Genomic DNA, 115,343 nt, shown 5'->3' with positions numbered 1-115,343 from the left:
CAACTAATTGCCCAAGCTTCCCATATCCCGGTTCACCTCGGCGCATTGTCAGGCGCAGTCGAGGCAGCAATAAAAAAATACGGAACCGGTATGAAGCCTGGCGACGCCTACCTTTCGAATGACGCTTATTTGGCTGGAGGCAGTCATCCGCCTGACCTCACCGTTGTAGGCCCTGTTTTCGTTGACGGCAAACTGGAATTTTTCATCGCTAACGTAGGCCACCATACTGACGTCGGAGGGGCTGTGCCCGGGTCAAACGCGCCGCACCTACGCACTGTATGGGAAGAAGGATTGCGAATCCCTTCGACCCGTATTGTCGATGATGGTGTGATGCTGAAAGACATCATTGACCTTGTGGCTCAAAATTCCCGTGAGCCGGACGACCGAGTGCATGATTTACGCGCGCAGATCGCGACAAACGAGAAGGGGCGGCGCCTGCTGCAGGAGCTTGCTGGAGAGATCGGGATGGAGAAAATCCAGCGGACGATCAACGACATTTTCTATTACACCGAGCAACGTTTGCGCAAGCGAATAAGCGAACTTCCATCGCACGTCGGAGAGTTTGAAGAGTTTCTCGACGATGATGGTTTGGGCGGTGATCCCGTGCCTATCAGGGCGTCGGTGCGCGCTATTGGAGACCGGTTGGTAGTCGACTTTACGGGCTCGGGACCAGAGGCGCGTGGATCATACAATATTCCGCTAAACGCTTTGCGAGCCAGTGTTTATTTTGCGGTGAAGGCACTTCTTGATCCGGGATTATTGCCAAACTGCGGCATGTTCGTGCCCATTGAGATTGTGCTTCCTGAGAAATCTATCATCAATCCGCAGTTCCCCGCCGCGATCGGCTGTCGTGCGACCACTGCACAACGAGTGGCTGGAACCGTGATTGGCGCACTTGGCAAGCTCCTGACCAACGGACGCCGTATGGCATCCTGCAATGATGTAATGCCGGCGATGGTTTTTTCGGGCCCATCGGGGCGACGCGGAGGTCGATTTGTATATCTCGAAACGTTAGGCGGCGGGGCTGGCGGAAGAGAGAATGGTGATGGAATGGACGGCGTACAAGTGCACATCACGAACACGTCCAATTTGCCTGTCGAAGCTCTTGAAATCGAATACCCTCTGATGGTGGAGGAATATGCTCTGGTTTCGCGCAGCGGCGGTCGTGGCGAGTTCCGAGGAGGAATGGGGCTGGCGCGTCAGATTCGAGCGTTAGACCCGGAGGTGGTGTGCTCTGTGCGGTGTGATGGCTCTATGAGAGGCGCAGAGGGGCTAGACGGCGGTGAGCCCGGGTATCCGTCACGGATTGTGATCAATCATGGGCAGTCGACCGAGGAAGTAATTCAAACTCGGGCGACGGTGCAAATGTCTAGTGGCACGACAATTCGCTTGGAAACTCCGGGAGGCGGCGGATTTGGCAATCCCGCGCAACGCGCAAGAAATCTTGTCGATGCCGACGTTGCCAACGAAGTCTGCTGATAAGTCACTGCGTTCCGTGTCCTGCCCGTTCGGGAATCGAGGTATTGCGTATGCACATATTAACGCGCAGGTTCGTCGTTGCACATCAGGACGTATTTGCCCTTGAGTATGGACATGGATGCACCGCCAGTTCCAGATGGCCGCTACATTCAGCGATGATCGACAGCGTGCCGCGGTCGAGGTTTTCCAGCGAGCGCGCATTTGCGTGACGTAGATGCCCCCACCGCGTGTCAGTACAACGCGCCGTTTGGCGCGTGCGAAAAACCACACGCCCAGAATCGATTCCAGCGTGGCGATCTGGCGCGATACCGCGCTTTTTGTCAGAAACAGTTTCTTGGCCACATGGGTGAAGCTTCCATGCGGCGCTGCGGCTTCAAAAGCCGGCAGCCCGTCCATGTTCCGAATTTTGAACTTGCGCATGTTGAGTCCAAGTCCTGGTCGTGTGACAACCTAAACTCGCTTTACGCAGATGACATTCAGGCATAACAAAGCAAAGCGCCTCTTAAAGAAGCCGATCGCGAAGCGACATGCGGCCAAAATTTAATCCCCTGCCAGATGATGACGATGATAAATCCGAATGTTGAAAGTCTGCTGAAACGGCTGCTCGGCCCCGAGAAAACCGATTTCCTCTTCAAAACCCTCAACGTGCCCACGATTCTCACCGACTGGGAAGATGGCACAGTGACCCGCGCCGAGCTCGCTCAAGCGATGAACATGGTGCTGTTTGAAGGGCTGCTCACGAGATCGCCAAACGGACGCACGTATACCGACGAAGCCACCGCGAACGGCGGCTCGGTGTATTTCGATCACGGCGCACTGCGCACGGTGCGCTGGACACACAACGGCGCGCTGCCGCCGGGCGAAGCGGCGTTCACGCGTATCTTGCGCCCGCTCGGCTTCATTCCCAACGGCCGCTATCCGCTCGACAAGCTAGGCATGACTGGCCGTGCATACGTGCATGACGACGCTCCCGACGAGATCGCGCAGTTTTTCTTGAGCGAGCTGCACCCGGAGCGCTTCTCCGAATCCTTCCAACAGGCCGTCACCAATGTGCTCTCTACGTCGAAGGATCCACTCACGCCGCTCGCAGTCTCGCAGTTGTGGGAGCTGGAGCGCGAAGGCTTGTTGCCTCTCGAGGCGGCACATGCCCTGCTCCCCGTGATCGTCGGCGCCTTTGCTCGTCAACACGACGTGCCAAGTGTCGTCGATTACGAAACGCTGCTCGCCGAATCGGCAGAAATGGCGTGGATCGCGACCGAAGGCAACGCGTTCAACCACGCCACCGATCGAGTCGACAATGTGTTCGATCTCTCAGACAACGAGAAGGCCAAGGGCCGGCCAATGAAGCGGGAAGTCGAACATTCGCGCTCAGGCCGCGTGTTCCAGACCGCGTATCGCGCCGATACCATCGAGCGCGAATTGCGCGCGGCGGACGGCAGCACAGTCAAGCGTCAGGTGCCGGGTTCGTTCTACGAATTCATCACGCGCAAGCGCAAGTTCGATCAGGATAAACGCAAATGGGTGACAGATCTGCGTTTCGATGCCGGCAATGCGCAAGGCATCTTCAAGATGACTGCCAGTGCAACGAACAACGCCGAGAAGTAAGCTGTGAAAGCTGCCACACCTTATACGGCCGATGCCGCCCTGCTGCAACGTCTCGAAAGCGAACTCGCGCGCACGCTGCGCGGCGACGTGCGTTTCGATGCGAGCGCGAAGGCGCTCTATGCGTCGGACGCGTCCAACTACCGGCAGGTGCCACTCGGCGTGGTCGTGCCGCGTGACGTGGACGATCTCGCGGCAGCGCTCGACGTCTGCTGTCGCCACGATGTGCCGTTTCTCACCCGTGGCGGGGGTACCTCGCAGAACGGCCAGTGCGTGAACGTCGCGGTGGTGGCCGACGGGAGCAAGTATGTGAACCGCATCGTATCGATCGATCCCGACGCGTGCACGGCAATCGTCGAACCCGGCGTGATCTGCGATACGTTGCGTGATGCGGCCATGGAGCACGGTCTCACGTTCGGCCCCGATCCGGCCACGCACAGCCGCTGCACGTTAGGCGGCATGATCGCGAACAACTCGTGCGGTGCGCATTCGGTGATGGCGGGCAAGACCGCCGAGAATGTTGAGGCGCTCGAAGTCGCGACTTACGACGGCGCACGTTTCTGGGTCGGCCCTACTTCGGAAGACGAACTCGAACGGATTGTTGCGAAGGGCGGTCGACAAGGCGACATCTATCGCCAGTTGCGCGATCTGCGCGACCGCTACGGCGACGCGATCCGCCGCGAATTCCCACAGATCCGCCGACGTGTGTCGGGCTTCAATCTCGATCAGTTGCTGCCGGAAAACGGCTTCAACGTCGCGCGAGCGCTGGTCGGGACGGAAGGCACCTGCGCCGTGACGCTGCACGCGAAAGTGCGGCTCGTGCATAACCCCGCCTGCCGGGTGATTCTTGTGCTCGGGTTCGCGGACATCTTCGTCGCTGCCGATGGCGTCGCGCATTTCGAGCGCTTCGGTCCGATCGCGATCGAAGGGCTGGACCGCGCGATCATTCGCGGCCTACAGGCGCGCGGCCTCAAAGCTGACGAAATTGCGTTGTTGCCCCAGGGCGATGCGTGGGTCGTTCTCGAATTCGGCGCCGATACGGTCGACGAAGCACGCGCGAAGGCCGGCAAAGCGCACGCGCACTTCGGTTCCGGCAAAGGTGGAGCTGGCATCACCGGCTTCGTTGTCGAAGACAAGGCGAAGCAACAGCAGATTTGGTCGATCCGCGAAACGGGCGCGTCGGCAGTGGCCTTATCGATCGATTCGTCGAAGCCCGATCCGATTATTGGCTGGGAAGATGCGGCGGTGGACCCGCTGCGTCTTGGCAATTATCTCCGGCGCTTTCAGGCGTTGGTGGACCGCTTCGGCTACGAGACCAGCCTGTACGGCCATTTCGGCGACGGCTGTGTGCATGCACGGATCACCTTCGATCTGCACAGCGCCGAGGGCGTGCATACTTGGCGGCGTTTTCTGCGCGAAGCGGCAGAATTGGTCGTCGAGTTCGGCGGCTCGCTATCGGGCGAGCATGGCGACGGCCAGGCGAAGGCCGAATTCCTTCCGGTGATGTACAGCCCCGAAATCATCGCTGCAATGGAGCAGTTCAAGGCGATATGGGATCCGGCTCAGCGGCTCAATCCCGGAAAGGTGGTGAACGCCTATCGCGTTGATGAAAATCTGCGAATGGGGCCAGCGTACAAACCGGTGCAATTCCGCACGAAGCTTACCTTCGAAAGCCCCGAAGGCGACGGCATGCAGCGTGCGGTCGAGCGCTGCATCGGCATGGGGAAGTGCCGTTCGCTCGAAGGCGGCACGATGTGTCCGAGTTTCCGCGGCAGCCGCGAGGAGGCACAATCGACGCGCGGCCGCGCACATTTGTTCTGGGAAATGCTGCAGGGCGAAGTCATCACGGACGGATGGAACAGCCCGGAAGTGAAGGCCGCGCTCGACACGTGCCTCGCGTGCAAAGGCTGCAAGAGCGATTGTCCGACGCATACGGATATGGCCTCGTACAAGGCCGAATTTCTCTCGCATTACTACGAATTCAACCGGCGCCCACGTCAGGCTTGGTTCATGGGACGCATCGGCCAATGGGCGCCACTCGCGGCACGCGCTCCCTGGCTCGCGAACTTCGCGACCTCTTTTGCGCCGCTCGGGTCGCTGAGCAAATGGCTTGCGGGCGTGGCATCGAATCGCACCCTACCGACCTTTGCGCCGCGCACCTTCCGGTCATTGGCCGCGCGTCGAGACGATACGCATGCGGCTGATACGTTGAAGTCGGCACGCAAGATCATCCTATGGGTTGATACGTTCAACGATCACTTCACGCCTGAGGTTGCACAGGCCGCAAGCGATGTACTGAGCGCGCTCGGCTATCAGGTCTTGTTGCCTCGCAAACGGCTGTGCTGCGGCCGTCCACTGTATGACTATGGTTTGCTCGACGAAGCGCGCAAGCTTTTGCAGGAAGTGATTCAAGAATTTGCCGACGACATCCGCGCGGGCACGCCGGTGGTAGGCCTCGAGCCCGGGTGTCTCTCGGTGTTTAAGGACGAACTGCTCAAGCAACTGCCCGACGATCCGCTCGCGAAGCAGCTTTCGCAGCAAACCTTCATGTTCTCCGACTTCGTCGCCGACGTGGACTTCGCCTGGCCGAAGCTCGACGCCGATGTGCTGCTGCACGGCCATTGCCATCAGAAGGCGGTGTTTGGCATGAAGCGCGAAACCGCGCTGCTCGAACGCATCGGCGTGCGCTGGAAGCTGCTCGATAGCGGCTGCTGTGGTATGGCTGGCTCTTTCGGCTTCAACGCGGATCACTATGACCTATCGATGAAGATCGGCGAGGACAAGCTGCTGCCGCTGGTGCGCGCCGCGGCGCCGGACACGCTCGTCGTCACGAACGGCTTCAGTTGCCGCGAACAGATTGAGCACGGCGCGCAGCGGCACACGCTGCATATCGCCCAGTTGCTGCAACGCGCGCTCGAACAGCCTAACGCTAGCCGCGCGACCCAACCCGACACCATAGTGCTTGAGGGATAGACCGCATCAAGTCGTTTAACTAGCTATTTGGAACCGTTGCGCACAATCTGGCACTTTCTTCCGTAGAGTGTCGCGTGAAAGCATCCAAAATCCTTTCCGAACTGAGCATCGCCCGCTTGGCCGAAGAGGGCGGCACTGTCGCGCATTCATTGATCGACGGCGAAAATAGCCGGCCGTGTGATGAGGCAGTCGGCTACCGACGTCGATACCACACTCTCCGCTACGAAAAGCGTCTATGAATCTGGCGCAACGTCCCGACACCGCGCCGTGGCGAACTGTTGCGCTTGCTTGGCAGCAAGCTACGCGAGAAGAAGGAAGCTTGGGCCACATGATCGCACTGGAGACAGGCAAAATCCCTCAGGAAGGCATGGCGGAGTGCAGATATGCGACATCTGCGTTTTCGCAGTCGGCCTCTCGCGTCAGCTCTACGGTCTTACGGTCGCCTTGGAGCGTCCGAACCGCCTTGTGGTCGCGCAATGCGGCACTCGCAGCAAACAGAATTCTGAAAGGTGCGCTGGCCGCGTTCGCCGACGCGACAAAAGGGCCCATCTGCGTCATCAACGTCGGCCATGGCGTCGCCGCGTATCCGGTCGCCGGAATCTCACACTCCAGCATCGCTATATGGGGCGCTGATCGACGCTCAGTCGTTCGAGCGCATACGGACCTTGCTCGCCGGGCCAGGAATAAAGTCGGCAAGGCCACGGCTGGTGAGCGTCACGGGTATGCGTCGCGACGCCGCGGGTTGGCGCTGTCCAACAGCGAACGGATCTCGATCAGTGTTCACCTGCGACGCTCAACTCACCGGAAGCATCCATGCCTTGAACCTGCCCCTGCAACGATGCGGACACTTTAAATCCTCATCGGTTCATTCTAGCTCTGGGCATCAGCGTTTCGCGCATGAACCGATGAACGGACCCCTTCGGGTCACGATGCAGCGAGCCCCGTTGGTGGTATTTTTGGTGGTACATTTCCAACGAAAAATCCCCGGACCCGCTCTAGTAAAGCGATAGCAAGAATTTTTCGATTCCGGCCCCGGGCACCATTTCCGAAAAGCCGTTTCTGCGTATGCAGAGACGGCTTTTTCGCATTGGGCCCGCGCCGGATCAACGCACGCAAGAAGCGGCGGGCAGTCCAGGGAATCCACCGATCAGATCAACGACAGTCCCCAGCAACGCGCGACCCAAGCGGTTCCCGACAGCCGCGATCCCGCTGCGGCGCTCGGAAAGATTACGGATGGTGCTGCTTTGACAGGTCCGCTACGAACTCGCTCAGGCCATTCTAAAGATCGTCCTGGCAGAGTTCGAACGCCGCCGATTCCCCCGCGAGCGGCATGGCCGGGTATCACCGCCGCCCCGATCAGAACACCTTCGTTCCTCGATCTGTTCGTAACGCGGCTCGCGACCGAAAGGCCCTGACTGGCTCCTTCCCCGTCACGATTGTTTCTCTCCCCTCAAACCCCACCGCACAAACAGATATCATGTGCGCTCGTTAATACTGCCGTGCTTACCCGGCATTCCTGCTGGAGTTTCTATGGCCTCATCCCCTGATAGCGTCAGCATGGCGTTGTTTTGCGACTTCGAAAACGTCGCCCTCGGCGTGCGCGACGCAAAGTACGACAAGTTCGACATCATGCCGGTGCTCGAACGGCTGCTCCTCAAAGGCAGCATCGTAGTGAAAAAGGCTTATTGCGACTGGGATCGCTACAAAGGTTTTAAAGCCGCCATGCATGAGGCGAGTTTCGAGTTGATCGAAATTCCGCACGTGCGTCAGTCGGGCAAGAATTCAGCGGATATCCGGCTCGTCGTCGATGCGCTCGATCTCTGCTACACGAAATCGCACGTGGATACCTTCGTCATCATCAGCGGCGATTCGGACTTCTCGCCGCTGGTGTCGAAGCTGCGTGAGAACGCGAAAAAGGTGATCGGCGTCGGTGTGAAGAACTCCACGTCCGACCTGCTCGTCGCGAACTGCGATGAATTCATTTTCTACGATGACCTCGTCCGCGAGCAGCAACGCAGCATTGCGAAACGCGAAGCGCGCGAGGCCCGTGAAGCCCGCGACGCGCGGGAGGCGAACGCAACGGCATCGTCGGCGAAGCGCTCACCCGACGACGACCGCCAGCCCAAGCAGGAACTCGAAGCACGCAAGGCCAAGGCCATCGCGATTGCGGTGGAAACATTCGATGACCTCGCTTCCGAGCGCGGCGAGAGCGGGAAGATCTGGGCCTCGGTGCTCAAGAGCGCGATCAAACGGCGCAAACCTGATTTCAACGAGTCGTACTACGGCTTTCGCGCGTTCGGCAATCTGCTGGAGGAAGCGCAGGTACGTGGTCTGCTCGAAGTGGGACGGGACGAGAAATCGGGTTCATTTGTGTTTCGCACGCAGTCGGTGGCCGTCACTGAATCGGTAAGGGACATCGAGGCGCCCGTCGTGCCGAAGGAAAACCGCCAGACGGGGAATACGGGTAGCTCGGGCAACGACCGGAATCGGCGGAAAGGCCGCAACCCGCGTCAGCAAGTTTCCGAACCACTCTTCGATGAACCGCGCGAGGCCCAATCCGGAACGTATATAGAACCGCGCTCCAAATCGGGTGGCGAGCACGACCGCAGAGACGGACCGAACCCGCAATCGCAGGTCGTGGAACCGCTCCTCAACGAACTGCAAGATGCGCAGCAACCTGAGGCGCAGGTGGACACGCGACCCAGGCAGGGCCGCGAACGCAATCGCAGAAACAACCGGAACGCAAGGCCGCAGGTTCACGAACCGCTGTTCGATGTAGCACATGAAGCGCCACCCGAAGCTCATGTGGAAGCCGCTGACGAGCAGCCGTTCTTCACGCTACCGCCGAAGGCCAAGGAAGAATTCGTGTTCGTGGAACGCACGGAAGAAGCACTTGCGCCACCCAGCGAAGTAAGCGAAACGCCGTCACCCAAACGCGGCGTGGCACGGCGTGGACGTCAGGCGGCAGCGAAGAAAGTCGTGGCAAAGACGCAGCCGGAAGCGCCGGTTGAGGTTGCCGCTGCGGGTGAAACTGCTGACAGAACGGACGCGTCTCCCGCAAAGAAAACGGCTGCGAAAAAGACGCCACGTAAAACGGCTCCCGCTAGCCGGCGTCCGCGAAAGACAGCGGCCGCAACGAACGAAGAGTGAACGGTTGAAGACGGGGAATCGCCATGACGTGGTTGTCATGGCGATGCTGGTTTGTTGAAAAATTGCTTGCGGTTAAATGACTGGAACGCCTTGGTGACAGCTAGGGCATTGAGAGCTTGGCTCGCCGCGGCCGGACTTATCCGACTCCGCATTTAACGTAACAACTCGACGCCTTAGGGCTCTGGAATCTCCAGATCCATCAACGCCGAACTCAGCGATTTTCCATGCGCATCGAGGGCAAGCGATCGCGTCACGCCGCCGCCCAGCGCGCGTCCGAGTACGAAATTCATCGCGCATATTCCCGGCAATTCGAATCGCGTCACATCGCCCTTCACGACATCGCTCAGATGCGCTTTCACGCGCTCCGGCGTGACATGCGCGAGCAGATGATCGTAATGCCGCGTGTCGTAACAGATCACCGATACATTCAGCGTATTGCCCTTATCGCCGGTTCGGGAATGAGCAAGTTGGCGTAGTTTCATTTCAGGCCTCCACCATTTCAAACGATGGCCGCACGAGTTCTCGTGGCAACAAAACCGACTGCACCGCAATCACTTCCCGAGCGGTCTTTGTCACCCCGCCGCCGCCTGCAGGACCATTTGTATAAAGCGTCTCTACTTCATTGCCGATACGAACCGCCTGCTCCATCGAATCCGTGCGACCGGCTACACGCACCCGAACTTCATACGGCTCCGCGTTACGTTCACCCAGCGTCGCGCCATGCAATGAATCGATACCGATCAAATCGAAGCGCAGTTCGCTGGTCGCAACGCCAATTATCTCCAACCGCTCCCGCACAATCTCAAGCGCCAGTTTCCCGCGCGCGACGGCCCCCGGACCGCCATAGGAAATCTGCCCCTCGCCGATAAACCCACCCAGATAAGCCACGGTCACCTTCAACGTCCCGGTACGCGATGTCCCACGTCCACCACTCACGCGCACACGATCCTGCCCTTCTTCCACCACGCGAACCTGCGTGAAGTCGGCGACGACATCGGGCTGCAGATATCGGCGGGGATCGTGGATTTCATACAGCAATTGTTCCTTGCACGTAGCCTCCGTCACACAACCGCCGGCGCGCGCGACCTTGGTGATCGTGACGCAGCCATCAGCGTCGACCTCGCCTATCGGGAAGCCGAGGCGCGCGAGCATGGGTACGTCCTTAAACCCGGGATCGGCGAAATAACCGCCGGTGATCTGTCCCGCGCATTCGAGCAGATGCCCCACCACCGTCGCCTGTCCGAGCGTGGTCCAATTGTCCATCGCCCAGCCGAATGCGTGGATCAGCGGCGCCGTGAACAACGACGGATCGGCGGCGCGACCGGTGAGCACGATATCGGCACCGGCCTGTAATGCTTCGACAATCGGCTCTGCGCCCAGATACGCATTCGCCGAAACGAGCCTGCTGTCGTAGTCCGCAACGCTATCGCCCGACTCTTCGAATCGATACGCTCCTTGCCTCACGACATCGAGTACGTCGTCGCCGCTCACTGCCGCGATTTTCAGACCGCTCAAACCCAGCTCGCGCGCAATCGATGCTGTCTTGCGCGCCGCCGCCAACGGATTCGCCGCGCCCATGTTCGAGATAATCCGCACGCCGTTGCGCGTAGCCGCCGGCAACACCGCGCGCATCCGGGCTTCGAGCAACGGGTCATAACCCAGATCCGGATTCGCTCGCCGCGCCTGTTGCGCAAGTGCAATGGTTCGCTCTGCCAAACATTCGAACACGAGATAGTCGAGTGCTCCGTGTTCGGCCAGTTCGACCGCAGGCTCGATACGGTCGCCCGAGTAACCCGCGCCCGCGCCGATCCGCACGCGGACGGCTTGGGTCACAGCGTTGAGTGCAGCAGTCATACCCATTCCTTGCGTGAAGAGAACGCGCTCAAAGAGGAAAGATGCCCATCACGACGCACGCGATCGTCATCACGATCGATGCGCCGAACAACAGCGGAAACGTGAATTTCTGATGATCGGCGAGATCGATGCCCGTCAGCCCGACGACCAGGAATGTGGCGGGCGTGAGCGGGCTGACCGGAAACCCTGTCGTCATCTGCCCAAGCAATGCTGCCTGGCCAACGTGCACGGCGGGCACGCCAAGTTGCCCCGCCACCTCCGCGATCACAGGCAACACGCCGAAGTAAAACGAGTCGGGATCGAAGAGCATGCTGAGCGGCATCGATAAGAAACCGAGTGCGACCGGGATGTGCGTTGCCATCGACGGCGGCACGAACCCAACGGCGGCTTGCGCCATCGCCTTGAGCATGCCGCTGCCTTGCATCACGCCCGTGAACACGCCGGCCGCGAGCAGGATGCCGGCCATCATTAGCGCGGCGCGCGCGTGAGCATCAATGCGCTGACGCTGCATATCCACGTTCGGATAGTTGACGAGCAACGCGACGCACAACCCGACCATGAACATGATCGCCGGCGGAATCTTCTCGCCCATTACCACCATCGTGCCGAGCACTATCAGCGTCAGCACGATGTTGAACCAGAAATTCTTTGGTCGACGCAGCGCTTTCTGTTCGTCGGTGAGTTCGCGCGCCGGCACGTGCCCCAGCATCGGGATTGCGCCGTCGGCACCCGTGTATCCCAAGCGTTTTTCTTCGCGCCGGCCGAGCCACCACGCCATGCCGAACACAAATATAAGGCCCACGATCTGCACCGGAATCAACGGATTGAATAACGCCGATATAGGCAGATGCAGCGACGCCGACGCGCGGATCATCGGCCCGGTCCACGGCAGGAAATTGATCCCCGCCGCCATCGATGCCGCCGCAGCCAGCACGCGCCGATCCATCTTGAGACGATCGTAAAGCGGCAGCATGGCGGGGATGGTCACGAGAAAGCAAACTGCGCCCGAGCCGTCGAGGTGGATCAGCAGCGCGAGCAGCGTCGTACCCATCACAATGCGCGTCGGCCGCGTGCCGACGGTGCGCAAGATGCGGTCGATGATCGGATCGAGCGTGCCCGCGTCGGTAATCGTGCCGAAATACAGGATCGCAAACACGAACATGCCGACCACGGGCGCAAGGCTCTTCAGCCCGTCGATGACAAACTTGCTGGTCTGCAAGCCGAAGCCGCCGATCAGCGACGCCGCTATCGGCACGATGATCAGCGCGACCAGCGGCGACATCCGTTTTGAAAGAATCGCCGCGAGCAGGACAACGATAGTGGCCGGGCCAAGTAAGGGCAGCAAGGTTTGTCTCCGATCTTTTTAATCGATTGTTTTATGAGTCAACCAAGCGTAATTTCTGGACGTCGATAAAACAATTGAAATGATTTGATGGCAGCAATCACGTTTTGTAATGGCCGAAAACCATGGACCTGAATCTCCGCGACATCCGCGCGTTCATCGCCGTCGCGCAGGCGGGCAATTTCACGCGCGCGGCGGTGCGGCTGCATCTGTCGCAGCCCGCGTTGACGGTGCAGATCCGGCGCCTCGAAGAAACGCTCGGCGCGCGGCTGTTCGACCGCAATAGCCGCAGCGTTGCGTTGACGCCGGTCGGCCGGGATTTGCTGCCCGTCCTGCAAAAATCGCTCGGCGACATGGAGCAGGTTCTCCACGACGCCCGCGCGCTCAGCGACGGTTCCACCGGCACGGTGCGGCTCGCGTGCCTGCCGTCGTTCGCCGCAAGTTTGCTGCCCGATCTGATCCAGGATTTCAGACGCGAGTTGCCGCACGTGTCGTTTCAGATCCGCGATGTGGTGGCGAGCGTCGTCAACGCGCTGGTGCGTAACGAGGATGTGGACGTGGGCCTGACCGGCGGCGACGTCACCGATGCCTCGCTGGAAGTGCTACACGCCGGTGAGGACCGGCTGTGCGTCGTGTGCCCGGACGGGCATCCGTTGACGGCTGGGAAGCGGATCGGCCTGGAGGAGATCGTCCGCTATCCGCTGGTGTTGACGGCGGCGGGAACGAGCGTGCGAGCAGTGGTGGATGCCGCGTTCGAGCACGCCGGCTGCGCTCCCGTGCCCACCTGCGAGCCGACTTACATGATGACGGCGGTGGCAATGGTCCGGGCAGGGCTAGGCGTGACCATCCTGCCCCGCTCGGCGCGCGAAGTGCGCGCGGAACCGGCACTGGTGACGCGGGTTATCGATGAACCGGGTTTCGTGCGGCCGATTGCGCTCGTGAAGAAGCGCGGACGCACGCTGCCGCCCGTGACGGAGGCGTTTGTCGGCGTGATCGTCAAGGGGCTTGGGCAGCGCGGAGAGTGAAAGCGCGGTTATCGATTCAACGCGTTTAGGCGATCACCGTCAGTCTCTCCATACCGCTGCGCTTAAGGGCGCAGCAGCATGGGCCCTGCGTGTTTCAGACGTCTCCATTCAAGCCTCCGTGACTTCGTTTTGCCCTCACGCGGACGCTTAGATCAGCAACAGCAAGGCCGCGCCATACACCACGGCGCCGAGCAGGAAGGTCATGACGGTGAAGCCAAGCACGCGCTGCACCCCGACACCCGCCATGGCGACAACCGGCGCGGCCCAGAACGGCTGCAGCATGTTGGACACCTGTTCGCCCATGGCGACTGCCATCGTTGCGCCGGGTACCGATGCATGGAGCGCCACCGCCGCCGGCACCACGAACGGGCCCTGCACCGCCCAGTGGCCGCCGCCCGACGGCACGAGGAAGGTCACGATCAGCGAACACACGTAACTCCAGAAAGGCAGTGTGTGCGCGTTCGAAATGGCGATGAAAAAGTGCGACAGCACGTCGGGCAAACCGGTCGCCTCCATGATCCCCATGATGCCGCCGTAGAGCGGGTATTGCAGCATCATCGACCCGGTCTGGCGCGCGGCGTTCTTGATGGCATCGGCGTATGCGAGGGGGTAGCCGTGCAGCACCACGCCCGCGAAGAACATTACGAAGATCACTGCGTTCACGCCGCTGAAGCTGGTCTTGTGCGTCCACGCAATCGCCAGGAACGACACCCCCGCCGCACCGATAAACGCGCTGCCCACCCACGAATATTCCAGCCACTTCGCCGGTGTGAGCTTGCCTGACGGACGCGTCTTGGCAGGCGGATCGGGATTCTTGTCGAGATCGAGTACAACGATGTCTTCATCGGCGGGCTTGAGGAAAGCAAGCACGATCGGCGTGGCGATCAGCATCACGATGGTCGGCACCAGGTTGAACGCGGTGAAAACCGTGCTGCTGAACGGCAGCACCTGCCCCGTCAGTTTTTCGACGACGTTCATCGCGCTGCCGTGCGTCGCCTGGGCGAGTGCGATTGAACTTGAGATGCCGCTCGCCCATACGACCCAGCCGGAGAAACCCGCCGCGACGATCCACGCAAAGTCCACGCGCATGCGCTTGGCGACTTCACGCGCGAGCAGCGCTGCGACCACGAGCCCGAAACCCCAGTTTAAAAACGAGGCAACTGCTACCGACACAAAGGTAAGCGTGGCAGCCTGGACCGGCGTGCGCGCAAGCGAAACGACCGCACGAAAAAGCCGCTGCACAGGAGGCGCGTGTGCGAACGCATGGCCCGTGACGAGGATCAGCGTGATCTGGAACGCAAACGTCAGGATATCGAAGAAACCCTTGTACCAACCGCCCACTATCCCCATGAACGAAGGATGAGGCGCGAACAACGCTGAAACGACTGCGACGAACGCGGTGATCAAGATGGCAAGAACAAACGGGTCGGGAATTACTCGCTCGAAAAGCTCAATGGTCGCATTGGTGAAGCGCGTTTTACCGCTGCCGCCCGAAGGTGAGGCGCTCGCCGGTTTCATGTCAGTCTCCTTGTCATTGTTGTTGGATTTTTCAGCGTCGGGCGGTGTTAGAAGTCGTATAGGGCGGCAGGGTTGTCGACCAGAATCGCGCGGCGTTGCGCGGGGTTTTCCACCCAGTGCGAAAGCAGGTCGAACAGCGCGGTATCGTCGGGCTTGGTAGCCTCGGTTGGATGCGGCCAGTCGCTGCCCCACACCAGCCGCTCAGGCGCGGCGCCGACCCACGCATGCGCCGCGCGGTCCATATCGCTGTAGCGTTGCGCTTCGCCCACGCGCGAATCAAGGTACGGACCGGATAACTTCAGCCACGCACGACCGCCATCCAGCAGCGAGCGCACGATGCCAAACGCGGGATGATCAATGCCCTCGGGTAACGACAAACGCGCGAGGTGATCGAAGACGATCTTCGACGGCAGGCGTCTCAGCAAAGCCTCATGTTCGACGATCTGCGCCGCCGTCCAATGCAACTGGACATGCCAGCCAAGTTCATGCACCCGCCGCGACAACGACTCCACCATTTCGAAGCCGACCACCGCATGCACCGGCGTGTACAACGTGAAGCGAATCCCGCGGATACCGCCGGCATGCAGCGTGACCAGTTCGGCATCGGTCACGTCGGTGCGCAGCACAGCCACGCCGCGCGTACGGTCGGCGCCGAGTTGCTGGATGGCATCGAGTGTCACGCGGTTGTCGACGCCATAGATGCGCGGCGTCACGACCACCGTACGCGTCGTGCCAATGCGCGCCTGCAACTCACGGCGATAGTCATCGGCAGTTGCGTTGTTCACCATCGTGCCGGTGTGCGGAAAGCGGGCATCGTAGACATGCATGTGCGCATCGCAGGCAAGCGGTGGCGCTGGAGTGATTTCGGGCATGACGTGTCTCCGTTCGTTTTATCCGCTTTTATTCAATCACGCGCTTCGCCCGCAGCACTTCGATGTCGTCGCGCGACATGCCTTGCTCGCTCAGCACTTGCTCTGAATCCTGTCCGAACGTGGGGGCGGCAAACGGTTCGGGACCTGGCGTCCGGCCGAACCGGATCGAGCGCTTGAGCCCGCGATATCGCCCCACCACCGGATGTTCATACATCGCGATCATGTCTTCGGCCAGCACCTGCGGATCGTCGAACATATCTTCCACCGTGCGCGCCGCCGCGCACGGCACGTCTTCGCCGAACAGCGCTTCCCATTCCAGCGCGCTCTTCGCGGCCAACGCGGCGTGAAGTTGCGGCACGATTTCGTTCACATGCAGCGCGCGCTTCCTGACGGTATCGAAACGCGGATCGGCGGCGAGTGCATCGAGGCCCGTCTTGCGGCAGAGCGCCTGCCAGAAATGCGGCGTGTTGGCGGAGATGTAGAGGTATCCTTCGCGCGTCGGATGAATGCCGGTGATGCCGCCTGAACGCATGTCCCGGCCGACTTCGCGGGGCTCGCTGTCGGCCCAGACGAGACGCGCCGACTGCATGGCAAGCGCGCTGCGCAACAGCGACACGCCCACGTATTGCCCCTCGCCGCTGCGCTCACGCTCGAACAGCGCCGACGCCACGCCACCGGCCACCAGCGCCGCCGCGTAGTAATCCACCACCGATCCGTACAGCACCTCGGGCGGGCCGCCGCTCTTGCCTTGCATCGCGCACATGCCGGTCATGGTCTGCAGCACCTGGTCGTAACCGGCCTTGTCCTTGAGCGGCCCGGTTTCGCCATAGCCGGTCACGGCGCAGTAAATAAGCCGCGGATTGAGCGCTTTCAGCTGCTCGTAATCAATACCCAGCCGCGCCGGCACGCTCGGCCGGAAGTTGTGCACGAGGACGTCGGCGCTGGCCACCAGCGCCTTCAGCGCGGCCAACCCTTCAGGTTGTTTGAGGTCGAGCGCGAGGCCGAGCTTGCTGCGGTTCACGCCGAGAAAAGCCCGGCTTTCGCTCTCAAGGGTCGAGGGATATTTGCGCAGGTTGTCGCCTGCGGGCGGCTCGATCTTGATGACTTCAGCGCCCTGGTCGGCGAGCAGGCTGCACCCATACGGCCCGGCGATATACGCGCTCAAGTCGAGCACGCGGATGCCGCTCAGCGGCCCGCGTGCGCCATCGGGTCTGCGGGATGACGCGCTCATGCCTGCGGCTCCCGGTCTTGCGTTGATGCAACCGTCGAAGCCGCAATAGAAGCCGCATTAGAAGCCGCCTGCGCCACGATCGCCCGAGCCCGCGCGAGGAATGGGCCGTCGATCATCTTGCCGTCGACCACATACGCGCCCCGGCCTGCCGCATCGGCTTCTGCCGCCGCTTCGACCACACGTTGCGCGTGGGCGATCTCATCGGGCGTCGGCTGGAACACTTCATTGGCGAGCGCAACCTGGCTCGGATGAATGCAGCTCTTGCCGATAAAACCAAGACTGCGCGCGAGCCGCGCTTCGGCCTGGAAACCGGCCTGATCGCGGATATCGGCGAACGCGGAGTCGTAGGCGAACACGCCCGCCTCGCCCGCCGCCATGCTCAACGCGAACATGGCCTGCTGGATCGCCGCGGTCTCCCGTCGCGCGATGCCCAGCGGCTCGAACAAGTCACCCAGCCCAAGCTGCAAGCCTTTCACGCGAGGATGTGCGCTGGCCAGTTCAAACGCACGCCGCAATGCGCCCGGCGATTCGATATTCAGCAGCAAGCCAATCGGCTCGGTCACGCCGTTAGCGCGTTCGGCGGCATCGAGCGCGTTCGCGGCTGCCCGGACGTCGTCGGCGTTGCGCGGTTTCGGCAAGTTGATCAGGTCGACGCCCGCCTGCACGACGGCGGCGAGATCGGCTTCGAAATGAGGTGAATCGATGGCGTTCACGCGCACGATCAGCGTCTTGCCGCCGAACCGGTCCGCAGGAGAAGACGAAGCGTTCGAACCCGGCGGAGAACCCAGGAGAAAATCGCGCAAATGTGCCCGGGCTTCGGGCTTGCGCGCTTCGGACACGGCGTCTTCGAGATCGAAAGAAAGGGCATCTGCCTGGCTCGCCAGCGCTTTGGCGAACAGTTCGGGCCGTGAGCCCGGAACAAATAATTTGCTTTTCATGCCGCCAGTCTAGTCATCGGCACAATGAAGATAAAGCGATAGAATGTTCCTTCAAAATAAACTAAAAGTATCTTGTATGGAAACCTCGTTCCTGACCAGTTTCTTGCTGGTCGTCGATACCGGTTCAATGGCCGAAGCCGCTCGCCGCCTCGACCTGACGCCTGCCGCGGTCGCGCAGCAGATCCGCACGCTCGAACGCGAATTCGGCGCCCCGCTGCTCGCGCGTGCCGGCCGGACGGTATCGGTCACGCCGGCAGGCAGCCGGATAGTCGCGCAGTCGCGGGGTTTGCTGCGTGAACTCGCCGACCTGAAGATCCTCGCCAACGACGAATACGCAACCGGAGAGCTCAAGCTCGGCACGATCAATACGGCGCTACATAGCCTGCTGCCCGATATCCTCGCGCGTTTTGTCAGCGCTCATCCGCATGTGAAGGTGTTCATCCAGTCGGGGACCTCGAACGAATTGTATGAAGCATTGCGGCAAGGTGACGTCGATGCAGCCGTCTGCACGCATCCCGCCTTCGCGATGCCAAAAACCTTCGTGTGGGAATTGCTTCGAGAGGAACCGCTGGTGGTAATCGCGCCGCAGAGCCTGGCGAAACGCGATGCGCATGACCTGCTCGCGCACGAGCCGCTGATCCGCTACGACCGCTCGCTCGCGGGAGGTAAAGAAGCAGAGCGATATTTAAGGCGAGTCGGCATTGTGCCCAACGAGCGCTTCGAACTAAGCTCGCTCGCGGCCATCGCGATGATGGTGGACCGTGGACTCGGGGTATCGCTCGCACCCGATGTCGCCTCTCCAATGACCAGCGCCCTGCGCATCGCGCGGATCAGCTTGCCGATGGAGTCCGAGCCGCGCCGCTTTGGCGTGCTCTGGAAACGGGCGTCGGTACGTGACCGGCTGATTCGCGGCCTGGTGGACTGCGCGCTGCAATGCGTGCGCGGATCGATGGTATGAAATTACCGGGTTGTTCGCGGCGCCTCAAAAATAATACGGCGGCACGCTCACGCGTGCCGCCGTATATGGCGCTCGAAACATGCTGTCCCGGGCGCCTTACTCCAGGCCTTGCCGCTTACTGTGGTTGACCCTTGTCGTCGGTACCCATGGCTGAAGCAGATGAGATGCGGCAGCCGATGCGCCCTTCAGGTGCGATGCCTTGTCTTACTTGGCCGCCGTACCGCTTGCGCCCGATGCTGCCTTCTTCTTATGCTTGAAGTGCGGCAGATGCGGCTTGGGTTCTTTCGGGCTGACAGCAGGCTTGCTTTCGTCAGTCTTCGAACCACCACCCGCACCTTGAGCCATTGCCGTGCCTGCGAACGCGAATGCGAGCGCACCAACCATTGCAATTTGCGAGAACTTCTTCATTTGCCAATCTCCCTGGAGTGTTGAATCGATTGCAGCATCGCATTGTTGTTCGAAATGTAAAGAAATTCAACGAATTCAGAATATTCCTATCGGAAATTGGTCTTGGCTAGCTCCACGATTTCGTCGCCGCGACCATTCAGGATCGCGCGCAACATATAAAGGCTGAAGCCTTTGGCCTGCGCCAATTCCACTTTGGGCGGCATCGCCAGCTCATGCTTTGATGTCACCACATCCACGAGCGCCGGCCCGGGATAAGCGAAAGCCTTTTGCAGAGCCTCTGCGATGTCCTCGGACTCCTCTACCCGGATGCTGAAAATGCCCGCACCCTGAGCGATGGCGGCGAAGTCCGTTTTGGCCAGATCGACGTTGGTATCGAGGTAACCGGCGGCCTTGAGCTCCATGGAAACGAAGCCGAGCAGACTGTTGTTATAAACCACCACTTTGATCGGCAGGTCGAGTTGGCGGGCGCTGAGCAAGTCGCCGAGCAGCATCGATAAACCGCCATCGCCCGAGAGCGAGATCACCTGGCGCCCCGGATTCGCGCCTTGGGCGCCGAGCGCCTGCGGCATCGCGTTTGCCATGGAGCCGTGGTTGAACGAGCCGTGAAGCTGGCGTTTGCCGTTCATCGTGAGGTAACGCGCGGCCCAGACGGTCGGCGTGCCGACATCGACGGTAAAAATGGCGTCTTCCGAGGCGGCTTCGTTAATCAGCTTCGTCAGGTATTGCGGATGAATCGCGTTACCCGGGCCTGACGGCGTGGCGAGTTCATCGAGTCCCTTTCGCGCCGTTGCATAGTGCTTGCGGGCGGTATCGATGAACTTGCGGTCAGACTTGCGCGTGAGCTTCGGCAGGACCGCCGCGATGGTCTCCTTGACCGTGCCGACCAGCCCAAGCGCGAGCGGCGCGCGCGAGCCGAGCTTCGAGCCGCGCCAGTCGATCTGGATGATCTTGGCGTCGGCGGGATAGAACGGCCGGTAGGGGAAATCGCAGCCGAGCAGCAGCAGCGTGTCGCACGACATCATCGCGTGATAGCCGGAGCTGAAACCGATCAGCCCCGTCATGCCGACGTCGTACGGGTTGTCCCATTCAATGAACTGCTTGCCGCGCATGGCGTGGACGACCGGTGCGCCCAGCACGTCCGCGAGCGCAACCACTTCGTCGTGCGCGCCCGCGGTGCCGCTGCCGCACATCAGCGTCACCGCTTCCGAGTCGTTCAGCATGGCCGCGAGCCGGTCGATATCGATGTCCGACGGGAGGATGGTCGACGGTCCCGTGGCGGACCAGCCGGGCTTTTCCGTCGGCGCGTCGCTCAACGCAACATCGCCGGGTAACACGATCACCGCGACGCCGCGCTCTTCGATCGCCGTGCGCATCGCGCGTGCGAGCACGCGGGGAAACTGCGCGGCGCTCGACACCAGTTCAACGTAATGGCTGCATTCCTTGAACAGCGCGGTGGGATGCGTCTCCTGAAAGTAGCCAAGCCCGATCTCGGTCGACGGAATATGCGCGGCAATCGCCAGCACCGGCTGCTGGTTGCGGTGGCAGTCATACAAGCCATTGATCAGGTGCAGGTTACCCGGGCCGCAACTGCCGGCGCACACGGCAAGCTTGCCAGTGGATGCGGCGTCGGCACCTGCCGCAAACGCGGCCACTTCCTCGTGGCGGGTGTGCATCCATCGAATGGAGCCGAGCTGCTCGAGGCTGTAGGCGAGCCCGTTCAGGCTGTCACCAGTTACGCCCCAGATACGTTCGACGCCTGCTGCCGCCAGCGTCCTGGCCAAAAATTCCGCAACCGTGTTTCTTGCCATGTCCTGCTCCTTGGGTGAAAAGAGGGATCGGAGTGCTCGATCGGGTGCCGGATTGTCAGCATCCTTTCGTCATACGCGTGGAACGGGTCAAAACGGCTCAAAGCGAAAAGCATAAACGTCACGCAGGGGATCAACTATGAAAAAACCTTAATCGCCTGCTTTACGGATGGCCGACGATAGAGGCTGAGGGTCGATGCGCCGGTATGCAATGCATTCAACAGGGCCCTCGTTCATGATGTGCTCACCTAAATCCCGGTGTTGCTCGGCGGCCGCCGCAAGGGATCGAAGCACGCGGGTTGCTAGAATGTCCGTCCCTTCTTTCTGCCTGAGCCAAGAACCACCCTGATGGATCTCGAACGCATTCTTTTCACGCAGGGTTTCGGCTCGCGCCGCCAATGCCGCGCGCTGATAGCCGATGGCCGCGTGTCCATCGCGGGCTCGTCCTGTAGCAATGCCGCCAATGCCACGATCGACATTGCGTCCGACACGCTCGCGTCATTCGAGTTTCAAGTCGATGGCGCGACATGGCGATATCGGGAGAAAGCGTATCTGGTACTGAACAAGCCGCCGGGCTACGAGTGCTCACGTGATCCGCAGCACCACCTGAGCGTCTTTCACCTATTGCCGCCACGGTTGACCGAGCGCGGCGTGCAATGCGTGGGACGTCTGGATCAGGACACGACCGGCCTTCTGCTCCTCTCCGATGACGGCGCGTTCGTGCATGCGTTCACATCGCCGAAACGCAAGGTACCGAAGGTGTATCTGGCGACCACGCGCCATCCACTGGACGATGCTCAACTCTTGGCGTTGCGCAATGGCGTCTTGCTGCATGGCGAATCGCAACCCGTTGCAGCAGTCAGCGCCGAACAGCGCGACGAGCGACAGCTCGAGCTTTCGGTGCTCGAAGGCAAGTATCACCAGGTGAAGCGGATGGTTGCGGCGGCGGGGAACCGCGTGGAGAAATTGCATCGGGAGCGTATTGGCGGGTTTGCTCTGCCCGATGAGCTGGCCGAGGGTCAATGGCGCTGGCTGGACGATGCAGACCTCGCCATGCTCAGGCATTGCTGATGCATTCCTGACGCGCTTCGTGTGGCATATTCGCGCGACAGCGCGCGAAGTCACGATCACGGCGGGTTTAACGTCTCCATCAGAGCAGCCCAACGCGCTGCATCCATCCGGGCGCTTCGAGCGTAGAAGGTGGCATCCCCCTGCTTTTCGACATTTATGCCCACACAACAAAAACGCCGCATCGTGACATTGGGTCTTGCCAGCCTCGGCGCGGCGCTCGCCGCCTGCAGTCCCGTCAAACTTTTGAACGCCGCGATCCCGTCGAGTGGTTACAGGAAAACGTCAGATATCGCGTACGGAAACGATCCGCGCCAGGTACTCGATGTCTACGTACCCGCCGCCGCGCCGACTAGCGTGCCGCGCCCGGTTGTCGTCTTTTTCTACGGCGGAAGCTGGCAGACCGGCAATCGCGGCAATTATCTGTTTGTCGCGCAGGCGTTGACCTCGCGCGGCTACGTGGCCGTGCTGCCTGACTACCGTACGTATCCGGAAACGGCGTTTCCTGGTTTTGTCGATGATGCGGCGGCGGCCGCGCGCTGGACCCGCGACCACGCGCATGAATTCGGCGGCGATCCGTCGCGGCTGTTCGTCATGGGCCACTCAGCAGGCGCTCATCTGGCTGCGCTGATCGCGACCGATCCGCGTTATCTCGCTTCGCAATCGATGTCGAAAGCCGACTTGCGCGGGGTGATCGGCCTGGCTGGACCTTACGATTTCCTGCCGCTCACGGATCCCACGCTATTCGACGTATTTCCAGAAAGCACGCGCGCCGAGAGCCAGCCGATCAATTTCGTCACCGGCCACGAGCCGCCCATGTTCCTTGCAGCCGGCACGGACGACACCGTCGTCGATCCTGGCAATACCGACCGTCTGGCGGCCATGCTGCGCAAACATGGCGACTCGGTGGAGGTCAAACATTACGACGGCTTCGGTCATATCCGGATTGTTTCAGCGCTGGCGTTGCCGTTGCGTGGACGCTCCACCGTGCTCGCGGATATATCGGCGTTCATCGATTCGCAATAACCGCAGCATTACGCTCGCCGTGGCAATTCCATAGGTGTTAACACAATACGCTGACGCCGCACTGCAGCATGGCTTTCTTACGACGAAAATCTATACTGCTTACACGACCATTAAAAGAAGCAGGAGGGCCACCATGGCCGCTCACACGACCATTGCAATGATTGCGTTCGTTGCCGTCAGCGTGTTGTTTATCGTCGGATTGCTGGTGACAATGCATCGGCACCATCGCTATCAACCCAACCTGATTGGTGCGCTGATCGGGGCCTTGCTGTGCTTCATCCTGCTGGAGACGCTGCCGGTACTGATGTAACGGCCGGATGAACGATCGCCTGGCGCAAGAAGTCGCCGATGCTCGGATAACGCAGCGCGTAACGCATTTCGTCTCGCAGCCGGGTGTTCTGCAGACGTCGCGATTCGCGCATGAACGAGAGCATCATCGGCTCGAGTTGCGCCTCCGCCTGCTCGCGCGAAACACGGGGAACGCGCGGCAAGCCGAACGCATCGGCAACCAGGTCGAAATAATCCCCCATGCGCAAGTCGCTGTCGTCCGATGCATGCACCACGCGCTGCGGCCGCGCTCGCCGGATCGCGAGTACGAGAATGGCGGCGAGATCGTCGGCGTGGATATGGTTGGTGTAGACATCATCGGCCGGCGCAAGCGCCGGCGTCCTCTTGTGCAGTCGTGCCAGCGGCAGACGGTTGCCGGCGTAGATCCCGGGAATCCGCACAATCGATGCACTCAGCACGCCGCGCCGCGTAGCGCCCCGCAATTGCGTTTCCGCCGATACACGTCGTTTCGCGCGTGCGTTGTCCGGCCTGACCGGGCGCGTCTCATCGATACACGCCCCGCCACAATCGCCGTAAACCCCCGACGTGCTCGCGTAAATCAGGCGGATCCGCGCCCGGCGCGCGGCGGCGCCCGAAACCCGGTCGGGTACAATAGACGCTCTTTTTATGGCTTTGGCGTGCGCGTTGCCGCCCATTCTGACGGTCGCAGGCATAGCGCTTTTGAAGGTCGCACGAAACCATCCGCGCCATGCCCGCTGACGGGCCACGGCGCGGGTCGCCTCGCGCGCAACGGAGCGTCGCGGCGCAATCAACGCGGCAATCAGCGCGCGGGTCCTGCTGTCGTCGTCGCCGGTTTTCTGCGGTGGCGCGAGATGCAGCACCGTGGATGCAAGACCGGCCAGCCGTCGCAGGCTGCGGCGCTCGTCAAGGTTAGCAATCAACGGTGTTGTGCCTGCGGCGCGCAATTCGGCTACGCGCGCGGGTTGACTTGAAAGTGCGATCACGCGAGGCGCGGCAGCACGGTGGGCGAGAAGCGGCACGCAACGCAGGCCGACATCGCCGCAACCGGCAATCAGCACGCGCGCGCGGCGTAGTTTTCGAGTGGCTATCATGCTGTCGATTGTAGCCGCGACAGCTTTTGCATTTGTCTCATCCAACTCATCCAGGATCTATGGCTTTCAACGTAACGCTCCGGCAAAGCGGCCGGCAGTTTCAGGTAGAACCCGACGAAGCGGTGCTGCTCGCCGCCCTGCGTCAGGGCATAGGACTTCCCTACGGCTGCAAGAACGGAGCCTGTGGTTCATGCAAGGGCACGGTTGTGTCCGGCGAAGTCGAGCAGGCGCCGCATTCGTCGTCGGCGTTGTCCAACGACGAGAAAACCCGCGGCATGGCCCTGCTGTGCTGCGCGACGCCCAAGGGCGACCTGACGATCGACATACGCGAAGTGGCAGGTGTAGGCGACATTCAGGTCAAGAAGCTGCCTTGCCGGGTGAACGCGCTGGAACGCAAGGCAGCCGACGTCATTGAACTGAAGCTGCAATTGCCGGCCAACGAACGGCTGCAATACCTGGCTGGCCAGTACATCGAATTCATTTTGAAGGACGGCAAGCGCCGCAGCTATTCGATGGCGAGCCCGCCGCACCACGAAGGCCCGATCGAGTTGCACGTTCGCCACATGCCTGGCGGCACCTTCACGGACCACGTGTTCGGCACCATGAAAGAGCGCGACATTCTGCGCTTCGAAGGCCCGCTCGGCACGTTCTTCCTGCGTGAAGATTCAGAGAAGCCCATCGTGCTGCTCGCTTCCGGCACGGGCTTCGCGCCAATCAAGGCAATCATTGAACATGCTGTGTTCAAGAACCTGAACCGGCCCATGACCCTCTATTGGGGCGGCCGCCGCAAGCAGGACCTGTACATGATGGACATGGCCGAGCAGTGGGCGAAAGATGTACCGAACTTCTCGTTCGTGCCGGTGCTCTCGGAACCCGATGAAAGCGATGCGTGGACCGGACGTACGGGCTTTGTTCATCGTGCTGTCATCGAAGATCTGCCAGACTTGAGCGGCTATCAGGTGTACGCGTGCGGCGCGCCGGTGATGGTGGAATCGGCGCAACGCGATTTCACGAGTCATCACCGCTTGCCGGAGGACGAGTTCTACGCCGATTCGTTCACCAGCGCGGCGGATCTGGCCAATCCGGTTTAGGCGCACCAAAGCCTGCGAGTGTGGCGGCTCGACAAAAAATCGGGCCGACATGGTTTACACGCAGGAACTTCGTAACGTATTCTTCGCGAATGCTCAAGATTTACGCCACTCTTCGACGTCGCCGCTCGCCGCTCCCCTAGGGATGCCGCTGGCTCGTCACGGATTGGCGCTTGAGTTTTCGAACCAGCGCACACTTCGCCACCATGAAGCCACGGAATTCCGTGGCTTTTTGCATTCTTAGTTCGGTTTTTTATCTCGCCACTTTTTTTACTTGCTGTTTTCGTGGAGCCCGCCGTCATGAATTTCCAAGAGTACCCCGTCGAATCGCTGATGTTTATCACGAACCGTCCTGAGATCGTGTTCACCCACGGCAAGGGTTCCTGGCTCTACGACAACAACGAGAAACGATACCTCGACTTCATCCAGGGATGGGCGGTGAATAGTCTGGGTCATTGCAACGACGGCATGATCGAAGCCATGGACAAACAGGCTCGCACGCTGATCAACCCGTCGCCGGCTTTCTACAACGCGCCGATGGCCCAGCTCGCCGCCTTGCTGACCGCCAACAGCTGCTTCGACAAAGTGTTCTTCGCCAACAGCGGCGCCGAAGCCAACGAAGGCGCGATCAAGCTTGCGCGCAAGTGGGGCAAGAAGTTCAAGGGCGGCGCGTACGAGATCATCACGTTCGATCACAGCTTCCACGGCCGGACTTTGGCAACCATGTCGGCCAGCGGCAAGCCGGGCTGGGACACCCTCTATGCACCGCAGGTGCCGGGTTTTCCGAAGGCCGATCTGAACGACATCGCATCGGTGGAAAAGCTCATCACCGATAAAACCGTCGGCGTGATGCTCGAACCTATCCAGGGCGAAGGCGGCGTGATCCCGGCCACCCGCGAGTTCATGCAGGCTTTGCGCGCGCTGACGGAGAAGCATGGGTTGCTGTTGATCGTCGATGAAGTGCAAAGCGGTTGCGGTCGCGCCGGCACCTTGTTCGCGTATGAATTTTCGGGCGTGGAGCCGGACATCATGACGCTCGGCAAGGGCATTGGCGGCGGCGTGCCGCTGGCCGCGCTGCTTTCGACCAAGGAAGTGGCGTGCTTCGAACCCGGTGACCAGGGCGGCACGTACAACGGCAATCCGCTGATGACGGCGGCGGGTTTTTCGGTGATTTCGCAACTGACGGCGCCGGGTTTTCTCGAAGGCGTGCGGGAACGCGGCGAGTATCTGAAGGCGCAGTTGTTGCAGCTTTCGGAAGAACGCGGTTTTAACGGCGAACGCGGCGAAGGTTTGCTGCGCGCGTTGCTGCTCAATAACGACAACGGTCCGAAGATCGTCGAAATGGCGCGCGACATGGGACCGGATGGTTTGCTTCTGAACGCAGCGCGGCCGAACCTGCTGCGCTTCATGCCGGCGCTGAACGTGACGAAGGACGAGATCGACCAGATGATGTCGATGCTGCGCTCCGTGCTGGACGCGCTTTGATTATCCGGGTCTTCGATGAGCGCGACACGCAGGCCGTGCTCGCGCTCTGGGCACAAGCGTTTCCCGAATACGCCACGCCTGGCAAACCGCAGCGTGATCCGCGTTTATCGATTCGAAACAAGCTCGCCATGCAGCCGGAGTTCTTCTTCGTCGGCATGCTGGAAGAGCGTCTGATCGGCACGGTGATGGCGGGTTACGACGGGCATCGCGGATGGATGTATTCGCTCGCGGTCGCCGAGGATCAACGCGGTAATGGTTATGCCCGTGCGCTGGTTGAACATGCGGAACGCGCGCTTGCCGCCATCGGATGTCCGAAGCTGAATTTGCAGATCATGGCGAACAAGCCTGAAACCCAGGCGTTTTACGCGAAGCTCGGTTATCAGAGGGATGAAGTGATCAGCCTCGGTAAGCGGCTTTGAACTTTTGATCGCGCATTAAAAAAGCCGCATGCCCTTCTTCAAAGGCATGCGGCTTCTTCATTCAACAATGCCGACTCATTCACCCAAGTAAGCAGCCCGGACCTTCGGATCATCCAGCATGGTCTTCGCGTCACCCGACATGGTGACCAGACCCGAATCCATCACGTACCCACGATTCGCCGCCTGCAACGCCAGCCGCGCGTTCTGCTCGACCAGCAACACTGTCAGCCCTTCGCCCGAAATCTCACGCACCACCTCGAAGATCTTCTCGACCATGATCGGCGAGAGACCCATCGACGGTTCGTCGAGGAGCAACAGCTTCGGCCGCGACAACAGCGCACGCGCCATGGCCAGCATCTGCTGTTCACCGCCCGACAACGTGCCCGCATACTGCGACGCCCGCTCTTTCAGCCGCGGAAAGAAGCCGAACATGCGGTCGGTGTCCTTGTCGATTTCGTCCTTGTCGTTACGCAAGTACGCGCCCATCTGCATGTTTTCAAGAATCGACATGCGCGCGAAAATGCCCCGTCCTTCCGGCACCATCGCGAGGCCGCGCTTGAGCAATTCATGCGACGGCACGCCCTTGATCGACTGGCCCATGTATTCGATATCGCCAGCCGAATACGCCTTCAGACCCGTGATGGCTTTCATCGTGGTCGTCTTGCCCGCGCCGTTCGCGCCGATCAGCGTCACGAGTTCGCCCTGGCCGACTTCCAGGTCCACGCCCTTGACGGCGTGAATACCACCGTAGCTGACCTGCAGGCCCTTGATCTTCAACATTGCGCCGTTCGCGCCATTCATCGTAGCCATCAGTGAACCCCTGCCCCGAGATAAGCCTCGATCACCTTCGGGTCCTTCTGCACGTCCTGCGGCAGACCCTCGGCGATCACCTTGCCGTAATCGAGCACCGTCATCCGGTTGCACAATCCCATCACCAGTTTCACATCGTGTTCGATCAAGAGGATCGTGCGGCCGTCGCTGCGAATCTTGTCGAGCAGGCGCGTAAGTTCCACCTTCTCCGTCGCGTTCATGCCGGCGGCGGGTTCATCGAGTGCGAGCAGCTTCGGATCGGTGGCAAGCGCGCGCGCAATTTCCAGCCGGCGCTGGTGCCCGTACGACAGGTTGCGCGACGTGTAATCCGCGTATTGCAACACGCCCACATACTCCAGCAACTCCAGCGCGCGCTCCTTGATTTCCTTCTCTTCGCGACGCTCCGACGGCGTCTGCAATACCGCGCCGATCAGGCCGTGCTTCGTTCGCACGTGGCGTCCGACCATCACGTTCTCGAGCGCCGTCATGCCGCCGAACAGACGAATGTTCTGGAAGGTACGCGCAATGCCTGCCTTCGCCACCTGATGCACGGCGGTCGGCGTGTAAGGCGTGCCATCGAGCACGAACGAACCCGAATCCGGTGTGTACAAGCCCGTGATCACGTTGAAGAACGTGGTCTTGCCTGCGCCGTTCGGGCCGATCAGGCCGTAGATTTCGCCTTCCCTGATTTCCAGGCCAACTTCAGCCAGTGCCTGCAAGCCGCCGAAGCGCTTGTTCACGCCCTTCACGGACAGTCGAATGGGTTTTTCGCTCATTGTTTTTTCTCCGCTGCTCGGGGCTTAGGCACGCACCGGCTTCTTGCCAGCGCGCTTCGCAATCTTCGCGATCTTGTCTTCGTGTTTCGGAGACGGCCACAGGCCTTCCGAGCGATACAGCATGATCAGCACCATCGCGAGACCGTAGAGCAACTGGCGGATGACTTCGGTGTCCACGATCTGATGACCGAAGATGAAGTTCTGCAGCGGACCCATAGTCGAGCGCAGGAATTCGGGGAACACGGCGAGCAGCACCGCGCCCAGGATCACGCCTGGAATGTGGCCCATGCCGCCCAGCACCACGCAGGCCAGCACCACGATGGATTCCCAGAACGTGAACGATTCCGGCGAGACGAATCCCTGGAACGTACCGAACATCGCGCCCGACAAACCGCCGAATGACGCGCCCATCGCGAAGGCCAGCAGCTTCACGTTACGGGTGTTGATGCCCATCGCCTTGGCGGCGATTTCGTCTTCGCGGATCGCGGCCCACGCGCGGCCAATACGCGAATGCTGCAAGCGTACGCACACGAAGATCACGAACAGCGAACACAGCACGAACAGGTAGTAATAGTTGTAAACCGAGGGGAAGTTGAACCCGAACAACGAATGGGACTTCGATAAATCGAAGCCGAACAGCGACACCGGATCAACGCCCGTAATCCCCTTCGGCCCGTTCGTGATGTTGATCGGACGATCCAGGTTGTTCATGAAGATCCGGACGATTTCCCCGAAGCCCAACGTCACGATAGCGAGGTAATCGCCGCGCAGACGCAGCGTCGGTGCACCGAGCAGCACGCCGAAGGTGGCCGCCAGCGCCATCGCGCACGGCACGATGATCCAGAACGGCGTATGCAGGCCATTGGGGAACAGGTGCGCGATCCACTCGAACTGAGTGGTGAGTTGCGGCGAGGACAGCAATGCAGCCACGTATGCGCCCACCGCGTAAAACGCGATGTAGCCCAAGTCCAGCAGGCCGGCAAAACCCACCACCACGTTCAGGCCAAGTGCCAACATCACGTACAGCATCGCGAAGTCGAGCACGCGGACCCAGTAATTGCCGCCGGCCGCGCCGATCAACATGGGCGCGAGGATCACGAGCGCGGTAACCAGCACCGTGACGGCGTAATTCTTCGCCGTTTTTCTTTCAGGGATGAGCGTGGTCGACGGCTCGATCGGTTGAATTGAAGTCATGCTTGGTCTCCCTGTTTAAGCGCGATCTGCGACACGTTCGCCGAGCAGGCCGGACGGACGGAACACCAGTACAACGATCAGCACGATGAACGCGAACACGTCCTGGTAGTTACTGCCGAACACACCGCCCGTCAAATTGCCGATATACCCGGCACCCAGTTGTTCGATCAGGCCGAGCAGCACGCCGCCCACCATCGCGCCGCCCAGGTTGCCGATCCCCCCCAGCACCGCCGCCGTGAATGCCTTCAACCCAGGGATGAAGCCCATGTAGAAGTGCGCGTTGCCGTATTCGGAGGCGATCATCACACCGGCGAGCGCAGCAAGCGCGGAGCCGATCATGAAGGTCGCGGAGATCACGAAATTAGGGTTGACCCCCATCAGGCTCGCGACGCCCGGATTCTCGGCAATGGCGCGCATCGCGCGGCCGAGTTTCGTCTTGTGCACGAGCAGCAGCAAGCCGCCCATCACGAGGAACGCCACCACGATAATCACGATTTCCGTCATCGAAATGACGGCGCCCGGACGATCGGCGGTGGCCGTAATCACGTTGATCGGATCGGTCGGCAGCAGTTGCGGGAAGGCCAGCGGATTGCGGCCCCAGATCATCATGGCCAGCGTCTGGAGAAGAATCGATACGCCGATAGCCGTAATCAGCGGCGCAAGACGCGGCGCCCGACGCAAGGGCCGGTAAGCCACGCGTTCGATGGTGTAGCCGACCAGCGCGCAGACGACCGCGGCAACCAGTAGCGCGATGACCAGCACCAACGCTAACGGCATGCCCGGGAAGTGGTTCTGCATGACGCCGATGGCGGACAGCGCGACCATGGCGCCGACCATCAGCACGTCCCCGTGAGCGAAGTTGATGATGCCGAGAATCCCGTACACCATCGTGTAACCCAACGCGATGATGGCGTAGACGCTGCCAAGCACCAGCCCGTTGATAATCTGCTGGATGAAGATATCCATTGAAGGCTCCTTAGCCCGTGCGACTAGATTTACGCTTTATCGCTGGCCGATAAACCGAAGGGAAGAAAAAAACGCAACCGCACCGCGCGTACTTGAAAAAAAACTCTAAAACGTCTGAAAGTGACTACGAATCGAGGGGTTGCTCAACCAGGTGTGCATTCGCCGCGCGGCGCCGCAACACACGGTTACGGCGTGATGACGTCAATGACGTTCTTCTTGTTATCCTTGAAATCGATTAGCGTAATTGCGCCGCCGCCTTTCAAATCACCTTTGTCATCGAATGCAATGTGCCCTGTCAGCCCATTGAAATCCGTCGATGCAATCGCGGCAAGCACCTTTGGCGCTTCAATCGAATTGGCCCGCTTCATGGCGTCGACAATCACATATACGGCGTCATAGGTGAACGGTGCGTAGCTCTGGACCGGCAGATGGAAACGGGCTTCATAGCGCTGCGCGAAATCCCCGCCCTTGTCCAGCTTCGACACGTCCACGCCAAGTTCCGAGCACACCACGTTCGGCGCTGCGTTGGCCGCGAGCGTGGCCATGTCGGCGGAACACATGCCGTCACCGCCAAGAATCTTCGCCTTGATGCCCATCGCCGCAGCCTGTTTGGCAAACGGTCCACCGGTCACGTCCATGCCGCCGAACATCACCGCGTCGGGCTGGACGTGCTTGATCTTGTTCAAGATCGCCTTGAAATCGCGCGCTTTTTCGCTCGTCACCTCGTGACCCGTAATGCGGCCGCCGCCTGCGACCACAGCCTTGGCAAACTCGTTCGCGAGACCCCGGCCGTAGAGCGTGGCGTCATCGACGACCACGATTTTTCGCGCGTGCAGGGTCTTGAGCGCATAAGTCGCCAGCACTGGCCCCTGGCGCGCGTCCGTCGGCACCACACGGAACGTTGTTTTGTACCCTTGCTGCGTGAACGCGGGGTTGGTCGTCGCACCCGAGATCTGCGCCACATCCGCGTCGCTGTAGATCTTCGATGCCGGAATCGACACGCCCGAATTCAAATGTCCGACCACCGCCACCACGTGGTCAGCCACCAGTTGCTGCGCCGCTGCAATGCCCTTCTTGGGATCGGCTGCGTCGTCCTGCGTGTCCAGTTCGAGATGAATCGCGTGACCGTCGATAGTCAGTCCCTGAGCACTGATTTCCTCGATGGCCAGCCTTGCGCCGTTTTCGTTGTCCTGCCCAAGATGGGCCAGCGGTCCGCTAAGCGGCGCGACGTGCCCGATCCTGACGATAGTCGCGGTGCTGGCCGGTACGGGCGCGGAGGCCGCAGCCACCGATGCCGCTGATGCCGGCACGGCCGTCGCACTTCCCCCCACACTCGCCGAGGCTTCCGGCACCGCCGACGCCCCCGCAGCCTGCTCGTTGTCACTCTTTTTGCTGCACGCCGTTGCCATCGCAACTGCAGCCGCAATGGTCACGACAAAGCCAAACTTAATTCGCATTCAATTGGTCTCCGGCGCCCTGAGAAGCTGATGTTTCCAGCCCATCCGGCTTGGAACGCGCGCATTGTAACTCGGTTTTTGAGACGTGCAATATTGTTCAGCGACAGGGGTTTTCCTCCATTGCAACCCTCTCTTTGGCCTCTGGCGGAGGTCTTGGAGCAACCCGGTTGCGCCCCGCCTCGGTGCGCAAGTTGCACCATTGACTGGCATCGTGGGTAAACACCAATGCGTTGCATTGCTTTGGCGGCCATGCGAATTCGCGAAAACGCACTTTCATGGTGCGAGTGCAAAATCAGCCGGTCAATCCGGGCGTTCTCGTAGCGACCCTGGCGGTGTGCTCGCGGGTGCGACGTTTGGGCGCGACATTTTCGAAGCGCAGAAATAAAAAGCCGCGCCAACACGGGTTGGAGCGGCCTCTCAATACAATTTCGACTTTCGCCTCTAATTCAGGAACGAAGGACGACGCTTCGCGGATGGCGCGTCACCCCGGCAGCGTCAATCCACGCGGCAGCGGAAACGAAACCGTCTCCTCGATCCCTTCCAGCGGGCGCACGTTTCGCACTCCCAGCTCCCGCAACCGCGCGATCACGGCTTGCGCCAGCACTTCGGGCGCCGACGCGCCCGCCGTCACGCCGATGCGCTTTTTGCCTTCCACCCATTTCGGGTCGATTTGCGTGGGGGAATCCACCATATAGGCGGGGATTCCGCGCTTTTCAGCGACTTCACGCAGCCGGCTTGAATTCGAGCTGTTCGGGCTGCCGACCACGATCACCACATCGCATTGAGGCGCGAGAAACTTCACCGCGTCCTGACGATTCTGCGTGGCGTAGCAAATATCCTGCTTCTTCGGCTCTTTTACCGACGGGTATTTCAACTTCAATGCACCGATGATCGCGGAGGCGTCATCCACTGACAGCGTGGTTTGCGTCACGTACGCAATCCGGTCGGGATCGGCAAGCGTGAGCGCTTCCACGTCCTCGATATCCTCCACCAGATGCATGCCCTCACCGCTCTGTCCCATCGTACCTTCCACTTCGGGGTGTCCCTTGTGGCCGATCATCACGATATCGAAGCCTTCCTGGCGCATCTTCGCGACTTCCATGTGCACCTTGGTCACCAGCGGGCAGGTAGCGTCGAACACGCGCAAGCCGCGGGTTTCCGCTTCCGAACGCACCGCTTTCGACACGCCGTGCGCGCTGAAAATCAGCGTGCTGCCTTCAGGTGCATCCGCCAGATCTTCGATGAAGACTGCGCCTTTCTTGCGCAGATCCTCGACGACATAGGCGTTGTGCACGATCTCGTGGCGTACATAAATAGGCGCGCCAAACAACGCGATGGCCCGCTCCACGATTTCGATTGCGCGATCGACGCCGGCGCAAAAGCCGCGCGGCTGGGCCAGAAGAATTTCGACATCGAGAAGGGTGTCAGTGGAGCTCATGGCTACAGAATTCCGATGATTTTCACTTCGAACGCCAGCGCCTGGCCGGCAAGCGGATGATTGAAATCGAACAGCGCGGAGGTCTCGCCAACCTCCTTGAGGACGCCCGCGTAACGGCCACCGCCCGGCGCATTGAATTCGACGAGGTCGCCGGGAGAAAAATTCTCACCGATCATCGCGTTCTCACGCAACGTGGCTAACGACACCCATTGCAGCATTTCCGGATTGCGCGGACCGAACCCCTGGCCAGGCATCAGCCGAAAGGTCGAGTGGTGGCCCACCTTCAGACCCAGCAGAATGTCTTCGAGCGGCGGCGCAAGATGACCGGCGCCTAATAACAGCGTGGCGGGCTTGTCGGCAAACGTGCTGACAATGTCCGCTCCATCCTCAAGCGCAAGCCGGTAATGAAGCGTGACATGCGAACCGGGTTTCACCTCGGAAATATCAATGATGCTCATGTTTGATCGTGGTAGCCGTAAAAGCCGTAATTACCTTCTCAGCCGGTCCCGCCGTCCGATAAAAGGCCGGGCGTCCAAACGGGACGCAGTCGTGGCGAAAGCTTGGCCGGCACCCGGGCACCGCGCCGCAGGAGTTGAAGCATCCGTTGGGCAAACCGCTGAACGGGCGCTCGGGGAAGTGCCAAACCTGCATTGTAAGCCACAGTACGACAGCCCCGCCTCGGTCCGAGCAATGCTCCGGCGTGATAGCCGACCGGCCGGCCAGTCGCCGCTTCCGACGCTATTTTCAATCTCGATTTCAACCTTGGTTCTGACGTTCTTTCCGCGATTGCACGCGGGCAGGAGCGTGACATGAACGCCCGGCTCGAGCTGGTGCAAAACAACGCGCCCTATTCTGCCGCCGACCTGCTCGCCGCGGAGCCTCCCGCACATATCGCGCCTGCCGTCATGCGCATGCTCGACTGGCCTGCGCGCGATCGTCCGCGCGAACGCCTGTTAAAACTGGGCGCTCAGACGTTATCGGACGCTGAGTTGCTGGCATTGTTCCTGAATACGGGCCGCCCCGGCATGACGTCCGTTGACGTGGCGCGCGACCTCCTGGTCCGGTTCGAATCAATTAGAGGCGTGCTGAGCACGACTGCGACGGAATTACGCAGGTTCGGCGGCATCGGCCCGGCGAAGGCGGCGCTGCTGCTTGCTGTCTCGGAGCTGTGCCAGCGTTCGCTCGCGGAAAAAACCCGCGACAGGCCCTTGCTGGACGCCCCGCAGGCAGTGGAAGACTATTTGAAGTGGCTGATCGGCACGCGGCCCAACGAAGTGTTCGTCACCCTTTTTCTCGACATCAGACATTGCCTGATCACCGTGGACGAGTCGGCGAAGGGGTCGATCTCTCGTGTTGCCGTTTATCCTCGCGAAATCGTGCGGCGGGCGCTCACATTAAATGCGGCCAGCCTGATCGTCGCGCATAATCACCCCTCCGGCGGCGTCGAGCCGAGCGCAAACGACCGCAGGCTGACGCGCGTGCTGCAGGACTCGCTCGCGCTGATCGACGTCCGGCTGCTGGATCATCTGGTGGTGACCTCGAACGAGGTTTTCTCGTTTTCGCGACAGGGATGGATTCCGGCATGAGTTGCAGCCGAAGTGACAGCCGAACGCTGATTTCACTGATTTAATAGCCCGCTGGCCGCAAAAGGCGGCAAAACCAAGCCTGAATGAGGCATTGCGGGCGGAAAACCGCACGAAACCTGCCCCGGACCAGATGGGCGGATACCTCGTCCGGTACCAAAAAGAGTTGATTTTGCTGGTTTTTTGCGGTTAGAATCTCGGTTTGCTTCTTTCAACCAACCTGTTCCGAGCGTACGCGGTCATCATTTCGGGCAAACCTCTCGGTAGCCCGAAGCGGTCCCAAATGTATCTGGCGTTCGAACTCAGAATTAAAGCGTATTAGGAGTGCTCTCATGGCACGTGTATGCCAAGTAACCGGGAAGGGGCCGATGAGCGGCAACAACGTTTCCCATGCGAACAACCGCACCAAGCGTCGTTTCCTGCCCAATCTGCAAAATCGCCGCTTCTTCGTTGAAAGCGAAAACCGCTGGGTTCGTCTGCGTCTCTCGAACGCCGGCCTTCGTCTGATCGACAAAAACGGCATCGACTCCGTGCTCGCAGATTTGCGCGCACGTGGCGAAGTCTAAGGAGCAGGAACATGGCCAAGGGCGCACGCGACAAGATCAAGCTGGAATCGACCGCAGGAACGGGTCACTTCTACACGACCACGAAGAACAAGCGCAACATGCCGGAAAAGATGGCGATCAAGAAGTTTGATCCCGTTGTCCGCAAGCACGTTGAATACAAAGAAACCAAGATCAAATAAGATCCGGTCTCTTTCGCTGCAGCATCACAAAAAGCCTCGCTCACGCGAGGCTTTTTGCTTTGGTGCCGGCATCCTTCCTGTCCGGCCGAACTCGTGCGCTCTGTTCGCCCTACTGGCCGAACGGCCAAGTGGCCGCGTAGCGTGGCACGCGTTATCCTTACCGACCAGGCTTTCTACATGCCACCGGCGTGAATCCCGAAAGTCGCAGCGGATAAAATTGACGGAGACAGGGCGGGATGAATTTCGACGTGGCAATTATCGGCAGCGGGCTAGCGGGCCTGAGCGTGGCGCTGAATCTGGCGGACACCCGGCGCGTGGCCATCCTCGCCAAGCGCAGCGTAAGCGAAGGCGCCAGCGACTGGGCCCAGGGCGGTATCGCGGCCGTGCTCGACTCAGCCGACAGTATCGACAACCACGTTCGCGACACGTTGATCGCCGGTGGTGGCTTGTGCGATGAGGCCGCTACCCGATTCATCGTGGAAAACGGGCGGGCGGCCATCGAATGGCTGATCAGCGAAGGCGTGCCGTTCACGAAGGATCTGTCCGCCGAACTCGGCTTTCATCTGACGCGTGAAGGCGGTCATAGTCATCGGCGAATCATTCATGCAGCCGATGCAACCGGTCACGCCGTGGTCACCACGCTCAACGAGCGCGTGCGCAATCATCCGAACATCACGGTCCTGGAAGATCATCACGCCATCGACCTGATCACGTCCGAGCGGCTCGGGTTGCCCGGGCATCGCTGTCATGGACTTTATGCGCTCGATCTTGCGAGCGGACGTACCGTCACCATCGAGGCGCCGCATACCGTGCTCGCGACCGGGGGCGCAGGCAAGGTGTATCTGTACACCACGAATCCGGATACCGCGACCGGCGATGGTATTGCGATGGCGTGGCGCGCGGGCTGCCGGGTATCGAACATGGAGTTCATCCAGTTCCATCCGACTTGCCTGTTCCATCCGTACGCGAAGTCCTTCCTGATTTCGGAAGCCGTACGCGGCGAAGGCGGCATCCTGCGCCTGCCCGACGGCACGCGGTTCATGCCCGCCCACGACGAACGCGCTGAACTCGCGCCGCGCGATATCGTCGCCCGGGCGATCGACTTCGAGATCAAGAAGCGAGGTATTGACTGCGTGTATCTCGACATCAGCCATCAGCCGGAAGCGTTCCTTCAGGAGCACTTCCCCACCATCCTTGCGCGCTGCCGCGAGTTCGGTATCGATATCACAAAACAGCCTATTCCCGTGGTGCCGGCCGCGCATTACACGTGCGGAGGCGTGGTGACCGATCTGGCCGGCCGCACCGATCGCGCCGGCCTTTATGCCGTGGGTGAGACCTCGTGCACGGGGCTTCACGGTGCGAACCGGCTGGCAAGCAACTCGCTGCTCGAATGCCTGGTGGTCGGGCGCGCGGCGGCGCAAGCCATGGAAGAGGACGGCTTCGCGGCGAGCGGCCATGCCCCCCTGCCCGCCTGGGATGAAAGCCGCGTCTCCGATCCGGACGAGGAAGTCGTGGTCGCGCACAACTGGGACGAGTTGCGGCGGCTGATGTGGAATTACGTGGGCATTGTGCGTACCGATAAACGGCTTGCACGCGCCCAGCATCGGATAGCGCTGCTGCGTGACGAGATCCACGAGTACTACGCGAACTTCAAGGTGAACCGTGACCTGCTTGAATTGCGGAACCTTGTTGATGTCGCTTCGCTGATTGTGGAAAGCGCATGCTCACGGCGCGAGAGCCGCGGTTTGCACTTCAGCCGCGACTGGCCGGAGACGTTGCCGAAGGCGCTGCCGACTGTATTGACGCCGCCGTCTGTGAGACGCAGGGGAATTTGAACGAAGGGAACCGCGGATTGCACTGCGATAGCAGGTATGCAGCAACAGCCCATTAGCTAAAAGCGAAAAAGCCATTCCAACACGAATTGGAATGGCTTTTTCGTTTCTGCCTTGGAGCAATCGGCAGCGGGAAATTTGAACCGCGCCTGGTTACGCCGAACGCACCGCATCCAGCGCGCACTGCACCAGATCCCGCATCAACGGCGCGACCCGTGCTGCGCGGGCTTCGTCATAGGCGTACGGCCGTGTCTCTTCCATATAAGTCACCTGCGACAACTCCAGCTGCACCGCGTGAATGCCGTCCTGCGGCGCTCCGTAGTGCCGCGTGATGTAACCGCCCTTGAAGCGCCCGTTAGCCACAGCCGTGTAAGCGCCCTGCCCGACTACCATCGCTTCGAGCTTTTCCGCGAGACCCGCAACCGCGCTTTCCCCGGCCGCCGTGCCGAAGTTGAAGTCAGTAAGCTTGCCGTCGAAGAAACGCGGCACGTGTGAGCGAATGGAATGCGCTTCCCACAGCAACGCTTTGCCATGCGCCGCTTTCAAACGCGCCAACTCTTCGGTCAGCGCATCGTGATACGGCCGCCAATACTTCTCGCGACGGTTGGCGATCTGCGCATCCGAAGGCGCGGCGCCCGCGAGATACAACGGTTCGCAGTTGAAAGTATCGACGGGACACAGGCCGGTCGTATCGCGTCCTGGATAAAGATTCGCGCCGTCCGGCGGACGGTTCAAGTCAATCACATAACGCGAATTCGCGGGCACGAGGATCGACGCGCCCATCTCCACCGCGAACGCGTAGAGACGTTCCAGATGCCAGTCGGTGTCATCGACTTCGCGGGCGATCGGCGTCATGGACGCGGCTATGTCGGCGGGAATCTGGGTGCCGGCATGGGGAATCGAAATCAGCAGCGGCGCAGTGCCGCGCTTCAACGTAAAAACTTGATCCGTCACAGGCGTGTCCTTTATTTGAGCAATCCGGCCAGCGTGTTTCGATACTGCCCGAACGCCTCTCCTTCATCGCGATGCCGCCGCGCCTCCACCACGCGCTTCCCGCCAACGCTCACATCCAGCACCGGCGTCTCGCCGTGTTCGCAAAACACCACGCCCGATAACCACGCGTCCGGCGCATGCCCGGCAATCGCCGGATGATCGGGATCGAGCACGATGAAATCCGCCCGGCGCCCCGCTTCCAGCGCGCCGACCGCACGGCCGGTGGCGCTGGCGCCGCCTCGGCCTGCGGCGTCGAAGAGACGATCGGCAACGTGCGCCTGTTCGTTCGATGCCAGCACGTTGCGCTCGCGTCGCGTCAACCGTTGTCCGTATTCAAGCAAGCGCAATTCCGAGCGCCAGTCGACGGCGATGTGGCTGTCCGAGCCGAGCCCAAACCGCCCACCGTCGTTCAGGTACGCATGCGTGGGGAAAATGCCATCGCCGAGATTGGCTTCGGTTGTCAGGCAAAGTCCCGCGACGGCACCGCTTACGGCCATTGCGCGGACTTCGTTTTCGTCGACGTGCGTGGCGTGCACAAGGCACCAGCTTTCGTTCACGTCGAAGTTATCGAGCAGCCAGCGTACGGGCCGCGCCTTCAGCGTCTCGAGACAGGCATCCACTTCAGCCGTCTGCTCGGCTACGTGAATGTGCACCGGCGCGCCTGGAAAAGCGCTGTCGAGTCCGCTGAGCAAACGGCCCAGCGATTCCTTCGATACAGCACGCAGCGAATGTGGCGCGACGCCGTATCGCAGGTTGCCGTTTTCGGGCTGCGCCGAGCGCAATGAAACGAGGGCATCGAGCAGGCTTTCCGGCGTGTGGATAAACCGCGCCTGACCGGGCGTGGGCTCGCGCTCGCCAAAACCGCTGTATTGATAAAGCACGGGCAACATCGTCATGCCGATGCCGGTTTGTGCTGCGGCATCGACCACGCGAGCGGCCATTTCAGCAGGATTCGCGTACGGTTTGCCGTCTGGCGCGTGATGCACGTAGTGAAACTCGCAGACCGACGTGTAGCCCGCCTTCAGCATTTCGATATAAAGCCAGCGCGCAATGTCGCCAATGCTGTCCGGGGAAATGCGCGCGGCAAACCGGTACATCAGGTCGCGCCAGCTCCAGAAGCTGTCGGCAGGATTCGCGCGATATTCGGTGAGCCCCGCCATCGCGCGCTGGAACGCATGCGAGTGAAGATTCGGCATGCCGGCGAGCACCGGACCTTTGGCTTTATCCACGCCCGCCGGTTGCGTGCTGTCCGGCGTAACGGCGACCAAGGTACCGTGATCGTCCCATTGCAGCAGCACGTCGCGATGCCATCCGTCCTGCAAACGCGCGTGTTCGGCAAACAAGCTATTTCGATTCATGTGGAATCCTACTTAATTCCGCTTATTTTCGTTTATCCACGGTCACCGCCCCGTGGCGCACGACCAGCGCGCAACGATCAAGGCCGGTCCAGTACGCCAATTCCGCCAGCGTTTCGATATCCCACGCAACAAAATCCGCCTTCGCGCCAACGGTGATCTCACCGTTCACATCGGCGTGACCGAGCGCTTTTGCGCCGTGACGCGTCACGCCCGCGAGCACTTCCGCCACCGATAAACGGAACAACGTGCAGCCCATGTTGAGCATCAGCAGCAGCGACGTACTCGGCGATGTGCCCGGATTACTGTCGGTGGCGAGCGCTATCGGCACGCCGTGACGACGCAAAAGCTCGATCGGCGGCAACTGTTTTTCGCGGATGAAATAGAACGCGCCCGGCAACAGCACGGCGACGGTGCCGGCTTCGCGCATCGCGATTGCGCCGGCTTCGTCGAGGAATTCGAGGTGATCGGCGGATAACGCGTGATGCTTCGCCGCGAGCGCCGCGCCGCCCATCAGCGACAACTGCTCGGCGTGCATTTTCACGGGCAGATTCAGTTTCGATGCCGCGTCAAACACGCGCTCCGCTTGCTCAAGCGTGAACGCAATGCGCTCGCAGAACACATCGACGGCATCGACCAGGCCTTCTGCCGCGAGCGTCGGCAGCATCTCGTTGCAGACATGGGCGATGTAGTCATCGGCGCGGCCGGCGTACTCCGGCGGCAACGCGTGCGCGCCAAGGAACGTCGTGGCGATGGTCACCGGCCGCGCCGCCGCGAGTCGCCGCGCGACGCGCAGCATCTTGCGTTCGGTCGGAAGGTCCAGCCCGTAACCCGATTTAATTTCCAGCGCGGTCACGCCTTCGGCGAGCAACGCGTCCAGCCGACGCAGCGACTGCGCGAACAATTCGTCCTCGCTCGCGGCCCGCGTGTTGCGCACGGTCGAGACAATGCCGCCACCGCGTTTCGCGATGTCTTCGTAACTCGCCCCTTCAAGCCGCATCGCGAATTCTTCTGCGCGGTTTCCGGCGTAGACGAGATGCGTGTGGCAATCGACGAGACCCGGCGTCACGATCCGCCCTTTTAGATCGTGGCTTACAGCACCGGCAAACGCGGACGGTAATTCAGCCTCGGCGCCGAACCATTCGATACGCCCGTCGCGCACGACAATCGCCGCGTTTTCGAGTACATCTGCCGGATCCGCACGCGCTGCAAGACGTGCATTGCGCCAGATCTGCACGCTGTTATTGGTCATGTCAGCGATCCTTCGAAACAATACGAGCGTCGATGAGAACCGCTCCTTCCGAAACCGGTTCGACGTTTAAAGAAGCCTGTTCGCCGGCCTCAAAAACAAGCGCATCGCCTTGAGACAAACGCTCGCCATTGACCGCAAATTCGCCGAGCGCGCAGACCAGCACAACGCTGCCTTGCGCCACGCTCAACGCTGCAGCATCACGCCGCACCGTCACACTTCCCGACACGCGATCCCGCCTCAACATCAGGTTGAAATCGCGCGTTGGACCGTGCGGCAATTCTGCCGTTATCTTTGTTTCACCCGCGAACGCGAGCGAATCCCAGCGAGCGAGAACATGCCGCGGGCCGTCTGCATCGACAAGCACCATCTCCGCGCCTTCGATCAGCGTCAGCACGCGGTCGATGCCCTCGAACACCGAGAACGCCCCCGCCTCCGATACATCCGCGATGCTCACGCGCCAGTCGAAGGCATCGAAGGCCGCACCTGGCGGCGACGCGGCGATCTCGCGCGTCGCACCGCCTCCGTTTTTCCACGGCACGGCCTTCAAATCGGCCGCGCGAATAATGCTGAAGGCCAGTGCCATGATCAGGTCGTGATGAACGGCAGATCGAGGCCGAAGCTCTTCGCGCATTCAATGGCTTGCTCGTAACCGGCATCGCCATGACGCATCACGCCCGACGCGCAGTCGTTCACCAGCACGCGCGCGAGACGCTTCTGTGCTGCGTCGGTGCCATCGGCAACGATCACCATGCCAGCATGTTGCGAGTAACCCATGCCAACGCCGCCACCATGATGCAAGCTGACCCACGTCGCGCCGCCTGCTGTGTTCAACAGTGCGTTGAGCAGCGGCCAGTCCGAGACGGCGTCCGTGCCGTCCTTCATGCTTTCCGTCTCACGATTCGGGCTGGCAACCGAACCCGTATCCAGATGATCCCGGCCAATCACGATCGGCGCTTTTAGCTCGCCGCTCTTGACCATTTCATTGAACGCGAGACCGGCGACATGACGCTCGCCCAGCCCCAGCCAGCAAATCCGCGCCGGCAGACCCTGGAACGCGATGCGGTCGCGCGCCATATCGAGCCAGCGGTTCATGCCTGCGTTATGCGGGAACAGTTCTTTCAGCTTGGCGTCGGTCTTGTAGATATCTTCCGGATCGCCTGACAACGCGACCCAGCGGAACGGACCCTTGCCTTCGCAAAACAGCGGGCGGATATACGCCGGAACGAAGCCGGGAAAATCGAACGCGTTCTTGACGCCGTCATCAAAAGCGACCTGACGCAGGTTGTTGCCGTAATCGACGGCATGAATGCCCATCGCGTGGAAATCGAGCATCGCCTGCACGTGTTGGGCGCACGAACGTTGCGCGGCGGCCTTCAGTTCGGCGTGCTGGGACGGGTCGAGCGACGCCGCGCGCCACTTCTCCAGGCTCCAGCCAACCGGCAGATAACCGTTGATCAGATCGTGCGACGAGGTTTGATCGGTGACCAGATCCGGCTTGACGCCACCCGCCTTGGCGCGGCGCACGAGTTCCGGCAGCACTTCGGCTGCGTTGCCCAGCAGCGCGATCGACACAGCGTCGCCAGCGGCCGTGTGCTGCTTGACCAGTTCAAGCGCGTGATCGATGTCCTTCGCTTGTTTATCGACGTAGCGCGTGCGCAGACGGAAATCGATACGCGTCTGGTCGCACTCGATATTCAGCGATACCGCTCCCGCCAGCGTCGCCGCCAGCGGCTGCGCGCCGCCCATACCTCCCAGCCCCGCGGTCAGGATCCAGCGGCCCTTCCAGTCGCCGTTAAAGTGCTGCCGCGCGGCTTCGACGAAGGTTTCGTACGTTCCCTGAACGATTCCCTGGCTGCCGATGTAGATCCAGCTTCCGGCCGTCATCTGGCCGTACATGAAGAGACCCTTGCGGTCGAGTTCGTTGAAGTGTTCCCACGTCGCCCATTTCGGCACGAGGTTGGAGTTCGCGATCAACACGCGCGGTGCGTCGGCATGCGTCTTGAACACGCCAACCGGTTTGCCGGACTGAACCAGCAGCGACTCATCGCCTTCCAGGCGTTGCAGCGTTTCGAGGATTTTGTCGAGACATTCCCAGTTGCGGGCAGCGCGGCCTATACCGCCATAGACCACCAGCTTGTCGGGGTTTTCGGCGACCTCCGGATCGAGGTTGTTCAGCAGCATCCGATACGGCGCTTCGGTGAGCCAGCTCTTGCACGTAAGCTCGGTGCCGCGCGGTGCGCGCAGGGGACGCGGGTTGTGGTTTTTCATCAAAGCACTCCTCGGACGGGATGGTGAACATTCGGTATCTTGCAACCAATTCCTCGGGGCGTTTCAGCCAGCAATGGAGCTTGGTCGGCGAGTTGTATATACAAGTCTGAATTAAAACAAATCAGAGCGCAAGCGGTGGGCAGATGGATTCGGCTAGGGGTTTACTTGAACGACGCTGACAGCCCGGCATAAACCGCGCGGCCAACGCCGATCCCGCGTAAAAACGGCAGAATCGGCGGCAACGGAGCGTGCGCGGTCTGTCTATACAAGGCCCCTGATAATTAAAACTCGGGGTTTGCCTCGTGGACGAACGCCCAGGCTGCGGCGATATCGCCCGCCAATGGCCGGTCGTCCCGGTATCGCGAAATAACCGCACGGACGCTTCGATAAATTGCGTCGGTTTCAGGCGCACGCGACAAGTCAGCGGGTTGCAGGTCATACGCCTGAGTCGCCGCCAGCAGCTCGATAGCCAATATGCGCTCGGCATTCGCGATGATTTCCAAAGCCTTCAATGCAGCCGGCGTCGCGTGACACAGGTGATCCTCCTGCAAGCCGGAAGTAATCCCCCCATCCAGACTCGCAGGCATCGCAAGGCGCCGGTTGTGCGCGACCAATGAAGCCGCCGTGTATTGCGCGATCATGAAACCGGAACACGTGCCGCCGCCATCGGCGAGAAAAGCGGGCAAGCCGCTCACCAGCGGATTCACCAGCCGGTCGATGCGGCGCTCAGCCATCGCGGCGACCTCGGCCACCGCGGTACTCAGGCTATCCATCGCCAGGCCAATCGACGCGCCCACCGCATGCGCCTGCGAAAATACCCGCGGCGAAGCGAGCGTGCCGGCGACGACCGGGTTATCGGTGACCGAAGCCAGTTCGCGATTCACCACTTCCGCCGTCGTCGCGAACACGTCGCGCGCCGCGCCGTGCACGTGGGGAATCGTCCGCAAGCTCAAGGGGTCCTGCGTCTTGCGTCCGAACGACGCCGCGATAATGCCGCTGTCAGCAAGAAGCGCCCGCAGGTGGGCGCCTACCAAAGACAATCCCGGCGATATGCGCAGCGCAAGCGAATCGGCATCGAAGGCCGCCGCTTGACCACGCAGGTTCTCAAAAGACATCGCCGAAATGGTGTCGGCCCACTCGAGCAGCCGCTCAGTGCGCGCCAGCGCCAGCGAGGCAAGCCCGGTCACACAAGGCGTGCCGTTGACCACGCTCAAGCCCTCCTTCGCCTCAAGCACGAGCGGTTCGTGCGCCAGCCGTTGCAACGCGCCGGCGGCGCTCATACGGCCGGTGTCATCGCGGACAAACCCTTCGCCGATGAGCACCAGCGCAATATGCGCCATATGGCTCAGATATCCGACCGAGCCGAATGCCGGCACTTCGGGCGTCAACCCGCTGTCGAGCAACGTGACGAGCAGCTCCACAAGTTCGAGGCGCACGCCGGAATGCCCGTGGGCGAAGTTGTTCACGGCAGCCGCGATGATCGCGCGAGTCTCCTCACCCCGCAGCGGCTCCCCCACACCGACCGCGTGACTCATCAGGATATTGCGCGACAACGCGCGCTGTTCCGACGGCGACACGACCACGTCGCACAGCGCACCCACGCCGGTGTTCACGCCATACGCGCGAATCCGGCGTTCGACGATCTGCTCGACCAGCGAGCGCGCATGGTCGATCCGCGAGCGCGCCCCCGGCGACAAAACCAGCTTCGCGCCATTCGCAATCTGGGCAATACCACGCCAGTCAAGCGGCTTGTCGATACACACGGAAGACACCGCCGCTGCCGAGCGCTCGCTGCCGCAACCTTCACTCAAGTCCGCGCCGATGACGATAGGATCAATCGATGGCACTGGTAAAAAGGAACTTGCCAACACGTCAACCTCGCTCTATTTTAGTTAGCAGTACGTGAATGATGACTCGATACGAACTGCTGGAACCGTTCCGAGCAGCGGCCGTTGAACAGGTCGTCGGGCGCGCCTTGGGCATCGACTTGTCCCTGGTGCAGGAACATCACGCGATTCGATACATGCCGCGCAAAGCCCATCTCATGCGTGACGACCAGCATGGTCCGGCCTTCCTCGGCGAGCGCGCGCATCACGCGCAATACTTCGCCGACCAGTTCCGGATCGAGCGCGGAGGTGGGTTCATCGAAGAGCATGACCTTGGGGTGCATGGCCAAAGCCCGTGCAATGGCTACACGCTGTTGCTGGCCGCCCGACAGATGCGCGGGGTAGGCATCGCGCTTCTCGTAGAGGCCGACCTTCGTCAGCAACTGTTCCGCCTCTTCAACGGCTTCTGCGCGCGTGCGTTTCTGCACGCGCAACGGCCCTTCAATCACGTTCTGCATTACCGTCATGTGCGACCAGAGGTTGAAACTCTGGAACACCATGCCGAGCTGCGAACGAATCCGGTCGACCTGCTTGCGGTTGCCCGGCTGCAGGCGGCCATCGCGGCCACGCTTCATTTCGATCGCTTCGCCCGCGAGTTTCACTTCACCGTCGTCGGGCGTTTCCAGCATGTTGATACAGCGCAGGAAAGTGCTTTTGCCGGACCCGCTCGCGCCGAGGATGGAGATCACATCGCCTTCGTGCGCGTCGAGGGAAATGCCCTTGAGCACGTGCGCGTCGCCAAATGACTTGTGGATGTTGGTCGCGGACAGCGCAATGGAGGTGCTTACGTTCATGAGGTTTTCTCCCTTGGATTCAGGAATCGATGTGTTGGCTGTCGGGGACGGTCGCCGCTTTGAGCGTGGCCTGTGAACGCTGCTTCTTCGGCGCCGTAGCGTTGCGATCGCGCAGATGCGGCGAAAGCTTCTTTTCGAGCATGCCCAGCGCCCGCACGATGATGAAATTCAGCACGAGATAGATAGCGGCCGCGCAGATAAAAACCTCCATCGTCCGGTAGGTGCGCTGGATGATCTGCTGCGCAACGCCCGTCACGTCCCAGACCGTGACAAGACTGGCCAGCGCCGTCGACTTGACGAGCAATACGGCTTCAGTCGAGTACGCCGGCAACGCGTAACGCAGCGTGATCGGCGCGATGATCCGGCGCAACACGGTCCAGCGCGACATGCCGCACGCGAGCGCCGCTTCAATCTGCCCGTGCGGTACCGACTGCAAACCGCCGCGAATAATCTCGGCGGTATATCCAGCCGTGCACAACGCGAGCGAGACAATCGCACACACATACGGCACGCGCAGCAACGGCCAGAGGAAGCTCTCGCGCACAGCTGGGAACTGACCCAGGCCGTAATACACGAGGAACATCTGGATCAGCAGCGGCGAGCCGCGGAACACCAGGATATAGCCCCGCGCAAAACGGTTGAGCGCCCAGTTCGGGCTCACCCGCATCGCAACGATCACAAGAGAAAGCATCCCGCCCACGATCAGCGAGGCGAAGAACAACCCGAGCGTGGTGGGGACAGCGGCTAATAGTTTGGAGAACGTATCGCCGAGAAATTCGAAATCGATATTCATGGTCGGATTCGCTAGGGATTCGTATGGGTGGCTCAGTGGCGCGCGAGCGTGCCGCGAAATGATCGGCCGATACGTGCTTCGGCGCGGTCGAAGACGCGGTTCGACAGGCTAGTGAGGACCAGGTACAACGCCCCGCCGACCATATAAAACGTGAAGTATTGATGCGTCGATCCGGCGGCGACCTGGCTCGTACGCATCAGTTCGGCGAGTCCCGTCACGGCGATCAACGCTGAATCCTTGAGGCTCAATTGCCAGACGTTGCCGATACCCGGCAGCGCAAAACGGATGACTTGCGGAATCAGCACGCGTCGCCATAACGTTGCCGTCGGCATGCCGATGGCCCGCGCTGCCTCGATCTCTCCACGCGATACCGCCAGCACGGCCGAGCGATACACCTCAGCTTGATACGATCCGGAAATCAGGCCAATGGCAAGTGCACCGACCATGAAAGGCGGCACGCCGATGAACCCGTCAGCACCAAAAAAGTGACCGACGGCGGTCATCACCGACGAGCCGCCGAAGTAGAAGAGATAGATGATCAGCAGCTCGGGGATGCCGCGAAAGAGCGTGGTGTAGGCATCGCCGAGAATTCTCAGCGTGCGGCTGCGAGACAGTTTTGCGGCGGCGACCATCGCGCCGAAAACTGCGCCTACGGCGAGCGCGGCGATCGTCAGCACCACGGTCATGAGCAGCGCGAGCAGCAAGGTGCTGCCCCACCCTTGCTCGCCGAAACCGAGTAGTTGAACCAGACTCATCTTTTATCTCCAACGGTGACACATCGTCGAGCGCGCCGGGTTATCGAGGCGCGCTCGCCAGGGCTTCGTGAATCAACAGCGCCTCAAGGCGTGGCGTCGACCTTCAGCCACTTCAGCGAGAGGCGCTTGACCGTGCCGTCGGCGAGTGCCGCCTGGATGCCCTGGTCGAATTTAGCCTTCAGGTCCTTGTCGGACTGACGGAATGCCAGCGCTTCGCCGGGACCCCAGACCGTTCCGGCGATCTTCGGGCCGGTGAACGCGAGACCCTTGTTTTCCGGCTTGGTGAATGCCGACGCCCAGTAGGTGCTGTCGTCGAAAGCCACGTCGATGCGGCCGGCTACCAGATCGAGGTCATGCTCCGGCGCGGTCTTGTATTCGCGAATGGTCGCGACGTCCTTGAAGTTCGTATCGATGAACTTGGTGTAGACCGTGCCCGACTGGATGCCGATGGTCTTGCCCTTCAGCGCGACGCGCAGTGCATCGACGGTCGCTTTGTCGTGGGCGGCGTCGCCCGTCAGCTTGACGGTCTGGCCTGCACCGGGTTGCTTCGCGAGCGCGGACGGGCTTTGATCGGCGGACACGAAAGCGGCGGGCGTCGATGCGTACGGCGTCGAGAAAGCGATGATTTTCTCGCGTTCCGGCGTGACCGAAATGGCGTCCATGAGCACGTCGAACTTGCCTGCCTGCAGGCCGGCGATCATGCCGTCCCAGTCTTGCGTGACCAAGTTGCACTGGATCTTGATGCGGGCGCAGACGTTCTCGATCAGTTCCGGCTCAAAGCCGCCGAGCTTGCCGCCGGGAAGCGTCAGGTTCCACGGTTCGTACGCGCCTTCAGTGGCGATCGTGACGGATTTCCAGTCTTTTGCCTGGGCGCTGGCAGCGCCGAGAGCGATTACACCAACGGCCGCCGATGCAGCCAGCCGGGCGAGCAATTTCGTTTTGCCTGTCATTGTTAAGCCACTCTTCCACGAAGGTTGTTGGATCAAGTGGCGAACGCCAACTTGTATATACAAGCATGGAGTGAACAAAAAGGACTGGCAACGTTTTTTTCGCCTAAGCAGGGGAAGTTAGGGAAAATACTGAGGAGCTTGATGGATAAGGCTTACGGAGGCTTTACTACGGTTGATGCAGGGAATTTGACGGGCGGTCGTTCGATTTGTTTTAAGGTTTATTGAAGTTGTCTAGACACAATGGGAGAAGAATGCCGGCTGATTGCTGCTCGGCCGGCGGTGACCTGTGGCGGATTGGTTTTGAGCGCAGCGGCCGGAGCCGGTGCGGGATTGCTGCTTTCAGGCTGTTCACCCAGCCTGAAAACAGCAACCGGGCATCACGCCGCTATTCAAGCCGCATCGAATAATCCGTGGCCCGCACGTCCTTGGTCAGCGCGCCGATGGAAATTCGGTCCACGCCAGTCTCGGCAATCGTCCTCACGGTATCGAAGTTCACGCCGCCGGACACTTCCAGCACCGCCCGGCCGGCGGTCAGCCGCACGGCATCGCGCATGGCATCGAAGGCGAAATTGTCGAGCAGGATCGATTCCGCCCGATGCGCCAGCGCCGTTTCAAGCTGTTCGAGCGTCTCCACTTCAATCTGAATCGGCACGCCGACATTCAGCGCGAGCGCCGCATCCATCGCCGCACCCACGCCGCCCGCCGCGGCAATGTGGTTTTCCTTGATCAGAATGCCGTCGTAAAGGGCCAGCCGCTGGTTCGCGCCGCCGCCCACCCGCACGGCGTACTTCTGCGCCAGGCGCAAACCCGGCAAGGTCTTGCGCGTGTCGAGAATCCGCGCCCACGTCCCTTCAATTGCGTCCACATAACGACGCGTCGCGGTCGCCACCCCCGACAACATCTGCAGGAAATTCAGTCCATTACGCTCGGCCGTCAACAGCGCGCGCGCCGGCCCGTGCAGCAGAACCACGGGCGTATTGGCGATCATTCGCGCCCCTTCGCGATACAGCCATTCGACGCGAATCGATTCATCCACCCGGCGCATCACCGCTTCGAACCACGGAACGCCGCACAACACCGCTTCCTCGCGGACCGTGACGCGTGCCGTACGCTGCACGTTGGCAGGCACGAGAAGCCCGGTCCGGTCGCCGTCACCGACATCTTCTGTCAGTGCATCGGTGACATTGCGCTGAAGCGCCTGATCGAACACAGCGCCGTACAAGGCCCGGATTTCTTCAAGCAAGGGAGACACCAACTGACTCGCCGCCATCACGCCGCTCCTACGTTTGAAAACAACGAAACATCCTTTGCGAGATCACCGCTTGCCTGGACGCGCTTCTTGTGACGGGCAGCGAAATCGAGCATGCGGTCGATCGGCAACCGTGCGCGAACCGCGATCTGGGAATCAACGAAAATTTCGTTGTGGCCGCGTTCCAATACGGCCGCCAGATTCGTCAGGCCGTTCATTGCCATCCACGGACAATGCGCGCAACTCTTGCAGGTTGCGCTGTTCCCGGCCGTTGGCGCTTCGATGAACTCCTTGTCCGGCGCCGCAAGCCGCATCTTGTGCAGGATTCCAAGATCCGTCGCGACGATAAACCGCTTCGCTTCAAGCCTCACCGCCGCGTCGATCAACTGCGTGGTTGAACCCACCACGTCAGCCAACGCGACCACCGCTTCCGGCGATTCCGGATGAACGAGGATTTTTGCATCGGGATACTCGGCGCGCAGCAGATCGAGTTCGATGCCTTTGAACTCATCGTGGACAAGACACGAACCTTGCCACGACAGCATGTCGGCGCCGGTTTTCTTCTGGATATAACCGCCCAGATGCCGGTCGGGCGCCCAGAGGATCTTTTCACTGCGCGCATGCAGATCAGCAACGATCTCCAACCCGATCGACGATGTCACCATCCAGTCCGCCCGTGCTTTCACCGCAGCGCTGGTGTTTGCGTACACCACGACCGTGCGATCGGGATGGGCATCGCAGAAAGCGGAGAATTCGTCGGCGGGGCAACCCAGGTCGAGGGAACACGTGGCGTCGAGATCGGGCATCAGCACGCGCTTTTCGGGGCTGAGGATTTTCGCGGTCTCGCCCATGAAACGAACGCCGGCAACGATCAGCGTCTGCGCCGCGTGATCGCGCCCGAAACGCGCCATTTCCAGCGAATCCGCTACGCAGCCACCGGTTTCATCGGCGAGTTCCTGCAACTCGGCATCGACATAATAATGCGCGACCAACACCGCTTTCTCGCGCACGAGCAACGCGCGGATGCGCTCCTTCAACTCGCGCTTTTCCTCGCGCGACGGGGCGTCCGGCACTTTCGCCCACGCCTGCCCGATGCCGCATGTCAGTCCCTGCGGCCGGTCGTACTCGACGCTTTTAATCGCCTGCTCCATCGCTTCCTCGTCTCCGTGTCTCGTGAATACGCCGTGAATCCATCGTGAACCCGTCGTGAAAACCAGGCCCCAAAACGACAAAACCCCGCCAGAGCGGGGTCTTGTGACGTCATGAAATTTTAACGGATATCGATGACGAAGGTCGGCGCGGTTGCTGCCGTCAGGCGTAGCGTCGCAGGCGTGACGCGAAGTCCTGCAGCGCCTTGATACCGCTTTGCTCGGCACGGTGACACCAGTCCTGCAGTTGCGCGAGCAGTTGTTCGCGCGACGCATTGGAGCGGTCCCACATGGCGGCCAGATCCTGACGCAATTCAATGTACGTGCGCAGCTTGTGGTTGTCGGAGAACAGCGCCGGCAACTGCTGGCGTTGCGGCTCGTCCAGACCCGCCTCTTCCTTGTGCGCCCACTTGCGCGCGCCGCGCATCAGTTGGTACTTGTCGGCGGAGCCGCCTTCTTTCAGTTTCGACAATTCCTGCCGATACGCACGCTTCATTGCCTTGCCATAACGCGCCATCACTTCATAGCGGTTCGACAGAACTGCTTGCAGCGTGTCGTGATCGAGCACCGGCTTGGAAGCCGACAGACGCGGCGTAGGCGCGATCTTCTTGACCTTGGCCAGCTTGAACGCCGACATGATGCGGATATACATCCAGCCGATATCGAATTCGTACCACTTGTTCGACAGCTTGGCCGACGTTGCATACGTGTGGTGATTGTTGTGCAGTTCCTCACCGCCGATCAGGATGCCGAGCGGGAAGATGTTCGTGCTGGCGTCCGCCGAATTGAAGTTCCGGTAACCCCACCAATGCGCGAGTCCGTTGACTACGCCCGCTGCCCAGAACGGAATCCAGATCATCTGCACGGCCCAGACTGTCAGTCCGACAAAGCCGAACAGCGCAATGTCGATGACCATCATGATGCTGATGCCGAGAATAGGGTAACGCGTGTAGACGTTGCGTTCCATCCAGTCATTCGGCGTGCCGTGACCAAATTTGCGCATGGTTTCTTCGTTCTTGGCTTCCGAACGATAAAGTTCAGCGCCTTCAAGCAAGACTTTCCAGATGCCGCGCGTTTGTGGACTATGCGGATCTTCTTCGGTCTCGCATTTAGCGTGATGCTTGCGATGGATTGCCGCCCATTGCCCGGTCAGCATACCGGTGGTGGCCCAAAGCCAGAAGCGGAAAAAGTGGCTGACGACCGGATGCAATTCCAGCGCGCGGTGCGCCTGGCAACGATGCAAATAGACGGTCACACCGATGATCGTGATGTGCGTCATCACGAGCGTGAACAGCAAGATCTGCCACCACGAAAGGTCGAGCAATCCGTTGGCGAGAAACTGAAGCGATGAATTCAGCAAGGCAATTTACCTGAAAGGCGGAAAAAATAGCCGAACGAAAACCGAATCGACGGCTGTTGGGTGCATGAAAGGATTATGCACGTGGTTCGACGGCATTTTACGTCATGCGTTCCAAGTCTTTGTGTCGATTAGGGAAAATTTTGATTTCGCGCAGGGTCAACAGGAAATTTGACCGCTAAATCGCGTTGCTGTTTAGTGCGGTAAACACGAATTTCCCGCTTTTGAAAGCTTTGGCCGGGGATCGCTTCCCGATTCCGCCGGCCAAACCGAGCAAATATTACTTATTCCTCTGCGGTTTCCTCAACTACAGCTTCCTTCGCGGCAACTGGCAACCGTTCAAGTACGGCAGCGAAGAAGCCGTCCGTGCCGTGCTTGTGCGGCCAAAGTTGCAGGTAGTCGCCCGTGTCGAGGTCAATGCGTTGTTCAGCCAGCACCTCGCGTGCCGGAACCAGCTTGAAGCCCGGATGCGTTGCCAGGAACTGGTTGACCACGCCCTCGTTTTCCGCTTCCAGCATGCTGCATGTTGCATAGACGAGACGGCCGCCCACTTTTACCAGCCGCGCCGCGCTGGTCAGGATGGACAACTGCTTCGGCGTCAATTCCGCCACCGATTCCGGCGACTGGCGCCATTTCAGGTCTGGATTACGCCGCAGGGTACCGAGGCCGGAGCACGGCGCGTCGACCAAAACACGGTCGATCTTGCCGGCCAGGCGCTTGATCTTGGCGTCGTGCTCGCTGTCGATCAGGACCGGATTCACATTCGACAAACCGCTGCGAGCCAGGCGTGGCTTGAGTTTGGCAAGCCGGCGGTCGGACACGTCGAAGGCGTAGAGACGGCCTGTGGAACGCATCATTGCACCGAGCGCCAGAGTCTTGCCGCCCGCGCCCGCGCAGAAATCGACGATCATCTCGCCGCGCCGGGGCGCAACCAGCGAGCACAAAAGCTGGCTGCCTTCGTCCTGCACCTCGATCCAGCCATCCTGGAACGGTTGCAGGCGTGTGAGCGCCGGCTTGCCGTCCACACGCACGCCAAACGGGGCATACGGCATTTCGCCTGCATCGATACCGGCTTCGGTCAGCGTCTTGATGACCAGTTCACGCGTCGCCTTGATCGGGTTTGCGCGCAAATCGAGCGGTGCCGGGTAGTTCAGCGCGGCGGCGAGCAAGGCGAGCTCTTCGGTATCGAAGCGCTTCGTCATGGCGTCGTAGATCCACTGCGGCAAATTGGTCCGCACGCGCACCGGCAAGCTGCCCGGATCGATCTTCGACACCTGGTTGAGCCACTGGTATTCATCGGCGGAAATGAAAGGCTTTACCGCCGATAACCCCGCCGTCTGCATCAAACCCAGCAAGGCAAGACGCCGCGCGAGGTTGCCGCTGCCGCTTTCGGCGAGATGCGAAAATTCCATCTTGCGGCGCAGGACGGCGAACACCGCTTCGGCGATCACACCGCGTTCGTTGTGGCCGAGCTTCGGATGCGCGCGGAAAAAGCGGCTGGTAGCCGCGTCGGCGGGGCCGCTGAAGCGTAAAACGTCTGCCAGCAACGTCTCTGTTTGTCCTATCAAAAATCCATGAAGCCTCATACGCCCTCCCCGGCAATGTCGGCAAAGAGCCATTGCGGCTCTGGTGGCGTGAGCACGACACGCTCGCCGTCGATGGCAAGACGCCCTTCGACGAACCAGCGCACCGCGCGTGGGTAAATAATGTGTTCGACAGCCAGCACCCGCGCAGCGAGTGTGGCGGCGTCGTCGCCAGCCATGACCGGCACCGCCGCCTGCGCGACGATAGGGCCATGATCCAGCGTCGGCGTTACAAAATGGACGCTTGCGCCATGCACGCGCACGCCGGCATCGAGTGCTTGCTGGTGGGTTTTGAGCCCTGGAAAGCACGGTAGCAGCGACGGGTGAATATTGATCATGCGCCCTGCGTAGCGTTCTACGAAGGCGTCGGTCAGTACGCGCATGAAGCCTGCGAGCATGACGAGATCTGGCTCGAAGCCGTCGATTACGCGTGCAAGCGCCTGATCGAAGTTTTCGCGCGTGGTGAAATCACGGTGATCCACAACAGTTGCCGGAATGCCATTCTCCGCCGCGAACGCAAGCCCGGCGGCGTCTGGGCGATTCGATATGACGGCGGCCACCAACGCCTGCCAGCCGTCGCGCGCGCAAGCCCGCACGACGGTTTCCATATTGGTTCCCCGCCCGGAAATCAGGATGACGATTTTTTTCATCCGCGGATTTTATCATTCAAGGAGGGCCGGGCAGATCGTTCGGGGATGGTCGTTCGCACTTGGTCGGGGTTTGGGGGCGGGGTGGTCGGTTCTGGGGGGTAGTGGTCGGAGTCTATGCCGGGTTGGTGCTTTCGGCGTTAGTGGTCTGCGAGAGTCGGATTTTCTCTTTATCACTATTAGCCACTGTGCGTGGCGGCACGTCATTTCTTTGTCCAAAGCGACAAAGAAACGAAGCAAAGAAAGCGCTTTAACCGCTCTACCCTAAGTGTCCACAGCGTGCAGTTTCTATTCATAGGTGCCCCAAAAGCACGGTGCTCGCCAGAGCGAAGGATGTTTGAACCCCTTCTTCTCCGAACACGGATACCCACACGCTTCGCCACCAGTGATTGAACCTGCCCAAGGGGCACCCCGCGCTATCCGCGGACGACCTCCCTCCAACTTTGTGCGCATGACGGACCACGCCGCCAACCCGCCAAGAAATGGGGCCGCGAAGATGCGTAAGGCCATAGCCTACGAAAATAACCGCACTGACCAAGCGGCTAACCCACGAAGAACCGTAGAAGCAAATACGCGTTAGGCCGTGCTGGTTCCTGGTCAATTCGTGCTTGCCCGAGAGCACGGGTGGCGAGACGTGTTCATTGGCAAGCGCGAGTCTACGAGTACGCGTGAGGCCGTACTGGCTCCTTGGCAACTGGTGCTTGCCCGAGAGCGTACGGGGCGAAGCGTGTTCGTGTCAGGATTCGCGAGAAGGAGGGGTTCACACATCCTCCGCTCTGGCGAGCACCGTGCTTTTGGGGCACCCATGAATCAAAACTGCACGCTGTGGACACTTAGGGTAGCGTGGTTTGAAAGCGCTTTCTTTGCTTCGTTTCTTTGTCGCTTTGGACAAAGAAATGACGTGCCGCCACGCACAGTGGCTAACAGTGATAAAGAGAAAATCCGACTCTCGCAGACCGCAAACGCCGAAAGCAGCAACCCGGCATTGACTCCGACCGCTAACCCCGGAACCGAACACCCCGACCACCAACCGCCAAACCGTCCCCGGGCGCTCCAGCCCCAAAACCCCGCCCGACCAAGTGCGAACGAAACCCCCACCGCCCCTGAACGTTTATAATCGAACGCTTTGCGGCTTCGCGCTGCACGCGCAGTGCCCCAACGGGCAGTGCCCCCGCCCATTTAACCGCCAACCGCCGACCCAACCGATATCGTGAGAGTCTTTCGCGGCCTACCCAATGCCGAAAGCCGCGCGCCCTGTGCGCTGACCATCGGCAATTTCGACGGTGTCCACCGAGGCCATCAGGCGCTGCTCGCCCACGTGCGCGCCGCCGCGGACGCCCGCGGACTGCCGGTCTGCGTCATGACCTTCGAGCCGCATCCCCGCGAATTCTTCAATCCCGCCGGCGCACCGCCCCGCATCGCCATGCTGCGCGACAAACTAGAAGCGCTGCGCACAAACGGCGTGGATCGCGTCGTGGTCGAACATTTCAATCACACCTTCGCCAGCCAGCCGCCCGATACGTTCGTCGAAAACGTGATCGTGAATGGCCTGCACGCTCGCTGGGTCATGATCGGCGACGACTTCCGCTACGGCGCCAAACGTGCCGGCGATTTCGAATCGTTGCAAATGGCCGGACGCAAACACGGCTTCGAAGTCGAACAAATGGCAACAGTCGCGGACCTCAATGGCGCGCGCATTTCGAGTTCGGGCGTGCGGGCGTCGCTGGTAGCCGGTGATCTAGACGCCGCCCGCGTCGCACTCGGCCGCCCCTACGTGATCAGCGGCCACGTGGTCCACGGGCAAAAGCTCGGCCGCGATCTCGGCTTTCCCACGCTCAACATGCCGATCGCCCACAAGCGGCCGGCGCTCGCAGGCATCTTCGTCGTGCGCGTGCATGGGCTTGGACCCGACCCGCTGCCCGCCGTGGCGAGCCTCGGACTGCGCCCAACCGTGGACGACTCCGGCCGCGTGCTGCTTGAAACCTTCGTGCTCGACTGGCATGGCGACGCGTACGGCAAGCTCGTACGTATCGAATTCCTGAAAAAGCTGCGCGACGAGGAAAAATACGTGGACCTCGAAACCCTGACGGCAGCCATCGCGCGCGACGTGACCAACGCCCGCGCGTATTTCGCTGCAGACGTGAACTCAAGTGGCCGCGACAGCGGTTTCGCCATCTCGGCCACCGATCGAATTAGGTGAGCGCGTAGCGCCGGGAGCTTAGATTGCCAATAAAGCCCCCGACGCGCTGCCCGCTGCCTCGCTAAATACGCATCTTCGAGCCCGTTCCCGAGCTTGTCCGCTTGGAACCGCCGCCTCACCGCCGCTTCATCGAATAGATATCGAGTCATCCATGAGCAACAAGAAAGAAGCCAAGCCCCAGTCGAAATATCCGGTCAATCTGCTGGATACGCCGTTCCCCATGCGGGGTGACTTGCCCAAGCGCGAGCCGCAATGGGTGAAGGAATGGCAGGACAACAAGATCTACGAAAAAATCCGCGCTGCCAGCAAGGGCCGCAAGAAGTTCATCCTGCACGATGGCCCGCCGTATGCAAACGGCGACATCCACCTCGGGCACGCGGTGAACAAGATCCTGAAGGACATGATCGTGAAGGCGCGCAATCTGGCGGGCTTCGATGCGGTCTATGTCCCCGGCTGGGATTGCCACGGTATGCCCATCGAAATCCAGATCGAGAAGCAGTTCGGCAAGTCGCTGCCGGCACGCGAAGTGATGGAAAAAGCGCGCACCTACGCGAGCGCGCAGATCGAAAAGCAGAAGCTCGGCTTCCGGCGCCTTGGTGTGCTCGGCGACTGGGACAATCCGTACAAGACGATGAATTTCACCAACGAAGCGGGCGAAATCCGCGCGTTGGGGAAGATCCTCGAGAAGGGTTATGTGTATCGCGGGCTGAAGCCGGTGAACTGGTGTTTCGATTGCGGTTCGGCGCTGGCTGAAGCCGAAGTCGAGTATCAGGACAAGGTCGATCCGACCATCGACGTGCTGTTCGCTTTTGCCGAGCCGGAAAAGACCGCGCAGGCGTTCGGCCTGAACGCGTTGCCTAAGCAGGAAGGTGGCGTCGTAATCTGGACGACCACGCCGTGGACCATCCCCGCGAACCAGGCGCTCAATGTGCATCCGGAGATCGTCTATAGCCTCGTCGATACCGAAAAGGGCCTGCTGATCCTGGCCGAAGATCGCGTGGAAGAATGCCTGAAGCAGTACGGCCTCACGGGTTCGACCATCGCGACCACGACGGGCGAGAAGTTGAGCGGCCTGCGCTTTCATCATCCGTTAAGCGCGGCCCACCCCGGCTATAAACGCACGGCGCCTGTGTATCTCGGCGAGTACGTGACGACCGAGAGCGGCACGGGGATCGTGCATTCGTCGCCGGCATATGGTGTGGAAGACTTCGTGTCGTGCAAGGCGCATGGCATGACGGACTCGGACATCATCAGCCCGGTCATGGGCGACGGGCGATATATCGAATCGTTGCCGTTGTTCGGCGGACTCTCGATCTGGGAAGCGAATGACCAGATCGTGGAAGCCTTGCGCGGCGCACATTCGCTGCTGAAAACCGAGAAGTACAAGCACAGCTACATGCACTGCTGGCGCCACAAGACGCCGATCATCTATCGTGCGACATCGCAGTGGTTCGCCGGCATGGACGTGAAGCCCAACGATACGTCGCGCACGCTACGTGAGACGGCGCTGGAAGGGATCGAGAACACGGCGTTCTTCCCGGCGTGGGGCAAGCAGCGGCTGTACAGCATGATCGCGAACCGGCCCGACTGGACGCTGTCGCGGCAACGTCAATGGGGCGTGCCGATGGCATTCTTCGTCCACAAGGAAACCGGCGAACTGCATCCGCGTACGCTGGAACTGCTCGAAGAAGTGGCCAAGCGCGTGGAAGTGAGCGGTATTGAAGCGTGGCAAACGCTCGATCCGGCGGAACTGCTCGGCAATGAAGCCAACATGTACGAGAAGAATCGCGACACGCTCGACGTGTGGTTCGACTCAGGCACGACGCATTGGCACGTGCTGCGCGGCTCGCACAAGGATTCGCTGCAATTCCCGGCAGATTTGTATCTGGAAGGCTCGGACCAGCATCGCGGATGGTTCCATTCGTCGCTGCTTACTGCCTCCATGCTCGACGGCCGTCCGCCGTACAACGCGCTGCTCACGCACGGCTTCACCGTCGATGGCGAAGGTCGCAAGATGTCGAAGTCGCTTGGCAACGGCATCGATCCGCATGAAGTGTCGAACCGGCTGGGCGCGGAAATCATCCGTTTGTGGATTGCATCGACGGATTATTCGGGCGAACTCGCGATCTCCGAAGAGATCCTGAAGCGCGTGACGGAGACGTACAGGCGAATTCGCAATACGTTGCGCTTCCTCTTGTCCAATCTCTCCGATTTCGACTTCGAGAAGAATGCACGTCCGGTGGAAGACTGGCTCGAGATCGATAAATACGCCGTCGCCCTCGCGCAGAACCTGCAAGATGATGTGCTCGCGCATTACGAGAAGTTCGAGTTCCATCCGGTTGTATCGAAGCTCGCGACGTTCTGCTCGGAAGACCTCGGCGGTTTCTATCTGGACGTGCTGAAGGATCGGCTCTACACCATGAAGCCGGATTCGCGCGAACGCCGCGCGGCGCAGACGGTGCTGCATCACATTGCGCACGGTTTGCTGCGGCTGGTCGCGCCGTATCTGTCGTTCACGGCGGAAGAGGCGTACAAGGTGCTGCAACCTGGCCGCGATACCATTTTCACCGAGGTGTATCACACCTATCCGCAAGTGCCCGAGGCCGGCGAATTGCTCGACAAGTGGACGCTGATCCGCTCGGCGCGCAGCGACGTCACGAAGGCACTGGAAGAAGCGCGCACGGCTAACCTGATCGGTTCGTCGCTGCAGGCCGAAGTGGACGTACGGGCGAGCGGCGCACGATACAACGCGTTGACCAGCCTCGGCGATGACCTCAGCTTCGTGCTGATTACATCGGCGGCGCGGGTGGTGAAGGTGGCGAGCGAAGCGGAAGAAGGCGTTGACGTGATTGCATCGACGTATCTGAAATGCGAACGCTGCTGGCATTACTGTGCGGACGTGGGGGCATCGGCGGAACATCCTGGATTGTGCGGCCGATGCATCACCAATCTCTTCGGCAACGGCGAATCGCGGAGCGCAGCATAATGGCAAGAACGATGTCGAAACAAAGCAGCGGGTCACTCGCGCCGTGGTTGGGCGTGGCGTTGATCGTGATTCTCTTCGACCAGTTGTCGAAGATCGCCGTCGCCCGCGTGTTCACGTATGGCGAGCCGCACGCGCTCACGCCCTTCTTCAACCTGTTCCTGATCTACAACCGCGGCGCGGCGTTCAGCTTTCTCGCTACCGCCGGTGGCTGGCAGCGTTGGGGTTTCACCGCGCTCGGCGTGGTCGCGGCTATCGTGATCTGCTATTTGCTGAAACGGCACGGCACGCAACGGCTGTTCTGCACGGCGTTGGCGCTGATCATGGGCGGCGCGATTGGCAACGTGATCGACCGGATTGCGTATGGCCATGTGATCGACTTTCTGGATTTTCACGTCAATACGTGGCACTGGCCGGCGTTTAATCTCGCCGACAGTGCGATTACCATCGGCGCCGTGCTGCTCGTGTTCGATGAATTGCGGCGCGTGCGCGGGGCAAAGTAAGTTTCTTCGCACGGTAAAGCATGACGATGGAGGCGGGATTGGACAACACAGAACTCGCAGGAAAGCATCTCGTACTTGGGCTGTCAGGCGGTATCGCGTGCTACAAGATCGCCGAACTCACGCGTCTGCTGGTGAAAGCCGGAGCGACCGTGCAGATCGTCATGACCGACGCCGCCACGCAATTCATTACGCCTGTGACCATGCAGGCGTTGTCCGGCCGTCCCGTGTACACCTCGCAATGGGACACGCGGATTGCCAACAACATGGCGCATATCGATTTGTCGCGTGAAGCCGATGCAATCGTGATCGCGCCCGCTTCCACCGACTTTATCGCCAAGCTCGCGCATGGCAATTGCGACGACCTGCTCTCCACGCTGTGTGTGGCAAGGGATTGCCCGCTGCTCGTCGTGCCCGCGATGAACCGCCAGATGTGGCAGAACCCGGCGACGCAACGCAACGTTGCGCAGCTTCGCGGGGACGGCGTACAAGTGCTCGGACCCGATTCCGGCGCGCAGGCGTGCGGTGAAGTGGGCGATGGCCGGATGCTGGAACCATCGGCGACATTCGAAGCAATCTGTGCATTCTTCCAGCCGAAGATTCTGCAAGGACATCGCGTGTTGATTACGGCCGGTCCGACCTTCGAACCGCTCGATCCCGTGCGTGGCATTACTAATCGATCATCCGGCAAGATGGGCTTCGCGCTCGCGCGTGCGGCGGCTCAGGCCGGTGCCGACGTGCATCTCGTGGCCGGCCCGGTTGCGCTGGAAACGCCTTGGGGTGTGTATCGCGAAGATGTGCAAACCGCGCAGCAAATGCACGACGCGGTGTTGCACGCCACGCCGGATGCAGACATCTTTATTGCAGTAGCGGCGGTCGCGGATTGGCGCGTTGAGCACCTCAGCGAGCACAAGATCAAGAAGACCGCCAATCAGCCGATGCCCACCTTCACGTTCGTCGAAAACCCGGACATCCTCGCCACCGTCGCGCGTTTGCCGAACCCGCCGTATTGCGTGGGTTTCGCGGCGGAAAGCGGCGATCTCGAAGTGCACGGCGAAGAGAAACGCGCGCGCAAGAATGTGCCGTTGCTGATCGGCAATCTCGGGCCGCTGACCTTCGGCCTCGACGACAACGAGGTCGTGCTGTTCGAAGCATCGGGTATCACGCGTCTGCCGCGCGCCGATAAAAAACTGCTGGCGCGCTTGTTGATCGCCGAGATCGCGAAGCGGGCGCCGCGTGGCGGTTCACTGCTGTCTTAGCCTGCCGGTTTAGCCCATTGCTGTTGCCAGGACCATGACGACGAAACTCTCCGTACTCGATCAAACGCCGGTCATTCACGGCCATAGCACCGCTGATGCTATCGCGGCCACGCTCGATCTCGCGCGCCTCGCCGACGACCTCGGCTACACGCGTTACTGGTGCGCCGAGCATCACGGTTTGCGCGGGGTATCGAATCCATGTCCTGAGGTATTGCTCGCGCGAATCGGCAGCATTACCCAGCGCATCCGGATCGGCTCGGGCGGCGTCATGCTGCCCTACTACAGCTCGTTCAAAGTCGCCGAACAGTTCCTGATGCTCGAAGCGCTGTTTCCGAATCGCGTGGACCTGGGCGTCGGGCGTGCACCCGGCGGCGACATGCGCACAGCGCAAGCAGTGGCCGCCGGCGACTACAATCGCGGCGATATTTTCCCGCAGCAGGTGGGCGAACTCGTCGGCCTGTTCGACGGTACGTTGCCCGAAGATCATCTCGCGCACGGCGTGCTCTTGCAGCCGGAAATCGCCACGCGCCCCGAGTTATGGATGCTAGGTTCCAGCGATTTCGGCGGCCTGCTCGCGGCGCAACTCGGCATTCGTTTCGCGTTCGCGCATTTTATTAATGCGCAATATGGACACCGGGTGGCGGAGGCGTATCGCGACCGGTTTGTATCGCGCAACGGCTCGAAGCCTTATCTCGCGGCCGCCGTGTTCGTCATTTGCGCCGATACCGAAGCGGAAGCCGCCGCACTGGAACGCGCGGTCGATTTACGTCGTGTGCAGATGGCGTACGGCCTCAACATGCCCATTCCATCGATTGCTCAGGGCGCGGGCCAGGCATTTGGCGAACGCGAACTGAGCGTGATTGCGCGGGAAAAAAATCGCAGCATCATCGGCACGCCAGAACGCGTGACCGAACAATTGCATGAACTTCAACAACGCTTCGACGCCGACGAACTGATCGTGCTGACGGTTGCAGGAAGTTACCCGGCACGCATGCGCTCGTATGAATTGCTGGCCGAAGCATTCGAACTCAACAAACAGAACCCATGAAACTCGACATCAAGATCCTCGATGCGCGCATGCGCGACTATCTGCCCGCCTACGCCACGACTGGCAGCGCCGGACTCGATCTGCGTGCGTGCCTCGATGAACCCATCACGCTCGAACCCGGCCAGACGACTCTGGTGCCTACGGGACTCGCGATTCATATCGAAGATCCGGATTATGCGGCGCTGATTCTGCCGCGCTCAGGCTTGGGTCATAAGCATGGCGTGGTGCTGGGGAATCTGGTCGGTTTGATCGACTCGGATTATCAAGGCCAGTTGATGATCTCGACGTGGAATCGCGGCGCGACGGCGTTCACGCTGAACCCGCTTGAACGCCTTGCGCAACTGGTGATCGTGCCGGTGGTGCAGGCAACGTTCAATATTGTCGATGACTTCGCCCAGAGCGAGCGCGGCGCCGGCGGTTTCGGCAGCACGGGCAAGCACTGAGCTGGTTCGAAGAAATCAAGCGCGGCACGCCGCCGCGTATGTTCGGATAACCTGCCGCACGCGATCCTGCACGAGCGCGAGCGGCTCGTTTTTCAGCTGCCCGCGGCGCACCGCCCAATACTGCTCAGGCAAGAACTGGCTGAGCAAATTCTCCGGAATCTTCAAAGCGCTCAGGTTATCCAGCAACGTTTGCGCCGCTGCGCCGATCTCTGCATCGGCCCAGTAATAACGCACGCGGTCGCTATAACTATAGGTGCGTAACACGCGTTGCTGCTCAGCATCGCCGTGATAATACTTTTCCCAGTAACCCGGTTTGCTCAGCATCACGCGCTCAACGACCGTGCGCAGATTCGATCGTTTATGCGCATCGATCAATTGCGTTTCTATGTCGGCCAATGCATACAACGCCTCGCGCAATGCGAACGTCACGCCCGGCCCCACCTTGAGAATGCGAAAGCCGTCGCGGACTAAAGCGCTTAGCGCTTCGGGCGTTTGATAATCCGTGGAATGCGCCTCGAAGACCATCCCCGGCAGATCGTCCAGCGCGCTCTTTAGCGACTCGGCCCGCGCCGGCTCATAGTCGATCACCTTCGTATGATCGAACTCCACACCGGGTTGCACAACGAGCGCAATCACGCGCGGCCACGTGTCTTGCACGCCGTGTTCTTGCCACGCTTGTTTGTGGATCAGGGCCGTTTCAATCGCCGCTTCACGCGAGGTTGGCTCAACGATGTCCAGCTCTTCCGCCGCGCCACCCGGCACCGGTACTTCCGTGCCGATCACATACACAGGACTCACGCCGAGACCCGCGCGTTTCACCGCCGCCTCCGCTACCGCGCACAAACGTGCGGCCCTTGCAGCAACCACTGCATCGGATAAGCGCTCGGGGTCATCGGCGCAGGACATGCTGGTATCGAGGTGAATCTTCGTGAAGCCCGCCGATGCATACGCGTCGATCAACGCATCCGCGCGATGCATGGCTTCTTCTGCGGGAAGATGACGCCACGCGTTCGGCCCAAGGTGATCGCCGCCGAGAATCAGATGTGCATGAGGGAAACCAACGCGCTCGGCAATCGAACGAACGAAGTCCACGAAATCCGCCGGCTTCATGCCCGTATAACCGCCGTACTGATCGACCTGATTCGATGTCGATTCGATCAGCAAGGGCGTCTCGTCTTCCAGCGCCTGCCGCATGGCTGCTTCCAGCACCCACGGGTGCGCGGAGCAGATCGAATAGATGCCGGCCAGCCACACCGACGCCGGGTGTGCATTGCTCAAACGCGAGACGATCGAGTTCATGACTTCACTCCGTGGCTGATTGCAGAAAGGTATTGAGTTCTGCGAACGTTGCCGTGCCTTCCATCGGGCCTTTGACTCCCACCGCCCGCGCGCCGCTTGCACACGCATATTTAAGCGATGTATCCACGTCCATGCCCTGCGCGCGGCAACTGATATACGTCGCGCCGAAGCAATCCCCGGCGCCGGTCGGATCGAGTTCCTGCACTTTGAAGGCCGGCCGATGCGTCTCGCCGTTGGCATCGAAGTAACTGCAACCTTCCGCGCCGCGCTTCACGATCACTTCCTTCACGCCGCGCTTCAGCAGTTCATCGATCGCCCCACGCTCCGACGTCGCGCTCGCCAGCAAGGTCACTTCATGACCGCTCGGCAGAAACACATCGGTGTAGTCGAGGATGAAGTCGAGCGCGTCGCGCATCTCCGGAATCCGCAGCATTTCCTTGCGGATATTCGGATCGAAACTCACCGTGCCGCCGTTCCTCTTCACCGTTTCGATAGCCTGCTTCATCGCCTCGATAATCCGGAACGAGAACAGCGACGATCCCATCACGTGGAAATTGCCGCAGTTCGCGAGCAGATCGTCCCGCAGATTCGCCACCGACAACTGCGCCGACGCGCTGTTCGTAATGTTGTAGATGAAGTCACGATCGCCGTCCTCGCGATACGTGACGAACGCGCTGCCGGTGGTCGCATCTTTCAGCACCGCGATACCGGATACGTCAACGCCATCGCTGCGCAAGCGCTCGACGTTGAGCACGCCGAAGTCGTCGTCGCCCACGCAGCCGATCATCGCGCACGGACTGCCGAGCTTCGCGACCTGATCGATGAAAATGGCCGGCGCGCCGCTCGCGAACGGGCCAATGAGCGTCCCCGGTTCACGAAAGCTCTGGCCGATTTTAGTGGCCATGATTTCGACCAGGATCTCGCCCATCGCGACGATGGTGCCGGGCTTCTTGGAGGGAACACCGTTTGAGTTAGGCATGACGTTTCTTCGTTTGAACATCGATACACACCGCGACCAGGATCACGATGCCTTTCACGATGAGTTGATAGAAATACGGAACGCTGAGCAGGTTCATCCCGTTGTTGATGACACCGATAATCAGCGCGCCGATCAGCGTCCCGGTGATCGTTCCATAGCCGCCCGAGAGACTCGTTCCGCCGAGCACGGCGGCAGCGATGGCATCGAGTTCATAGCCGATCCCCGCATTCGGCTGCGCGGAGTAAAGCCGCGAGGTCATCAGCACGCCGCCAATACTTGCGAGCAAGCCCGAGATCATGAAGATCATGATCCGCAGCCTGTTTACATCGATACCCGAATACAACGCCGCCTCGCGGTTTCCGCCCACGAGATACGCCTTGCGTCCGAATACGGTACGCGAGAGCACGAAGTGATTCAACAGCAGCAGGACCGCGAGGATCCAGATCGGCAGCGGAATACCCAGCACAAGACCGTTGCCGAGGAAGGCGAAGCGATCATCGTCGATGGAAATGGGCACGCCGTTCGACGTGAGGTAGGCCAAGCCCCGGAAAACGCCCATGGTGGCGACCGTGACAATAAACGAGGGAATCGTCAGTAACGCGGTCAGCGATCCGTTCACGGCCCCTAAAACGAGCCCCGTAACCATCGCAGCGATCACGGCCATGAACGGCGACGCGCCATGCTCCAACGTGAATGCGCAGACGGTGCCGACGAGCGCCATCGTCGCACCGACCGACAGGTCGATATCGCCGAGCAGGAGCACATAGGTCATGCCAAACCCGAGGATCGCGATGATGGAAACCTGCATCACCACGTTCACGAGGTTGTTCACCGACATGAAGTTCGGCGACAGCGCCCAGAAGAATCCGCATAAAACGATCAGGCCGACGACGATACCGCCGTAGTGCCGGGCCGCGCGTTGTAGCGCGCCGCTTGCGTGCGAGCGGCGCGTCGATGCGGCGCCGCTGAGTTGAGTCGGGTTCATGCTGTTTTGGCTCCTGTTGCGTACGACATCACTTCTTCTTGCGTAGGACCGTGCGAATTGAATTCATGGACGATGCGTTTCTCGCGCATCACGACAAGGCGATCGCTCATGGCGAGTGCTTCCGGTAATTCGGACGAGACAAGAATGATCGCGGTCCCAGTCGCAGCCAACTCACGGATCACGCGATAAATCTCGAACTTCGCGCCTACGTCAACGCCGCGTGTGGGTTCATCGAGGATCAGCACTTTGGGTTTCAACGCCAGCCATTTCGAGAACACCACTTTCTGCTGATTGCCGCCGCTCAGGTTTCCAACCGCTTGAAACGGCCCCGATGCACGGATGTTCATGCGCGTGATTGCGTTCGCGGTTTCATCGCGTTCGAAGCGGCGGTTCAGGATGCCGAAGCGCGAACCGTGTTCTTCGAAACTCGCCATCGTCACGTTGTTGGCGATCGAATGCATCAGCACGAGACCTTCGTGCTTGCGGTCTTCCGTGACAAACGCGATGCCCTCGCGAATGGCATGCGCCGGATTGCGCAACTTCAGCCGCTTGCCGCTCATCGTAATTTCGCCGCTTGGCCGGCCGATACCGAACAACGCCTTCATCACCTCCGAGCGTCCCGCGCCGATCAGTCCGAAGAAGCCCAGGATTTCTCCCGCGTGAATCTCGAAGCTGATGTCTTCAAATTGGCCGGGAAGTGTGAGGTTGCTCACCTTCAGCAACGGCAACGAAGGACATGCATAAGGCGTCTCGCGACGCGGATACACATCGCTCATTTCGCGGCCGACCATCATCGCGATCAAAGCGCCGATAGTCGTCTCGCCCTTCTGCAATGTCGCGATGTAGCGACCATCGCGCATGACCGAGATGTCGTCGGAGATACGCATGATCTCGTCCATGCGGTGCGAGATATAAACCACCGCCGCGCCCTTCGCCGTCAGCTTCGTGACGATATGAAAAAGAATCTCGGCTTCGCGATCGCTCAGCGAGGACGTAGGTTCGTCCATGATCACGAGCGATGCGTCGCGGCTCAGCGCCTTGGCAATTTCCACAAGCTGGCGCTGCGCCATGGAAAGTCGCGAGACGGACGCGGCGGCGTCAATATCGATACCCAGGTCATCCAGCAACGCCTGTGCTTGCGCATACAAGCGCTTGAAATCGACGATGCCAAAACGCCGCGGCTCGTGTCCCGCGAACATGTTCTCGGCCACGCTCAGGTTCTTCGCGAGACTGAGTTCCTGATAGATGATCGCGATGCCGGCCTTCTGCGACTCACCGGGATTCGCAAACGTAGCCAACGATCCGTTCAGCAAAATCTCGCCACGCGTGGGCGCGTGAACGCCCGCGAGAATCTTCATCAGCGTGGACTTGCCCGCGCCGTTCTCGCCGAGCAGCGTATGAACGCGGCCCGGCAAAATCGAGAGCGAGACGTCCTTGATCGCCTCGACCGGACCGAACGATTTCGCGATACCGCGCAACTCGAGCAGCGGCACCATCGGGCGCGGGTTTAAAACCGTATTCATTTCACCGACGCGTTCAGATACTGACCCGGCGTCACCGGTTGCAGCTTCGGCACGGGCTGCTTCTCTGCGACCTTCACCGCAGTGTCCACGGCAAGCGCGCCCATCTTGTCCGGGTACTGACGAATCACGCCGACGAAGTTCGGGTTCTTGTCCACCGCTGCACGCGCTTCCGGCATGCCGTCGAAGCCGATCACTTTCACGTGGTTCCCCGCCGATTTACCCGCCACCGCTGCGGCCATTGCAGCGTCATCGCCAAAGCCGAAGATGCCCGCGAGATCCGGATTCGCCTGCAGCATGTTCTGCGCGGCGCTCAATGCATCGGCGCGCGTGATGCCCGGTTGTATCGCGACGATCTTCACATCGGGACATGCTTCCAGCGCCTTCTTGAAGCCCGTCACGCGGTCGATCACCGATTGAACCGTCGGATAATCGATCACACCAACCTTGCCCTTGCCGCCCAGCACCTTGCACATCAACGCGCCGGCTTGCAGGCCGCCCGCGTAGTTATCGGTGGCGATGTGCGACGCGACTTCCACGCCTTGCGCGCTGATATCGACGGTGATCACCGGAATCCCGGCGCGCTGCGCCGTCAGCACGGCGGCTTTCACGCCTTTTGAATCCACCGGCGAGATCACGATCACATCGACCTTCTTCGTCACGAAATCCTGGACATCGGCAATCTGCTTGCTCAAGTCCTGATTCGCAATCGCGATATCGATCTGCGCGTGATCCTTCGCCGCTTCAGCCTTCATCGCATTGGCGAGTTCGACGTAAAACGGATGTTGTTGCGTGAGCAGAGATGCGCCAATCTTTACATCGGCGGCTTGGGCGGCCGTTGCAGTTGCGGCGAACGCGGTGACGAGAACAGCAAGAAGTGAACGACGACGAAACATGTGACTATCTCCAGTTATTGTTTAGGGTTACTTACCATGAAATTCAAGAATCCCTTCTTCCCGCCGATGCACGTCCAGTCCAGCTTTGAGAATCAGGTCGAGTGTCGGCGGGTCGATGGCGTCATCGAGTACCAATCCGCCCAGGCGACTGACGTGGCAGAAGGCCTCGCCCTCACCTTGCAGCGCCGGCTGGTAAGCCACGACTACGATTCGTTTGGCGTTTTTTAACGCGGCTTTGAATACGCTTGCCAGACGCGGATCGGCGCACAGCAAATTGCCCTCGCGGTCGATACCGCTCGCCTCCAGCACCACCAGATCCAGCGACATCGCAAACAACGAGCGCTCGGCGTCCGGCCCAAGCAGCACGGTGGAATCGTCATCGAGCGAACCGCCGGTGAGACGCAATTCGCAGCGCATGAAACGCTGGACGGTCGGCACCATCGCGATGTCGTTAAGCGTCAGCGCGAGGTTTGCGCGGTCGGCAAGCAGCGGCAGCAACTTGTGCGTAATCAGACCTGCGCCAATGAACGCCGACGCGTGGTCATCGATGAAATCCGCCGCCATGCGCGCAATCGCCATATCCGCGGCCTGCCGTGTCGCGCTCGGAGGCACCGCTGCCAGCAGGTTCTCGCCGGGCCGTTGCGCGACGTAGCGCGCCTTGCCAAACGCCCGGATGAGGTAGCGCTGCTGCTCCAGGTAATTCAGGTCCGAGCGGATCGTGACGCTGGACACGTCGAACGCTGTAGCGAGTTCATCGACCGATACTTCCCCGCGCTTGCGGACAAGCTCGACGATACGCAGACGCCGATGAAGCGAATTCTTGTTGGCCAACACGGGCAGCACCACCTTTGTACTTTCGTTTCGAAAGATTTTAGTTTCGAAACGAAAGACATGCAAAGGGGTTTCTGGCCGGTGTTTACCCGCGTTTCCTATACCAGAGCAGGTAGGTGGTGACGAGAACGACCATGAATGCCAGGCCGTAGACGAGCGTCATGCGAAATTCGCTCGTGAAGGCGGTGGTGATCATGATCGCGGCCATCAAACCCGCGCCCAGCAAACTTCCGAACGGGTGCAGCACCATCCGGAAAGACAGTGCCGGCCCGTCGTAGCGGGCACGGAAAAAGAGGTGCGTGACGAAAATCATCAGCCAGGCGAACATCGCGCCGAAAATGGCTAGCGACATCATCAAGCCGAACGCCATCGCCGGCCAGAACGCGGTGAGGATGGTGGCCAGCGCAATGCCGCTAGTCGACAAAGACAGCGCGGCGGTGGGCACGCCGTTCGCGCTCAGACGCCCGAAGCGCGCCGGCGCGTAACCGGCCCGCGACAGGCTGAACATCATGCGGGTGGTGATGTAGAGCTGGCTGTTCATCGCGGAAAGCGCCGCGATCAGCACCACGAAGTTGATCACGCCCGCAGCGAACGGGACGTGCGTGGCGGCCATCACTTTGACGAACGGGCTTTCGTCGGTGCTGGCCTGCGTCCACGGAACAATCGCGAGCATCAACGCCAGCGTGAGCAGATAGAAGAGCACCAGCCGGAATACGGTCGAGCGAAATGCCCGGGCCACGGCGCGTTGCGGATCACGCGCTTCGCCGGCCGCGACCGCGATCGTCTCGATGTTCAGGTAGCTGAAAATGGAAACAATGACCGCGAACCACATGCCCTTCACGCCGTGCGGAAAGAACCCGCCGTGCGCCGTGAAGTTGTTCAGCCCGACGCCGGATGACACCGGCGCGCCATACACGAACACCGCACCGAGCAAGATAAACGCAACGATCGCCACGATTTTCAGCATCGAAAACGCGTATTCGATCACGCCGTACACCTTGACGCTCGCCGCGTTCACGCCAATCAGCGCGGCGGAAAAACCCACGATCCAATACCAGCCCGGCACGTTCGCGAACCAGTACTTCATGAACACGGCGACCGCGCTGACCTCGGTGCCGACCGCAAATACGACGGCCGACCAGTACGCGTAGCGGACCAGATATCCCGCGAGCGGCCCGATATAAAACTCCGCGTACGCGCCAAACGATCCGGAAGTCGGGTGCGCAACGGTCATCTCGGCCAGCGCGCCCATCAGCAACAACGCGATCAACGCGCCGATCGCATAGCTCACCAGCACGCTCGGCCCGGCGAAACCGATCGCGAAACCGCTGCCTAAAAAAAGCCCCGTTCCGATCGCCCCGCCGATAGCAATCATCGACATCTGTCCGGCGGTCAAACTCCGGTGCAGCCCCTTCTCCCGTTCTACGATGGTCTCGAACGACCCACGTTTAAAGCTCAAATCAACCTCTTGAAGTCATTATCCGCAACAAATGCGCGCGCAAAAAAGCGAGGCGGCGCGGGAAATTTCCCCGCGCCGCCTCGCCGATGATGACACACCTCAAGCGTGCGTCACCTGACTTCAGTCATCGCCTGCCAATCAGTCACTCAACCTCGACCGCTTCCGGATTCGGATTACGCGGCACCGGGCTTTCGTCGAAAGTGAGTGCGACCTTGTCGTTCTCGTCCACGTCCACCGTTACGCGACCACCCGACATCAGCTTGCCAAACAGCAGCTCATCCGCCAGCGCACGACGAATCGTGTCCTGGATCAGGCGCTGCATTGGCCGGGCGCCCATCAGCGGGTCAAAACCGTGCTTCGCCAGATGCGCGCGCAAGCCGTCGGTGAAGACCGCGTCGACCTTCTTCTCATGCAACTGATCTTCCAGTTGCATCAGGAATTTGTCGACCACGCGCATGATGATTTCCTCATCCAGCGAGCGGAAGCTGATGATCTGGTCCAGACGATTCCGGAACTCAGGCGTGAACATCCGCTTGATATCGGCCATTTCGTCGCCGGTTTCCCGACGATTCGTGAATCCGATCACCGACTTCTGCATTGCTTCGGCACCCGCATTCGTCGTCATGATGATGATGACGTTGCGGAAATCCGCCTTGCGACCGTTGTTATCGGTCAACGTGCCATGGTCCATGACCTGCAGCAACACGTTGTAGATGTCCGGATGCGCCTTTTCGATTTCGTCGAGCAACAGCACGCAATGCGGCTTCTTCGTGACAGCTTCGGTCAGCAAACCACCCTGATCGAACCCGACATAACCCGGCGGCGCGCCAATCAGCCGGCTGACCGCGTGACGCTCCATATACTCGGACATGTCGAAACGCAGCAATTCGATACCCAGCGTGAACGCCAGTTGCTTCGCCACTTCCGTCTTGCCGACGCCCGTTGGGCCCGAGAACAGGAACGCGCCGATCGGCTTGTCCGTCTTGCCGAGACCCGCCCGCGCCATCTTGATCGCGGCGGCGAGTGCATCGATAGACTGATCCTGACCAAACACCACGCTCTTCAAGTCACGATCCAGCGTCTGCAACTTGCTGCGATCGTCCTGCGACACGCTTTGCGGCGGGACGCGCGCGATCTTCGAGATGATCTCTTCGATCTCGTTCTTGCCGATAGTCTTCTTCTGCTTCGACTTCGGCAGGATGCGTTGAGCTGCGCCCGCTTCATCGATTACATCGATAGCCTTGTCCGGCAGATGACGGTCCGTAATAAAGCGTGCCGACAATTCAGCCGCCGCGGACAGCGCACCCGACGAATATTTCACGCCGTGGTGCTCTTCGAAACGCGACTTGAGACCGCGCAGGATTGCGATGGTCTGCTCGACCGTCGGCTCGGCAACGTCCACCTTCTGGAAACGACGCGACAACGCTGCGTCTTTTTCGAAGATCCCGCGATATTCCGTGAACGTGGTCGCGCCGATGCACTTCAACTGACCCGACGACAACGCCGGCTTCAGCAAATTCGATGCGTCCAGCGTGCCGCCCGACGCAGCACCTGCGCCAATCAGCGTGTGAATTTCGTCGATGAACAGCACCGCATGCGGGCGTTCCTTCAATTCTTTCAGCACCGTCTTGAGACGTTGCTCGAAATCGCCACGATATTTAGTACCAGCCAGCAATGCGCCCATATCGAGCGAATACACCTGAGCGTCCGCAAGAATATCCGGCACTTCGCCACGCGTGATGCGCCAGGCGAGCCCTTCGGCAATGGCGGTTTTACCCACACCGGCTTCACCGACCAGCAGCGGATTGTTCTTTCTGCGACGGCACAGCACTTGCACCACGCGCTCGACTTCCAGTTCGCGGCCGATCAGCGGATCGATCTTGCCATCCTTCGCGAGCTGGTTCAGGTTCTGCGTGAATTGCGCAAGGGGAGTTTCCTTCTGCGCAGCCGCATCTTCTGCTTCCGGGTTCACGTCGCTGCTGGCCTTCGCTGCATCGCCGGAATTCGTCTTCGCGATGCCGTGCGAGATGAAATTGACGACGTCGAGGCGCGTCACACCCTGCTGTTGCAGGTAGTAGACGGCATGCGAGTCTTTTTCACCGAAGATAGCGACAAGCACGTTCGCGCCAGTCACTTCCTTCTTACCATTCGATGTCGATTGCACGTGCATGATCGCGCGCTGAATCACGCGCTGAAAACCAAGCGTCGGCTGGGTATCGACATCGTCCGTGCCGGGCACGGTCGGGGTGTTGTCGTGAATGAAATTGCGCAGGTTTTGACGCAAATCTTCAATATTTGCTGCGCATGCGCGCAACACTTCAGCCGCGGTCGGGTTGTCCAACAAGGCCAGTAAAAGATGCTCGACCGTAATGAACTCGTGCCGCGCCTGACGTGCTTCCATAAACGCCATGTGCAGACTGACTTCCAGTTCCTGGGCAATCATGCTTCCTCCATCACACACTGCAGCGGATGACCCGCTTGCCTCGCGTGGCTAACGACTTGCTCAACTTTGGTCGACGCGATGTCCCGCGTATAGACCCCACAAACTCCCCTGCCCTCGCGATGAACCTTCAGCATGATTTGCGTCGCAGTCTCACGATCTTTATTGAAATGTTCCTGCACGACGAACACGACGAATTCCATCGGCGTGAAGTCGTCATTCAGCAGCACCACTTTGTACATGGACGGCTGTTTCAGCTTTTGTTCCTGCCGCTCCAGTACGGTGCCATCCTGCTTGTTGGGATTGATCGCCATACGCCCATTCTAAACAACTCGGACAGGCTCGCCATCTCGCCAAAACTCCGTTCGCGATGAGAACTGAACGGTGTCGCCGCACACTTCGCGCAACCTGTCGCTTGCTGAATTCCGCCAGCCCTTGTGACACGGGCCGACCCTCTTGAAACATCGTTGAATCCAGTATCGCACAGCTCTCAAAAAAACGAATTGTCCACTCGGACGCGACCTGCCTTCGGTACCACCTTGGACGCCTTCCACGCGGCGACTGACTGAGTAATCCGCTTGTTCGAATCACTCATGCGACCTACTCCTGCAACCCGCTGCGACTGCTGGTGCCAGCCGCCTGTTGCCTGTACTCCTCATGTGCGTCGATTATGCGACTTTTCAAGATGGCGTGCTTGTGCGGCGGGATACGCGCAAAGCGGGAAAAACCCTTGAAATGAGGTCTTTACAACGCCTTGACAACCATCTCAAAATTTTCTTGACACGTGATTTAAGAGATTAAACAATCAAACTGGCACTTTTTTCCGAAAGCGTTTCAGTTGGAGAAAGGCCGCGGTGAGCTTGTGAGGAGGGGGCCATCCACATTGTGGGTTGCCAAGCTTTTCGAGCGTGCTCGTGGTAGCGACGAGAGTGAGAGGGGAAGTGATGTCAACTGGTACGGTCAAATGGTTCAACGACGCGAAAGGCTACGGATTCATCACGCCCGATGAAGGCGGCGAGGATCTGTTTGCTCATTTCTCGGCGATACAGATGAATGGTTTCAAGACCCTCAAGGAAGGCCAGAAGGTCAGCTTTGAGATCGTCCAGGGACCCAAGGGCAAACAGGCGTCGAACATCCAGGAATCTGCTGCCTGACCGTTCGATAGCGCGCTGTCCTCGAAACCCGGCATTGCGCCGGGTTTTTTTATTTTTGCATCGCGAGGGGAAACCCGCAGGGCGCACCCTGGCCTTTTACCTATTTGTGTTTGCCAATTCCGACATTCCTCAATCGGAACTCCATGGCCAGATGGGAAACACGAAATTTAACCGCCATCACGTCGATAAACCGCGTCAACGGCATTTTCTCGGTGTTGTGCTCCGCCTTGTAAGCATCGATTACGCGCCGTCCCAACGACTCAATGAGCTGTTGCGGCATCAACAGTTCCGCAGCAAACCGGTTTGCCTCGGATTCGTAACTGTTCCAATAGGATTCGCTGCGATTCATAGTGCTTTTGTCGTCGATAAATTCGTGGCGATCGGTGGATCTGTGCATGCAAAAGTGCGCTATTTCGTGAGCCAGGGTGAATCGACGCCTTGGGCCATAGGCATTTTCCGCCGGATTGATCCAGACTCTCGCCGGCCCCTCGTGACTCAGCGTTATCTTGCCGATCGTATTGGCAGCGCCAGGATCCGCATGTTCGGTCACCTCGATCTGGAGCAACCGCGCGATTTCGTCGACGTCGATGGGGGTGCGGACCCCACCATGTCGTAATGGCGCTCGGCCATCAAAAATGCCGCCAACGCTGCTGTGGTTCGCAAGACAGGTATTGCGGAAACGATTGTCATATTCTCCCCTCTCAAACGGTCTAGGCACTTTCCAGGTCGCTGGCGATACGGGTCAGCGCATCATGTTCGCTGCGCGCACGTGCCTTACGTTGGTCCGCGTTGTCCAGTTGCGCACGCATCACCTCCCTGAGTTTTTCCTTTACCTGATCGTCAAAATGCTGGACCACTTCGGCGTTCTTCATGACTTCTTTCACCACTTCGACCGCGCACCCGTTAGTGCGGCCCATTTCGGCCACCAATGCCGCAAAGGCGTCCGCGACGTGCCGTTCTTTCTCCATGGCGAAATGCTGCGTGAAAATCAAACCCGCCATGGTCAGGAAAACGGCAACCGCCGCGATCATGAATGTTGAATAGACAATGTATGTGTTCGCAATGGAAATTGCGTCGGCACCGCTCGCCAGGCTCGTTGAACTAAACCGGTTTATCAGCGTGAACGCCACAACACCTCCGACCACGCCGCCGGCGAGGCCGCCAAGCAAACCGCGGGTTTCCACCGCGAGCCAGCGGGCGAACAACGTAGTCACGTGCGAATTTTGGTGAGACATAGGCGCGTCCAACGTAAGGCGAACTGTATAAAAACACATATGTTGTCCAGCAAATCGAGGGTATCACTCCGCTGCAGTGAAACAGTCGCTTGCGACAAGTTTTGACAGAGTTGTGCGGAGTAGCCCGATCGCGTTCGCGCTGCCCATGAAAAAGCCCCGGGCGAGTGACTCGCGCCGGGGCTTTCCTTAAGAAGCTTGGCCGAACTTACATATTTTCGATCAGAACCTGCCCGAAGCCCGAGCATGAAACCTGCGTCGCGCCTTCCATCAAACGCGCGAAGTCATACGTCACCCGCTTTTGCAGGATCGACTTTTCCATCGACTTGATGATGACGTCCGCCGCCTCAGTCCAGCCGAGGTGGCGCAGCATCATTTCAGCCGACAGGATTTCCGAACCCGGATTCACATAGTCCTTGCCCGCGTATTTCGGCGCGGTGCCGTGCGTGGCTTCGAACATGGCCACCGAATCCGACATGTTCGCGCCCGGCGCAATGCCAATACCGCCAACCTGGGCCGCCAGCGCATCCGACACATAATCGCCGTTCAGGTTCAGCGTGGCGATCACGTCGTACTCGGCGGGGCGCAGCAGGATCTGCTGGAGGAACGCATCTGCGATAACGTCCTTTAGCACAACGTCGCCGCCCTTCGGGCTCTTGATCTTCATCCACGGGCCGCCGTCGATGAGTTCCGCACCGAACTCCTTCTGGGCCAGTGCATAGCCGAAATCACGGAACGCACCTTCCGTGTATTTCATGATGTTGCCCTTGTGCACGAGCGTGACGGTGTTGCGATTGTGGTCGATGGCGTACTGGATCGCCTTGCGGACCAGGCGCTCCGTGCCTTCACGCGACACCGGCTTGATTCCGATCCCCGACGTTTCCGGGAAGCGGATCTTCGTCACACCCATTTCTTCGCGCAGGAACTTGATGACCTTCTTCGCCTCTTCCGACTCGGCCGCCCATTCGATGCCGGCGTAGATGTCTTCCGAATTCTCACGGAAGATGACCATGTTGACCTTTTCCGGCTCGCGCACCGGCGACGGCACGCCCTTGAAATACTGCACCGGGCGCAGGCAGACATACAGGTCAAGTTGCTGGCGCAGCGCGACATTCAGCGAACGGATGCCCCCGCCGACCGGCGTGGTAAGCGGCCCTTTGATAGAAACGACATATTCCTTCAGCACGTCCAGCGTTTCATCCGGCAGCCACACGTCGGGGCCGTACACCTTGGTGGCCTTCTCGCCCGCGAAGATTTCCATCCAGTGGATCTTCTTCTTGCCTGCATAGGCTTTTTCCACCGCTGCGTCCACGACCTTGATCATCACCGGCGTGATGTCCAGACCCGTACCATCGCCTTCGATAAAAGGGATGATCGGCTGGTCGGAAACGTTGAGCGAGTAATCCGCATTGACGGTGATCTTGTCACCGCCCGTCGGAACCTTGATGTGCTGATACGGCATGGTCGACTCCAAAGATGGCTGGCTAGCTAAAACAGAAATGCGCAGAATGCGTTCGGAAATTCGGCGAAACAGCGGATGAGCGAACGGTGGCCGGGCCAACAGCGCCAATGCCGGCGCGGCGCCCGAGGCGACCAGAAGGGTATTCTAGCCCACCGTGCACAGGGCCTGCCCGGCACCCGTTTTGCCGCGTTGCAACAAAACGGTGCACGCAACCGCGGTCCGAAAGACCGTGCGTTGATGCTATTGCCGCGATTGTGGCTGCCGTTGTGGCTACGATCGGCCGTTGCTCGATTCATGTCTTATGTCTTATATAAGACATAAGACATGGCGCTTCGGATTATGCATTAATATCGCGCCATCCGCCATAGCCGGATTCCCGCGCTGCGCTTGAGCGCCGCCTCGTTTCCTTATTGCGTCTCCTCATCGATTCCCCGCCATGCCGCTGCTTGCTCTTAACAAACCGTTCGGCACTATCTGTCAATTTTCGCCGCACGAGAAGCACCCTTCGTTAGGCGTTTGGGTGAAGACGCCCGGCGTTTATCCGGCCGGCCGCCTGGACACAGACAGCGAAGGCCTGCTGCTCCTCACCGACGATGGCGCGCTCCAGGCGCGCATAGCCGAGCCCCGTCACAAGCTGGTCAAACGGTATTGGGCACAGGTCGACGGTGCGCCCGACGCAGATGCTCTCGAGCGTCTGGCGGCAGGTGTGGACCTCGGGGAATTCGTGACGCAGCCGTGTGTCGTGAAGCGGGTTGAACCCGTGGAACGGGTGGACCAGCTTTGGCCACGTAACCCGCCTATCCGATACCGCGCCGCCATTCCGACTACGTGGATCGAACTGTCGATCAGCGAGGGGCGTAACCGGCAGGTGCGTCGAATGACCGCAGCCGTCGGATATCCAACACTGCGGTTGGTGCGCGTGGGTATCGGCGCGCTGGATATATTCAGTCTCGGACTCGCACCGGGCGCATCAACCGAACTGCCGCCGCGCGCGCCATGGAATGGCATCGTTTAAGCGTGAAGTTTCGCCGGAACCTGGAGATTACAAATTAATTTCGGTTTCCAAACAATCATCGCTGCACGATTCCGAAAAAACAGGTCAACGGACTTCCTCCATGCGGCGTTATTCGCTGCAGATGCCTTAAAACCGCCATCCGGCATTAGCGAAGGACCGCAACACACAGCCGGCACACGAAGGCTTTATGTAAGGTTAAAGCGCTCGCAGCGGGATCGAAGTTTTGTTCGAATCCCCTGTCAACCAAAAGGTGGATGGCTCGTTTACCGACATGACTCCATCGACCGGGTCATAAGGTTAAATCAAACTAAAGCTGAGGATTCACAACATGAACAAACTGATCGCTGCTCTCGTCGCTGGCCTGTTCGCAACGGCTGCATTTGCACAAGCTTCGGCTCCGGAAGCATCGGCTCCTGCAGCTGCTTCGACCGCTCACAAGTCGACACACAAGAAGTCGACCCACAAGAAGGCTACGCACAAGAAGGCAGCTTCGGCTGCAGCTGCTTCGGCCGCGTCGGAGTAAGTTGGTAATAGATCGCGGTAACGCGACGCTACACCAAGCAGTGCTGCCGCGAAAGCGGCATTGAAAGGCAGACACCTGGAAAGGTTTCTGCCTTTTTCTTTGGGTCTTGGGATCGGTTGGGTTATTGATGCGGGTTGTATTCGTCGACTCACTTTTTGTCGGCGTGCGCGCGCTCAAGTAACATGCGCCAGTCTTCACTGATTCTTCAGCTAACCGGCTTCATCTCACCAGGAGTTTCGCCGTGCGTCTTTCATGGCTCTCGCCCCGTTCGGTTTCATCGTTTGATCTTGGGCGTCTCGTGCGCCGCGCGCTTGTCGCGTTCTCCGTTCCACTCGTTTCGTTGATCGCGGTCGCGCCGCTGGCAGCGCACGCTCAACCGCTGGCTGCAGAAGCAGGACAAATGCCGCCGGGTGCGAAAAAGCCCGCCGATTTTCCGCACACGAAACTCACCGCGGGCATGTATGTGATCGACGCAGCCGTGGCCGCGAACGACGCCGATCGCGAACAAGGCCTGATGTATCGCACGAAGCTCGAGCCCAACGAAGGCATGCTGTTCGTCTTCAATGAAACAGCCGTGCATTGTTTCTGGATGAAAAATACGTTGATCCCGCTGTCGATCGCATTCATGCGCGCGGACGGAACGATCACGGATATCGACGAAATGCAGGCCGAGACGGAAAACAACCACTGCCCGCGCAATAATGGTGTGTTCGCACTGGAAATGAGCAAAGGCTGGTTTGCATCGAAAGGACTTCAGCCGGGCATGCAGATCAAGGGGTTACCTGCATTGCAATAACGTATGCATCGAGCGGGGTTAGTCTCCGGGGTTAGTCTCTTCACGCCCCCGCTCACGCGGCGCTAGTCCCGCGAGTTGTGTCCGAAGCCGGCTGTCCGCTTTTTGCGCGCACGCCGGCTTTCTGCTTTTCACTGCACAGGACTCAACCCGGGACGGCGCCCGGGACACCGCGCGCGTCATCAAAGATTCATCTTTTTTGCCGAGCTGGCAAGAATCCTGCAAAGACCCTGTCGACGCGCTATTCTAATAAACCAGCGAAGTGAGCACCCAGCACGACAAAGCTTCGCTCCGGAGCCGCCGGCCGGGCCATTGTGTCCGGTTCGGGCTACAAAGCTCCCACCAATCAACAGGAGGTTCAAGTGCCCCGCAAGACTCCCATCGACCGCTATCGGAATATTGGTATCAGCGCTCATATCGATGCCGGCAAGACCACCACCACCGAACGCATTCTTTTCTATACCGGTGTGAATCACAAAATTGGTGAAGTTCACAACGGCGCGGCCACGATGGACTGGATGGAGCAGGAACAGGAGCGCGGCATCACGATCACCTCCGCCGCCACCACGGCCTTCTGGAAAGGCATGGCGGGAAATTATCCGGAACACCGGATCAACATCATCGATACACCGGGACACGTCGACTTCACCATCGAAGTGGAACGCTCCATGCGCGTGCTCGACGGCGCCTGCATGGTCTATGACTCGGTGGGCGGGGTTCAGCCGCAATCCGAAACGGTCTGGCGCCAGGCCAACAAATACAAGGTGCCGCGCATTGCGTTCGTCAACAAGATGGACCGCGTGGGCGCCGACTTTTTCCGCGTGCAACGTCAGATTGGCGAGCGCCTGAAAGGCGTCGCCGTGCCCATGCAGATTCCCGTGGGCGCCGAGGAACACTTCCAGGGCGTGATCGACCTGGTCAAGATGAAAGCAATCATCTGGGACGAAGCCAGCCAGGGCGTGCTGTTCGAATACCAGGAAATCCCCGACAACCTGCTCGCCACCGCCGAAGAATGGCGCGAGAAGATGATCGAGGCAGCAGCGGACGCAAATGAAGCGCTGATGGACAAGTACATCGGCGGTGAGGCGATCAGCGAGGACGAGATCAAGGCAGCCATCCGCGCGCGCACGCTCAGGAGCGAGATCGTCCCCATGTTCTGCGGCAGCGCATTCAAGAACAAGGGTGTGCAGGCCATGCTGGATGCGGTGATCGACTACTTGCCGTCGCCAGCGGACGTGCCCGCCATCATGGGCGTGGACGAGTACGACAAACATGCGGAACGTCATCCGACCGACGAAGATCCGTTCTCCGCGCTCGCCTTCAAGATCATGACGGACCCGTTTGTCGGCCAGTTGATCTTCTTCCGGGTGTATTCCGGCGTGGTCAATTCCGGCGATACGGTCTACAACGCGATCAAGGAAAAGAAGGAGCGGCTTGGCCGGATTCTCCAGATGCACGCGAACGAGCGTCAGGAAATCAAGGAAGTGCGCGCCGGCGATATTGCCGCGGCCGTGGGTCTGAAGGAAGCCACGACCGGCGACACGCTCTGCGATCCGGCTCATCCGATCATTCTCGAACGCATGATTTTCCCGGAACCGGTGATCTCCCAGGCGGTCGAGCCAAAGACGAAGCCCGACCAGGAAAAGATGGGTATCGCGTTGAACCGGCTGGCGCAGGAAGATCCATCGTTCCGCGTGCAGACCGACGAGGAATCCGGCCAGACGATTATTTCCGGCATGGGCGAGCTGCACCTGGAAATTCTGGTGGACCGGATGCGGCGCGAGTTCGGCGTGGAAGCCACGGTCGGCAAACCGCAGGTCGCGTATCGCGAGACGATCCGCATCCCGGTCGAGGATATTGAAGGCAAGTTCGTCAAGCAGTCGGGCGGACGCGGCCAATACGGTCACGTGGTGCTGAAGCTGGAACCGCAAAAGCCGGGCACGGGTTACGAATTCGTCGATGCAATCAAGGGCGGCGTCGTGCCGCGCGAATACATTCCGGCGGTCGACAAGGGTATTCAGGAAACGCTGAAAGCCGGCGTGCTGGCTGGGTATCCGGTGGTGGACGTGAAGGTGACGCTGACGTTCGGCTCGTACCACGACGTGGACTCGAACGAAAACGCGTTCCGCATGGCTGGGTCGATGGCGTTCAAGGACGGCATGAGGAAAGCCAAGCCGGTGCTGCTCGAACCGATGATGGCCGTGGAAGTGGAGACGCCCGAGGATTTCATGGGCAACGTGATGGGCGATTTGTCGTCACGCCGCGGGATCGTGCAGGGTATGGAGGACATCGCGGGCGGCGGCGGCAAGATTGTGCGCGCCGAGGTGCCGCTGGCTGAAATGTTCGGCTACTCGACCACGCTGCGCTCGCTCACCCAAGGCCGCGCCACGTACACGATGGAGTTCAAGCACTATGCCGAGACGCCGAACAACGTCGCGGAATCCATCGTGAATTCGAAGTCCAAGTAGACGTTGCCAGGCTCGACGACGAGTTGGGCGACCGAAGAAGTCCGTTGTTGCCTACCGGCGGCAACGGACTTTTTTTGGGCTTTAGCCGGATTGAAGGCAGCGTAGATCGACGGCGGCTTTTCCACGGATCGGCGGAGACGAAGACAATGAGCGACGAACATCAGCACGAGCATGAGCACACCGACTGGCGCGAGAACGGCGTCAAGGTGATCAAGGGCGATCAACTCGATACCAACACCGCGCAAACGCCCGGCATGAATCGCGCGGCGGCGATCAACGCAGCGCGCGTAGGCGCGCAGAAAATCTGGGCCGGCACAGTCACGATTCACCCGAACGCGAAAACCGGTGCGCATCATCACGGCGCGTTGGAAAGCGTGATCTACGTCGTGCGCGGACAGGCGCGCATGAAATGGGGTAATCATCTGGAATTTACGGCCGAAGCCGGACCGGGTGATTTCATCTTCGTGCCGCCGTATGTGCCGCATCAGGAGATCAATGCGCTCACCGACGAACCACTGGAATGCGTACTCGTGCGCAGCGACAACGAGGCGGTGGTGGTGAATCTGAATATCGATGCGGTGGAGGAGCCCGAGGAAGTGTTCTGGGTCGATCCGATCCATAAACATCCGCATCAGCATTGAACGCCACGGCATGACCACACGGAGGCGCGGAATTTTCTACCGCCCTCCTCACGCCTGGTCTGCAAGCTTTTCCGCAACGTCGTGGCTGTCCCACAGCACGCGCAATTAATTGGCATGTGAAACGCGCGTCGGGAATCGAAACACTATTTGCTCCGCTAAACTGAAAGCGCATCCGATTCCGTCGCTGCCGCCGTCCCTCGTCGGGCGGCGCGGTATCGTCGAGTCAAAACAACAACCGAACCCCGAACCGGACAGCCCGATGAAAAAGACCGTAACCGATCTGGACTCGCTCATCCCCTTCAATGCAGCGCTGGAGCAATCGAGGGGATCGGCGGGAGAACTCGGCAACCATGCCATCGACGAATTCAAGGCCGGCCGGCTGTCGCGACGCGAATTGCTAAGACACGCGAGCTTGCTGGGTTTATCGATGGCCGCTGGCGGGTTGATCGGCATGCCGCGCGCTCGGGCGCAAGCGCCTGCGGGCAAGCCCGGTGGCACGATCCGCGTGGCGCATCTGACGCCGTCGGGCCAGGTCGATCCGCTCACCGTCACGGACCCCGCCGGCCTCGCGCTGATCAATCAGACGGGCGAATTTCTCATCGACGATGACGGTCAGGCGCTCGTGCTCCGCCCTTCCCTCGCGCTTTCGTGGAAGCCGAACGACAAGGGCGATGTATGGACCTTCAAGCTGCGCCCGAACGTCAAGTTCCACGACGGCCAGTCGATGACCGCCAAGGACGTCGCGGCAACATTCAATCGGCTCGCCGATCCGGCCAGCGGATCAGCGGCGCTCTCGGTGCTCAAGGGCGTGCTGTCGAAGGACTCGGTGAAGGTTATCGACGACATGACGGTCGAGTTTCATCTCGACGCGCCGAACGGCAACTTCCCGTATTACGTTTCCTCGGACACGTACAACGCCGTGATCCTGCCGGCGAATTTCAGCGGCACATACGAGAAGTCGTTCCCGGGCACGGGGCCATTCAAGTTTGAAAAGTACACGCCGAAAGTGGGCGCATCGTTTGTACGCAACCCGGATTACTGGGGCGAAAAAGCGTTGCCCGACCGGGTGACGTTCGCGTTCTACGCCGACGAACAATCCGAGCTGCTTGCGTTGCAAGGCCGGCAGGCCGACGTGATGGGCGACTTCACCGTGCAGGGCGGGCTCAGCATGATGACGAATCCCGAGTTCAAGGTGTTCGGCGTGAAGTCGAGCGCGCATCGGCAAATGCATATGCGCACCGACACAGGCCCCTTCAAGGACAAACGCGTGCGCCAGGCATTGGCGCTGGCGGTGAATCGCGAGGTGATCGTGAAGGGGTTGTTCAAGGGCCACGCCACGCTCGGCAACGACAGTCCGTTCTCGCCGGTGTTTCCGTCCAGCGACCTGTCCGTGCCGCAGCGCAAACTCGATGTCGCGAAGGCAAAACAATTGCTCGCGGCAGCGGGCGTGCCGAACGGTTTCGACGTCACGCTCACGACCGAGAAGTACATGGAAATTCCCGATCTCGCGGTCGTGATCCAGAACGCGGCGAAGGCGGTCGGCGTCCGCATCACGCTGAAGGTGGAAAGCCAGGAGCTGTATTACGGCGCGGGCACGTACGGCAAATCGGACTGGCTCGACTCGCCGCTCGGCATCACGGATTACGGACATCGCGGCGTGCCGAACGTGTTCCTCAATGCACCACTCACCAGCGAAGGTACGTGGAACGCGGCGCATTTCAAGAATCCGCAATACGACAAACTGGTAGCGGATTTCGTGGCGGCGCTCGACGTGGCATCGCAGAAAAAACTCTCGGGGCAAATCCAGACCCTGCTGCTCGATGAAACCCCGGTTGTGATTCCGTACTTCTATGATCAGTTGATCGTCACGCGGGCGAACGTGAAAGGCGTACGCTTCAATGCCATTTCGCAGTTGTATTTCCAGCGCGCGACTATCGGCGCGTAGCCGGTTCATTTTGAATCTCGCGCTCATTGAAGGCTGACCCGAGGATGCTCCGATCATGAACACGGTCTCTCCTCCCGCCGCGCCGGGCGCGCCGAAAGTAAGCTCACGCAGCAACGCCGGAAGCGCCGCGCGCATTGCGCGGTTTATCGGCGTGCGGCTGCTGCTCGCGGTCATCACGTTGTGGCTGTTGTCGGTGATCGTGTTCGCGGGCGGCCAGTTGCTTCCCGGCGATGTCGGCCGCGCAATCCTCGGGCCGCTGGCCGACGCCCGCGCGGTCGCCGCGCTCAATCATCAACTGGGTGTCGACCGGCCGTTGCTCACGCAATATGCCGGCTGGATCGCCCACTTCCTGCGCGGCGACATGGGCGAGTCGTATGCGTATCGCGCGCCGGTGGCGCCGTTCATAGGCGACGCGTTGTTGAATTCGGCCAAGCTCGGCGCGCTGGCGTTTATCGTCGTCGTGCCGCTTGGCATTGCCGGCGGCGTTTACTCCGCGCTACATGAAGGCCGCTGGATCGACCGGACCATCAGCATTGCGGGGTTATCGGCGACGGTCGTGCCGGAGTTCGTCTCCTCCATCGTGCTGATCCTCGTGTTCGGCATCTGGCTGCAATGGCTGCCGATTGAAGCAACGTTTCCGCCCGGGTCGAATGTATTCGTCCAGTTGCAGCATTTGATCCTGCCCGTGTTGCCGCTGGTGCTGGTGTTCTTCGGTTACATCGCACGAATGGCGCGCGCCGGCACCGTTGAAGCACTCGATGCCGACTACACGCGCACCGCGATCCTCAAGGGCCTGCCGCGCGGCGTGGTGATCATGCGCCACGTGCTGCGCAATGCGTTGCTGCCAACCGTTACCGTCGCCGCGACGCAGCTCGGCTATATGATCGGCGGGCTGGTGGTCGTGGAGACGCTGTTCCACTATCAAGGCATTGGCTCGCTCATTTATAACGCCGCCAAAGGCAAGGACTTTCCGATGCTCGAAGCCGGCGTGCTGACCGTCGGCGTGATTTATACGGCGGCGAACCTGATCGCGGATGCGCTGTATGTCGTGTTGAATCCGCGCTTGCGGGTGAGGAACGCGCAATGAGCACCGCAACCGTCGCGCCCGCGCCGCACAAGGCGCCACGTTTTGAACGCAGCAAGGCCTTGCTGCGTTCACCCACGTTCGTGGTCGGCGTGCTGATCCTGTTGTTCTGGGTCGCGTGCGCGCTGATCGGACATTGGGTCGTGCCCCAGGACCCGTACGCGTCCGATCCGTTGAACTCGCTCACGCCACCTGACGCCACGCACTGGTTCGGCACCGATCAACTCGGCCGCGATGTGTTCGCGCGCGTGATCGTTGGCGCGCGCGACATTCTTACCATCGCGCCGCTGGCGACCCTGCTCGGAACACTAGCCGGGACGGCAGTTGGCTTGATCGTCGGTTATTTCGATGGATGGGTGGACAACGTGATCGGCCGGCTGATCGACGCGGTGCTCGCGTTGCCGCTGGTGATCGTCGCTCTGCTCGCGCTCGCGGCGGTCGGCGCGAGCAACGTCACCGTGATCCTGGTGATCGGCATCACCTTCATGCCGATCACCGCGCGCACCGTGCGCGCGGCCGTGTTCGCCGAGCGCAATCTGGACTACGTGCTGGCGGCGCAATTGCGCGGCGAAAACGCGTTCTACATCATGTTCGCGGAGATCCTGCCGAACGTGCTGCAGCCGATCATCGTGGAAGCGACCGTGCGGCTCGGTTACGCCATTTTCGCGGTCGCCACGCTGTCGTTCCTCGGCTTCGGCATTCAGCCGCCATCGGCCGACTGGGGCCTCGCCCTCTCCGAGTGCTACACGCTGATGGCGGGCGGCGCATGGTGGACCGTCGTGTTCGACGCCGCGGCAATCGCCTCGCTGGTAGTGGGCGTGAACCTCGTCGCCGATGGTATCCAGGGAGTGCTCGACCGATGAACGGACCGCCGCCCTCGGCCTTCCCCATCTTCGATGGATCGAAGAGCGCCGAAACCGATGCGCTGACTCTTGTCGGCCTGACGGTCGCGTACCGTTCGCGCGGGCGGGACCGTGAAGTATTGCAGGACATCTCGCTGCGGATAAAACGCGGCGAGGCATATGGGCTAGTTGGCGAATCCGGCTGTGGAAAGTCCACCGCGGCCCTCGCGATATTGCGTTATCTGCCACGCAACGGCCGTGTGAAGTCGGGGAAGATTTCGATCGCCGGCCACGACATCGCTTCGATGAACGCCGATGCGTTGCGGCACATGCGTGCCAACGCGGTATCGATGGTTTATCAGGACCCGGGCCGCGCGTTGAATCCGTCGTTGACGATTGCGCGGCAGGTGTCCGAGGCGTTCGAGCTCGCGGGTGCGTCGGTGCATGAAGCGCTGGAACACACCATCGACATCTTGCGGCGCGTGCGGATCTCGTCGCCCGAACGTGTGATGAATAGTTATCCACATCAATTGTCGGGCGGCATGCAGCAACGCGTGGTCATCGCGATGGCGCTTGCATGCAACCCGGAGTTGCTGATCCTCGACGAACCGACTACCGGGCTCGACGCCACGGTGGAAGCCGAGGTGCTCGACCTGATCGCGCAACTGCGCGAGGAGCTTGGCACAGCGGTGCTTTTCATCAGCCACAATCTGGCGGTGATCGGACGGATGTGTGATCGCGTGGGCGTGTTGTATGCGGGAAAACTGGTTGAAGAAGGCACGACGCGCGATGTATTCGCGCGGCCGCGGCATCCGTACACGGTGGGCTTGCTGCGCTGCCTGCCGACCACGGGACGCAGTAAGGACACGGGCCGGCTCGACACCATCCCCGGCTCGCTGCCGCTGCCGGGATCGGTGACGCAGGGGTGTATCTATGCGCAGCGCTGCAAGCTCGCCGATGACCGTTGTCGTCGTGACGCGCCGCCACCGTATCGGGTCGCGGCCGCGCATGGCGACCAAATGGCGCGCTGTCACTATCACGAACGTGCAATCGACTTGCCGCGTGCAACGCCGGAGGTTTTGAGCGCGGCTGTCGACCGGACAGATGCACCGGTTGCGTTGCGCGCGGAGAATTTATCGAAAACGTTTCATGTCGGCGGGGAGTCGCTGCGGGCGGTACACGATGTATCGCTGGAACTGGCGCTGGGTGAAACGCTTGGGCTAGTCGGCGAGTCGGGCAGCGGCAAGACGACGCTCGCTAAGCTGCTGCTGGGCTTGCTCTCGCCGGATGTGGGCGGCGTCATAGAACTCGACGGCGCCGCTCTGCCCGCGCGCGTGACAAACCGTAACGACGAGCAGGTCAAGTCGCTGCAGATCGTGTTCCAGAATCCGGATTCCGCGTTGAACCGGGCGCATTCGGTGCGTCGGCTGATCGCACGGTCGTTGTCGAAACTTGGCGCGTTGCGTGGGGCGGCGAAGGAGGCGCGGCTGCAATCGCTGACTGCCGCCGTGCGTTTGCCCGAGCGTTACCTGAGCTCGCGCACGCGGCAATTGTCGGGGGGGTTGAAACAACGCGTGGCGATTGCGCGTGCGTTCGCCGGCGATCCGCGCGTCGTGGTCTGCGACGAGCCCACGTCCGCCCTCGATGTCTCCGTGCAAGCCGCCATCCTGAACCTGCTAGCCGACTTGCAGCGCGAGCGCGGTGTGAGTTACGTTTTTATCTCCCATGACCTGCACGTGGTGCGTTATTTATCGGATCGTATCGCGGTGCTTTATCTCGGCCGGCTGATGGAGATTGGCCGTGCGACGGACGTGTTCGACGGGCCGCATCATCCTTATACCGAGGCGTTGTTGTCGTCGATTCCTGCAGTCGGCGATGAACCGCAGGTGCGTGAGCGTATCCGCCTTTCAGGTGAGTTGCCGAGTGCTGGAAATCCGCCGTCGGGGTGCGTGTTTCATACCCGCTGTCCGCGCAAGATTGGAGCGATCTGCGAGCAGGAGGAGCCGCCGTACGCGCATGCCGCCGATGGGCACAGGATTCGGTGTCATATTCCCGTAGCCGAATTGAAGCGCTTGCAAAAGTCTGAATAAGACGCTCGCGCCGGTGGATTGGGGGTGGGTTCTGGTGGGTTCCGAGGTTAGCGGTTGGGGTTGGGGTTGGTGCCAGGTTCTGGGGTTAGTGGTCGGGGTCAATGCCGGGGTGGTGCTTTCGGCCGTGGTGGTCTGCGTGAGTCGGATTTTCTCTTTATCACTGTTAGCCACTGTGCGTGGCGGCACGTCATTTCTTTGTCCAAAGCGACAAAGAAACGAAGCAAAGAAAACGCTTTCAACCACGCTACCCTAAGTGTCCACAGCGTGCAGTTTTCATTCATGGGTGCCCCAAAAGCACGGTGCTCGCCAGAGCGGAGGATGTCTGAACCCCTCCTTCTCGCGAATCCTGACACGAACACGCTTCGCCCCGTACGCTCTCGGGCAAGCACCATTGCCAAGGAACCCGCGCGGCCTCACGCGTTCTGGCTACCGCGCTCTTCGCCAGAGCGAAGGATGTTTGAACCCCTCCTTCTCGCGAATCCTGACACGAACACGCTTCGCCCCGTATGCTCTCGGGCAAGCACCAGTTGCCAAGGAACCCGCGCGGCCTCAGGTGTTCTGGTGGCTGCGTTTCTTCGCGTGTCAGCTACGTGGTCTGACGGTTATGTCCGTAGGTCACGGCACCACGCGTGTTGCTGCTCCAGTTTTGGTGAGTTACCCGCGTGGTCACCACAGTTATTTGCGTGGGTACGGCCTTACGCATCTTCACGACCGCGTTTCCAGCAGGGTTGGCGACATGGTTCGAGGCGCGTGCACATTTGGTGGTTGGTCGTCCGCGGATAGCGCGGGGTGCCCCTTGGGCAGGTTCAATCACTGGTGGCGAAGCGTGTGGGTATCGGTGTTCGGAGAAGGAGAGGTTCACACATCCTTCGCTCTGGCGAGCACCGTGCTTTTGGGGCACCTATGAATCAAAACTGCACGCTGTGGACACTTAGGGTAGAGCGGTTAAAGCGCTTTCTTTGCTTCGTTTCTTTGTCGCTTTGGACAAAGAAATGACGTGCCGCCACGCACAGTGGCTAATAGTGATAAAGAGAAAATCCAACTCTCGCAGACCACTAACACTGAAAGCACCAACCCGGCATTGACTCCGACCACTAACCCCAGAACCGACCAACCCTGAGTACTAACCCCGCCCCCCCGCCCCTACCGTCTCAAAGCATTTCCAACTGGCGTTTTGACTTCGGCGGTTTGAACTGAGCGTCTATAAGACTTAATTCTTCCCCCGACAAATTCACCTCTCGCGCCGCTGCGTTCTCAATCACATGAGCGACAGTCGCGGCTTTCGGAATCGCCATAACCTGCGGTTGTCGCAAGACCCAAGCAAGCGCGACTTGCATCGCAGACAAACCGCGGGCCTTCGCGATGTCGTTGAGTACACTTTGTTTCGGCAGACGCGCGTGATCAACAGGACTGTAGGCCATCACCGGCATATTGCGTTCGCGCAGCCACGGCAGGAGTTCAAATTCGGGACCGCGCCGCGCGACGTTATACAGAATCTGATTAGTCGCGCACCGGTTGCCATTTTCCAGGGCAAAGAGTTCAACCATGTCCTCGGTGTCGAAATTGCTCACGCCCCAATGGCGGATCTTGCCCTGCGCTTTCAAAGCCTCAAAACCACCGATCACCCCTTCCAGGTCTTCACCGCCACGCCAATGCAGGAGATATAGATCGATACGGTCAGTCTGTAGCCGCTTGAGACTTCGCTCACACGCGGCCTTCACGCCGGCTTCGCTACCGTTATGCGGATAAACCTTGCTGACAATAAAAAGCTCGTTACGGCGATCTTTCAATGCTTCGGCAATCAGCTTTTCACTCTCGCCTTCACCGTACATTTCCGCAGTATCGATCACGGTCATGCCAAGGTCCACGCCAGTCGTAAGCGCGGCGATTTCCGCGCTGCGGGTTCTGGCGCTGTCGCCCATTTCCCAAGTACCCTGGCCCAAGGCCGGAAGTTGCTCTCCGGTCCCATGCATGGTTGCTGCAGGAAGACGAACGGTTTTTTGCGGCGGCGTCATGGGCGGCTCCCTTTTATCCTGAATGTTGTTGGGCTCCAGCCGTCGGCCTCAGTTCAAATTTTTTTGAGTGCACTTGCGTGCACTCATCCCTTCGTCAGACCAATCCCACCACCAGCGGTCCCAGCAACGTCAGCAATACATTCGCCAACGCATAGGTAATCGCGAACGGAACCGTCGGCACCGCGCTTTCCGCTTTATCCAGCACGCCGCCAAACGCCGGATTCGCACTACGCGATCCGGTCAGGGCACCCGCCAGAAGCGCTGCGTTTGTGTATCGCAACACGTATCTGCCGAACAGCATCGTAAGAACGAGCGGCACGATAGTCACGATCGCGCCCAGCAAAAAGATCGTGAGGCCGCTGTTCTTCACCGTCACCACGGCCGCCAGCCCGGAGTTCAGGCCCACCGCCGCCACGAAGGCCGCGAGCCCGAAATCCTTCATCAGTTGCGATGCCGCCGACGGCATCACGCCGTACATCGGATGCTTGCCCCGCATCCAGCCGAATAGCAGCCCGGCCAGCAAACAGCCCCCGCCGGAGCCCAGCGTCAACGGCACGCCACCCACATTCACCACGATCAACCCGATCAACAAGCCGAGCACGATCCCCACACCCATGTAGATGAAATCGGTCTTGTTGGTAATCGGCAATTCATAACCCGCTGCATCCACGGCCCGCTTCGTATCCTGCGGCGAACCGTAGAACGTAATGACATCGCCATGTTCGAGCAGGGTTTCAGGAAGGATCGGCAACGGCTGGTCCGCCCGGCGAATTTCCTGCACGAATACGCCGTGCCGCAAGTCGCGATCCACGGTCGTGCGCACCGCGGCAATCGTCATGTGATTCATGCCCTTGCGCGTGAACACGCCCTGCCGGTTCTGCATCACGACACTGATGCCATCGGTGTCCGCGACCTCTTCACCAATGTTCGACGCCGCCGTCACCATCACTTCACGCCGGCCGACGACCAGCACGATATCGTCGACTTGCAGCATCACGTCCGGGCGAGGCTCCACCGCTTTACCGGCCCGGCGAATTCGCTCGATCGTGATCATGTCGGACTCGGCCAACTCGATCTCGGCGACTGTCCGGCCCGCCGCACCGCTCACGCCCACTTCGCCTGAAGCGGCCTTGATCGCGAGCCCTGCGCCACCCGCGCGCTCCGCTGCACCGCTGCCACCTGTCACGCGATACGCTCGCCCGACCAGCTCCGGCATCGCCGCTGTCTGGCCGGCTCCATGCGCGACTGTGCCGCCCAGCAAACTTTTCTCCGCTTCGGCTGCGGCCTCCTTCAATCCCTGCCCCATGAACTTCGGCAAGATATTCACGCACACGATGATCGCGCCCAGCGATCCGAATACGTACGTCACGGCATAAGCGACCGCCACGTCGCCCTGGAGCGCTTTGGTTTCGGCAACCGGCAGCCCGAGCCGGGCGATGGCGTCGCCGGCTGTGCCGATAATCGCCGACTGCGTCAACGCCCCGCCGGCCAATCCCGCGGCAATCCCCTTGTTCAAGCCGAACAGCTTCGCGCAGATCAGCACCGTCACCAGCGCCGATACCGCGAGGAACACCGCCATCGCGATCTCACGCAAAGTCTTGCGCGACAGTGAGTTGAAAAACTGCGGCCCCGAGTCGTAACCGACTGCATAGATGAAGATCGCGAACATGACAGACTTGACGCCATTATCGATCTGTACACCGAACTGACTGATGACGACCGCCGCCAGCAACGACCCGCCCACACCGCCAAGCTGGAACTTGCCGAAGTTGATCTGGCCGATGAAGTACCCCACCGCCAGAGAGAGGAATAGCGCAATCTCCGGTGACTTCGTGAAAACCTGATGTATCCATTCCATAGTGCCCTCGCTAGTTTCGTATGCCCTGCCCGACCTGCTGAATCTGGATCCGAACCTGAACCTGATGCTGACGCTTCCCACCACGCGCCTATTCCGGTTTTCTACGACGTAAGCCTGTTCATCCCACCTTCCCCGCGAGCCCGACGATCACCGGTCCCATCAGCGGCAGGAGGACATTCGACAACGCGTACGTGATCGTGTAGCCGATCACCGGCGTCGCATTGCCCGTCACACTGACCAGCGCGCTGATCGCGGGCGTGCTGCATTGCTGGCCGGCGATCGCGCCGAGCAGCATCGGTACTTCGAGTTTCAACAGCCAGCGTCCCACCGCGAGCGATACCAGCGCCGGCCCGAGCGTGATGACCACGCCCGCCAGCGGCAGCGCAACGCCGTATTCGCGGATCAGGCGGATCGCATCGGCGCCGGCGCCCAGCCCGACCGCCGCGATAAACGTGCACAGTCCGAAATCCTTAAGCACCTGCGCTGCAGCGGAAGGCAGCGAACCGATCACGGGATAGCGCGAACGAATCCAGCCGAACAGCAGCCCGGACAACAAACAGCCGCCGCCGGTACCCAGCGCGACCTCCACGCGGCCGACGCGCGCGCTCAGGTGCCCCACGACAATCCCCGCAATCACGCCGATGCCGAGAAACACGAAGTCGGTTTTCAGCGTCGCGCGCACCACGTAGCCGAGCTTCGCCGCGCCGCGCCGCACGTCATCGGCCGAGCCGATCAAGGTCAGTACGTCGCCACGATGCAATTCCGTCCCCGGCAGCGCGGGGATCGTGCTGTCCAGCCGCGTGACGGCCGAGATATAGACACCGCGGCCATCGGCGGACGTTGCGCGGGCGCGCACCTGCGCCACGGTCAGGCCATGTACTTCGCGCCGCGTGAGCATGACGTCGAGGGTGTCGGCGTAGACGTCGGCGACATCGCGGCCGATGACTTCCTCGCCAATGGCCGGCAGCGCCTCCACGAGCGCCGTACGACGCCCGCCAATCACGATCCGGTCACCCTTCTTCAACACGAGATTCGGCTGCGCTTTCACGAGCGAGCGGCCGCGCACCACGCGCGCCACGGTGATCTCGTTGCCATAGCGTTTTTCGAGGGTATCGATGCTCAGATCGGCCGCACTCGTGACACGGACTTCGCGCGCGACGAGCGACGGCGCCGCGAGCCGCTGTCCGTCGGCCAGCGCGCTGTCGCCACCGAGCACGCGCCACAGGCGCTCGGCTTCGTCGCGCAGATTCACGCGCAGCATGAGCGGCGCGATCTGGCTGGTGAACAATACGATGGTGACGAGCCCGAACAGGTAACTCACGCTGTAGGCCGTGACGATATTTGCCTGCAGCCGGGCAATCTCGGCAGCAGGCAGCGCGAGCTTGCCGATTGCCTCGGACGCCGTGCCGACCACGGCCGATTCCGTCGCAGCGCCGGCGAGCAACCCGGCCGCGGTACCGCGATCGAGCTTGAAGAGTGCGACAGCCCCGAGCACCAGCCCGAGTACCACCACCAGTTCAACGACGGAAAGGAGCCCATAGCGCCAGCCGCGCCCGATATTCGCAAAGAATTGCGGCCCACCGGTGAAACCCAGAGCGAAGATAAACAACGCAAAAGCAATATTCTTCAGATCCGGCGAAAGACGCGCACCGCTTTGTCCAAGAATCAGCGCCACGATCAAGGTGCCGCATACCCCGCCGAGCTGTATGGGTCCGAACTTGAAAGAGCCAATAAAAAAACCGAGTGCCAGACTCGCAAACAACGCAATTTCCGGTTGGCTCGCCAGCAAGTTCCAGATCATGAAATTATCGCCTCTATTGCTTATTTAAATGAAACTATCAAACGGCTTTGAATGACTCAAATTAAGGACATGATTAATTGTGATCGTGATTCTGGAATCGATGAACAGTGCATCTCCGGGATGTCAGTTTGCCAGTGGTCAAGTCGGGACGGTATAAATTTAACGCCCGCCTTCATTTTTGGCACTGATTGGCATCGTTTCCATTCAATAAAACCCCTGTATTGACAACGTCCGGCAGAGCTTATCGCGGTTCGGCTAGTCGGACCGCCTGTTTGTATGCAATAAGCCAAGCTATTTATCGAACGCTTCCAAAGTCGAATGACGTAACACAACTCTTGAAACAAGAATCTGCATAAATCAGACGATCCATTCCAAAATCCGGAGAAGTGTAATTTTCCATTGCAATGAGTTAGCAAATGTGAAAGTCTTGCGGTTAATGCGGAATGCAAACAGGAAACGAACGAGATATTGCAATTCCGCATGGGTGTCAATACGCTTTTTGGCGCCGATCAACAATGCCGTATGCGCGGTGATGCGTAATACGGTCCCACGCTTTTTTGGACACTGAGAGGTAAGAGACGATGAATCAAATTCATGCCATGCGGGTGTTCGTGCGGGTGTCGGAAACCGAAAGCTTTCGGCGTGCAGCACAACAACTTGATGTATCGAACGCGCTTGTTACTCGCGCAATTGCAATGCTGGAAGCGCATCTACGTACCCGGTTAATCAATCGCACTACTCGTAACCTCTCACTTACAGAAGCTGGCACGCGTTATCTCGAAGGCTGCCGGGCATTGCTCGAAGAACTTGATCATCTCGAGTCAATGGTGGCGCATACCGAAGGCGACCCTAGCGGTACATTGCGCGTGGTGGCATCCGGGTCGCTTTCGCTCATGGCGCTGACGCCACTGATCGACGGCTTCCGGCAGGTCTATCCGAAGGTGAATGTGCGGCTAACCTTATCCGAGCGTCATGTGGATCTTGTGGAAGACGGATTCGATGTCGGTATTGTCACGGCATTCATGGTGACGAGCACGGCATTGGTAGAACGCCCGGTCGCCACCAACACACTGATTCCCGTCGCAACGCCCGCTTATCTGGAAGAGCACGGCTCGCCCAGCACGCCGACCGATTTGCTGCACCACGCGTTCGTGGCTCTCCCCAGCGAAATGCGCAGCGCCACCTGGCACTTCCGGCATCGCAACAACGGCAGCGCCGACCAGGTCACGCTCGCCCCTGTCTATACTGTCAACAGCGCATTGATGGTACGGCTGGGAACGCTTGCGCACATGGGCATTTCGATCATTCCGGAAGGCATTGTCGCGGCGGATCTGGAGAACGGCTCGCTGGTACGGGTATTGGGTGATTACGCTATTGACGATCCGGACGTGAAGGTGTCTATCGTATATCCAGGTCGACAATATCTGCCGGCCAAGACGCGCGCATTCATTGACTACACGCTTGAACATATGGGCCCGGGCGGCGAAGTCGGATTACCGCAGCCGGAAACCGTTCTTTCGCGGCTTTCCATGGTGCCCCCGACGAGCGCGGTCGTTAACTGATATACGTTTTTAAGGCTGGCGGGGAGACCGTTCGATGCCGATTCATATAATCGTCTTCAGCAGCCGGCAATATGATCGTGATGTCTTCACCGAGGCAAACGCGGCATTTGGTTACTCCCTGCAATTCCAGGAATCACAGCTTGATGCGCAAACGGCCATTCTTGCCCGCGGGTGCGCGGTGGTATGTCCGTTCGTGAATGACATCCTTGACGAAGCTGTCCTGGAAACACTTCGTGAAGGCGGAACGCAGCTCGTGGCGCTGCGTTCGGCAGGTTTTAATCACGTCGATCTGGCGGCGGCAGTCCGGCTCGGAATTGGCGTGGTACGTGTACCGGCTTATTCTCCGCATGCAGTGGCAGAGCACGCCGCCGGGTTGATCCTGACGCTGAATCGCAAGTTGCATCGCGCTTATGCCAGGACTCGCGATGGCGATTTTTCGCTCAACGGCTTGCTGGGTTTCGACCTGCACGGCAAAACGCTTGGCATTATCGGCACAGGCGTAATCGGGCGGGTATTCGGCCGCATCATGGCCGGTTTCGACATGAAGCTGCTGGCGTTCGATCCTGGAACGCCAGCAGCCGATCTTCTGCAAGCCGGAGCGCGTTATGTTCCCCTCAATACCCTCCTGGCTGAGTCGGATATTGTCAGCCTGCATTGCCCGCTTTTACCTTCCACCTATCACCTCATCGACGTCGCCGCACTCGCCCGCATGAAACACGGCGCCATGCTGATTAATACGGGCCGCGGCGGTTTGATCGACAGCCGGGCGCTCATTGGCGCGTTGAAAAGCGGGCAATTAGGCCTTCTTGGCCTCGACGTCTACGAGGAAGAGGGTGGTCTCTTTTTCGAAGACCATTCGAATCACATGCTGCAGGACGACGTGCTCGCGCGGCTATTGTCGTTTCCAAACGTAATCGTTACCTCCCATCAGGCGTTCTTCACACGCGAAGCCCTCGGCGAGATCGCCACTACCACGCTCGGGAATGTAAAAGCCTGGTTTGACGGCTCTCCGCGCTATCAGGTATTTCCCTGAATATCCCATTGCGCGATTCAATGCGAAGTTTATCGGCGGGTATTTTTATACTTCCCGTCCGATAAATCAGCTTTTTGGATAATCAAAGTATTCTTCATACAATTCATATTTTCAAGAATATTGTGGTTGCATTACCTCAGGACGGCATGCCGTTTGCTGCAATCTAATAACCCTTCGGCGGCTGCGGTTATTTTCGCCTGGCCGTCCTGGCGCCGTATTTTCCTGTCGTTATCTTTTTATCCGCGAGCGGGGACCGGTTGAACGCATCGCAAGACTTGATCGTCGCGAGGCCGGAAGGCCTTTATTGCCCGCCGGGCGATTTCTATATCGACCCGTGGCGTCCCGTTGATCGGGCAATCATTACTCACGCCCATGCAGATCACGCCCGCGCCGGGCACGCCCGTTATCTCGCGGCTGAGGCAGGTGTCGGCGTGTTGCTGTCGCGGCTGCCGGGCATCTCATTGCAGGGTGTTCCGTACGGCGAGCGCCTGGTTGTCAACGGCGTCTCCGTGTCGCTGCATCCGGCCGGCCATGTGCTCGGCTCTGCACAAGTGCGCGTGGAACACGCGGGGCGCATCTGGGTCGCCTCGGGCGACTATAAGGTCGAACCCGATCCCACTTGCGCACCGTTCGAACCGGTTCGCTGCGATACCTTCATCACGGAATCCACGTTCGGCTTGCCGATTTATCGATGGGAACCGTCCCGCGCGGTCTTCGACGGGATCGATTCGTGGTGGCGGCATAACGCGGCCGAGGGCCGTACTTCCGTATTGTTCTGCTATTCGTTCGGCAAGGCGCAGCGGATTCTTGCAGGCGTCGATCCGGCCATTGGCCCGATCTTTTGCCATGGCGCCGTGGAACCGCTGAATCGGGCGTACGCGCAAGCGGGCGTGCATTTGCCCGCGACGCGGCCCGTCAGCGACATCGCCGCGAAAGACAAGACCGCGTTCAAGGGCGCACTGATCATCGCGCCGCCATCCGCGCAAGGCAGCCCGTGGATGCGTCGCTTCGGCGACTATAGCGATGCGTTTGCATCGGGCTGGATGCGGCTTCGCTGCGCGCGGCGGCGGCGCGGTCTGGACCGTGGTTTCGTACTCTCCGATCACGCCGACTGGCCGGGTTTGCAAACCGCTATTAGTGCAACGGGCGCGCAACGCGTAATTGTGACGCACGGACAAATCGAGCCGATGGTGCGCTGGCTTCGCGAACAAGGTCTGGAAGCGGGCGCGTTCACGACCGAATACGGCGATGACGCGATAGAAGCCGACGCAGCGGAAAGCGGTCAAGCGAGCCAGTCCGCGCAGCAAGCCGTCGAACCCCCTCCTCCGCCTGAGGCCAACTCGCGATGAAACGCTTCGCCGCGCTGTACACCGCTCTGGACGGCACCACGTCGACGAAAGAAAAACTCGAGGCGCTGATCGCGTATTTCTCGGCGGCCGAACCCGAGGACGCCGCGTGGGCGTCGTACTTTCTCAGCGGCGGCAAACCTCGCCAATCGGTGCCGACCCGCCTTCTCATCGAATTTGCCCGCGAGCGCGCCGGCTTGCCGGAATGGCTCTTCGACGAGTCGTATCAGGCGGTCGGCGACTTGGCCGAAACCATCGCGCATATCCTGCCGCCCGCGCAGCGCACGTCCGAACTCGGCCTCGCGCAATGGATCGAGGAACGCGTGCTGACCTTGCGCGGCCTGGAGCCGGGCGAGCTACGAACCCGTTTGCTCGGCTACTGGGACGAACTCGACTGGAGCGAACGTTTCTTGTTGACCAAGCTGATAGGCGGAGGGTTTCGGGTGGGAGTCGCGCGCCAACTCGTCGTGCGCGCACTCGCCGAAGTCGCGGGTGTGGATCACAAACGCATTGCCCAGCGTATGGTCGGCTGGACCGATTCGCAGCAAACGCCGGGCGCAGCGCGTTATTTGCGGCTGATCGCACCGGAAAGCACGGACGATGAAAACGCCGCCACGCCGCATGAAAGCGACCTTGGTTTGCCCTATCCGTTTTTTCTCGCTCATCCCTTGCAAGCCGATCCGACGACGCTCGGCATGCCGTCGGAGTGGGTGATCGAATGGAAGTGGGACGGGATTCGCGCGCAACTCGTGAAGCGCGGCGGCCGGGTGTGGCTGTGGTCGCGCGGTGAAGATCTCATCACCGACCGCTTTCCCGAACTCGCCTCGCTCGGCGCCGCGCTGGCGGACGGCACCGTCATAGACGGCGAAATACTTGCGTGGGAACCCGGTGGTCACGCGCCATTGCCGTTTGCGCGGCTGCAACCGCGGATCACGCGCAAGACCTTGTCGAAGAAAGTGCTTGCCGATTCACCCGCCACGTTTCTCGCCTACGACTTGCTGGAAGCCAATGGCCGCGATCTGCGCGTCACGCCGCTGATCGAACGCCGCGCGCACCTCGATGCATTGGCCACCGCGTTGGGCGAGACGCTGGCGGTCGACCTGCTGCGAGTGTCGCCGATAGTTGAAGCGCCCGATTGGGAGACCCTGGCCGCGTTGCGCGACGAAAGCCGCGGCCGAGGTGTTGAAGGCTTGATGCTGAAGGGGCGTGAATCGCTTTATGGCGTCGGGCGCACGAAGGCTTCCGGGACCTGGTGGAAATGGAAGATCGATCCGTACGCCATCGACGCCGTCTTGCTTTACGCGCAACGCGGCCACGGCCGACGGGCGAGTTTGTACACCGATTTCACCTTCGCCGTGTGGGACGAAGCCGATGGCGTGCGCACTCTTGTGCCGTTCGCGAAGGCATATTCCGGCTTGACGGACGAAGAGATGCGCAAGGTCGATGCCGTCGTGCGCAAGACGACCATCGAAAAATTCGGGCCGGTGCGCAGCGTCACGCCGACGCTCGTATTCGAGATTGGCTTCGAAGGGATTCAGGCGAGTCCGCGTCATAAGTCGGGCATTGCCGTGCGGTTTCCACGCATGTTGAGATGGCGTACGGACAAACATATTGACGACGCTGATACGCTCGGCATGCTCAAGGGGTTCCTCGAAGGGGCGCCGCCATGAGCATGCCAGCCGATGATGAGGGTACTTATAATCAGGATACCAAACCAAATAGCGATACGAAAATCCGTGCCCCGCGACCGCGTCGGATACCGAGAACACGCGCAGCGCAGGCAAAGGCCGGTGCCGATAGTCATCGATCGGGACGTTGGGGCGAGCGAATTTTCGTGGTCGCCGGGGATCGGATAATGGCGGTGCGGACTCAGTGATAAGTCATCTTCGATGATGTCAGTTTCGTCAGCGTCCCGCGCTGGAACCTGTACCAGCCGTCGGCACTTTTCAGCACCACTTCATCGCGCTGCCAGAACACATTGGTGAGTTTCATGCGCTTTGTCATGTGCTCAACCGTGGGCGGGCGCCTGGTGAAATCGTAGAGAACGAGTTCGGGCGAGCCGGTATCGAATGCTTCGACAATCATCCGCGCCCCCGACGGCTCCTCGAAATGCGCAATGCGGCGGGCGTTCAGCTGATCGAACGGCTTGCCATCGATTTGGGCTTCGAAAGTGGCTCCTTGCTGAACGAACACCACGCTGCCGCCACTGGTGCGGATCGGTCCCGCGCTCGCGTCGGCTTCCTGAGCGAACACCCCCGGCACGGCCGCGAATGCCAACAGCGCGGCAACAATCAACGGGAAAAAATGCCGGAGTGCAGTCATGAAGGTCCTTGGATGAAAAGCAGCAACCCTGCAACCTAGTCTGCCCGATGGCAAAAAGCAACAGTGAGAGTCTCGCAAAAGGCTGAAAATCCAACTCGTTGAATCAACTGTACAAATCTCGGGGTTTCCACCGAGCAAACGCAACAACGTTCGGTACAATTTGATTCCTTCAGCTCGCCCGAGCCTGCGTTCTTCACCCCGATAACGCGCGACCGGCCAGCACTCAGTCACCGCTTACCTCATGCCTCTGCCCCTTCTCGCCCTCGCCATTGCCGCGTTCGGTATCGGCACGACCGAATTCGTCATCATGGGCTTGTTGCCCAACGTCGCGCGGGATCTCGGGGTATCCATCCCCGCAGCCGGCATGCTTGTGTCGGGTTATGCGCTGGGCGTGACTATCGGCGCCCCTATTCTCGCTATCGTCACCGCGAGAATGCCGCGCAAGAAAGCGCTGATGAGCCTGATGGGCGTATTCATCGTCGGCAATCTGCTGTGCGCCATCGCGCCGGGTTACTGGATGCTGATGGCCGCGCGCATTTTGACCGCGTTCTGTCATGGCGCGTTCTTCGGCATCGGCTCGGTAGTCGCCGCGGACCTGGTCGCGCCCAACCGCCGCGCGCAAGCCATCGCGCTGATGTTCACCGGCCTCACGCTGGCGAACGTGCTCGGCGTGCCGCTCGGCACCGCGCTCGGTCAGGCGGCCGGCTGGCGCGCGACGTTCTGGGTGGTGACCGTGATCGGCCTTGGCGCGGCTGGTGCGCTGGCCGTGTGCCTGCCGAAGCACATCGAGATGAGGGAATCGAGCATCCTGCGCGAATTCAATGTGCTCAAGAATCCGCAGGTGCTGATGGTGCTCGGCATCAGCGTGCTGGCATCGGCGAGTCTCTTTTCCGTGTTCACGTACATCACGCCGATCCTCGAAGACGTCACCGGTTTTTCACCGCACGCGGTCACGTTGGTGCTGTTGTTGTTCGGGCTTGGGTTGACGGTTGGAAGCACACTCGGCGGCAAGCTCGCGGACTGGAAGCTATTGCGCTCGCTGCTGACGTTTCTTGTGTCGATCATTGTGGTCCAGGCCATTTTTGCCGCCACGATGCACGCCGCCATTCCCGCGATGATCACCGTCTTCGTCTGGGGCGTGCTGGCTTTCGCGATCGTTCCACCGTTGCAGGTGTTGATCGTGAACCGTGCAAGCGATGCGCCGAATCTTGCGTCTACGTTGAATCAGGGTGCGTTTAACCTCGGCAATGCGATTGGCGCGTGGCTCGGGGGCATGACGATTGGCGCGGGGGCGGCGCTCACGGCGCTGCCGTGGGTGGGCGTGGTGATGGCCTGCGGTGCGTTTGGATTGACGTTGCTGTCGGCGTCGATGGATAGACGGGCGCGGCGCGCGAGCATCGGCGTGGTTTAGTTTCGCTCGCGCCGGTGGACGGGGGGGTTTGGGGGTTGGTGGTCGGTCGGTTTCGGGGTTGGCGGGTGGGGTCAATGGCGGGGTGCTAGGTTCTGGGGGTGGCGGTCGGGTTCATTGCCGGGTTGCTGCTTTCAGAGTTAGTGGTCTGCATGAGTCGGATTTTCTCTTTATCACTGTTAGCCACTGTGCGTGGCGGCACGTCATTTCTTTGTCCAAAGCGACAAAGAAACGAAGCAAAGAAAACGCTTTTAAACCACGCTACCCTAAGTGTCCACAGCGTGCAGTTTCTATTCATAGGTGCCCCAAAAGCACGGTGCTCGCCAGAGCCACGGATGTGTGAAACCCTCCTTCTCCGAACACCGATACCCACACGCTTCGCCACCAGTGATTGAACCTGCCCAAGGAGCACCCCGCGCTATCCGCGGAGGACCAACCACCGAATTTGTACGCGTAACGAATCACACGGCCAACCCACCAAATACGGAAGCCGCAGAATGCGTGGAGCCATACCCACGAAGAAAACCGTACAAGCCACGCAATGAACTCACCAAATGCCGAAGCTGTTAATACGTATCTGGTCGCGTGGCCCAAAAAATAGCTGCGCAGACCAAGCAGTCAACCCACCAAAACACGAAGCAGTAAAGACGCGTGAGGCCGTACGGGTTTCTGGGCGCCTCGTGCTTGCCCGAGAGCGTACGGGGCGAAGCGTGTTCATGTCAGGATTCGCGAGAAGGAGGGGTTCAAACATCCTTCGCTCTGGCGAGCACCGTGCTTTTGGGGCACCCATGAATGAAAACTGCACGCTGTGGACACTTAGGGTAGCGTGGTTTAAAAGCGCTTTCTTTGCTTCGTTTCTTTGTCGCTTTGGACAAAGAAATGACGTGCCGCCACGCACAGTGGCTAATAGTGATAAAGAGAAAATCCGACTCTCGCAGACCACTAACGCCGAAAGCACCCACCCGGCATCAACCCCAACCGCTACCCCCAAACCCTGGCATTGACCCCAACCACTAACCCGGAACCTCGGCCACGCCCCGCGCCGGCAAAACCACACCTCGGCATTCGCCGAACCCCACCCGATACCCCTCCCCCTGACACCATCCGGTGAGCGTCAATTCATCCCCATCTTCAATAAACCTGCGCTCGCCGCCCTCGTCCAGCGCAATCGGACGCTGCCCGTTCCACGTCATCTCAAGCAAGCTCCCGCATGAATCCGGCGTCGGCCCACTGATCGTGCCGGAACCCATCAGATCGCCCACGCGCGTGTTGCAACCCGCCACCGTGTGATGCGCAAGTTGCTGCGCCATCGACCAGTACATCAGCTTGAAATTAGTCCGCGTGAGCTTCGTCGCCGACGCAGCCAGCGCCGGCCGCAAATGCACTTCAAGCTCGATATCGAATGCATGATTACCAGCGTGGCGCAAATACGGAAGCGGTTCAGGTTCCTGCTTCGGCGTGGCGGCACGGAACGGTTCGAGCGCATCGAGCGTGACGATCCACGGCGAAATCGTGGTCGCAAAACCCTTCGCGTTGAATGGCCCGAGCGGCACGTATTCCCATTGCTGGATATCGCGGGCGCTCCAGTCGTTAAGCAACACCATGCCGAAGATATGCGACTCCGCATCTTCACAGTCAATCGGCTCGCCCAGCGCATTCCCCGCGCCAACGATAAACCCCATCTCCAGTTCAATATCCAGCTTCCGGCATGCACTGAACACCGGCCGATCAGCATCGGGCAACTTGATCTGGCCGCTCGGCCGGCGCACCGGCGTCCCGCTCACGATCACCGATGAAGCGCGCCCGTTGTACCCAATCGGCATCTCCGACCAGTTCGGCAGCAACGCGTTCTTCGGATCGCGGAACATGGAACCCACATTGGTCGCGTGTTCCTTCGACGAATAAAAATCCGTGTAGCCAGGGATATCGATAGGCAAATGCAGCATCGCACTCGCCCGGGGTATGAGCGCGCGTGGACGCAACGCCGTGTTGTTTTTCAGCGTATCGCGATGGGCGGCAAGCAACGCGCTCACCTGGACACGAACGTGTCGCCATGTATCCCTTCCCAATGCGATAAATGCATTCAGCGTGGGCTGCGCGAACACCGGTTCGCATTCGATCAACCCCGCTCGATACACAACGGCGAGGTCGAGAATCCAGTCCCCGATCGCCACGCCCGCGCGCGGCAACGGATTGACTTCATCGGTGAAAATGCCGAACGGCAGGTTCTGGATCGGGAAGTCGCTTGATGGATTATTCGCGGATTCGATCCAGCTTTTAAGCGCTGGATTGCGCGTCGCTTCAAGCGCTTCATGAGTTGAAAAACTCATCGTTGCTCCGGGTTGAAATGTTTGGTCAGTCCCTGCCAGCACTCGTAGTAATGCGCCTGCAATTGCGCGGTTTCCAGAGCGAAGCGGGTTGGCTTGATCAGCATGCGTGTCTCGAACATGAACGCCATCGTGTCGCCTACTTTCACGGGCGTCGATGTATCCGCGTTCGATGCCTTGTCGAAGGTCCCCGCGTCCGGCCCATGTCCCGACATGCAGTTATGCAGGCTCGACCCTCCCGGCATGAACCCTTCGGATTTCGCATCGTAGACGCCATGCACGAGGCCCATGAATTCACTCGCGACGTTCCGATGAAACCACGGCGGCCGGAACGTATCTTCGTTTGCAAGCCAGCGCGGCGGGAAAATCACGAAGTCGATGGCGTCCACTCCCGGCGAATCCGTCTGCGATTGCAGTACAAGAAAGATCGACGGATCGGGGTGATCGAAGCTGATCGAACCGATGGTGTTGAACAGCCGCAGGTCGTATTTGTACGGCGCATAGTTACCGTGCCACGCGACCACGTCGAGCGGCGAATGGCCGATATCCGCGCGCCACAACACGCCGTTCATCTTCGCGACGAGTTCAAACGCGCCCTCGCGGTCTTCATAAGCCGCGTGCGGCGTGAGGAAATCGCGCGGGTTCGCAAGACCGTTCGAACCAATAGGCCCAAGGTCCGGCAGCCTCAACAAAGCGCCGAAGTTCTCGCAAATGTAGCCACGCGCGGTGCCGTCCGGCAACGCGACGGAAAAACGCACACCGCGCGGAATGACCGCTATTTCAAAGGGTTCTATATCGAGCTGGCCGAGTTCAGTCGCAATCGACAACCGCCCTTCCTGCGGCACGATCAGCAGTTCGCCATCGGCGTTGTAGAAGAAACGATCCTGCATCGAACGGTTCGCGGCATAGAGATGGATCGCGCAGCCTTGCATGGATTCGGCCGCGCCGTTGCCGGCCATCGTCACCCAGCTATCGATGAAATCCGTGGGCGCATCGGGCATCGGCAACGGGTCCCAGCGCAGTTGATTCGGCGGCGTGGGCGGCACCTCGGCGAAGTTCGCGACGAGCTTCGCGCGCAGGTCATTGCCTTCAATCTGAGTGAACGGTTGATGCACCGCCGCCGGCCGTATCCGATACAACCACGAGCGCCGATTGTGCCCGCGCGGTGCGGTGAACGCAGTGCCCGAAAGCTGCTCGGCATAGAGACCGTAGTTCACACGTTGCGGTGAATTGCGGCCGAGCGGCAGCGCGCCGGGCAACGCCTCGGTGGCGAAGTCGGCGGCAAAACCCGATTGATAGTGGCGGCTCGCGTCGGTGTGACTCGTGAACGCGCCGGGCGATTCTGGTTTCATGGTCTTGTCCTTTTCTACAGTTTCATACGCTGGCGGTTGAAGTCACAACGCCGCTGCGTGCCATCGACATCGCTTCGCGCAGCACATCCATATCGCCGATCTGGTTCGACAGCAGCAGGATCAGTTTTGCGTTCACTAGCTGGCTTTCGTCGTTGCCAAGGTCGCGATGCATGTCGATCAGCGCTTCATAGAAGGCATCGGGATCGACGAGGCGCAAGGTGGTATCAAGCATGGCGAACCTCATCATGCGGGCTGGGTTTCGTTCAGGGCGCAAGTTGCGCGGGCAAGTGCTTCGCGGACGGTCTGAGGTTCTAACGAACGAGTGCGCATCGCGATGTGCTGATCCGGGCGCAGCAAATAGAACGTGCCAGGATGTGCATCGAAACGTTGGGACAGGAGACCTTTCACGTCTTCCAGTACCTCAACACCTTCACGAGATTTAACGTCGGAACCCGCTGGCACGATCAAAAATACCTTCATTTGCGGGCGAAAATCTTTCAATACGGTCAGCGCATCCGACGATTCACCAAACAGTACACCCGCAAACGACGACCCCAGGCGCTGCAAGAACCATCCGTTGCGGCCAGCAAAAAACACAGGCGCATCCGCCACCACTGCACCCGGCACGAGCGCGCAATGGAAGGCATCGCGGTCCGGCGTGTTCAACGGCGAATCATGCAGCACCGAAGCCGTCGATAACCGTCCGCTATTCACTATCCGCCGCGCAAACGCGCAATCTTTCGCGAGCCGCAAAGCGGCGTCGCGGAACACTCGGGACACGTCGCTCTTCGGCGTGATGAAATCGGTTGAACGCGTGGAGTGGCGGATGTTTTCATCGGCGGCGGCTTCGCGCTCGCTGGCGTAGGTGTCGAGCAAGGCATCGGGTGCATCGCCGTCGATCACCAACTTTAATTTCCAGCCAAGATTGTCCGCGTCCTGCACACCGCTGTTCGCGCCGCGCGCGCCGAACGGCGATACGCCATGCGCCGAATCGCCCGCAAACAGCACTCGCCCGTGACGAAACTTGTCCATGCGCTGGCATCGGAACGTATAGACGCTCACCCATTCCAGTTCAAATTCAACATCCGGTCCGAGCAACGCGCGCACGCGCGGAATCACACGCTCCGGCGCTTTCTCCGCGATGGGGTCGGCGTCCCAGCCCAACTGGAAATCGATGCGCCACACATTGTCCGGCTGCCGATGCAGCAACACCGATTGATTCGGATGAAACGGCGGATCGAACCAGAACCAGCGCTCGGTCGGGAAGTCGGCTTTCATCCGCACATCGGCGATCAGGAAGCGATCCTTGAACGTGCGGCCGTGGGTATCGAGATGCATGAGTGCACGCACCGGGCTACGCGCGCCATCGGCGGCGACCACGTAATTTGCTCGCAACGTATACGGACCGTCAGGCGTGTCAATCTGCAGCGAAGCGAATTCATCGGACTGCGTAATACCCATGACCTTGTTGCGCCAGCGGACATCGAGCAAAGGCAACTCGCACGCCCGCTCAGCCAGATACCCTTCGACGTAATACTGCTGCAGATTGATAAACGCGGGCCGCGCATGATCCGCTTCGGGCAACAAATCAAACGCGTAGAGCAGTTCGTTTTGCAGGAACACCTTGCCCACGTTCCAGCTCACGCCCTTCGCGACCATTGGTTCGCCGCAGCCGAGCCGATCGAATATCTCGAGCGTACGTTTCGCAAAGCAGATAGCGCGCGATCCCGTCGATAACGTGTGGTCATCGTCGAGCAGCACGACCGGGGTGCCCTGCTGCGCGAGGTCGATCGCGGTCGCGAGACCCACCGGCCCCGCGCCGATCACGACGACCGGGTGCAGCGGCGCATCGCCATCTTGATCCGATGAGCGGCGATACTCGAACGTAAGCGCCTGAAAATCGATAGCCATGGTCATTGTTCGTCGCCAATCAGCTTTCGAGCGTTTCCCACATTTCCTTGTCGCGCTGCGCCGTCCAGATGCGCGGATCGCGATATTGCGTGGCTTCGTCGAAGGCGCGCGTGACATCGAACGGCATGCAGTGATCGAAGATGACCCAGTCGCCAAACTTCGGCTTGAGCGCGGCATACGTGAGCTTGTAGATCTCGTTGAGGTCCTTGCCGGCTGCGGCGCCCAACTTCACTTGATTGAACAGTTCGCTAACGAAAGCCCGCGTTCCCGCGATACCGTCCGCCACTTGGCTCGGCGTCTTCAGCGCAGCACCGCGGCCGGGTACCAGCTTCTCGGGATTGAACGCCGCGAGCGCGTCGAGCGTTGCCGGCCAGTCCTGGTAATAGGCATCGCCACAATAAGGCGTCGCGCCGTATTCGACCAGATCGCCGGACAGCATCACCTTGTCTTGCGGCAACCACAGCACCGTATCGCCTTTGGTGTGACCTCGGCCGAGCTGCATGATCTTCACTTCGAGCTTGCCTAGCCAGAGCGTCATCTCGCCTTTGAAGGTAAGCGTTGGCCAGGTCAGCCCCGGCACTGATTCCACTGCATTGAACAGGCGCGGAAAACGCTCGATCTCGCTCTTCATGTCCTGCTCGCCGCGCTCGACAATCAGGTCGTACGTGTCCTGGCTGGCGATGATCTGCTGCGCGCCATACGCCGACGCGCCGAGCACCCGCACCGCGTGATAGTGCGTGAGCAGGATGTATCTGATGGGTTTGTCCGTGACTTCGCGGATCCGGCGAATCACGTCTTGCGCCATGACGGGCGTGGCTTGCGTGTCGGCGACGAGCACCGCGTCGTCGCCAATCACAATGCCCGTATTCGGATCGCCTTCCGCCGTGTACGCGTAGGCGTGCTCGGACAGGCGCTCGAATGTCACTTTCTTTTCCGCCAAGTCCGCCTGCGATGCAAATTTCTTCTCGGCCGCCATGAAAGTCTCCTGATGGGTTTGTCGCCTCAATTACGAATAGTAAAATTAATTACGATAAGTGAAATTATTGTTAACCCTAGTCATATGCGTCGAGTTGGTTTCGGGTCATATGAATATGTGGATTTTGTGCAAGGCGTCACGCGCGGCACTGCTACCATCGACGCTACACCTCTCACACTTTCCCTTCATGATTGCCCCAACCGTCCAGCAACTTGTTTCTCGCGCCGCGGACTATCCGTTTCCCGGCGCGCGCATCGTCATGGGCGAGGGAGCGAGCGCGAGTACGGCCATCGCGTTTTACGAAGGGTTTTGTCTGGCGAGCGCGTATGAGCCTATCTTCGATGTCACCACGCGAGGCTTGCCGCAATCGCTGACGGCATCGGTGGAAAGTGCGGAGCGTTTCGGCGATGAACTCGGCTTCCAGGCGCTTACCCTCACTTCCGATGGCGCGTCGTTCGATCCGTTCGCGCAACTCGACGACGACCCGAGGCTGGTCGAACTCGACCGGCTCTCACGCGCATTGCACGCGTTTAATTTTTTTGGCGCACAGCGGCCGGGTTTGCTGTTCCTGCGTGTCCATGAGCGTCTGCTGAAGAGCGTGAAATACGATCATGGCAAGCACTTCTCTTCGGTATTGATCGAGTTTGGGTTGAATCCGGCGCGGATCGTCATCGAGTTGCCGCCGGCGGCGGTTGCGCATCGGACGTTCCTCGGGTATCTCGTGAAGAGTTATCAGAAGTATGGATTCAAGGTCGCGGGAAATTTGCCCAATGCCGGGCAGATCATGTCGGTGTCGGATATGGCTCGGCTCGATTTCATCAAGATGGATGCGGGTTTGGCGTTGAGGGATTCCGTGGTGAAGCCGTTGGTGGGGTATGCGCACCGGCTAAAGATTCCGCTCATATTTAGCCACGTCGGAGACGAAGCGCAATTCGAAGCGCTGCAGCAATTTGATGTGAGTTTTGTACAAGGGCCCGCGTTTGAGGCGCATGCGATTGGGCCGGGGGGACGGTAGGGGCGTTCGCCCCCCTGACCCCACGGCCCTCCAGATCCGTCCACCTTTACGAGCGAAAATTCACCGGGCGGTGAACCGCCATTAATAGGCATGACGATGCCTGAAATCGTCGCGGCAGCTTCACTCAACAAATACAAAATCGGTGCGGCTGCTTCGACGCGCAATACGCAGGGTGATCTTCAATCCCCACCGGCACCGCCTGACTCGATATATCAACAACACCACGCCACTGGCATCCGCCGCCATAAGCTGACCGAAATCTGCAGCGCAAATCGATGCCATAGATACCAAGGCGTCAGATTTTGTGCACCGCAATAGCCTTCATGTCACGCCGAACCATCCAAACCACAGCCCCAAAATCCACGCAAAAACGCAAACCGAAATGCTGCGTAGTGCCTTGACTTTCATCGAATCGAATACGATCATTCGCTCACAGAACGAGCAAATGATCGACGCAACACGGATTTGGCTCAGCGCCCACTTCGCGTTCGACGACAACGAGACACAGCACAGCGCCCGGCACCGCATGAGGCGCATCCAGATCAGAGGAAGGACGACATGACTACCGAAAGCCACGCAGCCGCCGACGTGATCCTGCACATCGGCGCGGGTTCTTTTCATCGTGCGCATCAGGCCTGGTATCTGCACAAGCTGATTGAATCCGGCGATACGCGCTGGTCTCTGACGGTCGGCAATATTCGCGGCGACATGAATGCCGTGCTGGAAGCGCTGGCCGCACAGAACGGTACCTATACGCTGGAAACCGTCACGCCGCACGGCAAGCGCGCGTATGAAACCATCCGCTCGATCACGAAGGTCGTGCCATGGGCGGCGGACCTGAACGCGCTTGTGGCGGCGGGCGCTGCGCCCGAATGCAAGATCGTGTCGTTCACGGTGACCGAGGGCGGTTATTACCTCGATGAACACCATAAGCTGGATACGGCGAATCCGGATCTGGCCGCCGACCTGAAAGGCGCCCGCACGACGATTTACGGCGCACTCGCCGCTATTCTCGACGCCCGCATGAAGCAGAACGCGGGCAAGGTGACGCTGCAGAACTGCGACAACCTGCGCAGCAACGGTGATCGATTTAAAGCCGGCATGCTCGAATTCCTGCAATTGCGTGGCGAAACTGCCCTGCGCGAATGGATGATCGCGAATACGTCATGCCCGAACGCAATGGTCGATCGCATCACGCCGCGTCCCACGCCCGATGTCCGCGAGCGCGTGCTGGCCGCCACCGGTTTCGACGATAAAGCCCCCGTCATGGGCGAAGCGTTTATCCAGTGGGTGATCGAAGACGAATTTATTGCAGGGCGGCCGGCATGGGAAAAAGTCGGCGCGGAAATGGTTCACTCGGTACTGCCGTACGAGGAAGCCAAAATCCGCATTCTCAACGCAACACATAGTTGTATTGCGTGGGCGGGAACGCTCGTCGGGCATCAATACATTCACGAAGGCACGCAGGACGCCGATATCCGCGCGCTCGCCGAAACCTACGTCACCGAAGACGTGATTCCTTGCCTGTCGCCAAGTCCGATCGACCTGGCCAAGTACCGCGATGTGGTGCTCGACCGCTTCGTCAATCCGTATATCCAGGATACGAATCAACGCGTGGCCGCCGATGGCTTCTCGAAGATCCCCGGTTTTATCGCGCCGACTTTGCGTGAATGTTTTGCGCGCCACGTCGATCCGAACGCGACGGCCATGTTGCCCGCGCTGTTCTTCCGCTTCCTCGAACGCTGGCACGAAGGCAAGCTGCCGTACGCGTACCAGGACGGCGTAATGGACCCCGCCACCGCGCACGCTTTCTTCGAAGCGGACGATCCGGTGAAGGCTTTCGTCGCCGATAAACTGCTCTGGGGCAGCCTCGCGCAAAGCGCCGATCTGGAACGCGTGCTGCGCGCGGCGCTTGGCCGTGTCGATGCCTGGCTCGCCACGCGGGCCTGAGCAGCTTACTCATCTTCATGCCTGTCCGGTGTTATTGCCAATGGCGTAACACTGGCAGCGGCGCTACATTAGCGCCTCCGGTTTCCCGTGGCTTTAAGCCTTCATCAAGGGTTCGTCCATGTATTTAGGCATCGATCTCGGCACCTCCGAAGTAAAAGTTCTCCTGCTGGCGAGCGACGGCAATGTCGTCGGCACGGCGGGCACGCCCTTCACCGTTTCGCGTCCGAAACCCCGCTGGTCCGAGCAAAATCCGCTCGACTGGTGGAACGGCACGCGCGCCGCGCTCTTCGCTTTACGCGATAAATTCCCGCAGGAGTTCGCGCAAGTGCGCGGCATCGGTTTGTCGGGACAGATGCACGGTGCAGTGCTGCTCGATTCCGAAGATCGCGTGCTGCGGCCGGCGATCCTTTGGAACGACATGCGCAGCGACAAGGAATGCGACGAGTTGACCGAGCGCGCGTCGCAGTTGCATGAAATCGCCGGCAATCTCGCGATGCCCGGTTTCACCGCGCCGAAGTTGCTATGGGTGCAGCACAACGAGCCGGAGATTTTCAATCGGACGGCATGCGTGTTGCTGCCGAAGGATTATCTGCGGCTGCATCTGACGGGCACGAAAGTATCCGATCCGTCGGACGCCGCCGGCACCTTGTGGCTCGATGTCGCGCGCCGCGACTGGTCCGACGAACTGCTTGCCGCCTGCAACATGACGCGCGCTCAAATGCCGGCGCTGGCCGAAGGCAGCGAGCCGTCCGGCACGCTGCTGCCCGCGCTCGCCCGTGAACTCGGTTTGCCCGATGGCGTGATCGTCGCGGCCGGCGGTGGCGACAACGCGGCAAGCGCGGTGGGTATCGGCGCGACGGAACCGGGCGATGGTTTCCTGTCACTCGGAACATCGGGCGTGCTGTGCGTAGTCGGCGACCGCTTCCGGCCGAATCCATCGTCGGCGGTGCATGCGTTCTGTCACGCCATTCCTGATCGGTGGCATCAGATGAGCGTGGTGTTATCGGCCGCGAGCTGCCTGCGCTGGGTCTGCAAGCTCACCTCGACCGACGAACCGACGCTGCTTGCTGAAATCGCCGCGCTCGATCCCGCTGCGCTTGAGATCGCGCCGCTCTTCCTGCCGTATCTCAGCGGTGAGCGTACGCCGCATAACGACCCGTACGCGCAAGGCGTGTTCTTCGGCATGACGCACGCAACCGACCGCGCGTTGCTCGGTTACGCGGTGCTTGAAGGCGTGACGCTCGCGCTGACCGATGGCCTCGACGCGTTGCAGGCTGCCGGCACGGAAGTGCACGCGCTGTCGCTGCTGGGCGGCGGTGCGCGCAGCAAGTACTGGGGCCAGTTATTAGCCGACGCCCTCAACACCCGCACGCGCACGCACGGCGGCGGCGAGACCGGCGCGGCGCTTGGCGCGGCACGGCTCGGCTGGCTGGCGGCGGGCGGTGATCCGGCCGTGGTGCTTGCCAAACCACCCGTGAAGGATGAGTTCATCCCGAACGCGGAACGCCATGCGATTCTGCGGCAGCGGCTGAAGGGTTTCCGCGAGTTGTATCGGCACGTGCGCCCGTTGTTCGATCCGGCGCGTCCGCGGCTCGCGTGATGGTTTAAAAGGCGGCCGGGGAGTTTCTGCCCTCAGGCGCCGAGCGTGCACAATGTCGATCTTTCGCGTGCCTTTATGGCGCGCGATTCTCTTTGTATTCGACACGAACGACCAGATATCGAGCCACCGTGCCCAAGTCCAACGAAAAACTCGATCTCGCCACCCGCGCCGCGTGGCTGTATTACGTCGCGGGCAATACGCAGAATGAAATAGCGGAGAAACTGCAGATCTCACGGCCCGTCGCGCAGCGACTGGTCGCGTTCGCGGTCGAAAAGAACCTGATCCGCGTACGCGTGGACCACCGGATTGCCGATTGCCTTGCGCTGGCGGCGAAGTTATCGAAGCGATACGGTTTGTCGATGTGTGAAGTCGTGCCTATAGACGGCGATTCGCCTGAGCAAGTGGACCGCAAACTGGCGGTCGCGGGCGCGCAAGTGATGGAGCGTTATCTCACCGATGAAAAACCGCTGGTGATCTCGATCAGCACCGGCCGGACGCTGAAGGCCGTGGTCGCGCAGATTGGGCAACTGGAGCGTCCGCAGCACCGCCTGGTGTCGATGGTAGGGGCTATTGCCCAGGACGGTTCCTCGAACCGCTACGACGTCGCGCAGCACCTCTCCGAGAAGACCGGCGGCAAGCATTTCATGTTGCCCGCGCCGTTGATGGCTGACAGCCGGGCCGAGCGTGAGCAATGGTGCAATCATCGGCTGTATCGGATTGTTGATGCGTTGTCCGGGAACGCGGATGTCGCGTTTATTGGGATTGGCAATATTGGGATTAATTGTCCGTTGCATGAGGATGGGTTTATCACGACCGCCGAGGTGGAAGAGATGATGCAGGCCGGCGCGGTGGCGGAGTTGCTCGGGCTGCCGATTGATGCGCAAGGCGTGCGGGTGCAATCGACGACTGGCGAGCGTGTGACGAGTTTGCGGCTGGATGCCCCGCCGAAGCGGCCGACTATAGGGTTTGCGGGCGGGTTGAGAAAGCGTGACGCGGTGATCGCCGCGTTGCAGGGGAAATGGCTTTCCGGGCTGGTGACGGATGAGTTGTGTGCGCAGGCGGCGCTGGACGCTTGAGGGTGGTCGGGATGTTGGTGGGGTCGGGGTTTGGGCCGGGTTGGTCGGGTTCGGGGTTAGCGGTCGGGGTCAGTGCCGGGTTGGTGCTTTCAGTGTTAGTGGTCTGCGAGAGTCGGATTTTCTCTTTATCACTGTTAGCCACTGTGCGTGGCGGCACGTCATTTCTTTGTCCAAAGCGACAAAGAAACGAAGCAAAGAAAGCGCTTTAACCGCTCTACCCTAAGTGTC

94 protein-coding genes and 2 pseudogenes (1 of these 96 running past the window's edge) are annotated in these 115,343 nt (G+C 60.4%); 42 read left to right on the top strand and 54 right to left on the bottom strand.

The genetic code is table 11. From position 1 onward, the window contains the following. Positions 1-1,479 carry the 3' portion of a hydantoinase B/oxoprolinase family protein gene (locus tag HB376_RS05290; protein WP_213762388.1) on the top strand. 162 nt of this gene lie to the left of the window's left edge, so only the last 1,479 of its 1,641 coding nucleotides appear in the window; the start codon falls outside the window, past its left edge; it ends in the stop codon at positions 1,477-1,479. 115 nt (positions 1,480-1,594) lie between these two features. On the opposite strand, the pseudogene HB376_RS41630 reads toward HB376_RS05290, so the two are convergent. Beyond that, positions 1,595-1,899: pseudogene (locus HB376_RS41630) on the bottom strand (LysR family transcriptional regulator); the annotation flags it as partial. Positions 1,900-2,043: 144 nt separating this feature from the next. On the opposite strand from HB376_RS41630, the gene HB376_RS05280 reads away from it, so the two are divergent. The 4 genes and pseudogenes from HB376_RS05280 to HB376_RS05270 all read left to right on the top strand — a co-directional run bounded on the left by HB376_RS05280 (position 2,044) and on the right by HB376_RS05270 (position 9,204). After that, positions 2,044-3,084 (top strand): DUF1338 domain-containing protein, encoded by a 1,041-nt coding sequence (locus tag HB376_RS05280; protein ID WP_213762387.1) that lies wholly within the window; start codon positions 2,044-2,046, stop codon positions 3,082-3,084. 3 nt (positions 3,085-3,087) lie between these two features. Continuing rightward, the gene (locus HB376_RS05275; protein ID WP_213762386.1) at positions 3,088-6,054 is read left to right on the top strand and encodes an FAD-linked oxidase C-terminal domain-containing protein; all 2,967 of its coding nucleotides are present in this window, start codon (positions 3,088-3,090) and stop codon (positions 6,052-6,054) included. A 74-nt stretch (positions 6,055-6,128) separates the two neighbouring features. Then, a pseudogene (locus HB376_RS41670) lies at positions 6,129-6,589 on the top strand (aldehyde dehydrogenase family protein); the annotation flags it as partial. A 1,022-nt stretch (positions 6,590-7,611) separates the two neighbouring features. Continuing rightward, complete coding sequence (locus HB376_RS05270) at positions 7,612-9,204, top strand: NYN domain-containing protein (protein WP_213762637.1); 1,593 nt, start codon at positions 7,612-7,614, stop codon at positions 9,202-9,204. A gap of 173 nt (positions 9,205-9,377) precedes the next feature. Here HB376_RS05270 and HB376_RS05265 read toward each other — a convergent pair whose 3' ends face one another. Genes HB376_RS05265 through HB376_RS05255 form a run of 3 tightly spaced genes read right to left on the bottom strand, consistent with a single transcriptional unit; the run spans position 9,378 to position 12,403 of the window. Continuing rightward, positions 9,378-9,686, bottom strand: coding sequence for a hypothetical protein (locus tag HB376_RS05265; RefSeq protein ID WP_213762385.1), 309 nt, complete (start codon positions 9,684-9,686; stop codon positions 9,378-9,380). Position 9,687: 1 nt separating this feature from the next. Beyond that, on the bottom strand, positions 9,688-11,058 hold the full coding sequence (locus HB376_RS05260) for an acyclic terpene utilization AtuA family protein (RefSeq protein ID WP_213762384.1): 1,371 nt from the start codon (positions 11,056-11,058) through the stop codon (positions 9,688-9,690). 28 nt (positions 11,059-11,086) lie between these two features. Then, positions 11,087-12,403: a citrate:proton symporter gene (locus tag HB376_RS05255; protein ID WP_213762383.1), complete on the bottom strand. Its 1,317-nt coding sequence runs from the start codon at positions 12,401-12,403 to the stop codon at positions 11,087-11,089. 122 nt (positions 12,404-12,525) lie between these two features. Here HB376_RS05255 and HB376_RS05250 point away from each other — a divergent pair, with 122 nt between their 5' ends. Further along, on the top strand, positions 12,526-13,425 hold the full coding sequence (locus HB376_RS05250; protein ID WP_213762382.1) for a LysR family transcriptional regulator: 900 nt from the start codon (positions 12,526-12,528) through the stop codon (positions 13,423-13,425). Between the two features lie 147 nt (positions 13,426-13,572). Here HB376_RS05250 and HB376_RS05245 read toward each other — a convergent pair whose 3' ends face one another. Genes HB376_RS05245 through HB376_RS05230 form a run of 4 tightly spaced genes read right to left on the bottom strand, consistent with a single transcriptional unit; the run spans position 13,573 to position 17,984 of the window. After that, the gene (locus tag HB376_RS05245) at positions 13,573-14,943 is read right to left on the bottom strand and encodes a TIGR00366 family protein (protein ID WP_213762381.1); all 1,371 of its coding nucleotides are present in this window, start codon (positions 14,941-14,943) and stop codon (positions 13,573-13,575) included. A 47-nt stretch (positions 14,944-14,990) separates the two neighbouring features. Further along, positions 14,991-15,815 (bottom strand): amidohydrolase family protein, encoded by an 825-nt coding sequence (locus tag HB376_RS05240; RefSeq protein ID WP_213762380.1) that lies wholly within the window; start codon positions 15,813-15,815, stop codon positions 14,991-14,993. Positions 15,816-15,843: 28 nt separating this feature from the next. Then, positions 15,844-17,046, bottom strand: coding sequence for a CoA transferase (locus HB376_RS05235; protein WP_213762379.1), 1,203 nt, complete (start codon positions 17,044-17,046; stop codon positions 15,844-15,846). Next, entirely contained in the window at positions 17,043-17,984 is a 942-nt protein-coding gene (locus HB376_RS05230) for a CoA ester lyase (RefSeq protein WP_213762378.1), read from the bottom strand. The genes HB376_RS05235 and HB376_RS05230 overlap by 4 nt, the downstream gene beginning before the upstream one ends. Positions 17,985-18,060: 76 nt before the next feature. Here HB376_RS05230 and HB376_RS05225 point away from each other — a divergent pair, with 76 nt between their 5' ends. Then, complete coding sequence (locus HB376_RS05225; protein WP_213762377.1) at positions 18,061-18,942, top strand: LysR family transcriptional regulator; 882 nt, start codon at positions 18,061-18,063, stop codon at positions 18,940-18,942. 204 nt (positions 18,943-19,146) lie between these two features. Here HB376_RS05225 and HB376_RS05220 read toward each other — a convergent pair whose 3' ends face one another. Together HB376_RS05220 and poxB are read right to left on the bottom strand one after the other, a co-directional pair. Then, complete coding sequence (locus HB376_RS05220; protein WP_213762376.1) at positions 19,147-19,350, bottom strand: hypothetical protein; 204 nt, start codon at positions 19,348-19,350, stop codon at positions 19,147-19,149. Positions 19,351-19,436: 86 nt separating this feature from the next. Beyond that, a complete protein-coding gene (gene poxB, locus HB376_RS05215; RefSeq protein ID WP_213762375.1) occupies positions 19,437-21,158 on the bottom strand; it encodes a ubiquinone-dependent pyruvate dehydrogenase in 1,722 nt (573 codons plus the stop codon). 345 nt (positions 21,159-21,503) lie between these two features. On the opposite strand from poxB, the gene HB376_RS05210 reads away from it, so the two are divergent. The 3 genes from HB376_RS05210 to HB376_RS05200 all read left to right on the top strand — a co-directional run bounded on the left by HB376_RS05210 (position 21,504) and on the right by HB376_RS05200 (position 23,559). Beyond that, entirely contained in the window at positions 21,504-22,226 is a 723-nt protein-coding gene (locus tag HB376_RS05210; RefSeq protein ID WP_213762374.1) for a 16S rRNA pseudouridine(516) synthase, read from the top strand. A 156-nt stretch (positions 22,227-22,382) separates the two neighbouring features. After that, entirely contained in the window at positions 22,383-23,249 is an 867-nt protein-coding gene (locus HB376_RS05205) for an alpha/beta hydrolase (protein ID WP_213762373.1), read from the top strand. Positions 23,250-23,382: 133 nt separating this feature from the next. Continuing rightward, positions 23,383-23,559, top strand: a complete 177-nt coding sequence (locus tag HB376_RS05200) for a hypothetical protein (protein WP_213762372.1) — start codon at positions 23,383-23,385, stop codon at positions 23,557-23,559. Here the strand turns inward: HB376_RS05200 and HB376_RS05195 are convergent. Beyond that, complete coding sequence (locus HB376_RS05195) at positions 23,525-24,649, bottom strand: NAD-dependent epimerase/dehydratase family protein (RefSeq protein ID WP_213762371.1); 1,125 nt, start codon at positions 24,647-24,649, stop codon at positions 23,525-23,527. The two genes, HB376_RS05200 and HB376_RS05195, sit on opposite strands and share 35 nt — an antisense overlap. A 59-nt stretch (positions 24,650-24,708) precedes the next feature. On the opposite strand from HB376_RS05195, the gene HB376_RS05190 reads away from it, so the two are divergent. The 3 genes from HB376_RS05190 to HB376_RS05180 all read left to right on the top strand — a co-directional run bounded on the left by HB376_RS05190 (position 24,709) and on the right by HB376_RS05180 (position 27,641). Then, a complete protein-coding gene (locus HB376_RS05190; RefSeq protein ID WP_213762370.1) occupies positions 24,709-25,740 on the top strand; it encodes a CDP-6-deoxy-delta-3,4-glucoseen reductase in 1,032 nt (343 codons plus the stop codon). Positions 25,741-26,037: 297 nt separating this feature from the next. Continuing rightward, on the top strand, positions 26,038-27,222 hold the full coding sequence (locus HB376_RS05185) for an acetylornithine transaminase (protein ID WP_213762369.1): 1,185 nt from the start codon (positions 26,038-26,040) through the stop codon (positions 27,220-27,222). Next, complete coding sequence (locus tag HB376_RS05180; protein WP_213762368.1) at positions 27,219-27,641, top strand: GNAT family acetyltransferase; 423 nt, start codon at positions 27,219-27,221, stop codon at positions 27,639-27,641. Before HB376_RS05185 ends, HB376_RS05180 begins: the two co-directional genes overlap by 4 nt. Positions 27,642-27,716: 75 nt before the next feature. Here HB376_RS05180 and HB376_RS05175 read toward each other — a convergent pair whose 3' ends face one another. The 7 genes from HB376_RS05175 to HB376_RS05145 form a co-directional block, all read right to left on the bottom strand. Then, positions 27,717-28,421 (bottom strand): ABC transporter ATP-binding protein, encoded by a 705-nt coding sequence (locus HB376_RS05175; protein ID WP_089163536.1) that lies wholly within the window; start codon positions 28,419-28,421, stop codon positions 27,717-27,719. Positions 28,422-28,450: 29 nt separating this feature from the next. After that, a complete protein-coding gene (locus tag HB376_RS05170) occupies positions 28,451-29,227 on the bottom strand; it encodes an ABC transporter ATP-binding protein (RefSeq protein WP_213762367.1) in 777 nt (258 codons plus the stop codon). A 24-nt stretch (positions 29,228-29,251) separates the two neighbouring features. Next, a complete protein-coding gene (locus tag HB376_RS05165) occupies positions 29,252-30,421 on the bottom strand; it encodes an ABC transporter ATP-binding protein (protein ID WP_213762366.1) in 1,170 nt (389 codons plus the stop codon). Between the two features lie 15 nt (positions 30,422-30,436). Next, the gene (locus tag HB376_RS05160) at positions 30,437-31,387 is read right to left on the bottom strand and encodes a branched-chain amino acid ABC transporter permease (RefSeq protein ID WP_213762365.1); all 951 of its coding nucleotides are present in this window, start codon (positions 31,385-31,387) and stop codon (positions 30,437-30,439) included. Positions 31,388-31,572: 185 nt separating this feature from the next. Further along, positions 31,573-32,844: a branched-chain amino acid ABC transporter substrate-binding protein gene (locus HB376_RS05155; protein WP_213762364.1), complete on the bottom strand. Its 1,272-nt coding sequence runs from the start codon at positions 32,842-32,844 to the stop codon at positions 31,573-31,575. A gap of 481 nt (positions 32,845-33,325) precedes the next feature. Next, complete coding sequence (gene ispH, locus HB376_RS05150; protein WP_089163464.1) at positions 33,326-34,282, bottom strand: 4-hydroxy-3-methylbut-2-enyl diphosphate reductase; 957 nt, start codon at positions 34,280-34,282, stop codon at positions 33,326-33,328. Positions 34,283-34,284: 2 nt separating this feature from the next. Beyond that, complete coding sequence (locus HB376_RS05145) at positions 34,285-34,740, bottom strand: peptidylprolyl isomerase (RefSeq protein ID WP_213762363.1); 456 nt, start codon at positions 34,738-34,740, stop codon at positions 34,285-34,287. A 447-nt stretch (positions 34,741-35,187) separates the two neighbouring features. Here HB376_RS05145 and radC point away from each other — a divergent pair, with 447 nt between their 5' ends. The 4 genes from radC (at position 35,188) to nadB (ending at position 38,445) form a co-directional block, all read left to right on the top strand. Then, on the top strand, positions 35,188-35,868 hold the full coding sequence (gene radC, locus HB376_RS05140; protein ID WP_158936826.1) for a DNA repair protein RadC: 681 nt from the start codon (positions 35,188-35,190) through the stop codon (positions 35,866-35,868). 329 nt (positions 35,869-36,197) lie between these two features. After that, positions 36,198-36,431, top strand: coding sequence for a 50S ribosomal protein L28 (gene rpmB / locus HB376_RS05135; protein ID WP_031359861.1), 234 nt, complete (start codon positions 36,198-36,200; stop codon positions 36,429-36,431). A gap of 11 nt (positions 36,432-36,442) precedes the next feature. Next, complete coding sequence (gene rpmG / locus HB376_RS05130; protein WP_006478046.1) at positions 36,443-36,610, top strand: 50S ribosomal protein L33; 168 nt, start codon at positions 36,443-36,445, stop codon at positions 36,608-36,610. A 236-nt stretch (positions 36,611-36,846) separates the two neighbouring features. Beyond that, positions 36,847-38,445 carry an L-aspartate oxidase gene (gene nadB, locus HB376_RS05125; protein WP_213762361.1) on the top strand — a complete coding sequence of 533 codons (1,599 nt, stop codon included), beginning with the start codon at positions 36,847-36,849 and terminating at the stop codon, positions 38,443-38,445. 150 nt (positions 38,446-38,595) lie between these two features. Here the strand turns inward: nadB and hutG are convergent, their stop codons facing one another. From hutG to purN, 15 genes are all read right to left on the bottom strand, one after another. Then, on the bottom strand, positions 38,596-39,396 hold the full coding sequence (gene hutG, locus HB376_RS05120) for an N-formylglutamate deformylase (RefSeq protein ID WP_213762360.1): 801 nt from the start codon (positions 39,394-39,396) through the stop codon (positions 38,596-38,598). Positions 39,397-39,407: 11 nt separating this feature from the next. Next, positions 39,408-40,793, bottom strand: coding sequence for a formimidoylglutamate deiminase (locus tag HB376_RS05115; RefSeq protein ID WP_213762359.1), 1,386 nt, complete (start codon positions 40,791-40,793; stop codon positions 39,408-39,410). Between the two features lie 22 nt (positions 40,794-40,815). Continuing rightward, positions 40,816-42,042, bottom strand: a complete 1,227-nt coding sequence (hutI, locus tag HB376_RS05110; RefSeq protein ID WP_213762358.1) for an imidazolonepropionase — start codon at positions 42,040-42,042, stop codon at positions 40,816-40,818. A 1-nt stretch (position 42,043) separates the two neighbouring features. Next, positions 42,044-42,625 (bottom strand): HutD family protein, encoded by a 582-nt coding sequence (locus HB376_RS05105; RefSeq protein WP_213762357.1) that lies wholly within the window; start codon positions 42,623-42,625, stop codon positions 42,044-42,046. Positions 42,626-42,627: 2 nt separating this feature from the next. Further along, a complete protein-coding gene (gene hutU, locus HB376_RS05100) occupies positions 42,628-44,310 on the bottom strand; it encodes a urocanate hydratase (protein ID WP_213762356.1) in 1,683 nt (560 codons plus the stop codon). 281 nt (positions 44,311-44,591) lie between these two features. Continuing rightward, positions 44,592-46,082, bottom strand: coding sequence for an aromatic amino acid lyase (hutH, locus tag HB376_RS05095; protein ID WP_213762636.1), 1,491 nt, complete (start codon positions 46,080-46,082; stop codon positions 44,592-44,594). Positions 46,083-46,198: 116 nt separating this feature from the next. Further along, positions 46,199-46,990 (bottom strand): ATP-binding cassette domain-containing protein, encoded by a 792-nt coding sequence (locus HB376_RS05090; RefSeq protein WP_213762355.1) that lies wholly within the window; start codon positions 46,988-46,990, stop codon positions 46,199-46,201. A 19-nt stretch (positions 46,991-47,009) separates the two neighbouring features. Further along, entirely contained in the window at positions 47,010-47,783 is a 774-nt protein-coding gene (locus tag HB376_RS05085) for an ABC transporter permease (RefSeq protein WP_213762354.1), read from the bottom strand. 32 nt (positions 47,784-47,815) lie between these two features. Continuing rightward, entirely contained in the window at positions 47,816-48,538 is a 723-nt protein-coding gene (locus tag HB376_RS05080) for an ABC transporter permease subunit (RefSeq protein ID WP_213762353.1), read from the bottom strand. A gap of 83 nt (positions 48,539-48,621) precedes the next feature. Then, positions 48,622-49,488, bottom strand: coding sequence for a transporter substrate-binding domain-containing protein (locus HB376_RS05075; RefSeq protein WP_213762352.1), 867 nt, complete (start codon positions 49,486-49,488; stop codon positions 48,622-48,624). 385 nt (positions 49,489-49,873) lie between these two features. Then, positions 49,874-50,758 (bottom strand): carboxylating nicotinate-nucleotide diphosphorylase, encoded by an 885-nt coding sequence (gene nadC / locus HB376_RS05070; protein WP_213762351.1) that lies wholly within the window; start codon positions 50,756-50,758, stop codon positions 49,874-49,876. Further along, complete coding sequence (gene nadA, locus HB376_RS05065) at positions 50,758-51,888, bottom strand: quinolinate synthase NadA (RefSeq protein WP_213762350.1); 1,131 nt, start codon at positions 51,886-51,888, stop codon at positions 50,758-50,760. The genes nadC and nadA overlap by 1 nt, the downstream gene beginning before the upstream one ends. Before the next feature lie 160 nt (positions 51,889-52,048). Then, positions 52,049-53,245, bottom strand: a complete 1,197-nt coding sequence (locus tag HB376_RS05060) for an acyl-CoA desaturase (protein ID WP_213762349.1) — start codon at positions 53,243-53,245, stop codon at positions 52,049-52,051. Positions 53,246-53,526: 281 nt separating this feature from the next. After that, on the bottom strand, positions 53,527-54,828 hold the full coding sequence (locus tag HB376_RS05055; RefSeq protein WP_213762348.1) for an RsmB/NOP family class I SAM-dependent RNA methyltransferase: 1,302 nt from the start codon (positions 54,826-54,828) through the stop codon (positions 53,527-53,529). Further along, complete coding sequence (gene purN / locus HB376_RS05050; protein ID WP_213762347.1) at positions 54,825-55,475, bottom strand: phosphoribosylglycinamide formyltransferase; 651 nt, start codon at positions 55,473-55,475, stop codon at positions 54,825-54,827. Before purN ends, HB376_RS05055 begins: the two co-directional genes overlap by 4 nt. A 1,207-nt stretch (positions 55,476-56,682) precedes the next feature. Here purN and HB376_RS05045 point away from each other — a divergent pair. The 6 genes from HB376_RS05045 to dut all read left to right on the top strand — a co-directional run bounded on the left by HB376_RS05045 (position 56,683) and on the right by dut (position 63,905). Further along, positions 56,683-57,672 (top strand): bifunctional riboflavin kinase/FAD synthetase, encoded by a 990-nt coding sequence (locus tag HB376_RS05045; protein ID WP_213762346.1) that lies wholly within the window; start codon positions 56,683-56,685, stop codon positions 57,670-57,672. Between the two features lie 151 nt (positions 57,673-57,823). After that, positions 57,824-60,658: an isoleucine--tRNA ligase gene (gene ileS, locus HB376_RS05040; RefSeq protein WP_213762345.1), complete on the top strand. Its 2,835-nt coding sequence runs from the start codon at positions 57,824-57,826 to the stop codon at positions 60,656-60,658. Next, positions 60,658-61,158: a signal peptidase II gene (lspA, locus tag HB376_RS05035; protein ID WP_089163444.1), complete on the top strand. Its 501-nt coding sequence runs from the start codon at positions 60,658-60,660 to the stop codon at positions 61,156-61,158. The genes ileS and lspA overlap by 1 nt, the downstream gene beginning before the upstream one ends. Positions 61,159-61,196: 38 nt before the next feature. Beyond that, complete coding sequence (coaBC, locus tag HB376_RS05030; protein ID WP_213762344.1) at positions 61,197-62,414, top strand: bifunctional phosphopantothenoylcysteine decarboxylase/phosphopantothenate--cysteine ligase CoaBC; 1,218 nt, start codon at positions 61,197-61,199, stop codon at positions 62,412-62,414. A 34-nt stretch (positions 62,415-62,448) separates the two neighbouring features. Continuing rightward, positions 62,449-63,462, top strand: a complete 1,014-nt coding sequence (locus tag HB376_RS05025) for an LLM class flavin-dependent oxidoreductase (RefSeq protein ID WP_213762343.1) — start codon at positions 62,449-62,451, stop codon at positions 63,460-63,462. After that, positions 63,459-63,905: a dUTP diphosphatase gene (dut, locus tag HB376_RS05020; protein ID WP_213762342.1), complete on the top strand. Its 447-nt coding sequence runs from the start codon at positions 63,459-63,461 to the stop codon at positions 63,903-63,905. Before HB376_RS05025 ends, dut begins: the two co-directional genes overlap by 4 nt. A gap of 15 nt (positions 63,906-63,920) precedes the next feature. Here the strand turns inward: dut and HB376_RS05015 are convergent, their stop codons facing one another. The 9 genes from HB376_RS05015 to clpS all read right to left on the bottom strand — a co-directional run bounded on the left by HB376_RS05015 (position 63,921) and on the right by clpS (position 74,628). After that, complete coding sequence (locus tag HB376_RS05015) at positions 63,921-65,204, bottom strand: D-tagatose-bisphosphate aldolase, class II, non-catalytic subunit (protein ID WP_213762341.1); 1,284 nt, start codon at positions 65,202-65,204, stop codon at positions 63,921-63,923. Positions 65,205-65,208: 4 nt separating this feature from the next. Further along, entirely contained in the window at positions 65,209-66,183 is a 975-nt protein-coding gene (locus HB376_RS05010; RefSeq protein ID WP_213762340.1) for a sugar kinase, read from the bottom strand. After that, positions 66,176-67,168 (bottom strand): ABC transporter permease, encoded by a 993-nt coding sequence (locus HB376_RS05005; RefSeq protein ID WP_213762339.1) that lies wholly within the window; start codon positions 67,166-67,168, stop codon positions 66,176-66,178. Before HB376_RS05005 ends, HB376_RS05010 begins: the two co-directional genes overlap by 8 nt. Continuing rightward, positions 67,165-68,691: a sugar ABC transporter ATP-binding protein gene (locus tag HB376_RS05000; protein WP_255631170.1), complete on the bottom strand. Its 1,527-nt coding sequence runs from the start codon at positions 68,689-68,691 to the stop codon at positions 67,165-67,167. The genes HB376_RS05005 and HB376_RS05000 overlap by 4 nt, the downstream gene beginning before the upstream one ends. Next, positions 68,688-69,584: a substrate-binding domain-containing protein gene (locus tag HB376_RS04995; protein ID WP_213762338.1), complete on the bottom strand. Its 897-nt coding sequence runs from the start codon at positions 69,582-69,584 to the stop codon at positions 68,688-68,690. The genes HB376_RS05000 and HB376_RS04995 overlap by 4 nt, the downstream gene beginning before the upstream one ends. A 27-nt stretch (positions 69,585-69,611) precedes the next feature. Next, positions 69,612-70,418 (bottom strand): DeoR family transcriptional regulator, encoded by an 807-nt coding sequence (locus tag HB376_RS04990; protein ID WP_213762337.1) that lies wholly within the window; start codon positions 70,416-70,418, stop codon positions 69,612-69,614. 82 nt (positions 70,419-70,500) lie between these two features. Continuing rightward, positions 70,501-71,874, bottom strand: a complete 1,374-nt coding sequence (locus tag HB376_RS04985) for an amino acid permease (protein ID WP_213762336.1) — start codon at positions 71,872-71,874, stop codon at positions 70,501-70,503. Between the two features lie 142 nt (positions 71,875-72,016). Continuing rightward, entirely contained in the window at positions 72,017-74,317 is a 2,301-nt protein-coding gene (clpA, locus tag HB376_RS04980; protein WP_213762335.1) for an ATP-dependent Clp protease ATP-binding subunit ClpA, read from the bottom strand. Beyond that, entirely contained in the window at positions 74,314-74,628 is a 315-nt protein-coding gene (gene clpS / locus HB376_RS04975) for an ATP-dependent Clp protease adapter ClpS (protein ID WP_031359828.1), read from the bottom strand. Before clpS ends, clpA begins: the two co-directional genes overlap by 4 nt. A gap of 630 nt (positions 74,629-75,258) precedes the next feature. Here clpS and HB376_RS04970 point away from each other — a divergent pair. After that, a complete protein-coding gene (locus HB376_RS04970; protein WP_031359827.1) occupies positions 75,259-75,468 on the top strand; it encodes a cold-shock protein in 210 nt (69 codons plus the stop codon). Between the two features lie 100 nt (positions 75,469-75,568). Here the strand turns inward: HB376_RS04970 and HB376_RS04965 are convergent, their stop codons facing one another. The 3 genes from HB376_RS04965 to icd all read right to left on the bottom strand — a co-directional run bounded on the left by HB376_RS04965 (position 75,569) and on the right by icd (position 78,162). Next, the gene (locus HB376_RS04965) at positions 75,569-76,186 is read right to left on the bottom strand and encodes an ImmA/IrrE family metallo-endopeptidase (protein WP_213762334.1); all 618 of its coding nucleotides are present in this window, start codon (positions 76,184-76,186) and stop codon (positions 75,569-75,571) included. Then, positions 76,179-76,703: a hypothetical protein gene (locus HB376_RS04960; protein WP_213762333.1), complete on the bottom strand. Its 525-nt coding sequence runs from the start codon at positions 76,701-76,703 to the stop codon at positions 76,179-76,181. The genes HB376_RS04965 and HB376_RS04960 overlap by 8 nt, the downstream gene beginning before the upstream one ends. Before the next feature lie 205 nt (positions 76,704-76,908). Continuing rightward, on the bottom strand, positions 76,909-78,162 hold the full coding sequence (gene icd, locus HB376_RS04955; RefSeq protein ID WP_213762332.1) for an NADP-dependent isocitrate dehydrogenase: 1,254 nt from the start codon (positions 78,160-78,162) through the stop codon (positions 76,909-76,911). A 436-nt stretch (positions 78,163-78,598) separates the two neighbouring features. Between icd and HB376_RS04950 the strand changes: the two genes are divergently transcribed. The 9 genes from HB376_RS04950 (at position 78,599) to HB376_RS04910 (ending at position 89,563) form a co-directional block, all read left to right on the top strand. After that, positions 78,599-79,177 carry a pseudouridine synthase gene (locus HB376_RS04950; protein WP_213762331.1) on the top strand — a complete coding sequence of 193 codons (579 nt, stop codon included), beginning with the start codon at positions 78,599-78,601 and terminating at the stop codon, positions 79,175-79,177. A 328-nt stretch (positions 79,178-79,505) separates the two neighbouring features. Beyond that, complete coding sequence (locus tag HB376_RS04945) at positions 79,506-79,700, top strand: hypothetical protein (protein WP_213762330.1); 195 nt, start codon at positions 79,506-79,508, stop codon at positions 79,698-79,700. Between the two features lie 340 nt (positions 79,701-80,040). Then, positions 80,041-80,496: a DUF192 domain-containing protein gene (locus HB376_RS04940; protein WP_218627180.1), complete on the top strand. Its 456-nt coding sequence runs from the start codon at positions 80,041-80,043 to the stop codon at positions 80,494-80,496. Positions 80,497-80,855: 359 nt separating this feature from the next. After that, positions 80,856-82,961 (top strand): elongation factor G, encoded by a 2,106-nt coding sequence (fusA, locus tag HB376_RS04935; protein WP_213762328.1) that lies wholly within the window; start codon positions 80,856-80,858, stop codon positions 82,959-82,961. A gap of 146 nt (positions 82,962-83,107) precedes the next feature. Then, positions 83,108-83,602 (top strand): cupin domain-containing protein, encoded by a 495-nt coding sequence (locus tag HB376_RS04930; RefSeq protein WP_213762327.1) that lies wholly within the window; start codon positions 83,108-83,110, stop codon positions 83,600-83,602. Between the two features lie 259 nt (positions 83,603-83,861). Continuing rightward, complete coding sequence (locus HB376_RS04925) at positions 83,862-85,547, top strand: ABC transporter substrate-binding protein (protein WP_213762326.1); 1,686 nt, start codon at positions 83,862-83,864, stop codon at positions 85,545-85,547. Positions 85,548-85,602: 55 nt separating this feature from the next. Further along, a complete protein-coding gene (locus tag HB376_RS04920) occupies positions 85,603-86,634 on the top strand; it encodes an ABC transporter permease (protein WP_213762325.1) in 1,032 nt (343 codons plus the stop codon). After that, entirely contained in the window at positions 86,631-87,494 is an 864-nt protein-coding gene (locus HB376_RS04915; RefSeq protein ID WP_213762324.1) for an ABC transporter permease, read from the top strand. The genes HB376_RS04920 and HB376_RS04915 overlap by 4 nt, the downstream gene beginning before the upstream one ends. Continuing rightward, the gene (locus HB376_RS04910) at positions 87,491-89,563 is read left to right on the top strand and encodes an ABC transporter ATP-binding protein (RefSeq protein ID WP_213762323.1); all 2,073 of its coding nucleotides are present in this window, start codon (positions 87,491-87,493) and stop codon (positions 89,561-89,563) included. The genes HB376_RS04915 and HB376_RS04910 overlap by 4 nt, the downstream gene beginning before the upstream one ends. Positions 89,564-90,714: 1,151 nt before the next feature. Here HB376_RS04910 and HB376_RS04905 read toward each other — a convergent pair. From HB376_RS04905 to aspT, 3 genes are all read right to left on the bottom strand, one after another. Beyond that, positions 90,715-91,578 (bottom strand): aldo/keto reductase, encoded by an 864-nt coding sequence (locus tag HB376_RS04905; RefSeq protein ID WP_213762322.1) that lies wholly within the window; start codon positions 91,576-91,578, stop codon positions 90,715-90,717. A 94-nt stretch (positions 91,579-91,672) separates the two neighbouring features. After that, the gene (locus tag HB376_RS04900; protein WP_213762321.1) at positions 91,673-93,436 is read right to left on the bottom strand and encodes an aspartate-alanine antiporter family protein; all 1,764 of its coding nucleotides are present in this window, start codon (positions 93,434-93,436) and stop codon (positions 91,673-91,675) included. A gap of 118 nt (positions 93,437-93,554) precedes the next feature. Continuing rightward, positions 93,555-95,237: an aspartate-alanine antiporter gene (gene aspT / locus HB376_RS04895; protein WP_213762320.1), complete on the bottom strand. Its 1,683-nt coding sequence runs from the start codon at positions 95,235-95,237 to the stop codon at positions 93,555-93,557. Positions 95,238-95,818: 581 nt separating this feature from the next. On the opposite strand from aspT, the gene HB376_RS04890 reads away from it, so the two are divergent. The 4 genes from HB376_RS04890 (at position 95,819) to HB376_RS04875 (ending at position 100,848) form a co-directional block, all read left to right on the top strand. Continuing rightward, positions 95,819-96,799 (top strand): LysR family transcriptional regulator, encoded by a 981-nt coding sequence (locus HB376_RS04890; protein WP_213762319.1) that lies wholly within the window; start codon positions 95,819-95,821, stop codon positions 96,797-96,799. A 40-nt stretch (positions 96,800-96,839) separates the two neighbouring features. Beyond that, on the top strand, positions 96,840-97,832 hold the full coding sequence (locus HB376_RS04885) for a 2-hydroxyacid dehydrogenase (protein ID WP_213762634.1): 993 nt from the start codon (positions 96,840-96,842) through the stop codon (positions 97,830-97,832). A 257-nt stretch (positions 97,833-98,089) separates the two neighbouring features. Continuing rightward, positions 98,090-99,181, top strand: a complete 1,092-nt coding sequence (locus HB376_RS04880) for a ligase-associated DNA damage response exonuclease (protein ID WP_213762318.1) — start codon at positions 98,090-98,092, stop codon at positions 99,179-99,181. Then, a complete protein-coding gene (locus tag HB376_RS04875; RefSeq protein WP_213762317.1) occupies positions 99,178-100,848 on the top strand; it encodes an ATP-dependent DNA ligase in 1,671 nt (556 codons plus the stop codon). Before HB376_RS04880 ends, HB376_RS04875 begins: the two co-directional genes overlap by 4 nt. 199 nt (positions 100,849-101,047) lie before the next feature. Here HB376_RS04875 and HB376_RS04870 read toward each other — a convergent pair whose 3' ends face one another. After that, positions 101,048-101,500: a hypothetical protein gene (locus HB376_RS04870; protein ID WP_213762316.1), complete on the bottom strand. Its 453-nt coding sequence runs from the start codon at positions 101,498-101,500 to the stop codon at positions 101,048-101,050. A 241-nt stretch (positions 101,501-101,741) separates the two neighbouring features. On the opposite strand from HB376_RS04870, the gene HB376_RS04865 reads away from it, so the two are divergent. Then, a complete protein-coding gene (locus tag HB376_RS04865; RefSeq protein ID WP_213762315.1) occupies positions 101,742-102,911 on the top strand; it encodes an MFS transporter in 1,170 nt (389 codons plus the stop codon). A 1,010-nt stretch (positions 102,912-103,921) separates the two neighbouring features. On the opposite strand, the gene fahA is transcribed toward HB376_RS04865, so the two are convergent. From fahA to HB376_RS04840, 5 genes are read right to left on the bottom strand one after another with little or no spacing between them, the layout of a single operon-like run. Further along, positions 103,922-105,238, bottom strand: a complete 1,317-nt coding sequence (fahA, locus tag HB376_RS04860) for a fumarylacetoacetase (RefSeq protein ID WP_213762314.1) — start codon at positions 105,236-105,238, stop codon at positions 103,922-103,924. After that, positions 105,235-106,587, bottom strand: a complete 1,353-nt coding sequence (gene hmgA, locus HB376_RS04855; protein WP_213762313.1) for a homogentisate 1,2-dioxygenase — start codon at positions 106,585-106,587, stop codon at positions 105,235-105,237. The genes fahA and hmgA overlap by 4 nt, the downstream gene beginning before the upstream one ends. Positions 106,588-106,609: 22 nt before the next feature. Continuing rightward, entirely contained in the window at positions 106,610-106,819 is a 210-nt protein-coding gene (locus HB376_RS04850) for a DUF2783 domain-containing protein (protein WP_213762312.1), read from the bottom strand. Between the two features lie 11 nt (positions 106,820-106,830). After that, complete coding sequence (locus tag HB376_RS04845; RefSeq protein ID WP_213762311.1) at positions 106,831-108,498, bottom strand: FAD-dependent oxidoreductase; 1,668 nt, start codon at positions 108,496-108,498, stop codon at positions 106,831-106,833. Positions 108,499-108,517: 19 nt separating this feature from the next. Continuing rightward, the gene (locus HB376_RS04840) at positions 108,518-109,474 is read right to left on the bottom strand and encodes an MBL fold metallo-hydrolase (RefSeq protein WP_213762310.1); all 957 of its coding nucleotides are present in this window, start codon (positions 109,472-109,474) and stop codon (positions 108,518-108,520) included. A 187-nt stretch (positions 109,475-109,661) separates the two neighbouring features. Here HB376_RS04840 and HB376_RS04835 point away from each other — a divergent pair, with 187 nt between their 5' ends. The 4 genes from HB376_RS04835 to HB376_RS04820 all read left to right on the top strand — a co-directional run bounded on the left by HB376_RS04835 (position 109,662) and on the right by HB376_RS04820 (position 115,115). Beyond that, positions 109,662-110,489 carry an EAL domain-containing protein gene (locus HB376_RS04835; RefSeq protein ID WP_213762309.1) on the top strand — a complete coding sequence of 276 codons (828 nt, stop codon included), beginning with the start codon at positions 109,662-109,664 and terminating at the stop codon, positions 110,487-110,489. A 558-nt stretch (positions 110,490-111,047) separates the two neighbouring features. Beyond that, a complete protein-coding gene (gene dalD / locus HB376_RS04830) occupies positions 111,048-112,439 on the top strand; it encodes a D-arabinitol 4-dehydrogenase (protein ID WP_213762308.1) in 1,392 nt (463 codons plus the stop codon). A 118-nt stretch (positions 112,440-112,557) separates the two neighbouring features. Then, entirely contained in the window at positions 112,558-114,039 is a 1,482-nt protein-coding gene (gene xylB, locus HB376_RS04825) for a xylulokinase (RefSeq protein WP_213762307.1), read from the top strand. Positions 114,040-114,167: 128 nt separating this feature from the next. Then, positions 114,168-115,115 carry a sugar-binding transcriptional regulator gene (locus tag HB376_RS04820; protein ID WP_213762306.1) on the top strand — a complete coding sequence of 316 codons (948 nt, stop codon included), beginning with the start codon at positions 114,168-114,170 and terminating at the stop codon, positions 115,113-115,115. Positions 115,116-115,343: the final 228 nt, after the last annotated feature.

The sequence above is a fragment of the Caballeronia sp. dw_19 genome, assembly GCF_018449515.1.
Classification (GTDB): domain Bacteria; phylum Pseudomonadota; class Gammaproteobacteria; order Burkholderiales; family Burkholderiaceae; genus Caballeronia.
Note: the sequence above shows the minus strand (reverse complement) of the source record. Positions and strands in the feature narration are given on the sequence as shown.

Bases quoted from the DNA above. Each gene is read 5' to 3' on its own strand.
- HB376_RS05280 (WP_213762387.1), top strand. From the start codon at position 2,044: ATGATAAATCCGAATGTTGAAAGTCTGCTGAAACGGCTGCTCGGCCCC.
- HB376_RS05270 (WP_213762637.1), top strand. From the start codon at position 7,612: ATGGCGTTGTTTTGCGACTTCGAAAACGTCGCCCTCGGCGTGCGCGAC.
- HB376_RS05265 (WP_213762385.1), bottom strand. From the start codon at position 9,686: ATGAAACTACGCCAACTTGCTCATTCCCGAACCGGCGATAAGGGCAAT.
- HB376_RS05260 (WP_213762384.1), bottom strand. From the start codon at position 11,058: ATGACTGCTGCACTCAACGCTGTGACCCAAGCCGTCCGCGTGCGGATC.
- HB376_RS05250 (WP_213762382.1), top strand. From the start codon at position 12,526: ATGGACCTGAATCTCCGCGACATCCGCGCGTTCATCGCCGTCGCGCAG.
- HB376_RS05245 (WP_213762381.1), bottom strand. From the start codon at position 14,943: ATGAAACCGGCGAGCGCCTCACCTTCGGGCGGCAGCGGTAAAACGCGC.
- HB376_RS05240 (WP_213762380.1), bottom strand. From the start codon at position 15,815: ATGCCCGAAATCACTCCAGCGCCACCGCTTGCCTGCGATGCGCACATG.
- HB376_RS05235 (WP_213762379.1), bottom strand. From the start codon at position 17,046: ATGAGCGCGTCATCCCGCAGACCCGATGGCGCACGCGGGCCGCTGAGC.
- HB376_RS05230 (WP_213762378.1), bottom strand. From the start codon at position 17,984: ATGAAAAGCAAATTATTTGTTCCGGGCTCACGGCCCGAACTGTTCGCC.
- HB376_RS05225 (WP_213762377.1), top strand. From the start codon at position 18,061: ATGGAAACCTCGTTCCTGACCAGTTTCTTGCTGGTCGTCGATACCGGT.
- HB376_RS05220 (WP_213762376.1), bottom strand. From the start codon at position 19,350: ATGAAGAAGTTCTCGCAAATTGCAATGGTTGGTGCGCTCGCATTCGCG.
- poxB (WP_213762375.1), bottom strand. From the start codon at position 21,158: ATGGCAAGAAACACGGTTGCGGAATTTTTGGCCAGGACGCTGGCGGCA.
- HB376_RS05210 (WP_213762374.1), top strand. From the start codon at position 21,504: ATGGATCTCGAACGCATTCTTTTCACGCAGGGTTTCGGCTCGCGCCGC.
- HB376_RS05205 (WP_213762373.1), top strand. From the start codon at position 22,383: ATGCCCACACAACAAAAACGCCGCATCGTGACATTGGGTCTTGCCAGC.
- HB376_RS05200 (WP_213762372.1), top strand. From the start codon at position 23,383: ATGGCCGCTCACACGACCATTGCAATGATTGCGTTCGTTGCCGTCAGC.
- HB376_RS05195 (WP_213762371.1), bottom strand. From the start codon at position 24,649: ATGATAGCCACTCGAAAACTACGCCGCGCGCGCGTGCTGATTGCCGGT.
- HB376_RS05190 (WP_213762370.1), top strand. From the start codon at position 24,709: ATGGCTTTCAACGTAACGCTCCGGCAAAGCGGCCGGCAGTTTCAGGTA.
- HB376_RS05185 (WP_213762369.1), top strand. From the start codon at position 26,038: ATGAATTTCCAAGAGTACCCCGTCGAATCGCTGATGTTTATCACGAAC.
- HB376_RS05175 (WP_089163536.1), bottom strand. From the start codon at position 28,421: ATGTTGAAGATCAAGGGCCTGCAGGTCAGCTACGGTGGTATTCACGCC.
- HB376_RS05170 (WP_213762367.1), bottom strand. From the start codon at position 29,227: ATGAGCGAAAAACCCATTCGACTGTCCGTGAAGGGCGTGAACAAGCGC.
- HB376_RS05165 (WP_213762366.1), bottom strand. From the start codon at position 30,421: ATGACTTCAATTCAACCGATCGAGCCGTCGACCACGCTCATCCCTGAA.
- HB376_RS05160 (WP_213762365.1), bottom strand. From the start codon at position 31,387: ATGGATATCTTCATCCAGCAGATTATCAACGGGCTGGTGCTTGGCAGC.
- HB376_RS05155 (WP_213762364.1), bottom strand. From the start codon at position 32,844: ATGCGAATTAAGTTTGGCTTTGTCGTGACCATTGCGGCTGCAGTTGCG.
- ispH (WP_089163464.1), bottom strand. From the start codon at position 34,282: ATGAGCTCCACTGACACCCTTCTCGATGTCGAAATTCTTCTGGCCCAG.
- HB376_RS05145 (WP_213762363.1), bottom strand. From the start codon at position 34,740: ATGAGCATCATTGATATTTCCGAGGTGAAACCCGGTTCGCATGTCACG.
- radC (WP_158936826.1), top strand. From the start codon at position 35,188: ATGCGCATGCTCGACTGGCCTGCGCGCGATCGTCCGCGCGAACGCCTG.
- rpmB (WP_031359861.1), top strand. From the start codon at position 36,198: ATGGCACGTGTATGCCAAGTAACCGGGAAGGGGCCGATGAGCGGCAAC.
- rpmG (WP_006478046.1), top strand. From the start codon at position 36,443: ATGGCCAAGGGCGCACGCGACAAGATCAAGCTGGAATCGACCGCAGGA.
- nadB (WP_213762361.1), top strand. From the start codon at position 36,847: ATGAATTTCGACGTGGCAATTATCGGCAGCGGGCTAGCGGGCCTGAGC.
- HB376_RS05115 (WP_213762359.1), bottom strand. From the start codon at position 40,793: ATGAATCGAAATAGCTTGTTTGCCGAACACGCGCGTTTGCAGGACGGA.
- hutI (WP_213762358.1), bottom strand. From the start codon at position 42,042: ATGACCAATAACAGCGTGCAGATCTGGCGCAATGCACGTCTTGCAGCG.
- HB376_RS05105 (WP_213762357.1), bottom strand. From the start codon at position 42,625: ATGGCACTGGCCTTCAGCATTATTCGCGCGGCCGATTTGAAGGCCGTG.
- hutU (WP_213762356.1), bottom strand. From the start codon at position 44,310: ATGAAAAACCACAACCCGCGTCCCCTGCGCGCACCGCGCGGCACCGAG.
- HB376_RS05090 (WP_213762355.1), bottom strand. From the start codon at position 46,990: ATGAACGTAAGCACCTCCATTGCGCTGTCCGCGACCAACATCCACAAG.
- HB376_RS05085 (WP_213762354.1), bottom strand. From the start codon at position 47,783: ATGAATATCGATTTCGAATTTCTCGGCGATACGTTCTCCAAACTATTA.
- HB376_RS05080 (WP_213762353.1), bottom strand. From the start codon at position 48,538: ATGAGTCTGGTTCAACTACTCGGTTTCGGCGAGCAAGGGTGGGGCAGC.
- HB376_RS05075 (WP_213762352.1), bottom strand. From the start codon at position 49,488: ATGACAGGCAAAACGAAATTGCTCGCCCGGCTGGCTGCATCGGCGGCC.
- nadC (WP_213762351.1), bottom strand. From the start codon at position 50,758: ATGGCGGCGAGTCAGTTGGTGTCTCCCTTGCTTGAAGAAATCCGGGCC.
- nadA (WP_213762350.1), bottom strand. From the start codon at position 51,888: ATGGAGCAGGCGATTAAAAGCGTCGAGTACGACCGGCCGCAGGGACTG.
- HB376_RS05055 (WP_213762348.1), bottom strand. From the start codon at position 54,828: ATGAGGCTTCATGGATTTTTGATAGGACAAACAGAGACGTTGCTGGCA.
- purN (WP_213762347.1), bottom strand. From the start codon at position 55,475: ATGAAAAAAATCGTCATCCTGATTTCCGGGCGGGGAACCAATATGGAA.
- ileS (WP_213762345.1), top strand. From the start codon at position 57,824: ATGAGCAACAAGAAAGAAGCCAAGCCCCAGTCGAAATATCCGGTCAAT.
- lspA (WP_089163444.1), top strand. From the start codon at position 60,658: ATGGCAAGAACGATGTCGAAACAAAGCAGCGGGTCACTCGCGCCGTGG.
- HB376_RS05025 (WP_213762343.1), top strand. From the start codon at position 62,449: ATGACGACGAAACTCTCCGTACTCGATCAAACGCCGGTCATTCACGGC.
- dut (WP_213762342.1), top strand. From the start codon at position 63,459: ATGAAACTCGACATCAAGATCCTCGATGCGCGCATGCGCGACTATCTG.
- HB376_RS05015 (WP_213762341.1), bottom strand. From the start codon at position 65,204: ATGAACTCGATCGTCTCGCGTTTGAGCAATGCACACCCGGCGTCGGTG.
- HB376_RS05010 (WP_213762340.1), bottom strand. From the start codon at position 66,183: ATGCCTAACTCAAACGGTGTTCCCTCCAAGAAGCCCGGCACCATCGTC.
- HB376_RS05005 (WP_213762339.1), bottom strand. From the start codon at position 67,168: ATGAACCCGACTCAACTCAGCGGCGCCGCATCGACGCGCCGCTCGCAC.
- HB376_RS05000 (WP_255631170.1), bottom strand. From the start codon at position 68,691: ATGAATACGGTTTTAAACCCGCGCCCGATGGTGCCGCTGCTCGAGTTG.
- HB376_RS04995 (WP_213762338.1), bottom strand. From the start codon at position 69,584: ATGTTTCGTCGTCGTTCACTTCTTGCTGTTCTCGTCACCGCGTTCGCC.
- clpA (WP_213762335.1), bottom strand. From the start codon at position 74,317: ATGATTGCCCAGGAACTGGAAGTCAGTCTGCACATGGCGTTTATGGAA.
- clpS (WP_031359828.1), bottom strand. From the start codon at position 74,628: ATGGCGATCAATCCCAACAAGCAGGATGGCACCGTACTGGAGCGGCAG.
- HB376_RS04970 (WP_031359827.1), top strand. From the start codon at position 75,259: ATGTCAACTGGTACGGTCAAATGGTTCAACGACGCGAAAGGCTACGGA.
- HB376_RS04960 (WP_213762333.1), bottom strand. From the start codon at position 76,703: ATGTCTCACCAAAATTCGCACGTGACTACGTTGTTCGCCCGCTGGCTC.
- icd (WP_213762332.1), bottom strand. From the start codon at position 78,162: ATGCCGTATCAGCACATCAAGGTTCCGACGGGCGGTGACAAGATCACC.
- HB376_RS04950 (WP_213762331.1), top strand. From the start codon at position 78,599: ATGCCGCTGCTTGCTCTTAACAAACCGTTCGGCACTATCTGTCAATTT.
- HB376_RS04945 (WP_213762330.1), top strand. From the start codon at position 79,506: ATGAACAAACTGATCGCTGCTCTCGTCGCTGGCCTGTTCGCAACGGCT.
- HB376_RS04930 (WP_213762327.1), top strand. From the start codon at position 83,108: ATGAGCGACGAACATCAGCACGAGCATGAGCACACCGACTGGCGCGAG.
- HB376_RS04925 (WP_213762326.1), top strand. From the start codon at position 83,862: ATGAAAAAGACCGTAACCGATCTGGACTCGCTCATCCCCTTCAATGCA.
- HB376_RS04920 (WP_213762325.1), top strand. From the start codon at position 85,603: ATGAACACGGTCTCTCCTCCCGCCGCGCCGGGCGCGCCGAAAGTAAGC.
- HB376_RS04915 (WP_213762324.1), top strand. From the start codon at position 86,631: ATGAGCACCGCAACCGTCGCGCCCGCGCCGCACAAGGCGCCACGTTTT.
- HB376_RS04910 (WP_213762323.1), top strand. From the start codon at position 87,491: ATGAACGGACCGCCGCCCTCGGCCTTCCCCATCTTCGATGGATCGAAG.
- HB376_RS04905 (WP_213762322.1), bottom strand. From the start codon at position 91,578: ATGACGCCGCCGCAAAAAACCGTTCGTCTTCCTGCAGCAACCATGCAT.
- HB376_RS04900 (WP_213762321.1), bottom strand. From the start codon at position 93,436: ATGGAATGGATACATCAGGTTTTCACGAAGTCACCGGAGATTGCGCTA.
- aspT (WP_213762320.1), bottom strand. From the start codon at position 95,237: ATGATCTGGAACTTGCTGGCGAGCCAACCGGAAATTGCGTTGTTTGCG.
- HB376_RS04890 (WP_213762319.1), top strand. From the start codon at position 95,819: ATGAATCAAATTCATGCCATGCGGGTGTTCGTGCGGGTGTCGGAAACC.
- HB376_RS04875 (WP_213762317.1), top strand. From the start codon at position 99,178: ATGAAACGCTTCGCCGCGCTGTACACCGCTCTGGACGGCACCACGTCG.
- HB376_RS04870 (WP_213762316.1), bottom strand. From the start codon at position 101,500: ATGACTGCACTCCGGCATTTTTTCCCGTTGATTGTTGCCGCGCTGTTG.
- HB376_RS04865 (WP_213762315.1), top strand. From the start codon at position 101,742: ATGCCTCTGCCCCTTCTCGCCCTCGCCATTGCCGCGTTCGGTATCGGC.
- fahA (WP_213762314.1), bottom strand. From the start codon at position 105,238: ATGAGTTTTTCAACTCATGAAGCGCTTGAAGCGACGCGCAATCCAGCG.
- hmgA (WP_213762313.1), bottom strand. From the start codon at position 106,587: ATGAAACCAGAATCGCCCGGCGCGTTCACGAGTCACACCGACGCGAGC.
- HB376_RS04850 (WP_213762312.1), bottom strand. From the start codon at position 106,819: ATGCTTGATACCACCTTGCGCCTCGTCGATCCCGATGCCTTCTATGAA.
- HB376_RS04845 (WP_213762311.1), bottom strand. From the start codon at position 108,498: ATGGCTATCGATTTTCAGGCGCTTACGTTCGAGTATCGCCGCTCATCG.
- HB376_RS04840 (WP_213762310.1), bottom strand. From the start codon at position 109,474: ATGGCGGCCGAGAAGAAATTTGCATCGCAGGCGGACTTGGCGGAAAAG.
- HB376_RS04835 (WP_213762309.1), top strand. From the start codon at position 109,662: ATGATTGCCCCAACCGTCCAGCAACTTGTTTCTCGCGCCGCGGACTAT.
- dalD (WP_213762308.1), top strand. From the start codon at position 111,048: ATGACTACCGAAAGCCACGCAGCCGCCGACGTGATCCTGCACATCGGC.
- xylB (WP_213762307.1), top strand. From the start codon at position 112,558: ATGTATTTAGGCATCGATCTCGGCACCTCCGAAGTAAAAGTTCTCCTG.